Below are 114,000 nucleotides of genomic sequence, written 5' to 3'. Positions count from 1 at the left end.
CGGTCACGTCGCCGCGGGCCCGGGCGAACGCCAGCGCCTGCGCGACGGCCTCCTCGGCCCCCGCAGGCGCTCCGGCGGGGCGGGCGGGCGCAGCGCCCTCGGCCACGGCGGCGAGCACCACGCCGAGCAGCACCGCGACCACCCGGGTCGCCGGGACGACGGTGTCCTGCGGGGCGGCGTACCCCGGGACGGGACTGCCGTAGAGCAGCGCGAACTGGGCGGGGTGCGCGAGCGACCAGCGGCGGATCGCGCGGCACGCGGCGACCCAGCGGGCGCCGACCTCGGGACCCGCGGCGGCGTCCGCCTCCTCGACGGCCGCGCCGAGCGCGTCGTACGCCTCGACCAGCAGCGCCGTGAGCAGGTCGTCGCGACTGGGGAAGTACCGGTACACGGCCGACGACACCATGCCCACGTCCCGCGCGACCGCCCGCAGGCTCAGCCCTGCGGCCCCGTCCTGCGCCAGGCGGGCCCGCGCCGCGGCGAGGATCCCGGCGCGGACGGTCTCGCGGGCGAGCTGGCGGGCGGTCGGGGCGCGGGAGGTCACGCTGCATCCTGCGACAGGGAGAGCACCTGCCACAACCGAGAGCACTGCTCTTGCCAGGCGGCCCCGTGCGCGCCAGACTGACTCCGAGAGCACCGCTCTCCCTTAGTCGGAGGAGTCGTCATGACCGCATCCCACCTCGTCGTCGGGGCCGGCCCCGTCGGCCGCGCGCTCGCCGCCCTGCTCACCGCCCGCGGGGACGCCGTCACCGTCGCGACCCGCTCGGGCCGCCCGACCGGCGTGCCCGGGGCCCGGCACCTCGCGCTCGACGCCGCCGACGCCGAGGCGCTGCGCCGCGCCGCGGACGGCGCCGACGTGCTCTACAACGCCGTGAACCCGGGCAGCTACACGCAGTGGGCGCGGGTGTGGCCGCCCGTCGCCGCGTCGCTGCTCGCCGCCGCCGAGAGCTCCGGAGCGGTCTACGCGATCGTCGGCAACCTCTACCCGCTCGGCCGGGTCGACGGACCGATGCACGAGGGTCTGCCCGACGCCGCGGCGGACAGCAAGGGCGTCCTGCGGGCACGCCTGTGGGCCGACGCCCGCGCCGCGCACGAGGCCGGCCGGGTCCGCGCGGTCGAGGTGCGCGGCTCCGACTACGTCGGCACCGGCGTCGGGCACGTCAGCCGGGTGCTGCCCACCGCCCTGCGCGGCCGGCCGGTGACGATGGTCGGGCGCGTCGACCAGCCGCACACCTTCACCGACGTGCTGGACGTCGCCCGGACGCTCGTGGCCGCGGCGGACGACCCCGGCGCCCACGGCCGGGTCTGGCACGTCCCCAGCAACCCGCCGCGCACCCAGGCCGAGGCCGTCGCGGACGTGCTCGCCGCCGCGGGTCGCCCCGCCGTCCCGGTCCGCGCGATCGGACCCGCCGGTGTGCGCGCCCTGGGGCTCGTCTCCCCGCTGATGCGGGATCTCCGCCCCCTGCTCTACCAGTTCACCCGACCCTACGTGCTGGACTCCACCGCCGCGCAGGAGCGGTTCGGGATCGCCCCGACCCCGTGGGACGAGGTCTGCCGGCGGACCGCGGCGAGCGCGGGGGCCGCGGGGGTCACGGTGCGGGCGTAGGGCTCACGCGTCCGAGTCCTCCCGTCGCAGCCGGGAGAGTCCGACCAGGGCCCGACCGCCGAGACCGAGCGCGAGCGCGAGCAGCGCCACGGAGGTCGCCGCCACCCCGGTCACCGCCAGCACCCCGTCCCCGGTCCCGGGTGCACCGGCTCCGGGGGCACCGGCGTCGGCGGCCGGCCGGACGGCCACGGTCACGGTCGCGTGGGCGACCTGGCCGAGGTCGTCGGCGTAGGCCACCCGGAACGCGTCGGTCCCCGCGTACCCGGCGGGTGCGCGGTGCTCGAACGCCCCGTCCGCGCGCACCTCGAACACGACCGCCCCGGTGCCCGCGTCGGCGGACACCAGCTCCAGACCCGGGGCCACGCCCAGGTCCTGCGGGGTCACGACCGACGTGGTGCCGGCGACCGCGTCCACCCGCACGTCCCGCAGCACCGGCGGGGCCACCACCTCGAGGGTCACCTCGCCGCTGCCGGTCTGGCCGAGGTCGTCCCGCGCGACGAGCCGGACGGTGTCGGTCCCGACGAACCCGGCCGCGGCCCGGTACGTCAGCACGCCGTCGACGAGGTCGACGCTCCCGTACCGGGCACGCGCCTGCGTGACCTGCGCCGGGCGGCGCAGCCCCGGCAGCGCCAGACGGGCCACCGGCGCGGCGGCGGGCGGCTCGACGAGGCGGGCGACGTCGAGCTCGATGCTGCCCTCCGCGGCGATCCGCCGCGTCAGGTCGTGCACGAGGGGCGGCGCGTAGACGTGCACCGTCACCGTCGCCTGGGCCCGCTGACCGACGGCGTCCTCGATCGTGTAGTCCACGACCGTGCTGCCGACGAAGCCGGGCGCGGCGGTGAACAGCACGTCCTGTCCGTCGGGCGACGGCCGCGCGGTGCCGCCGTGCGACTGCCGCACCACCGCGTCGACCACCCGCGGCTCGTCCCCCGAGTCCCCCGCCAGCGCGTCGAGCGGGACGTCGACGACCTCCGAGGCCACGTCCGCGACGTCGTCGCAGGCGACCAGCGGGGGCGGCACGACCGTGACCGTGACGGTCGCTGTCGCCTGCTGCCCGAGGTCGTCCGCGTAGGTCACCGCGAACGAGTCGGTCCCGACGTACCGCGCGACCGCGTGGTGCCGGAACGACCCGTCGCCGAGCCGTTCGAAGCGCACGTCTCCCGCACGCTCGTCCACGGACACCAGCTCCAGGCCCGGGGGCACGCCCAGGTCGGCCTCCGTGACGACGGTCTCGGTGCCGTACGGGACCTCGAGCGCGACGTCCCGCAGCGTCGGCGGCGCGACGACCTCGACCTCGACCTCGCCGGTCGCCGTCTGCCCGAGGTCGTCGGTCGCGGTCAGCACCACGGTGTCGGTTCCGGTGAAGCCGGGCGTCGCCCGGTACGCGAGGACGGCGCCCACCAGCTCGACGTCGCCGTGCAGCGCCTCGGCCGCCGTGACCGTCGCGGAGCGTCGCAGGCCGGGCAGCGGCCCGGCACCCTGCGGCGGGTCGACCGAGCCGACCACCAGGGCCTGCACGTCGACGTCGACGGTCCCGTCCACGCCGACCCGGTGGCGCGCGCCCTCCAGCGCCGGGGGTGCGAACACCGTCACGGTGACGAGTGCCGTGTCGCGCTGGCCGAACCCGTCACCGACCTCGTAGCGCAGCGCGGTCCGGCCGACGAAGCCCTCCGCCGCCGTGAACAGCAGCGCAGCGCCGTCCGGGGAGGGACGCGCCGAGCCGTGCGCGGGGTCGACGTCGCTCACACCGAGCACGCGCAGCCCGTCCCCGTCGTCCCCGTCGAGGACGTCCAGGGCCGCGTCGACGGCACCGGACGGCAGGTCGACGGCGTCGTCGCGCGCGACCACCGGAGGCGGCACCGCGGTCACGCGCACCGTGGCGGTCGCCCGCTGCCCGAGGTCGTCCGCGTACTCGACCCGGAACGCGCTGGTCCCGACGTGGCCGGGCTCCGCGTAGTAGCGGAAGGTCCCGTCCGCGCGCGCCTCGAACGTCACGTCACCGGAGCCCACCTCCGCGGACACCAGGTCCAGCCCGGGGACGACCCCCAGGTCCGCCGGCGTGACGACGAGCTCCGTCCCGTACCGCACCTCCCGCGTCACATCACGCAGCACCGGCACGGCGACGACGGTCACCAGGACCTCGCCCGACCCCTGCTGCCCGAGGTCGTCGCGCGCGGTCACCTCGACCGTCGCGGTCCCGACGTACCCGGCCGGGGCCCGGTAGGTCAGCACGCCGCCGGTCACCGACGCGGTACCCCGGTCGGCCGACGCCGCGACGACCTCCGCGGGACGGCGCAGCCCCGGGAAGGTCCCGTCGCCCTGCGCGGGGGCGTCCGAGGACAGGACGAGCGCCTGGACGTCCACGTCGACGGTGCCGCCGACGCCCACCCGGGCGGCGCCGTCCCGCAGCGCAGGAACCGCGTACGCCGAGGCGGACACCGTCGACGCCGCCGCGAAGCCGTGCGCGTCGAGGACCTCGTACCGGACCGTCGCCCGACCGGCGAACCCGGGTGCCGTGTCCAGCAGGAGGTGGCTGCCGTCCGGGGCGACGCGCACCGCACCCGCCGCCGCCTCGAGCGAGGCCGTCACCACCCGCAGCGCGTCGCCGGAGTCGTTGGCCAGCACGTCGAGCCGGACGTCCCGGGCGCCCGCGGCGAGCTCCGCCGTGTCGGGGCGCGCCACGGCGGGCTCGACGAACGTCACCGTCGCCGGGGAACCCGCTGCCGACGCGGTGACCGGGTACGCGCCCGGGGTGCTCGCGGTGACGGGAGCCTCGTAACGACCGCCGGCCACCTCGCGGAACGCCCCGAGCGAGGCGCCGGGCACCGCGACGTCCGCGGTCGACCGCACCTGCGCGTCCGTGAGGCCGGTGAGCCCGACCCCGGATCCGTTGCGCAGGTCGAGGGTCACGGTGTGCGCGTGCTCGCCGTCCGCCCGACGCGGCCCGTCGGACACCGAGAGCGCGGAGTCCGCCGCCGAGTAGACGCTCGTGAACACCAGCGAGCGCGGGCTGCCCTGCGCGCCGGCGGTCACCTGGGCGGTCCCGGCGGTGGTGGAGGTCACCGGCGCGCGGTAGAGGCCGTACTCCGCCTCGTCCGCGCCCGGCTGTTCGACGAAGGCGCCGATCCGGGCGCCCGTCACCTGGAGACCGACCGCCTGCACGACCTGCGCGCTCGACAGCCCGCCGAGCGGCACCCCAGCGGCGCTCCGGACCCCGACCGTGACGTCGTGGGCGTCGAGCCCGTCCGCGCGGCGTTCGCCGGTCGAGGACGTGAGCGTCGAGTCCGCGGCGGACGACGTCCCCGGCAGGACGGTGATCGTGATGGTGGCGCTCTCCTGGAACGAGCCGAACCGCAGCGTCACCGGGACCTCGTAGGTGCCGGGCGTGGTGGGTCCGCCCCAGAGCTCGGCGATGCCCATGCACTGGTAGACGCCTCCCCCCTGGCCGATGCAGTCCGAGACCGGTCGCACCCCGAGACCCCGGGGCACGTCGCCCAGGGTCATCTCCAGCGTCACCCGGCCCATGCCGCGCACCAGCGAGGTCGCGGCGATGCGCGTGGTGGCGATGCGCTCGCCGGCGGTGAGCGTGAACGACGTCTGGAGCCAGGTGAAGCCCGCGGCCGCCGCGACGCCGGCCGGCGCCACGAGCGCGACCACCAGCAGCGACAGGGAGAGCAGCAGGGACAGCAGGCGCTTCGGCATCGGTGTCGGTCACGTCTCCGGAACTCGGCCCCGCGGTGGAGCGACGACGGCCCCGGGAGTCCGGGGCCGACGCCCAGTGCACCTCACGGCTCCGGGCCCCCCGGTGGTGTCGTGCTACTTCTCCGTAGCACGACACCGTGACCGCGTGCCGGCCGCGCTCCTCTTCAGTAGCGCACCCCGCGGCTCCGCGTCACCGCCCGTGCGGGTCCGTCCGGTTGAGCGTCTCGACGACCCGCGCGTAGTCGCCGCGCGCCTCGCCGTACCGGAGGAACTTCACCGCCTCGACCAGGATCTCGGTGGCGTCGGGCTCCGCCTCCACCAGCGCGAGCACCTCCGCGACGAACGCGTCCAGCGGCATCGCCGCCGCGTTGTCCTCGTGGCCCGGCATCAGGGGCGTGCGGACCGCCGGCGGCACCAGCTCGACCACCCGGACGCCGGTGCCCGCGAGCTGGAGGCGGATCGACTCGCTCAGCTGGTGGATCGCGGCCTTGCTCGCGTTGTAGCTGGGGGTCGCGGCGAGCGGCGCGAACGCCAGCCCGGAGGAGACCGTCATGATCGTCGCGTCGGGGCGGGTCTGCAGGTGCTCGACGAACGCGCCGATCAGCCGGACCGGCCCGAGCACGTTGGTGGTCACCGTCCGCACCGCGGAGTCGACGAACCCGGCCGGTGTGCGCCAGTCCTCGGCCTGCATGATGCCGGCCATCGCGACCAGCACGTTCACCTCCGGGTGGGTGGCGATCACGTGGGCGGACGCCGCGGCGATGCTCTCGGGGTCGGTCGTGTCGACCACGACCGTCCCGATGCCGGGGTGCTCGGCGGCGACCTGCTCCAGCACGGCGGCACGGCGCCCGCCGACCACGACGGTGTTCCCGCGCTCGTGCAGCGCGACGGCGAGGGCGAGACCGATGCCGCTGGTCGCGCCGGGGATGAAGACGGTGTTCCCGGTGATGTCCATGCCTCCACCCAACCGAACACCCCGGCACCCTGCCAGAGCAGGCCGATCGGGGGATCCGCGGTCCCTGGCTGCGCCGACGCGCCACGACGATGATGGGCGGGTGAACCGCGCCGAGCTCGCCGCCTTCCTGCGCCGCCGCCGCGAGGAGCTGCGCCCGCAGGACGTCGGCCTGCCCGCGGGCGTCCGCCGCCGGACCGCCGGGCTGCGCCGCGAGGAGGTCGCGCAGCTCGCCGTCATGTCCGTCGACTACTACACGCGCCTCGAGCAGCGGCGCGGCCCGCAGCCGAGCGTGCCGATGCTCGCCGCGGTGGCCCGCGCGCTGCAGCTCACCGACGACGAGCGCGACCACCTGTACCGGCTCGCCGGGCACGCCCCGCCGGACCGGCGCGGCACCGCCGCCGGGGTGCCGGGCGCGCTGCTGCGGGTGCTCGACCGGCTCGAGGACTCCCCCGCGCTCATCCTGTCCACCACGGGCGAGACGCTGGTGCAGAACCGGATGGCCGTCGCGCTGCTCGGGGACGCCTCCGGCTGGACGGGGCTGGACCGCAGCGAGGCCTACCGGTGGTTCACCCGCCCGGAGACCGAGCGGGTCCGGTACCCCGAGGCCGACCACGCCCGGCACTCCCGGGCGCTGGTCGCGTCGCTGCGGCTGGCGCACGGCGCGGACGGGCCCGGCTCCCGCGCCGCCGAGCTGGTCGACGCGCTCCTGCCGCGGTCGCCCGAGTTCGCGGCGCTGTGGGACCGGCAGGAGGTCGCCACCCGGTTCGAGGACCACAAGACGCTCGTGCACCCCGAGCTCGGGACGATCGAGCTCGACTGCCAGGCCCTGTTCACCGAGGACCGGTCGCTGGCGCTGCTCGTGCTGACCGCCCCCGCGCGGTCGCGGGGCGCCGAGCAGCTGCGCCTGCTGTCCGTCGTGGGCGAGCAGCGCTTCGCGTCCGAGCGGGCCTGAGTCGCTGCTAGCCTGACGCCGTGACCACCGCACCGACCCCTGCCCGACGGACCCCCGTCGTGCCCGGGTCGTGTTGTCGCCGCCCCCGACGCTGACGCGTCGCCCCGCGCCCCGCGCTCACCAGGAGCCCTCCCGCTCCCCGCAGCCGCTGCTCCCCCGGAGCCGCCGCCCCGCCCGAGCCCGGGCGCCCCGGAGCCGCCCGGCCTCGCGCCCGTCCGGCCCCACCCCCCCGCCGCGCCGGCGCCGCGTCCCGCGTGCCGCCGCCCGCCGCACCCCTCACACTGATCCCCTCGACGACCGGAGACCCGTCATGACCGCACGACCCCTCGCCCAGCGCCCCACCCGCACGCGCGCCCTCGCCGCGGCGGCCGTCGCCGCCACCGCGCTCGGCCTCGCCGCGTGCGGCTCGGGCTACGCGTCGGACGACGGCTCGGGCTCCACCGCCGCACCCGGCTCCGCGCTCGCCGCGGTCCAGGAGGCCGGGGTGCTGCGGGTCGGCACCGAGGGCACCTACTCGCCGTTCAGCTTCCACGACCCGGGCACCGACGAACTCACGGGCTACGACGTCGACGTCATCACCGCCGTCGCGGAGCAGCTCGGCGTCGAGGTCGAGTTCTCCGAGACCACGTGGGACTCGATCTTCGCGGGCCTGGAGGCGAACCGGTACGACGTGATCGCGAACCAGGTCAGCATCACCGACGAGCGCACCGCGAAGTACGACTTCAGCGAGCCGTACACGGTGTCCACCGGTGTCGTCGTGGTCCCGGCCGGCACCACGGACATCACGTCGCTCGCCGACGTCGACGGCAAGACCACCGCGCAGTCCGCGACGTCGAACTGGTCCACCGTCGCCGCCGACGCGGGCGCGACCGTCGAGTCCGTCGAGGGCTTCACGCAGGCGATCGCGCTGCTCAAGCAGGGCCGCATCGACCTGACGTTCAACGACAACCTCGCCGTCCTCGACTACCTGAAGTCGACCGGCGACACCGACGTCGAGATCGCGTTCGAGACCGACGACGTCGTCGAGCAGGGCTTCCCGGTCCTCAAGGGCTCCGACCTCGCACCCGCCATCGACGAGGCCCTGGACGCGCTGCGCGCCGACGGCACGCTCGCCGAGATCTCCACCACCTGGTTCGGCGAGGATGTCTCGCAGTGAGACCCCGGCGGGCGCGGACCCGGTCCGCCGCCGGTGAGGAGGGCCGGTGAACGACACCACCTGGGAGCTGGTGCGCACGTCCATCGGCCCGCTGCTCGAGGGCGCGGTGCGCGGCACGATCCCGCTGACGATCATCTCGTTCGCCGCCGGCCTCGTGATCGCGCTGCTGGTGGCGCTCGCCCGGCTGTCCCGGGTCCCGGTGCTGTCCTGGCTCGCGCGGGCGTACATCTCGGTGATCCGCGGGACGCCGCTGCTGGTGCAGCTGTTCCTCATCTTCTACGCGCTGCCGTCGCTCGGCGTCGTCATCGACCCGTTCCCGTCCGCCGTGATCGCGTTCTCGCTGAACGTCGGCGGGTACGCGGCGGAGACGATCCGGGCGGCGATCCTGTCCGTCCCGCGCGGCCAGTGGGAGGCGGCGTCGACCATCGGCCTCGGTCCGACGATGACGCTGCGCCGGGTGGTGCTGCCGCAGGCCCTGCGGGTGTCCGTGCCGCCGCTGTCGAACACCTTCATCTCCCTGGTGAAGGACACCTCGCTCGCCTCGACGATCATGGTGACCGAGCTGCTCCGCAAGGCCCAGGAGATCGCTGCCCCGACGTACGAGTTCATGACCCTGTACTCGCTGGCCGCGGTGATCTACTGGCTGATCTGCCTGGTGCTCTCGTCCGCGCAGGGACGGCTCGAGCGGCGCCTGGACCGGTACGTGGCGACATGACGGAGCGCAGCATGACGACCCCCTCCCCCGGCACGCCGCTCGTGCAGGTGCGTGGCCTGACCAAGTCGTTCGGCGACAACCAGGTGCTGCGCGGCATCGACCTCGACGTCGCCCCCGGCAGCGTCACGGTCGTCATCGGACCGTCCGGCTCGGGCAAGACCACCCTGCTGCGCTGCCTCAACGCCCTCGAGATCCCCGACGCCGGCACCGTCGAGGTCGCCGGCGTGCGCCTGGACTTCACTGCACGCCGCAGCCAGGCCGAGCTGCGGCGCCTGCGGGCCCAGTCCGGGATGGTGTTCCAGTCGCACCAGCTGTTCCCGCACCGGACCGCGCTGGAGAACCTGGTCGAGGGCCCCGTGCACGCCCAGCGCCGCCCGGTCGCCGAGGCCACCGCCGAGGCCCGCGCCCTCCTGGAGAAGGTCGGCCTGGGCGCGAAGGCCGACGCGTACCCGCACGAGCTCTCCGGCGGGCAGCAGCAGCGCGTCGGCATCGCGCGGGCGCTCGCGCTGCGCCCCCGGCTGATCCTGTTCGACGAGCCGACCTCCGCGCTCGACCCCGAGACCGTCGGCGAGGTGCTGACCGTCATGCGCGACCTCGCCGCCGAGGGCTGGACGATGGTCGTCGTCACCCACGAGATCCGGTTCGCCCAGCAGGTCGCGGACCACGTGCTGTTCATCGACGGCGGCGTGGTCGTCGAGGAGGGGCCGCCCGCCGAGGTGCTCGGCCGGCCCGCGCACGAGCGGACGCAGCAGTTCCTGCGGCGGATCCTCGACCCGCTGTAGGCGCCGTACCGGGCCGCCCGACACGCTGACGCACCGCGGGTGGACGACGAAGGCCCCGACCCTGGCGGGGGTCGAGGCCTTCGTCGTCGCTGTCTCAACGAGTGTCCGGAGGGGGACTTGAACCCCCACGCCCGTTAGGGCACTAGCACCTCAAGCTAGCGCGTCTGCCATTCCGCCACCCGGACAGGTGTCTCCCGAACGGTCGTCGTGAGGCGCACACCGGCGCCCTGACAACCCCTCAGGTGCGGGAGAAAACCTAGCACGGACTTGCCGCCGAGCACGCATCCGCAGGTAGGAGCACACTGGCCGGAGCCCGCGAGCCGCGCCGAGACCGCCTCGGGACGCCCCTGCCGCGGTGCGGAGGTGATGCACGTCATGGCGGAGCAGATGGGCGGCACCCGGCGGGTGGCCGGACCGCGACGGCCCGGCCCGGCGACGGGGGACGACGGCGTCCCGCGCTGGCTGCGGACCTCCGCGGGCGTCACCTGGCGGATGCTGGTCCTGCTCGCCGGGGTGGCGCTGGTCTTCTTCGCCACGTCCCAGGTGCAGCTGCTGTTCGTCGCCGTGTTCATCGCGTTCGTGTTCACCGCCGTGCTGCGCCCGGTCGTCGACTTCTACAGCCGCGTGATGCCCCGGCCGCTGGCGACGGCCCTCGGGCTGCTGTCCGGGTTCCTCGTGCTCGCCGGGATGGTGTTCTACGTCGGCTACTCGGTCGCCAACCAGTGGCAGGCCCTGTCCCGGCAGTTCGGCGACGGCATCGACCAGATCGTCGACTTCCTGGAGAACGGGCCGCTGCCGGTCTCGATCACCAACGAGCAGATCGCCGAGTGGATCGACAACGGCCGCGAGTGGATCCAGCAGCACGCCGGGGACCTCGCGAGCCAGGCGGCGGCGTCGGCGGGCTCCGTGGTCGAGGTGTTCACGGCACTGGCGCTGTCGGTGTTCTGCGCGATCTTCTTCCTCGCGCGCGGCGCGGAGATGTGGACGTGGTTCGTCAACCAGATGCCGGCCGGCGCGCGTGAGTCCTGGAAGACCGCGGGCGGCGCGGGCTGGTACACGTTCTCCGGCTACACCCGGGGCACCGTCATCATCGCCGTGACCGACGGCATCCTCGCGTTCGTCCTTTTGTCGCTGATCGGGGTGCCGCTCGCCGCTCCGCTCGCCGTCCTGGTGCTGATCGGCGCGTTCATCCCGCTGATCGGCGCGCCCGCGGCGATGGTCGTCGCGATGATCGTCGCGCTCGCCGCCAACGGGCCGGTGCAGGCGGCGGTCGTCGGCATCGGCATCGCGCTGATCGGGCAGTTCGAGGGCCACGTGCTCCAGCCGCTCGTGATGGGCAAGCAGGTGTCCCTGCACCCGGTCGTCGTCGCGCTGGCGGTGACCGGTGGCACGCTGACCGCGGGGATCCTCGGCGCGGTGATCGCCGTGCCGCTCGTCTCGGTCGCGTGGGCGATCTACTCCCGGTTCCACCAGACGGACCCGCCGATGACCACCGAGGAGGCGGCGCCGGTCGTCGACCCCGCGGACGAACCGGCCGACGAGGGCGACGCCTCCCCCGCGTGACCCACCTCACGCACCCGGTTCGTCCCCGTTCGTCCCCGGCGGGAACTCCCCGGCCGGGTCGACCGTTGGAGCGCTGACCTGACGGGCGACCTGGAGAGAGATGGACAGCGACAGTAGGCACCCCCTGGACCGGCACGAGACCGCGACGGGGGGTGAGAGGTGATGTGGGTCCTGTCCCTGCTGCTCGGCCTGGTGGTCGTGCTGGCGATCACCGCGGTGACCGGCTACTTCGTGGCCCAGGAGTTCGCGTACATGGCCGTCGACCGGTCGCGCCTGAACGCGCGCGCGGCCGACGGCGACGCCGGTGCCCGGCGCGCGCTCCAGGTGACGCGCCGCACGTCGTTCATGCTGTCCGGCGCCCAGCTCGGCATCACCGTGACCGGGCTGCTGGTCGGCTACGTCGCGGAGCCGCTGATCGGCGAGTCGCTCGGTGAGGCGCTCGGCGGCGTCGGGGTCCCCACCGGGGTGGGCATCGCGGTCGGCACCGTCCTCGCCCTGCTGGTGTCGACGCTCGTGCAGATGCTGTTCGGCGAGCTGTTCCCGAAGAACCTCGCCATCTCCCGCCCCGAGCCCGTCGCGGTGGCGCTCGCCACGTCGACCACGCTGTACCTGCGGGTCTTCGGCTGGTTGATCCGGGTGTTCGACTCCGCGTCCAACGCGCTGCTGCGCGTGCTGCGGATCGAGCCCGTGCACGACGTCGAGCACTCCGCGACGGCGCGCGACCTCGAGCACATCGTCGCGGAGTCCGCCGAGAGCGGTGACCTCCCCCGCGAGCTGTCGATGCTGCTCGACCGCATCCTCGACTTCCCGGACCAGGACGTCGAGCACGCGATGATCCCCCGGTCCCGCGTCGACGTGGTCCGCGTCGGCGACACCGTGACCCAGGTCCGCGAGCTCATGGCCAGCGGGCACTCCCGGTACCCGGTGCTCGGGCCGGACGACGAGGTGCGCGGCGTCGTGCACCTCCAGGACGTGCTCGCGGTCGCCGGCCCGTCGCAGGCCCCGGTCGAGACGCTGATGCGCCCGGCCGCACTGCTGCCGACGTCGATGAGCCTGCCCGACGCGCTCGGACAGCTCGCCACCACCCGCAACCAGCTCGCGTGCGTGCTCGACGAGTACGGCGGCCTGGCCGGCGTCCTGACGTTCGAGGACCTCGCGGAGGAGCTCGTCGGCGAGATCACCGACGAGCACGACCCCGGCGACTTCCCCGCGACGCTGGTGGAGGACGACGGCACCTGGACGATGGCCGGCGACGTGCACGTCGACGAGGTGGAGCGCGCCGTCGGGCGCGACCTGCCGCGCGGCGACCACGAGACCATCGGCGGTCTGGTCATCGCCGCGCACGGCTCCCTGCCGGCGGCCGGCACGAGCGTCGTCGTGCTGCTGCCCGACGACCCCGGGGAGCTCGCCCACGCCGGCGAGCCCGACCCGGTGTGGATGCGCGTCGACGTGCTGACGATCGAGCGGCACGTGCCCGCGCTGGTCCGCGTCACCGTCCCCGCCGACCCGCCGCCCACCGAGGACGAGCGCGCCGCCGCCATCACCCGCGACCAGGAGGAGGACCGATGAGCGACCCCGTCGTCGTCATCGCGATCACCGTGGCCCTGATCGCGCTCAGCGCGTTCTTCGTCGCGGTCGAGTTCGCGGCGCTCGCCGCCAAGCGGTACCGCCTCGAGGAGGCCGCGCCCCGCAGCCGGTCGGCGCGCGCCGCGCTGCGCAGCTCCACCGAGCTGACCGTGCTGCTCGCCGGGTCCCAGCTCGGCATCACCGCGTGCACGCTCGCGCTCGGCGCCATCACCAAGCCGGCCGTGCACCACTGGCTGACCCCGTTGTTCGCCGACTGGGGCGTCGCGCTCTGGGTCGCCGACGCCGCGGGCTTCGTGCTGGCCCTCGTGATCGTGACGTTCCTGCACCTCGTGGTCGGCGAGATGGCCCCGAAGTCCTGGGCGATCGCGCACCCCGAGACGTCCGCGATCCTGCTGGCCACGCCGATGCGCGCGTTCATGTGGCTGACCCGGCCGGTGCTGCGGGTGCTGAACGAGGCCGCGAACTGGTGCCTGCGCAAGGTCGGCGTCGAGCCGGCCGACCAGGTCGCCACCGGCCAGAACCCCGACGACCTGCGGCACCTCGTCGAGCACTCCGCGAACGTCGGTGCCCTCGACGAGGCCTACTCGGCGCAGATCACCGGCGCCCTGGAGCTCCAGACGATGACCGTGCAGGACCTCGTCGCGGCCGGCGGGGGGCCCACGTCGGTGCGCCCCGGCGCCACGATGCACGAGGTCCGCGCGATCAGCCGCACCTCGGGGCACCTGCGGGTGCTCGTCGGCTCGGGCGAGGCGCTGGACGGCGTGGTGCACGTGCGCGACACCCTCGCGCACGACGACGACGCCCCCGTGGCGCCGATCGTGCGGCCCGTGCTGCGGCTGCCCGCCGACGCACCGGTCGCGGCCGCGCTCACCGAGATGCGCGAGAAGCGACGGCACCTGGCGGTCGTGGTCGACGGCGAGCGGGTCGTCGGGGTCGTCACCCTGGCGGACGTCCTGGCCCGCCTCTTCCCGGTCGCGACGGGCAGCCCCACCCCCGCCTGACCGGCCGCGGGCCGCGGGTCGGCGGGTCGGTCGAGGTCGAGGGTTTCAGCCGAGGTCGAGGGTTTCAGCCCCGTTCCGGCGGCGAAACCCTCGACCTCGCCGGGTGCGGTGCTACGGGGTGCCGAGGGCGTCCAGGGCGCGGGTCAGGGCCTCGGTGCCCTCGCGGGGGACCGGGAGGAGCGGGGCCGGGAGCAGGCCCAGGTCGACGCCGGTCAGGGGCGCGAGCGCGTGCACGGCGCGCGGGCCGCCGAGGGCGGCGACGAGCTCCGCCACAGGGGTCAGCCGGGCCATCAGCGCCCGGGCGCGGTCCGCGTCACCCGCGGCAGCCGCCGTCGCGACCGCGACGTACCAGTCCGGCAGGACGCTCGCGAGCCCGGAGTGCCAGGTGCGCGCCCCGGCGAGCAGCCCCTCCACGCCGAGGACGTCCCCGGAGCAGCCGATCTCGACGTGCGCGGGCACGGAGGCGGCCAGCGCGTGCACGCGGTCGCGCAGCTCGCCGACGTCGCCGCCACGGTCCTTCACGCCGCCGACGCCGGGGACCTGGGCCGCGCGGGCCAGCGCCTCGACGCCGAACCTGAAGCTCGTGCTCACGGGGTTGTGGTAGATCCACACCGGCACCTGCGCCGCACCGGCGACGTCCTGCACGAGGCCCAGCACCTCGGCGTCGGTCAGCGGCAGGTACGCCAGGGTCGGCAGCAGGACCGCGGAGACGCCCGCGCGCTCGGCGACGATGGTGTGCACGACGACCTCGTCGGTGGTGAACGCACCGACCCCGGCGACGACCGGCACCCGACCGGCCGCGGCCACGACGGCAGCCTCGACGACCCGCCGCCGCTCGGCCGCGGTGAGGTACGGGTAGCCGCCGGTGCTGCCGAGCACGGCGACCCCGGACGCCCCCGCGGTGACGGCCCGGTCGACGAGCTGCTCGAGCGGCTCGGTGAGCACCTCGCCCTCGGAGCCGCGCGGGGTGGGCAGGTAGGCGACCAGGGGTCCGAGGAGCGACATCGGCCCAGCGTAGGCCGGTGCCCGTCCGGGTGGTCGGTCCGGCTCACTGGAAGTCCCGGGACGTGGTGGCGACGCTGAGCGACAGCGGGGTCAGGTGCTCGGCGATGAGGTTGGTCGCGCCGTCGGCGCGCTCGAGACGCCCACGGACCACCAGGGCCCGGGAGGTGCGCGCGACCTTGCGGAACCGCTGCCAGAGCCCGGTGCTGCACACGATGTTGAGCAGCCCGGTCTCGTCCTCCAGCGACAGGAACGTCACACCGCCCGCGGTCCCGGGCCGCTGCCGGTGGGTGACGACCCCGGCGACCGCGACCCGGCGGCCCGCCTCGTGCCGGAACGCCTGCTCGACGCGCAGGACCCCGGAGGCGTCCAGGCCCTCGCGCACGTGCTGCGTCGGGTAGGAGTCGACGGTGATGCCGGTGGCCCACACGTCTGCGACGGCCAGCTCCAGGGTGCTCATGCCGGGCAGGGTGGGCGCCTGGACGCCGACGGAGACGCCCGGCAGCGTGTCGGGTCCCTCCTGGGCGAGCGCGCCCCCGGCCCACAGCGCCTCGCGGCGGGTCACGCCGAGCGGCTCGAGCGCGCCGCCGGTCGCCAGCGCCTCGAGCTGCGCGGTGCTGAGCTCGACCCGGCGGACCAGGTCCCGCAGGTCCGCGAACGGGCCGTGCGCGTCCCGCTCGGCGACGACGCGCATCGCGACCTTCTCCCCCACGTTGCGCACCGACGCGAGCCCGAGGCGCACGGCGAGCGACCGGCCGGGGTCGCCCGGCTGGTCGGTGGTCGGCACGTCACCGGCGCCACGCCGCGGCGGGCGGACGGGCGCGGTGCCGGACGGCAGCGGCACGAGGCGCGGCTCCCCACCGGGCGGCTCGGGCGCGACCCGCTCGACGATCGCCTGCACGCCGGAGCGCTGCACGTCGGGCCGCAGCACCCCGACGCCGTGCCGCCGGGCGTCGGCGACCAGCGACTGCGGCGAGTAGAAGCCCATCGGCTGGGCGGCGAGCAGCCCGGCGTAGAAGGCCGCCGGGTGGTGCACCTTGAGCCAGGAGCTGGCGTAGACGAGGAACGCGAAGGAGTACGCGTGCGACTCGGGGAACCCGAAGTCGGCGAACGCCTTGAGCTTCTCGTAGACCTCCTCCTGGACCGGGACCGGGATGCCGTTGCCGGTCATGCCGGCCATCAGGCGGGCACGCAGCGCCTCCATCTTCTCGATGCTGCGCTTGGAGCCCATCGCCCGACGGAGCTGGTCGGCCTCGGCCGGCGTGAAGTCGGCGACGTCGATCGCCATCTGCATGAGCTGCTCCTGGAACAGCGGGACGCCGAGGGTCCGGGCCAGCGACTTCTCGAGCTTGGGGTGCAGGTAGGTGACGGGCTCGCGGCCCTGGTAGCGCTCGATGTACGGGTGCACCGAGCCGCCCTGGATCGGCCCGGGGCGGATGAGGGCGACCTCGACGACGATCGCGTAGAAGTTCCGCGGCTGCAGGCGGGGCAGCGTGCCCATCTGCGCGCGGGACTCGACCTGGAACACCCCGACGGTGTCCGCGGCGCACAGCAGGTCGTAGACCAGCGGGTCCTCGTCGGGCAGGCGGTGCAGCTCGGGGCGGGGGCTGCCGTGCCGCTCGACCTCGTCGAACGCGAGGCGCAGCGCGGTGAGCATCCCGAGGCCCAGCAGGTCGAACTTGACCAGCCCGGCGTCGGCGCAGTCGTCCTTGTCCCACTGCAGGACGGTCCGGCCCTCCATGCGCGCCCACTCGACGGGGCAGACCTCGATGACCGGGCGGTCGCACATCACCATGCCGCCGGAGTGGATGCCGAGGTGCCGGGGCAGGCGCAGGAACCGGTCGGCGAGGTCGATGACCTGCTCGGGGATCTCGTCGAGGTCGCTGGCCGGCGGCGGCCGGTGCGCGGGGACGACGTCGTGCCGGTCGGCGGTGGGCTCGCCGGCGGCGGGCTCGTGGTTCCAGCCCCAGACGACGCCGTCGGGGTCGCGGCCCTGGGCGGCGTACTGGGCGCCGGCGGCGGGGCCCGAGGCGCTGGGCGTGGCGGGGCCGGACGTGGCGGGGCCGGGCGCGGCGGGGCCCGGTGTCGTGGCGCCGAGGGCGGGACCGCGGTTCTCCCCCGACCACCAGGGGTGCTGCGGCTGCGGGCCGCGCAGCGTCCCCCAGCGCTCGATCGACTTGCTCCAGGCGTCCTGCTGCCCGACGTCGTAGCCGAGCGACCGGGCGGCGTCGCGGACGGCGGACCGCGCGCGGTAGGAGATGACGTTGGCGACCTGCGCGGCGTGGGTGCGGCCGTGCTTGGCGTAGACGTACTGGATGACCTCCTCGCGGCGGCCGGACTCGATGTCGACGTCGATGTCGGGCGGCCCGTCGCGCTCGGGGGCGAGGAACCGCTCGAACAGCAGGCCGTGCTTGACGGCGTCGACGGCGGTGACCTTGAGCGCGAAGCAGACCGCGGAGTTCGCGGCCGACCCCCGACCCTGGGCGAGGATGCCGTTGCGGTGGCAGAAGTCCACGAGGTCGTACACGACGAGGAAGTACCCGGGGAACCCGAGCTGCTCGATCACGCGCAGCTCGTGCTCGAGCTGCGCGTACGCGCCGGGGACCCGCTCGGCGTCGGGCGGCCCGTAGCAGTCGAGCGCGCCGCGGCGGACGAGCTCGCGCAGCCACGTGGCCTCGGTGTGCCCGGCCGGGACGGGGTACGGCGGCAGCCGCGGCGCGACGAGGTGCAGGTCGAACGCGCACTCGTCGCCGATCGCGGCGGCGTTGGCCACGGCGTACGGGTGCCGGCGGTGCCGGTGCAGCATCTCCGTCGCGGAGGCCAGGTGCGCGGTCGGGGCGCCCGGCAGCCAGCCGTCGAGGTCCTCCATCGAGGACCGGGCGCGCACCGCGGCGAGCGCCATCGTCAGGTCGGCGTCGCGCGGGGTCGCGTAGTGCACGTTGCCGGTGGCGACGAGCGGCAGCCCGGCGTCGCGGGCCAGCGAGGCGAGGGCGTCGACCGTCTCGGAGTCGAACGGCCCGCCGCCGTGGGTGGCCTCGACGGCGACGTTGTCCCGGCCGAACAGCGCGACGAGCCGGTCGAGCTCGACCCGCGCCCGGTCGACGCCCGCCGTCGTCACCCCGGGCTGCCGGCCGGCGTCGGTGAGCGCGCGGCGCACCGGGCCCTTGCGGCAGCCGGTGAGCACCAGCCACTGCCCGGCGGCCTGCTCGGCGAGCGACTCCATCCGGTACTCGGCAGCGCCCTTGGTGCCGGTCGCCAGGTGCGCCTCGGCGATGGTGCGGGACAGCGCCCGGTAGCCGTCGGGGCCGCGGGCGAGGACGGGCAGGTGCAGGGCCCGCGGGTCGGGGACGCCGGTGGGCGGGTCGAGGACGTCGGGGCCGCCGACCCCCGGGACGGGCAGGTGCAGCTCGGCGCCGAACACGGTGGGCAGCCCGACCTCGCGCGCGGCCTCGGAGAACCGCACGACGCCGTAGAGGCCGTCGTGGTCGGTGAGCCCGAGCGCGCTGAGCCCGAGCCGTCGGGCCTCGGCGGCGAGCTCCTCGGGCTGGCTGGCGCCGTCGAGGAAGCTGAACGCCGAGTGCGCGTGCAGCTCCGCGTAGCGGGGGGTGTCAGTCATAGACGGCCTCGCAGGTCCAGCCCTCCGGTCGGCAGGCGAGCAGCAGGGCGCGCCCGTCCCCCAGCGTGACCTGCAGGTGGACGCGCAGGCGGGCCTGGTCGGGCGACCACCAGCGCTCGGCGAGCGGCCACGGCCCGGCCCAGCCCGCGACGTCGTGGTCGGCGGCGGGCCGACGGTCGGTGCGGGGCGTGCGCACCCGTGCCGGGACGCCGCTCATGGCGAGCCGCTGGTCGAAGGTGACGGGTCGGCCCGCGGCGTCCAGCACCTCGACCGCGGCGGGCTGCGCCGGGACGGTCGCGGGTGCGGGCGACGGCAGGTGGCCGGGCCAGGGCCGGTCGACGGGACGCGGCGCGACGGCCTGCGCCCCCCAGGGCTGCAGGTGCACCTGGTCGCGCACGTCCCGGCCGCCCTGCAGCGCGGCCGTGAGGACGCCGTCGCCGCCGAGCAGCCCCTGCACCCGGTCGAGCGCCCGGTGCGCGCGCAGGTCCCCGCCGGACGGACCGCCCCAGAGCCGGCCCTGCTCGGCGCCCGCGGGCGCGACGTCCTCCGCGGTGATGGCGAGCGTGACGAGGCCGACCGGCTCGCCGTGGTCCTCGGGCTCGGTGCCGCCGCCCCGCTCCGCCGCCGCGGCGGTCAGCCAGCCCTCGAGCTGCCAGCGGATCCGGTCGGTGATGCGCGCGGCCGACAGCCCGCCGAGGCCGCCCAGGTCGGTGCGCCAGGTCCGGGTGAGGTCGGTGCCCTCGTCGGTGCGGGCGGTGATCCGCAGCCGGGCGCAGGTGACGGAGTGGTCGGTGAGCAGGGTGTGCAGCTCCTCGGCGAGGCGGCGGCCGGCGAACGTGGCGACGTCGACGCGCTGCGCGGGCGGGTCGAGGACGGTCGCGACCTCCAGGTCGGTCTCCGGGCGGCGGCGCGCGGGCGGGCGCAGGTCCTCCCCGCGGACCAGGGTCCACGCCCAGGACCCCCACGTGCCGAACCGGGCGTGCACGTCCCCGGCGTCGAGCGCGGCGAGGTCCCCGAGGGTGCGCAGGCCGAGCCGGCGCAGCAGGTCCACCAGGTCGGCGACGGCGCGCAGGGCCTCGTCGGTCACGGCGGCCGGGGCCAGGTCGTCGACCGGACGCGGGGCGAGGTACGCGCGGGAGCCACCGGGGGCCACGACGTCGTCGGTGCGGGCGGCGAGGACCGCGGCCAGCAGCCCGTCGGCGGTGCCGACCTGGCACTCGTGCCCGGTGCGCTCGGCCACCGCCGACACCAGCCGCTCGGCCAGCACCTCCTCCGTGCCGTGGAACCGCGCCGCGCCGCCGGCGGGCAGCAGCAGCATGCCGGGGCGCACGACCTCGATGCCCGCGACGACGGTCTCGGTGGCCGCGGCCACCGGCTCGAACAGCCGGGCGTCGCGGTCGTCGTCGGCGGGCAGCAGCACGAGCTCGGGGCACACGGCCTGCGCCTGCCGGCGGCGCATCCCCCGGCGCACGCCCTGGGCGCGGGCGAGCGCGGAGACCGCCACGAGACGCGCGCCGGACTGCACGGCGGCGGGCAGGTGCGGGGGCACCTCGGCCGCGCGCACGGCGGCGCCGACCGGCCAGTCCGGCACCCACAGGACGGTGGTCCGCGTGCTCATCCGACCAACCTCAGACCGGGCGCCGGCGCCTCGACGACCGGCCGCGCGGGACGGTCGGGGATGCCGTACGGGTCCGCGCCGACCTCGAGCGGGAGCACGACGCGCAGGTCCTGCGCCTGGCCGGCGCTGCCCCGACCGGTGCGGGTGACGTGCAGCTCGTGGGCGCGCAGGCGCCCGTCCCCGTCGCCGACACCGGTCCAGCGGCCGCCCTCCACGGTGAGCACCGTGCCCGCACCGGACCACGGGGCCGTCGACAGCAGCACGGAGCCGCGGTCACGGGCGCGGGCCATCAGCCGACGGCGGTCGGAGTCGGCCAGGTGCGCGGCGGGGCCGACCACCACGACGTCGATCCCGTCGAGCAGCGCGGCGACCACGGTGGGGGTGTCCACGCCGGGCCGCGGCACCACGGCGAGCCGGTCCAGCGCGACCCCGGACTGCGCGGCGGCGAGCAGCCCGAGGCTGGGCTGGCCCACGACGGCCGCCCACGCCTCCCGCGCGGTGCAGGCCGCGGCGATCATCGCGAGCACGAGCGACGTCGAGCCGAGCACCGCCGTGGTGCTGCCGCGCCGCAACCCGTCGGGCAGCAGCGGCGCGAGCGCCGGGGGCACCGCGAGGGGTGGCCGGTCGGTGAGCAGCACCGACCCGCGCGACGCCCGGACGGGGGCGGTGGCGGGTGGGGGCGTGCTCGGCGCGCCGACCGGCGGACCGGGCGGGGCGGGCAGGTCGGGGACCGCCACCGGCCCGGACGGCGAGGCCGGCCGCGGCACGGTGCGGGTGGTCGACGGGCGGGGCACGGCCCGGACCGGCTGCGCCCCGGCGAGCGCCGCGGTCCCCTGGACCAGGCCGACGGCGCTCGGCGCCGGAGCGGCAAGGGCCGGTGCGGCCGGCGCCGGTGCGGTCGGGGCCGGAGGGGCCGGTGCAGCCGGGGCCGTGTCGGCCACCCGTGCCAGGCTGCGCGCGCCGGTGCGCAGCTCGGCGGACGCCAGGGCGGCCCGCGCCCGGGCGATCCGGTCCTCGTGGCTCACCGCCCCCACCCCTCTCCTCCGGTCGCGCGGCCGGGTCGACATCCTTCGAACACGTGTTCGATTGTGCCAGTAGACGCTGACACTCCCGGACCCGTCAATCCGAGTTCACCCACCTGGGGACGACGCCCGGCGCGCCTCCGAGGACCGCCCGGACACTCCTGCCCGACTCCCCCGCGCGAACCCCCGTGCACCCCCGCTCCCGCGCCCGACGAGAGGTCACGACACGCTGGACGACGCCGCCCTGGACCCGCGTGTCGTGACCTCTCGTGCTCCACACGGGGGGCGGGGGCATGATGGCGAGCGGCACGCCCGTCCGTGTCCCCGACGCGCCCCCGGCGCCCGCACCGAGGAGGACCCTGCATGGCCGTCTCGCTGACCCGTCCCGTCGCCCCGGAGCCCTACGACCTGCTGCCGCCCGTCGCCGCGTTCGACGTCGCGAGCGTCGACGTCACCCACGGCGAGCCGCTGGCCGCCACGTTCGCCGCCGACGGCGAGGACCTGTCGCCCGCGCTGGAGTGGTCGGGGTTCCCGGAGGGCACGCGCTCGTTCGTCGTGAGCTGCTTCGACCCCGACGCGCCGACCCCGGCGGGGTTCTGGCACTGGACGGTCGTGGACGTCCCGGTGAGCACGACCTCCCTCCCCCGCGGGGCCGGCGCCGAGGCCGGTGACCTGCTGCCGGCGGGTGCGTTCCAGCTCCGCAACGACGGTGGCTCGACCGGGTACGCCGGCGCCGCGCCGCCGCCCGGCGACCGGCCGCACCGGTACGTCTTCGCGGTGCACGCGCTCGACGTGGAGCACCTCGACGTGCCCCCCGACGCGACGCCGACGGCGGTGGCGTTCACCGCCCTGTTCCACACGCTGGCCCGCGCGGTGATCGCCCCGACCTACCAGCGCTGACCAGCGGGACCCGACCCGGCGACGCCGGCGGTCGCGGGCCCCGGCCTCAGCCCGCCGACGCCGCCAGGTCGAGCACCATCCCGGTCGCCCCGGGCGCGACGTCCCGGAACCCGAGCGACTCGTACAGCGCCCGCCCCGGCGGGTCCGCGACCAGGGTGACGTACGCCCCCTGCGGCGCCCGGGCCCGGACGTCGTCGAGCAGCCGCGTCAGGACCCGGCGACCGAGCCCGCGGCTCTGGTGCGCGGGGTCGGTCGCCATGTCCGCCACGAGGAAGTACCAGCCGCCGTCGCCGACGACGCGACCCATCGCGACGACCCGCCCGTCGGCGGTGCGCACGTGGCACCAGGACCAGCTCCCGGTCAGCGCACCGGCTCCCTGGTCGGGCCGCTTCGGCGTGAGGCCGGAGTCGCGGCGCAGGCGCAGGTACGCGTCCAGCGGCGGCGCGGCGGGGACCAGCACGTAGGGGTCGGCCGCGAACGGGTCGGCGGGCGGTGTCACGTCGGTCACCCGACCATCCTCGCGCAGCGCCCGCCCCGCGCCGGGAGGCGCCCGCCCCGCCCCGCGCAGGTGGGTAGCCTGCGGGGATGCCGCTCACGCTCGGATCCCTGACCTGGCTGCGTGCCGTCGACCGTCTCGACCTGCTGGCCGGGCCCACCGCCGCGGCGGTGTCCGCCTGGGCCGCGGCCGACCCGGCGGTGGCCGACGCCGTGCTCGTGACGGAGATCGACCCGGAGCTCGCGGACACCGCCGCGATGACCGAGGCGTACGCCCTGCCGCTGGTGGTCTCGGCGAACTGCGTGCTCGTCGCCGGCCGGCGCGCGGGCGAGGAGCGGGTCGCCGCGGCCGTCGTGCGGGCGACCACCCGCGCCGACGTGAACGGCGCGGTGAAGGGCCTGCTGGACGTGCGCAAGGCGTCGTTCCTGCCGGTGGACCGGGCGGTCGAGGAGTCCGGGATGGAGTACGGCGGGATCACGCCGCTGGGACTGCCGTCCGGGTACCGGGTGCTGCTGGACGCCGGCGTCGCCGCCGCGGACCCGGACGCGGGCGGCACGGTCGTGATCGGCTCGGGGCTGCGCCGGTCGAAGATCGCCCTGCCCGGGTCGCTGCTGGCGACCGCGCCCGGCGTCGAGGTGGTCGGGGGCCTGGCCCTGGCCTGAGCCGCGACCCCCGCTCGGCGCGCGCGTCGGGTGCCCCGCGGTTAGCGTCGTCGCACGGGAGCACCCCGGCGCGCACCGCCACCCGGACGCTCCCGGCCTCAGGCAGACGGGGCCGCGCACCGCCGCGCGACCCGCGGCAGCGAGAGAGGCCACCATGCGAGCACCCACCCCCCGCGGGCCGTTCAGCACCGCCGTGCTGACGAGCCTGACCTCGGGCTCGGTCGACCCCGCGCTCCCGGAGCGGGCGGCAGAGGCGGTGGACGGCGTCCCGGACCTGCTGGTCGACGACGACGTCCAGGTCGCGCTGACGATGCTGTACGAGCTGCACCACCAGGGTCTGGACGGCGTCGACGACGCCCTCGAGTGGGACCCGACGCTGCTGCGGGCCCGCGCGGTGCTCGAGGCGCGGTTCGAGGCGCAGCTGCGCCGGGACGTGCAGGTGCCGGCGGACCTGGTCGCCGACCTGGAGGCGCGCGCCCCGGTCGAGGGCCTGGGTCCGGCGGTCGCCCGCGCGCTGTTCGACCTGACGAGCCGCGACGACGGCCCCGGCCTGTCCGCGTACGTCGCGCGGAAGGCCACGGACGACCAGCTGCGCGAGCTCCTGGTGCAGCGGTCGGTCTACCAGCTCAAGGAGGCCGACCCGCACACCTGGGCGGTCCCGAGGCTGGCGGGCGTGCCGAAGGCCGCGCTGGTGGAGATCCAGGCCGACGAGTACGGCGGCGGGCGTCCCGAGCGGATGCACGCGGCGCTGTTCGCCCGCACGATGCGCGGGCTCGGGCTGGACGACACGCACGGTCGGTACGTCGACGACGTGCCCGCGATCACGCTGGCCTCGGTGAACATGATGATGATGTTCGGCCTGCACCGGCGGCTGCGGGGCTGCGTCGTCGGCCACCTCGCGGCGTTCGAGATGACGTCGTCCCAGCCGAACCGGCTGTACGGCAACGGGTTCCGGCGGCACGGCTACGACGCCGACGTGACGTGGTACTTCGACGAGCACGTCGAGGCGGACGCGGTGCACGAGCAGATCGCCGGGCGGGACCTCGCGGGCGGGCTGGTCGAGCAGCAGCCGGACCTGCTCGGCGACGTGCTGCTCGGCGCGGCGGCGTGCCTGGCGGTCGACGGTCGCGTCGGGGCGCACCTGGTGTCGAGCTGGTCGGCGGGCGTCACCTCGCTGCGCCGTCCCGGGGCGCAGGGCACCGCCGTGGCGGGTGCGGCGTGAGCGGCGTCGGCCACGACGCGCCCGTGGTGCTGACCGCCTGCCCGGACGGGCCGATCCTCGTGCGCGGGGACGTCGAGATCCGTGACGCCGCGGGTCGGGCGGTGCCGCGCCGGCGGTCGACGGTCGCGCTGTGCCGGTGCGGGGCGTCGGGCATCAAGCCGTTCTGCGACGGCTCGCACAAGGCCGTCGGCTTCCGCACGGACGACGAGGTGCCCCGCCCGCCGGAGCCCGACGCGCACCCGGCGTGACCTCCGGCACGGTCGGCGGCCGGGCGGTGCGGGCCCGGCGCATCACGCCTACGGTCGGGAGGGTGACACCTCGAGCCGCCGACTCCCCCGACCCCGGTCGGGCGCCCGCGCACCCGACGGCCCGGCACGCGTCGGGCGGCCGCACGACCCGGCCCGGCGCCTCCCGCACCCGCCCCGCACCGCGTGGCTCGGACGCGTCGTCGCGCGAGCCCCGCCCCGTGGACGCCGTGGTCGTGGGCGCGGGCCCGAACGGGCTGGCCGCGGCGGTGACCCTGGCGCGCGCGGGGCTCGAGGTCGTGGTCCTCGAGGCGCAGGGCACGGTCGGCGGCGGCGCGCGCACCCTCGACCTGGGCCTGGCCCCGGGCATCCGCCACGACATCTGCTCGGCCGTGCACCCGATGGCGTGGGCGTCGCCGTTCTTCCGGGCGCTGCGGCTGCACGAGCGCCTGGAGATGCTGACCCCGGAGGTGTCGTTCGCGCAGCCGCTCGACGGCGGCCGCGCGGGGATCGCCTACCGGGACCTGGAGCGCACCGCCGCCGGTCTCGGCGCCGACGGGGACGCGTGGCGGCGGCTGTTCGGGCCGCTGGGCGAGCGCTGGCGGGACGTCGTGGGCCTGGTGCTGGGCGACCACCGGAGCGTCCCGCCCGGCGCGGGCCCGCGCACGGCGGTCACCGCCGCCCGCCTCGGCCTCGGGGTGCTGCGCAACGGCCAGTCCCTGGTCCCGTCGTCGCTGCGCACCGAGGAGGGCGCCGCGCTGCTCACGGGGGTCGCCGGCCACGCGATCACGCCGCTGCCGTCGCTGGCCGCCGCGGGCACCGCGGTGCTGCTGACCACGCTCGCGCACACCGGTCAGGGCTGGCCGGTCCTGCGGGGCGGGTCGCAGGCGATCGTGGACGCGCTGCTCGGCGACCTGGTGCGGCTCGGCGGGCGGGTCGTCACCGGCCACCCGGTCGCCCGGCGGTCCGACCTGCCCCCCGCCCGCGCCTACCTGTTCGACACCGGCCCGCGCGTCGTCGCGCAGGTGTTCCACGACGCGATGCCGCCGCAGCTCGCGCGGGCCTACGCGGGCTTCCGGTACGGCAACGCCGCGGCCAAGGTCGACCTGGTCGTCGACGGGCCGATCCCGTGGACCCACCCGGAGGTCCGCCGGGCCGGCACCGTGCACCTCGGCGGCACCCGGGACCAGGTGGTGGCCGCCGAGCGCGAGGTCGCCCGCGGCCGGCACGCCGAGCACCCGCTGACCCTGCTGTCGGACCCGGCCGTGGTCGACGGCACGCGCGCGGCGGGCGGGCGCCGGCCGGTGTGGGCGTACGCGCACGTCCCGGCGGGCTCCGACGTCGACCCGACCGAGGCGGTGCTGCGGCAGGTCGAGCGGTTCGCCCCCGGGTTCCGGGACACCGTGGTGGCGCACCGGTCGATCCCCGCCGCACGGCTCGCCGAGCACGACGCGAACCTGGTCGGCGGCGACATCTCCGGCGGCGCGATCTCGGTGTGGGGCATGGCGACCCGGCCGGCGCCGCGGCTGGACCCGTTCTCCGCGGGCGTGCCCGGGGTGTACCTGTGCTCGGCGTCGGCGCCCCCCGGTCCCGGCGTGCACGGCCTGTCCGGCTGGTACGCAGCCCGGCGCGCGCTGCGTCAGGTGTTCGGGCGCACCGACGACCTCGACCCGACCGTCTGAGCGGGCACCCCGTCGGGCGCCCGCGCCGTCAGGAGATGACCCCGGCCTCGGCCAGCTGCCGGGCCAGCGCCTCCCCGTCGGGGGCGTGCACCGTGACGACCGCGGACCGGTCCAGGTCGTCGACCGCCCGGCGGGTGGCGGGCGTCGGGCCGGGCAGGCCGTTCTGGGCGACCTGCTCCTGCACGGACAGCTCCCGCACGGCGATGGCCGCGACCCGCCCGGGGTGCTCGGCCGCGAACGTCTCGTAGACCTGCGGGTCGTGCTGGCCGTCGTCGCCCACCAGCACCCACTGGAGCCCGGGCAGCTCCTCGGCGAGCCGGCGCAGCGTCGCGGCCTTGTGCTCCCGCCCGGAGCGCAGCAGCGCGGTCCCGGTGGGGCCGAGGTCGGTCAGCAGCAGCGAGCCCTGGGGCAGCCCGACGCGGTGCAGGAACCGGCCGAGCGCGCTGGCGGTGTTCCAGGCGCCGGTCGACAGGTAGAACACCGGGGCCTGCGGGTACGTCGCGGTCAGCCGGCCGTACAGCTCGGGCATGCCGGGCACGGGCTTGCGGCGGGCCTCGGACCGGACCAGGAAGTTCCAGGCCGCCTGGTGCGGGCGCGGCACCATCGTGACCAGCACCGTGTCGTCGATGTCGCTGACGATGCCGTGCGTCGCGGCGGGGTCGACGACCTGCACCGGGGCGGGCACGTCCGCGTCACCGCCGTCGACCGACAGGTAGAGCGTCTGCCAGCCGGGCTCGAGGTCGATCTCGACCGGCGCGTCGACGTAGCCGCTGCGGTCGGTGCGGACCTCGAGCACCTCCTCGCCGTCGGTGCCGGGGGCGGTCCGCGCGCGGACCACGGCGTCGGGCAGCTCCGCGGACAGCAGGTTGCGCCACCCGCGCCGCTCGACGCTGCCGGGGGTGGGCGCGTCCGGTGCGGTCAGCAGCACGCGCGCGCGGACCCGGGACCGGGAGACGGTCCCGTACGACGGGTAGGCCACCACGCGGGGCGTGTAGCCGCGGCGGGTCAGCACGCGGACGACGACCGCGTTGACCCGGTCCTCGGCGCGGGCGGCGAGCTCGGCGATGGTCGGCATCGACCCAGTATCGGTACGTGCGCCGGGACGCGCCCGTCGGGCACCGCGGGCGGCACCGTGCCGCGCAGCGCGCCGCAGCCGGCGTCAGCCGCGCGCCACGGCCACCGCCGCCACCGGCCCGGACGCGACCTGCGCGTCGTACCGGTCCAGCACGATCCGGGCGAGCAGCGGGTGCGGGCCGAGCGGCCGGGTGAGCACGTCCGCACCGGCGCCGAGCAGCGCGCCGTGGAAGTGCCCGGGCGCCAGCAGGTACGCGGCGACGACCACCCGGGCCGCCCCCGCCGCCCGGGCCGCGGTCACGGCCTCGGGCACGCTCGGGCTCGCGGCGGCGCCGTACCCGACGGTGACCGGGCCGTGCCACGCGGCGCGCACGCCCGCGACGACCTGCTCGACGGCGCCGGCGGCGGCGGGGTCGGTGGACCCGGCAGCGGCGACGACGACCGCGTCGTCCGGCTCGGCGCCGGCCTCGCGCAGCCGCTCCAGCAGGACCGCGACCAGGCGCTCGTCCGGGCCAAGGGGCTCGGCGGCGCGGACGGGCCGGCCCGCGACCGCCGCCCCGATGTCGTGCCGGACGTGGTGCCCGGTGGACAGCAGCAGCGGCGTGACGACCGCACGCAGCCCACCGTCCGGGCCGGCGAGGGTCGCGTCCGCGACGGCGTCCGCCACCGCCGGCTCCTGCACGTCGACGAACGCCTCCACGACCCGCAGCCCCGGGCGCAGCGCGCGCACGTCGTCCGCGAGCGCCCGCACCGTGGCGCGCCCCTCGGCGCTGCGGGTGCCGTGGGCGCAGGCGACCAGGACGGGCGCGTCCACCGGTCCCCCGGTCACCGCGTCGCTCCGGCCAGCGCGTCGGCAGCGAGGTCGGCGGCGCAGGCGGCATCGGGCGCCGGGTGGAGCAGCCCCTCCCGGGCCACCTCCCCGAGGACCACCACCGCCGGCGACGGCAGCCCCGCGGCGGCGGCGCGGGCGGCGAGCTCCCCCAGCGGCGCGCGCAGCACCCGCTGGTCGGGGAACGTCGCCCGGGACACCACCGCGGCCGGTGTCGCGGGGTCGACCCCGGCGGCGAGGGCCTGCTCCGCGAGCCGGTCGAGCCAGGCCAGCCCCATGAGCACGACGACCGTGACCTCGGGGGCGTGCAGCGCGGCGAGGTCGGCGTCGACGAGGCCGCCGTGCCCGTTCACCACGTGCACGCGGGACGCGACCCCCCGGTGGGTGACCGGGATGTCCGCGGCGGCCGCGGCGGCGACGGCGGACGTGATCCCCGGGACCACCCGCACCGGGACCCCGGCGGCCCGGCAGGCGAGCACCTCCTCGCCGCCGCGTCCGAGCAGGAACGGGTCCCCGCCCTTGAGCCGGACGACCCGGCGGCCCGCGCGGGCCTGCTCGACGAGGATCGCGTTGATCCGGTCCTGCGGGACGTGGTGCACGCCGGGCGCCTTGCCGACGCCGATCACCTCGACGTCGTCGCGCAGCTCGTCCAGCACGGCGGTGGGGCCGAGCCGGTCGGCCACCACGACGTCGGCCTGCGCGAGCAGCACCCGGGCGCGGACGGTCATCAGCCCGGGGTCGCCGGTGCCGCCGCCGACCAGCGCGACCTCACCGGGGTGCAGGACGTCCGGGCCGGCGGTCGCGGGCCGGCGGGCGCGCGTGTCGGTGCGCGGGTCCAGCAGCGCGAGCACGAGGCGGTCGCGCACGGCGGCGGCGCGACGGGGGTCGGGACGTCCCTCGGACAGGACGGCGAGCTGCATGCCGCCGACCCGGGCCGCGGCCGGGGTCCGGGCGGAGCCGGCGGCGGCGTCGGCCGCGACGACGCAGAACACGCGGCGCGCCGTGGCCCAGCCGTGCACCGCGTCGTCGACCGCGGGGTCGCCGGTGCACGTCCAGACGAACCACACGTCCTCGACGTCCTGCTCGCGGACGGGGCGCCGGTCCAGCCGGACGTCGCCCGCGGCCACCAGCTCCTGCACGTCGGGCGTCGCGTCGACGGCGACCACGCGGACGTCGGCGCCCGCGGCGACGGCCGTCCGGGCCCGCCGGGCCGCGACGGGCCCGCCACCGACGACGAGCACGGGCCGCCCGGCCAGCTCGAGGCCGGCCAGGAGCGTCACGGGGTCACCGCCACGAGGACGTCGCCGTCGACGACGGTCACGGGGTAGCAGCGCAGGTCGACGGGCTCCTTGCCCACCGGGTCGAGGCACGCGCCGGTCCGCAGGTCCCAGACCTGCTTGTACATCGGCGAGGTCACGACGGGTGCGCCGTCCTTGTCCCCGACGATGCCGCGGCTGAGCACGTTCGCGCCGGAGTACGGGTCGCGCTGCTGCACGCCGAGCACCCGGTCGTCCGCGAGCCGGAACAGCGCCACCCGGTGCTCGCCGAGCAGGGCCCCGGTGCCGCGCTCGGGCAGCAGGTCGTCGAGCCGGCAGACGCGGACGGGGGTGTCGGCGGCGGTGGTGCTCACGGGGTGACCTCCAGGACGGGGACGGCACGGCGGGCGGTGCGCAGGTCGGGCGCGCCGGTCTCGCCGGGCCGCGCGGGGCGGGCCTGGCCGCGCTCGGCGACGTAGGCGAGGTCGGGGTCGCCGGCGTCGGGGGCGTTGACGTAGGGCGTGAACCGGCGCAGCTTCTCGGGGTCGTCGAGCGTGGCGCGCCACTCGTCGACGTACCCGGCGACGTGCCGCTCCACCTCCGCCTCGAGCTCGGCGCCGATCCCGCGGGAGTCGTCGACGACGACCCGGCGCAGCTCGTCCAGGCCGCCGGGGAACGCCGCGACCCACGGGGCGGTGCGCTGCAGCCGGTCGGCGCTGCGGATGTACAGGGCGAGGAACCGGTCGATCACGCGGACCAGCGCGTCGTCGTCCAGGTCCTCGGCGAGCAGGTCGGCGTGCCGGGGCGTGAAGCCGCCGTTGCCGCCGACGTAGACGTTCCAGCCCTTCTCCGTCGCGATGACGCCGACGTCCTTGCCGCGCGCCTCCGCGCACTCGCGGGCGCAGCCGGAGACGCCGACCTTGAACTTGTGCGGCGACCGCAGGCCCCGGTAGCGCAGCTCGAGGCGGACGGCCATCGACGAGGAGTCCTGCACGCCGAACCGGCACCAGGACTGGCCGACGCAGGTCTTCACGGCGCGCAGCGACTTGCCGTACGCCTGGCCGGACTCGAACCCGGCGTCGACCAGCCGGCGCCAGATCTCCGGCAGCTGGTCCTGGCGGGCGCCGAACATCGCGAGGCGCTGCGCCCCGGTGACCCGGGTGAACAGCCCGAAGTCGCGGGCGACCTCGGCGAACGCCATCAGCCGCTCGGGGGTGACCTCGCCGCCCGGCATCCGCGGCACGACCGAGTAGGTGCCGTCCTTCTGCAGGTTCGCGAGCAGGTGGTCGTTGGTGTCCTGCAGCGGCGCCTGGTCGGGCTGCAGCACGTGGCCGATGCCGAGCGAGGACAGGATCGACGCGACCACCGGCCGGCAGACGGCGCACCCGCGCCCCCGGCCGTGCCGGGCGACGACCTCGGAGAACGTCCGCAGCCCGCCCTCGCGCACCAGCGCGAACAGCTCGGCGCGGGACATCGCGAAGTGCTCGCACATCGCGGTCGAGACGGTGAAGCCCGCGGCCTCGAGGGTCCGGTTCACCACCGTGGTGAGCAGCGGGACGCACGACCCGCAGACGGTGCCCGCGCGGGTGCAGGTCTTGACCTCGCCGACGCTGCGGCAGCCGTGCTCGGAGACGGCGGCGCGCACCGTCCCCACCGAGACGTTCGAGCACGAGCACAGGACCACGTCGTCCGGCAGGTCGGTCTGCACGGGCGCGGCGCCGCCCTCGGGCGCGAGGAACGCCGACGGGTCGGCGCCGAGCGCGCGGCCCAGCATCGGGCGCAGCGACGCGTACAGGGCGATGTCCCCGACGAACACCCCGCCGAGCAGCACCCGCGCGTCGTCGGACACGACGAGCTTGCGGTAGGTCCGGGCCACGGGGTCGGCGAACGTGACCTCGAGAGCGCCCGGGGTCAGCGCGAGGACGTCGCCGAAGCTCGCGGCGTCGATGCCGGCGCCCTTGAGCTTGGTGCCGTCGGCGGCGCGCTCGTAGACCGCGGTCCCGCCGCAGAGCTGGTCGACGACGACGTCCGCCATCGCGTTGCCCGGGGCGATCAGGCCCGCGCACTCGCCGTCGTGGCTCGCGCACTCGCCGATCGCCCAGACGGCCGGGTCGGAGGTGCGGCAGGTCGGGCCGATCACCACGCCGCCGCGCTCGGCGACGACGAGCCCGGCCTCGCGGGCCAGCCCGTCGCGCGGCCGGATGCCGGTCGAGTAGATGACGACGTCCGCCGCCAGCGCGTCGCCGGTGGACAGCTCGAGCGAGCCGACGGCGCCGTCGGCCGCGGCCACCACCCGGGTCGCGGCGGCGGAGGTCCGCACCGCCATCCCGCGCTCGGCGGCGAGCACCCGCAGCGCCTCGCCGCCGCCCGCGTCGAGCTGGACGGCCATCAGCCGGTCGGCGAACTCCACGACCGTCGGGGCCACGTCGAGCGTCTGCAGCGCGGCCGCGGCCTCCAGACCGAGCACGCCCCCGCCGACGACGGCCCCGCGCAGCGGCCGGCCGAGCGCCGCCGAGCGGTCCGCGACCCAGGCCCGCAGCGCGGTCACGTCCGCGAGCGTCCGGTAGGACAGCACCCCGGGCAGGTCCGTGCCCTCGGTGCGCGGCACCCACGCCCGCGAGCCGGTGGCCAGCACCAGGGTGTCGTAGCCGAGCACCCGGCCGGAGCCGGTCCGGACGGTCCGCGCGGCGAGGTCGACCGCGACGACCCGGTCCCCCACGACGAGGTCCACGCGCGGGTCGTCCCACACCGCGGGGTCGAGCGCGAGGTCGGCGTCGGCGCGTCCGGTGAACACGTCCGACAGGTGCACCCGGTCGTAGGGCGCCCACGGCTCGTCGCCGACGACGGTCACCTGCCAGGCGCCCGCGGCGTCCCGGCGGCACAGCTGCTCGACGAACCGGTGGGCGACCATGCCGGCGCCGACGACGACGACGCGCCCGGGCTCGGGCCGGGCGCTGGGGGGCGGGGGCTGCGTCATGCGCCCAGTTTTCAACGGCTCGGGCCGTGCATATTGGGCCCAACGGCCCACGGACCACCCCGCACGGGCGTCAGGGGGCGAGGCCGGTCAGGTGCAGCACGCACAGGCCCGGCGCCGCGAAGGGCTGGACGGCGTCCGCCGCCACCGGACCACCGGTGCGGGCGAGCACGCCCTGCGCGAGGCCGAGGTGCACGCGGCACACGACGTCGGGCCGGTCGCGCGCGAGGTCGAGGAACGGGCAGGCGCGCAGCCGGACCTCGCCGGTCCCGGCGACGCGGTCGAGGTCGGGCTCGAACCCCATCCGGTCGAGGTGCTCCGCCAGCGCCCGCAGCTGCGCGTCGGCCCCGGCTGCTCCCGCGTCCCCCGGCGGCTCGGGCAGGTCCGCGCTCGCGCGCAGCCCGTGCCGGCGCGCGGACTCCGCGGCGTCGGGGTCGGGCACGCCGTAGCCGTCCAGCAGGGCGCGGGCGAGCGCGGCCTGGGCGACGAGCACGCCGGCCTGCCGCTCGACGAGCGACGCCTCCGGGTCGGCCCGGAGCGCGCGGTACCGGGTGCTCGGGCGCCCGCGGCCCGCGGGGGCGCCGGTCCGTGCCTCGACGTGCCCGGAGTCCACCAGCACCCGCAGGTGCTCGCGGGTGGTGTTCGGGTGCAGCCCGGTCTCCGCGGCCAGCTCTGCCGTGGTGCTCGGTCCGCGCCGGCGCAGCACGGTGAGCAGCTGGGCGCGGCGGTCCGGGGCGGCCGGTACCCGGGCGCGCGCAGGTCGCGGACCCACGGGGGCGTCCCCGGGCATGGCTCTCCCTGCGTCGGCGGCTGACGTCAGCAGGGTGCTCCCGGCGGGCGCCCCGGAACCGGGACGTAGGTCACCGGGTCCGCGGGGACGAGCCCTGTCCGGGGGTCAGGCGACGAGCCGCCGGTCCGCGCGCCGGGGGTGCTGCACCACGGCGCCGGGCTCGACCCGCGTCTCGGGCTCGACCACCGCGCGCGGGCTCAGCCGCGCGTCGGCGCCGACCTGACTGCGGGTGCCCACCCGGGCACCGGCACCGACCTGGGCGCCGCGGCCGACGTGGACGTGGGAGTCGACGGTCGCCGCCACCTCCACGTGCGCGCCGGGCTCCACCCAGCAGTGCTGCCCGATCCGTGCGCGGGCCTCCACCCGCGCGCCGGGATCCACCCACGCGGTGTCGGCCACGTAGGCGCTGTCGTCCACGACGGCTCCCTTGGCGACGAGTCCGCCGCCGTTGCCGTGCCGCTGGTAGCGCACGACCGTGCCGTCTGCCTGCTCGAGGTCCTCGTATCGCTTCTTCATGGCACCCGTCTGAACGCCCGGACCGGGGAGATTGTTCCCCGGGTCACGAGGCGCCGTGACCGGTTCGTGACCTGCGCGGCAGGTCGAGATATCCGTTTCGCCCCGGCTGTCTGCCCGGATGGTTCTGAGTTTCTGCGTTTCTGTTGACTCGGGCACGTGATCCGCGCCACAGTGGGTCCCGAGCCCAGCGGGACGCCCGCACGGCAGCACAGCAGCACGCAGACCCGCAGCACCGCCAGCGCAGCTCCACGCCGAAGTGGACCGACACGAGGACGACGACGTCTCATGTACCCGCCCGAACGCCACAGCGTCATCGTCACGACCGCGCGCGCCGCGGGCCGCGTCGAGGTGCAGGCGCTGGCCGCCGACCTGGACGTGACGCCCGAGACCGTCCGCCGCGACCTCACCGCGCTCGAGCGGATGGGCCTGCTCCGGCGCGTGCACGGCGGCGCGGTCCCCGTCGAGCGGCTGGGCCACGAGCCCGCCCTCGCCCAGCGCGAGCACGTGCTCGCCGCGGAGAAGGACCGGATCGCGAAGGCCGCCCTGGACGAGCTGCCGACCGGCGGCTCCGTGCTGATCGACGCGGGCACCACCACCGTGCGGCTCGCGGAGATGCTGCCCGCCGACCTCGAGCTCATCGTCGTCACGCACGCGCTGCCGGTCGCGACCGCGCTCGCCGGGCTCCCCCGCGTCACGCTGCACCTGGTCGGCGGCACGGTCCGGCCCCGCACGCTGGCCGCGGTCGGCGACTGGGCGGAGCGCGCGCTCGCCGAGGTGCGGGTCGACGTCGCGTTCGTCGGCACGAACGGGCTGTCCGCCGAGCACGGGCTCACCACACCCGACCTCGCGGAGGCCACGGTCAAGCGGGCGCTGGTGGCGGCCGCGCGCCGCACGGTGGTCCTCGCCGACCACACCAAGATCGGCCGCACCGAGCTGGCGGTCGTCGCACCGCTGCAGGCCGTGGACACCGTCGTCACCGACTCGGGCGTCGCGCCCGAGCTCGCCGACGAGATCGAGCACGCCGGCCCGCGCGTCGTGCGGGCCTGACACCCACCGGCGCGCGCACCCGCGCGCCCGGACGGATCGACGAAGGAGAACGATGAAGGTCTTCCGCTTCTACGCCCCCGGTGACGTGCGCCTCGAGGAGGCGCCGGACCCCCGCCCCGGGGACGGCGAGGTCCTGATCCGGGTGCGCGCCTGCTCCATGTGCGGCACGGACGTGAAGATCTCGACGTCCGGGCACCAGCGGATCGTCCCGCCGCGCGTCATGGGCCACGAGATCGCCGGGGAGGTCCTCGAGACCGGCGCCGGCGTCCAGGGCTGGGCCCCGGGCGACCGCGTCCAGGTCATCGCGGCCATCCCCTGCGGCACCTGCGAGTTCTGCCGCGCGGGCGTCATGACGATCTGCCCCAACCAGGTCTCGATGGGCTACGACTTCGACGGCGGGTTCGCCCCGCTGATGGTCGTGCCCCGCGAGGTGCTCGCCGTCGACGGCCTCAACCGCATCCCCGAGAACGTCTCGTTCGCCGAGGCGTCCGTCGCCGAGCCGTTCGCCTGCGCGATCAACGCCCAGGAGATCATCGACGTCCACGAGGGCGACACCGTGGTGGTCGTGGGCTCCGGCCCGATCGGCTGCCTGCACGTGCGGCTCGCCCGCGCCCGGGGCGCCGCGCAGGTGTTCCTGGTCGAGCTCAGCCGCGAGCGCCTGGATCTCGCCGCCGCGGTGGTGCAGCCGGACGCCGCGATCTGCTCCGCGGAGACCGACCCGGTCGCCGCGGTCAAGGAGCTCACCGGCGGCAAGGGCCCGTCCGTGGTCATCACCGCCGCGGCCTCGGGCGCGGCGCAGGAGCAGGCGCTGCAGATGCTCGCCCCGCAGGGCCGGCTCAGCCTGTTCGGCGGCCTGCCCAAGGACAAGCCGACCATCACGTTCGACTCCAACCTCGTGCACTACCGCGAGCTGGCGGTGTTCGGCGCGAACGGGTCGAGCCCCGAGCACAACCGCCAGGCGCTCGCGCACATCGCCGACGGCAGCGTGCCGGTCGCGGACCTCATCACCCACCGGCTGCCGCTCGACCGGGTCGCCGAGGGCATCGACGTCGTCCGCAGCGGTGCGGGCATCAAGGTCACCATCGAACCCTGACGACACCCGACGGCCCCGGCCGTCACGTCACCGAAGGAGCAGGTCAATGCCGATCCACTCCACGCCGGGCACCGCCGCCCGGCCGAGCGCCCCCCAGGAGGGCTGAGCCCGTGTCCACCACAGCCGCAGCAGCACCGGCCCCGTCGCGGGGCAAGCAGGCCCAGGTCCGCGTCCAGCGGTTCGGGGCGTTCCTCAGCGCGATGATCATGCCCAACCTCCCGGCGTTCCTGGCCTGGGGGCTGATCACCTCGCTGTTCATCGCCGTGGGCTGGTTGCCCAACGGCATCCTCGGCGGCTTCGGCAACGCCGACGAGATGAGCTGGCAGGGCGCGGCGACGCAGCTCGCGCTCGCCGACGACGGCACCACCTTCCGGCAGTACATCGGGCTCGTCGGCCCGATGGTCACGTACCTGCTGCCGATCCTCATCGCCAACGCCGGCGGCCGGATGGTCTACAAGGAGCGCGGCGGCGTCGTCGCGTCGATCGTCGCGGTCGGGATGATCACCGGCAGCACCGTGCCGATGTTCCTCGGCGCGATGATCGTCGGCCCCGCCTCGGCGTGGGTGATGAAGAAGGTCGACGGCCTGTGGGCCGGCAAGATCAAGCCGGGCTTCGAGATGCTCGTCGACATGTTCTCCGCGGGCATCCTCGGCGCGGCGATGGCGGTCGGGGCGTTCTTCGGGTTCGCGCCGATCATCACGCAGGTGTCGGACTGGCTCGGCACGATCGTGTCGTGGATGGCCGACAACCACCTGATGCCCCTGATGGCCCTGGTGGTCGAGCCGGCCAAGGTGCTGTTCCTCAACAACGCGATCGGCAACGGCGTGCTGGTGCCGCTCGGCGCGCAGGAGGTCGTCGAGACCGGGCAGTCGCTGCTGTTCCTGGTCGAGTCGAACCCCGGCCCCGGCCTGGGCATCCTGATGGCCTACACGTTCTTCGGGGTCGGCGCGGCGCGCTCGTCGGCGCCGGGTGCGGCGATCGTGCAGTTCGTCGGCGGCATCCACGAGGTCTACTTCCCGTTCGTGCTGATGAAGCCGACGCTCATCATCGCCGCGATCCTCGGCGGCGCGACCGGCATCGCCACCAACGTGGTGTTCGGCAGCGGCCTGCGCGGCCCGGCGGCACCGGGGTCGATCCTCGCGGTGTTCGCCGCGACGCCGCGCGGCTCGTTCGTCGGCGTGATCCTGTCGGTGGTGCTGGCGTTCGCGGTCACGTTCCTGGTCGCCGCCGTGATCCTGCGGGCGTCCCGCAAGCGCGACCTCGAGTCGGGCGGCGGCGACCTCGCGGCGGCCATCGCGCAGACCGAGGCGAACAAGGGCAAGTCGTCGTCGGCGCTCGGGGCGATGTCGGCCGCGGCCGGCGGCGCCACGGCGGCCGACGCCGCACCCACCGGACCCGTGCGGTCCATCGTGTTCGCGTGCGACGCCGGCATGGGGTCGTCCGCGATGGGCGCGAGCATCCTGCGGGACAAGCTCAAGAAGGCCGGCCGGCCCGACATCACGGTGGTCAACAAGGCCGTCGCGAACCTGGAGGACGACGTCGACCTGGTGATCACCCAGCGGGAGCTCACCGACCGCGCCCGGCGGCACGCGCCGTCGGCCCGGCACGTCTCGGTCGACAACTTCCTGTCCAGCCCCGTGTACGACGACGTCGTCCGAGAGGCGTCGCAGGAGAGGAGCACCACGTGACCGAGCTGATGAGCGCGGACCTGATCGTCCCCGCGGGTCGCGCCACCACCAAGGATGAGGCGATCCGCGAGGCCGGGGCCCTGCTCGTGCAGTCCGGGGCCGTCGCGCCGCACTACGTGGACGCGATGCTGGAGCGGGAGCAGACCGTGTCGACGTACATGGGCAGCTTCCTGGCGATCCCGCACGGCACCGACCAGGCGAAGGGCGAGATCACCCGCTCGGCCATCTGCCTGATTCGGTACGAGCACGAGATCGACTGGGGCGGCGGCCCCGTGCGCGTCGTGGTCGGCATCGCCGGCGTCGGCGACGAGCACCTGTCGCTGCTGTCGCGGATCGCGCTCGTCTTCACCGACGCCGACCGCGTGGCCCGCGTCCTCGCGGCCACCACCCGCGAGGCCCTGACGCAGATCCTCGCGGAGGTCGAACCCGCCTGACCCCGCGGCCCGCGCGGCCCGCGCGGCCCACGAGGGCCCCACGGGTCGCGAGGGCGCACCCGACACCACGAGGGCGCAACCGATGGGTTGCGCCCTCGTGGTGTCTCGTGCGCCCTCGCGGGGGCGTGGGTGGGGTGTGGGACGATCGGGCGCGTGTCCGACGAACCCCTGCGCCCGCATGCCGGGGACGGGTGGCGAGGGGTGCTCGACGGGCTGCTGGCCTGGGGGGCGGGCGAGGCCACGCACCGGGCGCGGCGGGCCGCGCTGCAGCTCGAGCTGCGGGAGCTGACCCCGCACACCCGGGAGCGGTGGAACGGGCCGGTCTCCCGCACGGCGACCGCCCGGACGCCCGGCGCCGGCACGGGCGCGGGCACCGACGCGTCGTCCGCCACCGACGCCCCCGCGTACGCGCTCGGCGTCCGCCCGGTGGTCCGCTCCGAGCGGGGCTGGACCCGCGGGACCCTGACCTGGGCGAACATCCCGCACATGCGCGCCCGGCTCGACCTGGACGACGAGCAGCACCGGTGGTTCTGCCAGGTGGGCGCACTGCACCGCGCGGCGGGCCCGCCGGTGCCGGGGACGGACGCCGCCTGGGTGTACCTCGACGAGTTCGTGAACCCGGTGCTCTGGGAGCTGCTGGACCAGGCGCGGGCGCTGGGCATCCCGTTCGTCGGCTCGGGCGCGGGGGCGCGGGTCGAGGTCGCCGGGTCGGCGTGGCTCGGGCTCGACATCGCGCAGGACGCGGCCGGTGACGTCCGGGTGCGGGCGCGGCTGACCGTGGACGGCGCGGAGCACCCCGTGGACCGGGCCCACCCGATCGGCGACCACGGCGTGTACGTCGTCGACCCCGCGCAGCCGCGGCAGCTGCTGCTCGCCCCCACGACCGAGCGGCTCGGCCCGCACCAGCTCGCGCTGCTGGCCGGTCGCGGCGGGCAGGGCGGCCGGGGCGGGCGCGGTGGGCGGTCCGTCGCCGACGCGCTGCGCGACGGCGTGCACGTGCCCGCCGCGGACGCGGAGCAGCTGGTCCGCGACCGGCTCCCGGCGCTGCGGGCCGGGCTCGAGGTGGTCAGCGCCGACGGCAGCGTGGTGCTGCCGCCGCCCGCGCCGCCGACGCTCGTGCTCGCCGTCCGGTACGCGGCCGGGGACGTCGTGCACCTGGCCTGGTCGTGGGACGGGCACGCGCGCTCGGGCCCGACGCCCCTGCCGCGGCGCGTGGTGCCGGCGCACCTGGTGCCCGGCGGGTGGCCGACGGTCGAGGACGACCCGACGGCGCTGCCCGAGCCCGTGCGGCTGGCGGGCGTGGACGCCGCGGAGTTCGTCACGACCGCGCTCCCCCGCATCACCGCGCGGCCCGGGGTCCGGGTCGACACCACCGGCACCGCCCCGGCCTACCGCGAGCTGACCGGCACGCCCGTGCTGACCGTCACCACCCAGCCGACGGACAGGACCGACTGGTTCGACCTCGGCGTCCTGGTGACGATCGAGGGCCGGACGGTGCCGTTCGGGCCGCTGTTCGCCGCGCTCGCGAAGGGCCACCGGCGGCTGCTGCTGGTGGACCGGACGTACCTGCGCCTCGACCACCCCGTGCTGGAGCCGCTGGCGGCGCTCGTCGCGGAAGCCAAGGAGCTCACCGAGTGGGAGACCGGGCTGCGGCTCAGCCGGCACCAGACCGCGCTCTGGACCGACCTCGCGGAGCTCGCCGACGTCGCGGAGCCCGCGGACGCCTGGCGGGACCTGCTCGCGGACACCGCCGGCGACGCACCGCGACCGACACCCGCGCCGCGCGGGCTGCGCGCCGCGCTCCGCCCGTACCAGGCCGAGGGGTTCTCCTGGCTGGCGTTCCTGTGGCGGCACCGGCTCGGCGGGATCCTGGCCGACGACATGGGGCTCGGCAAGACGCTGCAGTGCCTCGCGCTGGTGCAGCACGTGGTCGAGGAGCGGCCCGCCGACGAGCCGCGGCTGCCGTTCCTGGTGGTCGCGCCGACGTCCGTGACGCCGAACTGGGTCGCCGAGGCCGCCCGGTTCACCCCGGGCCTGGTGGTCCGCCGGGTCACGGCCACGGAGGGCGCGGGCACGCCCGTCGCGGAGCTCGCCGACGGCGCCGACGTGCTGGTGACGAGCTACGCGCTGCTGCGGCTCGACGACGACGCGTACCGCGACGTCGCGTGGGCCGGTCTGGTGCTCGACGAGGCGCAGCAGGTGAAGAACGCCGCGTCCCGGGTGCACCGGGCAGCCGCGGACGTCGGCGCGCCGTTCGTGCTGGCCCTCACCGGCACGCCGCTGGAGAACTCGCTCACGGAGCTGCACGCGCTGCTCGCGCTGACCGTGCCCGGGCTGCTGCCGCCCGCGACGGCGTTCGGCCAGCAGTACGTCCGGCCGATCGAGGACGCGCACGCGGGCATCACCGACGGCGCCGGCGCGGGCGACGTCCCCGCGTCCACGGCGCGGCTGCGGGCGGAGCGGCTCGCGCGGCTGCGGCGCCGGATCCGCCCGTTCCTGCTGCGCCGCACCAAGGACCGGGTCGCCGCGGACCTGCCCGAGAAGCAGGAGCAGACGCTGACCGTCGAGCTCGCGCCCGCGCACCGCGCCGTCTACGACCTGTACCTGCAGCGCGAGCGGCAGAAGCTGCTCGGCCTGATCGACGACCTGGACCGGCAGCGGTTCATCGTCTACCGGTCGCTGACGCTGCTGCGGATGCTCGCGCTGGACGCGTCGCTGATCGACCCCGAGCAGGCCGGGACGCCGTCCAGCAAGCTCGACGCGCTCCTGGAGCAGCTCGAGGACGTGGCCGCCGAGGGGCACCGGGCGCTGGTGTTCAGCCAGTTCACGTCCTACCTGCGCAAGGCCGCCGACCGCCTCGAGGCCGCGGGCATCCCGTACGTCTACCTCGAGGGGTCCACCACGCGGCGAGGGGAGGTCGTCGACGAGTTCCGCACCGGGACGGCGCCGGTGTTCCTCATCAGCCTCAAGGCCGGCGGCACCGGGCTGAACCTCACCGAGGCCGACTACGTGTTCCTGCTCGACCCCTGGTGGAACCCCGCCGCGGAGCAGCAGGCCGTCGACCGCGCGCACCGGATCGGCCAGCACCGCCCGGTGATGGTCTACCGGCTGATCGCGGCGGGCACGGTCGAGGAGAAGGTCGTCGCCCTCCAGGCGCGCAAGGCCGCGCTGGTGGACGCGGTGCTCGACGACGGCGAGCTGTTCGCGTCCGCGGTCACCGCCGACGACGTGCGCGAGCTGCTCGCCTAGTCCCAGCCGGCGCGGGCGTCAGCCGACGAGCATCTGCCGCTCGACCCGCTGCTCCAGCACGTGCGCGGGGCCGGGCCGCCCGAGCGCCCAGCCCTGCGCCAGGTCGCAGCCGAGGTCGCCGAGCAGCGCGGCGGTGTCGTCGTCCTCCACGCCCTCCGCGACCACCTGCATGCCGAGCGCGTGGCCGAGGTCGATCGTCGAGCGCAGGATGGCGGCGCACACCGGGTCGGTGGCGGCCGGGGCGACGAACGCCCGGTCGACCTTCAGCACCGTGAACGGCAGCCGTCGCAGGTAGTCCAGCGACCCGTACCCGACGCCGTAGTCGTCGACGGCGAGCAGGACGCCGAGGTCGGCGAGCGCGCGCAGCGTCTGCTCGGCCCGCGGGACGTCGCGCATCGCCATCGTCTCGGTGACCTCGAGGGTGAGCGCGGACGGCGGCAGCGCGTGCCGCTCGAGGGCGGCGCGGACGTCGCCGACCAGCCGGGCGTCGTCGACGTCGTGCGCCGAGACGTTCACCGCCACCGTGAAGTCCGGGACCAGGGCGCGCAGCCGGGCGCACTCCTCGAGGGCGACGTCGAGCACGACCAGCGTGACGGTGCGGACCAGCCCGGTGCGCTCGGCGGCGGGCACGAAGGCGGCGGGACCGAGCAGGCCGTGCACCGGGTGCTGCCAGCGGACCAGCGCCTCCGCCCCGGTGACCGCGCCGCCGAGCACCGTGGTGACGGGCTGGAAGTGCACGACGAGCTCCCCGCGCGCGGCCCCGGCGACCAGCCCGCGCAGCAGCGCGCCCCCGGCGGGGACCGCGCCCCCACCCTCGCGGGTGCCGGGGCAGTCGACGGCGAACCGCTCGGGGCCGCGCCGGGCGCTGGACACGGCGGTGTCCGCCCGGGCGACGAGGTCGTCGAGCGCGGCGGGCCGGGCCGGGGCCACCGCGACCCCGACGAGCGCACCGGGCAGCAGGTCCATGCCGTGCACGTCCAGGGCGGTGCCGAGGCGGGCGAGCACGGCACGCGCGGCGTCCGCCGCCTCCTGCGGGTCGCGCACCTCCACCGCCAGGGCGAACACCTCCCGGCTCAGGCGCGCGGGCAGCCCGCCGGGTACGACGTCGTCGGCGAGCTCGGTGCCGACGGCCCGGAGGAGGTCGTCCGCGACCGCGTGGCCGAGGGTCTCCACGACGTCGCGGTAGCCGTCGAGCGCGATCAGCAGCACCGCGGGGAGCGTGCCCGGCTCGGCCTGGTCGGCGTCCCGTCCGACGTGCTCGGCCAGGGCGACCGCGTTGGCGAGGCCGGTCAGGGGGTCGGTCATCGCGAGGTGCTCGAGGCGGACGTTCGTGGCGCGCTGCTCCCGGACCAGCCACCAGAACCGCAGCAGCAGCGCGGACATCATCACCGACCCGACGACGCACACCTCGAGCAGCGGGACCGCTCCGGCGCCGAGCGCCGAGACCACCAGGGTCACCGGGACCGTCGCGGCGGCCGCGGAGAACAGGGCCATGTGCCGGCCGGTGAGCTCGCCGGACGCCTGCGGGGTCGAGATCACGTCCGTCGCGTGGGCGCGCGCCGCCCGGGCGACCAGGACGTACCCGAGCAGCCACAAGGAGTCGAGCAGGTAGAGGGGGTCGTCGACGCCGTGCGTGCTGCCGAGCTGGAACAGCACGTCGGCCGCGAGGATCGCGAGCACCGAGGCCGAGGTCAGCACGTACGCGCGGGTCTGCCGGTGCCGGGCCAGGAACGGTCGCGCCAGGGCGATCAGCAGCAGCGCGTCACCGGCCGGGTACAGCGCACCGACCACCGAGCCGCCCGGGTCCGACGCCCACTCCAGCACGGTCGGCGCGAGCAGCAGCTGCCACAGCACCAGCAGCACGCCGCCCGTCATCAGCACCGTGTCGAGGAACCACTCCCGGCGGTGGTCGCGCGGTGCGGGGAACGCCCGCAGCAGGCCGGCCGCGAGCAGCGGGTAGGACGCCAGGTAGGGCACGTCCGCCACCGAGGGGAACGGGTCGAGGCCGAGGACCCGGTCGAGCACGGTCCAGATCACGTCCCCGGCCACCCAGGCCGCGAGGCCCGCGCTGAGCAGCAGCCAGGCCCGCCGGGCGGGTCCGGACATCTGCCGGGCGGCGCGGGTGGCGACGACCGCGGCGGCGGCGCCGACCGTCACGTAGAGCGCGTCGCGCCCGGCGCCGTCGGGCAGCAGGGCGTGCGCGACGAGCACGGCGACGACGCTGGTCGTCCTCGCACCGGCCCCGCTCCACCACCTCACTCTGCTGGGATCGGCGTCCGCGGGACGTTCTTGACGCATCATGCGGGTGGAGTTCTGCTCGACACGTGCGGGCGGTGCCGACAGGATGACGCCCGTGACCCCTCGCCGCGCCGGCACCCCCGGCCCCGCCGCGTGACCGCTCCCCTGGCCCGCCGGCTCGGGACGGGCGCCGCGGTCACCCTCGGTCTCGGGTCGATGATCGGCGCGGGCGTGTTCACCGCGTTCGCGCCGGCCGCCCGCGCGGCGGGTCCCGCGCTGCTGCTGGGGCTGGCGCTGGCGGCGCTGGTCGCCGCCGCGAACGCCACCTCGTCCGCGCAGCTCGCGGCGCAGCACCCGACCTCGGGCGGGACGTACGTCTACGGGCGCGAGGAGCTCGGCCCCTGGTGGGGGTTCCTGGCGGGCTGGGCCTTCGTGATCGGGAAGACGGCGAGCTGCGCGGCGATGGCGCTGACGTTCGCGGCGTACGCGGCGCCCCCGGGCTGGGAGCGTCCGCTGGCGGTCGCCGCGGTGGTGGGGCTCGCGGCGGTGAACTACCGCGGGATCACCCGCACCTCGCGGCTGACCCGGCTGCTGGTGGCCGCGACGCTCACCTGCCTGCTCGTGGCGGTCGTGGCGGTCCACGTCGGGGCGGACCAGGCGTGGGCGCCGGTGGCGCCGTGGTCGGCGGGCGGCGAGGTCGGCTGGTACGGCGTGCTCCAGTCGGCGGGCCTGCTGTTCTTCGCGTTCGCGGGCTACGCGCGGGTGGCGACGCTGGGCGAGGAGGTGCGCGACCCGCGCCGGACGATCCCCCGGGCGATCCTGATCGCGCTGGCGCTGACGGTGCTGGTCTACGGAGTGGTCGCGGTGACGCTGCTCGCGACGCTCGGCCCCGACGGGACCGCCGCGACCGCCACCCCGCTGGCCGCAGCGGCCGCCGCGACCGGCTGGCCCTGGGTCGGACCGGTCGTGCGGGTGGGCGCCGCGGTCGCGTCGCTCGGCGCGCTGCTGGCGCTGGTCGCCGGGGTGAGCCGCACGGCCCTGGCGATGGCCCGGCACGGCGACCTGCCGGGGTGGCTCGCGGGCGTGCACCCCCGCTACCGGGTGCCGCACCACGCCGAGGTCGCCCTCGCGGTCGTGGTGGGCGCGCTCGTGCTGGTCGTCGACCTGCGCGGGGCGATCGGGTTCTCGTCCGCCGGGGTGCTGCTCTACTACCTGGTCACGAACGTCGCCGCCGCCACGCAGCGCGGCGAGCACCGCTGGGCGCCGCGGGCCGTGCAGGTGCTGGGCGCGGTCGGCTGCGCGGTGCTGGTCGCGACGCTCCCGCCGACGTCGGTCGCGGCGGGCGCCGGGGTGCTCGGCGTCGGCGTGCTCGGGCGGGCCTGGCAGCACCGCCGCGCCCGGGCTCGCGCCGCCGGCTGACGCCCCGCTCGACGCGAGCACGCCCCCCGGTCAGCGCAGGTACCGCGCAGCGGCGGCGCGGACCGCGGCGCCGGTGCGCTCCAGGGCCCGGGTCGGCAGCGTCCACTGCTGCCAGAACAGGGTCACGTCCTCGTGCCGCCCGGGGTCGAGGTCGACGAGCGTCCCGTCGCGCTCCCCCGCGGTCGCGTCGGCCTCCGGCAGCATGCCCCACCCGAGCCCGAGCCGGACCGCCAGCACGAAGTCGGCCGAGGCCGGGACGTGGTGCCGCGGCGGGAGCGCGGGGTCCGCGCCGCGGCGGCGCAGGTAGCGGTCCTGCAGGTCGTCCTTGCGGTCGAACACCACCAGCGGCGCCGCCTCGAGCGCGGCGGTCGTCGGCCCGTCGGGCAGGTGCCGCGCGGCGCCGGCCACCGCCATCATCGGCCGGTACCGGAGCACGCCCAGGCGGTGCACCGAGCAGCCCTGCACGGGCCGGTCCGCGGTGGTGATGGCCGCGACCACGGTGCCGGTGCGCAGCAGCTCCGCGGAGTGGTCCTGGTCCTCGCGGTGCAGGTCCAGGACGACCTCGTCCGCCAGCGGCGCGAGCGCCGGCAGCACCCACGAGCCGAGCGAGTCCGAGTTCACCGCGATCGGCAGCACGGTGCGGCCGGGCGTCGCGTCGGTGGCGACCGCGGCCCGGGCCTCGTCGGTCAGGTCGAGCACCTGCCGGGCGAGCCGCAGGTACACCGCGCCGGCGTCCGTCACCCCGGCGGGTCGGCTGCGGCGGACGAGCACCTGGCCGACGGCGGTCTCCAGAGCGCGGATCCGCTGGCTCACCGCGGACTGGGTGATCCGCAGGGTGAGGGCCGCGCCCTCGAACGAGCCCTCGTCGACGACGGCGAGCAGGGCGCGCAGCTGGGGAAGGTCCACGTCGGTCACGCGCCGACCCTACTATCAGCACTGCTGATGGACGGCTCGTCGCAGTCATTGGACCGATGCGGGTGGGCGGACCTACCGTCGCCGGGTGCCCGCTCCCCTGCTCTCCACCCTCACCGGACTCGCGTTCGGCCTGTCGCTGATCGTGGCGATCGGCGCGCAGAACGCGTTCGTCCTGCGCACCGGCCTGCGCGGCGTGCACGTCCTGCCGGTCGTGGCGGTCTGCGCGCTGTCCGACGCGGTGCTCATCACCGCCGGCGTCGCCGGGGTCGGCACCCTCGTCGACCGGGCGCCGGCCGTCCTGGTCGTGGCCCGGCTCGGCGGCGCGGCGTTCCTGCTCGGCTACGCGGTGGTCGCCGCGCGCCGGGCCCTGCGCCCCCGCGCCGCGCTCACCGAGGACGCCGACGCCGCACCCGCCGCGCTCTGGCCCGTCGTCGCCACGAGCCTGGCGCTGACCTGGCTCAACCCGCACGTGTACCTGGACACGGTGGTGCTGCTCGGCTCGGTCGCCGGGACGCACGGCGACCTGCGCTGGTGGTTCGGCGGCGGCGCCGTCCTCGGCAGCCTGGTCTGGTTCACCGCGCTCGGGTACGGGGCGCGGGTGCTGCGCCCGCTGTTCGCGCGCCCGGCGGCGTGGCGCGTGCTCGACGCGGTCATCGCCGTGGTGATGGCGTCGATCGCGGTCGGGCTGCTGCGCGGTCTGTGAGGCGCGCGGCCCTCCCGCGCGGGACGGGTCAGCCCGCGGCCGCGCCCCGGCGCCGGCGCACCAGCACCGTCACCCCGTAGACGCCCACGACCACCGCGACCAGCCCGGCCGTCGACAGCAGCTGCCCGCGCGCGGTGCCGTCCGCGAGCATCAGCACCACCAGGCCGGCCAGCGCCGCGAGCGTCGCCCAGGTGAGCCACGGGTACCCCCACATGCGCAGCGGCATCTGCTCACCGCGCGCACGCGCCTCGGCCGCCAGCCGCGGCCGGAGCCGCAGCTGCGCGACCGCGATCAGCACCCAGACCACCAGCAGCGCCGCGCCGACCGCGTTGAGCAGGATGCCCAGCAGCGTGTCGGGCAGCACCGCGTTCAGCCCCACGGCCACGAGGCCGAACGCCACCGACACCAGGACCGCGACCCACGGCACCCCGCGGCGGGACACCCGGTGCAGCACCCGCGGACCGTCGCCCCGACCGGCCAGCGAGAACGCCATCCGCGACGTCGCGTAGACGTTCGCGTTGAACGCCGACAGCAGCGCGATCACCACGACGGCCTCCATCAGACGCGCCGCGCCCGGCAGCCCCGCGACCTCGAGCACCGCGACGAACGGGCCCTGCTGGAGCACCGGCGCGTCCCACGGCAGGACCAGCACCATGATCGCGACCGAGCCCACGTAGAACAGCAGGATCCGCCACAGGATCGTCCGGGTCGCCCGGCCGACCGCCTGCTGCGGGTCGCGGGCCTCGGCGGCGGCGATCGCGACGATCTCGATGCCGCCGAACGCGAACACCACCACGAGCAGCCCGGCCGCCACGCCCCCGACGCCCATCGGCGCGAACCCGCCGTGCCCCAGGAGGTTCGCGGTCCCGACGGGCTCGGTGCCCGGCAGCAGCCCCGCGACCAGCAGCACGCCGACCACCAGGAACACGACGATCGCCGCGACCTTGACGAGCGCGAACCAGAACTCCAGCTCGCCGAACCGGCGCACCCCCGCCAGGTTCACCACCGCGAACACGGCGACGACCACCAGCGCCACGCCCCACTGCGGGACGCCCGGCAGCCAGCCGGTGACGATCCCGGCGACGCCGGTGATCTCCGCGCCCAGCACCATGATGATCGTGAACCAGTAGACCCAGCCCAGCGTGAAACCGGCCCACCGGCCGAGCGCCTGCTCCGCGTACACCGAGAACGACCCGCTGGACGGCACCGAGGCCGCCATCTCCGCGAGCATCCGCATCACCAGGACGACCAGCACCCCGGCGACCGCGTACGACACCAGCACCGCGGGCCCGGCCGTCGCGATGCCGACGCCGCTGCCGAGGAACAGCCCGGCGCCGATCGCCGAGCCGAGGCCCATCATCGTCAGGTGCCGGGTCCGCAGGCCGTGGCCCAGGCCCTCACCGGTCGGGTCGGCCGTCCCGGGGGTGGCGGGGAGCGCGGGCTCGGGGTGCGGGGCGGGGGTGCGGGGCATCAGGACTTCCGGTGGTGCGGGTGGACGGCGCGCCGGACGCGGGCCGCCGAACACCGTAGCCGCTCAGTCGGCGGAGCGTCCCCGCCGACCGCCACCGAGCGGGCCGCGGCGCGGACGGGGGCCGAGCCGCTCGTCGACGTGCCGGGTCACCTGCGTGGCGACGTGCGCGGTGATCGCCGACCGCAGCTGACGGCGCTCGGCCCGCAGGAACGCCTGGTGCTCCAGGTGCAGGGCGCGCGACGTCGAGACGACCATGCCGATCATCACCACGCTGAACGGCAGCGCGATGAGGATCGCCGCGGTCTGCAACGCCGTGAGGCCGCCGGCGACGAGCAGCGCGATCGCCAGCACACCGCCCAGCGCCGCCCACAGCACGCGCAGCGGGGTGCGCGGGTTCGGGTCGCCGCCGGCGGACAGCATCGCCACGACCAGGGCGCCGGAGTCGGCGGAGGTGATGAAGAACAGGGCGACGAGGATGATCGCGCCGACCGACAGCACCGCACCGCCGGGCAGCGACGCCAGCAGGTCGAACAGCGCGTTCTCCGGGACGACCTCGCCGTCCGGCCCCACCAGCCCGCCGCCGCCGAACAACTCGCGGTACAGGGCCGAGCCGCCCAGCACCGAGAACCACAGGAAGCACACGATCGACGGGACCAGCAGCACGCCGGCGACGAACTGCCGCACGGTGCGACCCCGGGAGATCCGGGCGATGAACACCCCGACGAACGGGGACCAGCTGATCCACCACCCCCAGTAGAACGTCGTCCACGACGCCTGCCAGGCCTCGCCCTCGGCACCGGCGTACGCGGAGACGTTGAACATCATCGGGACGACGTTCGCCAGGTAGGCACCGAGCGACTGCACGAACTCCCGCATCAGGAACAGGGTCGGCCCGAGCACCAGCACCGCGATCATCAGCACGCCCGCGAACGACACGTTGATGTTCGACAGCCACTTGAGCCCGCGGTCCAGCCCGGACACCACCGACAGCGTCGCGATGCCGGTGATGACCACGATCACCACCACCTGAAGCACCGTGGACGACTGCGCGATCCCGATGTGCTCCAGCCCCGCGGTGATCTGCAGGACGCCCAGACCCAGCGACGTCGCGACGCCGAACACCGTGCCGACGACCGCCGTCACGTCGATCGCGTCGCCGAGCCGGCCCCGGACCCGGTCGCCGAGCAGCGGCTCCAGCGCCCACCGGATCGACACCGGGCGACCCTTGCGGTGCACCGTGTACGCGACGGCGAGGCCGACGACCACGTAGATCGCCCACGCGCTGACGCCCCAGTGCAGGTACGTCTGGCTCATCGCGGCCTGCGCGAGCTGCTCGGGGGTGCCGGTGACGCCGGGCTTCGGGTCCGCGTAGTGGCTCAGCGGCTCCGCCACGCCCCAGAACACCAGGCCGATGCCCATGCCGGTCGCGAACAGCATCGCGAACCAGGACCCGAGCGGGTACTCCGGCTCCTCGTCGTCGTCCGGCCCGAGGGTGATGTCGCCCCACCGACCGACGCCCACCCAGATCGCGAACGCCACGAACAGCGCCACCAGCAGCACGTAGTACCAGCCGAACGCGCTGACGACGTGCGTCTGGACGGCCCCGATCACCTCGCTCGCGGTGTCGGGGAACGCGATCGTGAACCCGGACACGGCCAGGACGACGACCACCGCGCCCCAGAACACGACGCGCGACGTGCCCCAGGGACCGGAGTGGTCGGTCTCGGGCGGCCCGGGGCGCTCGGCGGTGGGCTCGGCGGCGGTCCCGGGCTCGGACCCGGTCGCGGCGGGGTCGACCGGTGCGGGGCCGGCGGTCTCGGGCGTGGACGACGTCACGGGGAACCTCACGATGTCGGGGCGTCGGGGCAGCGCGTCAGCGTATCCGCGCACGTCGCAGGCGGCGACCGGGAGCACCACCTACCCCATGCGCTCAGTCCAGGGCGGTGACGTGCAGCAGCACCGTGTGCTCGGGCAGCTGCGCGGGCACCCGCAGCCCCACCGCGGCGAGCGCACGACCCGACAGGCGCGCGCCCTGCGTCCACCACGGCGGCGGCGGGAAGTCGTAGGCGGACGTCGCCCGGTCTCCGGGCGCCAGCGGGCGTACGTCGTACACCCGGTCCGGGTCCAGACCCGGCAGGCGCACCGCCGCCGGCGGCGCGGACACCCCGGTGGTCAGCTGGACGACGGCGATGATCGCCTCGCCCCCGTCGGGGCGCACCACGCCGTGCACGCGCAGCGCGGGGTCGGCGACGTCGAGGCGCACCGACCGGCCGTGGTGCAGCAGGTCGCGGTGCTCCCGGTACGCCCGCACCCAGCGCGCGACCTCGGCCCGCTCCGCCTCGGTGGCGCGCGTGAGGTCCCACTCGATCCCGAGGTGCCCGAACAGCGCGGTCGCGCCGCGGAACGACAGGTCGTGCTGCCGGCCCGTGGTGTGGGCGCGCGGCGAGCCGATGTGCGAGCCGAGCATCTCCGGCGGCACCAGCAGCCCGGTCCACTGCTCGATGGTCTGCCGCTCGAGCGCGTCGATGCAGTCCGACGTCCAGACCCGGTCGGTGCGCTCGAGGATGCCGAGGTCCGCGCGACCGCCGCCCCCGGAGCAGGACTCGATCTCGACGTCCGGGTGCGCGGCGCGCAGCGCGTCGATCAGCCGGTACGCGGCCAGCGTCTGCCGGTGCACCCCCGCCGCGCCGGTCGCGGTGTGCCCGGCCTCGATCAGGTCGCGGTTGTGGTCCCACTTCACGAACCCGATGTCGTACGCGGACAGCACCGCGTCGACCTGGTCGAAGACGTGCTGCCAGGCGCCCGGGTGCGCGAGGTCGAGCACCTGCTGGTTCCGGGCCGCCGGGGGCAGCCGGTCGCCCGGCCGCAGGATCCACTCCGGGTGCGCGCGTGCCAGGTCGGAGTCGGGGTTGACCATCTCCGGCTCGAACCACAGCCCGAACTCCATGCCGAGCCCGCGGACGTGGTCGACCAGCGGCGTGAGCCCGTCGGGCCACACCGTCGGGTCGACCTCCCAGTCGCCCAGGCCGGCGGTGTCGTCACGGCGACCGCGGAACCAGCCGTCGTCCAGGACGTACCGCTCGACCCCCACGGCCGCCGCGGCGTCGGCGAGGGCCTTCAGCCGGTCGAGGTCGTGGTCGAAGTAGACGGCCTCCCAGACGTTGATCAGCGCCTTGCGCGGGCTGCGCGGGTGCTGCGGGCGCGACCGCAGGAACGCGTGGAACCGCGCGGAGAGCGCGTCGAGCCCGTCGCCGTAGGACGCGTACACCCACGGCGTGGCGTACTCCTCGCCGGTCGCGAGGCGGACCTCGCCGGCGAGGAGCAGCTCCCCCGCGCCGATCAGCCGGGTGCCGGACGGCATCGCCTGCTCGGCGAACGTGCGCGTGTTGCCCGACCACGCGACGTGCACGCCCCAGACCTGGCCGGACGCGAACCCGAAGCCGTGGCGGCCGGCGGTCAGCAGCAGGGTGCCGTCGTGGCTGCGCGCCCGCCGCGACTCCCGCAGGTGCTGACCGGCGACCAGCGGGTGGCGCTGGGGACTGCGCTCGCGCAGGTGCCGGCCGGTGAAGTCGAGGATCTCGTCGGCCTCGCCCGGCAGCGGCAGCACCAGGTCGAGCGTGCCGAGGGTGAACACGCCCGCGCCCGTGCTCGTCACCGTGGCGCGGGTGCGCAGCAGGCCGTCGGGCAGCAGCTGCTGCACCAGGCGCAGCGCGAGCCCCGCGACGGCGTCCTCGGCGTCGACCAGCACCTCGTGCGCGACCGGGACGCCGTCGCGGGTGACGTCGCGGGCGACCCGGACCGCGGTCACCTCGAACAGCGTGCTGAAGTCGGCGCCGTCCCGGTGCCCCGTCAGCCCGGGGGTGCCGAGCCAGCCCGCGGACTGCTCCGGCAGCACCGACAGCGCGACCGGCTCGTCCGTGGTGCCGGAGACGAGCTGCGGCACGGCGACGTCGCGCAGCGTGCGCAGCTCGTCGGCGCCCAGGTCGCCCAGGTCCGGGCCCCAGTGCAGCACCCGCGGCAGCCGCGCGCCGGCGGTGTCGAGGACGACGCTCACGCCCCCGGCCCGCAGGTGCAGCGGGGTGCTGCGGGCGGTGTCGTCGAGCGTCGGGACCACGTCGTCTGCCATGAGGGTAGGTTCTATCCGGAAACGAATTCGACCGTCAAGACGCGCTCAGCGTCGACCGTGGACCCGGTTTCGTTCCGCATGGCAACATACCCGGATGACCTGGCCGCTCGACGCCGCCCCGTGGGTGCCCCCGGGACCCGCCCACCCCCTCGCGCTCGACGTCCTGCTGCACGGCCCGCTGTCCCGCGCCGCGCTCGCCCGCCGCACCGGCCTGTCCCCCGGCAGCGTCACCCGCCTCACCGCGCCCCTCGTGTCCGACGGCGTGCTGGTCGAGGTGACCGGCGCCGGCCCGACCGGGGTCGGGCGCCCGTCCCAGCCGCTCGACGTCGCCCCGGACGCCCACCACTTCGTCGGCGTCAAGCTCACCGGCGACCGCGCGCACGGCGTCCGCACGACGTTCCGGGCCGAGGTCGTCGCGAGCGCGGAGCGTCCGCTGGACGACCACGACCCGGAGGCGGTCGCCGAGGTCACCGCGGCGCTGATCGCCGAGCTGGCCGAACCGACCGGGCGCACCGGCGGACGCCCCGCGACCGCCGCCGGCGTCAGCCTCGGCGCCCGTACCACCGACGCCGGCCACGTGGTCCGCGCCCCGTTCCTCGGCTGGGAGGACGTCCCGTTCGGCGACCTCGTCCGCGCCCGCACCGCCGTGCCGACCGTCCTCGCCAACGACGTCGAGGCGCTGCTCGCACTCACCCACTGGTTCGGCGAGGGCCGCGGCGTCCCGACGTTCGCCCTCGTCACCGTCGGCGCCGGCATCGGCTACGGCCTGGTCGCGAACGGCCGCCCGGTGCGCGCCGCCGACGCGGGCCTGGGCCTGCTCGCCCACCACCCGCTCGACCCCCACGGCCCCGTGTGCCCCGCCGGTGACCGCGGCTGCGCGACCGCGATGCTCACCACCGGCTCGATCACCGCGCAGGTCGGCGTCGCGCTGCGCCGGCCCGTCGACCTCCCCGAGGTCCTGGCGCTCGCCGCCGCGGGCGAGCCGGCCGCGGTCCGCGTGGTCGACGACGCGGCCCGGTCGCTCGGCCGGCTGGTCGCCGCCGCCGCGAACTTCTCGCTGTCGGGGCTCGTGGTCGTCGGGGGCGAGGGCAGCGGCCTCGCGACCGCCGCACCGGCCGCGCTCGCCGAGGGCCTGCACGCCGACCGCGACCCGCTGGCCGCCGACCCGGTGCTGGCCGTCCAGTCCCCGGAGCTCGGGCAGTGGGCCCGCGGCGCGGCGGTGGAGGCAGTCCGGCGGTTCGTCCTGGGGGCCTGACGCGCCGTCGACACCACCGCCGACTCGTCGTCGCACAACCGAGAACAGGAGGGCGCCTCGTCTCGCTTTGCTAGGATAAGCGAGAACAGTGACGAGGATGTTCTCGCTGAGGAGCACAGGATGGCCCACTCCCCGCGCCCGGCGCGCGTCGCCACCGACGGCGGGTCCGTTCGTGGCGCAGCGGACGCGTCGCCGGTCGTCGGCGGTGCGCGCGTACCGGGGCACGAGCGCGAGGTGCTCCCCTGGGTCCCCCGCTCCGGACGCCGCTCGGAGATCACCGAGTACGCCGCCGCGATCCCTCCCCTGATCGCCGACCTGCCCCTGACGCCCTCCCCCGAGCTGATCGATGCCGCCCGCGCCGCGCTGGTCGACATCGCCGTGCTCGAGCGCACGTACGCCGCCCAGGTGGCCACGCTCGAGCCGTTCCTGCTGCGCACCGAGGCCATCGCCTCCTCGCGGATCGAGGAGGAGCTGACCACCGTCGACCAGCTCGCACGCGCCCAGTACGGGATCACCGCACCCAAGACCGCGCGCACGGTCAAGGGCGCCATCGACGGCCTCAGCCTGCTCGTCGAGCGGTCCACCCTCGGGATCGACCTCGACGACATCCTCGCGGCGCACCGCCCGCTCGTGGCGGACGACCCGGAGGAGAAGTGGGACGCCGGCACGCTGCGCACCGTCCAGAACTGGATCGGCGGGTCGAACCGCTCCCCTCTGGGCGCCGTGCACGTGCCGCCCGCGCCCGGACGCGTGCCCGAGCTCATGGACGACCTGGTCGCGTTCACGCGTCGCACCGACGTCGACCCGATCGTGCACGCCGCGGTGACGCACGCCCAGTTCGAGTCCATCCACCCCTTCACCGACGGCAACGGGCGCCTGGGTCGCTCCCTGATCAACGGCGTGTGGCGCTACCGCCGTGTGACCACCCGCATGGCAGTGCCGGTCGCCTCGGCGATCGTCGCCGACCGGGAGCACTACTTCGACCTCGTCAACAGCTACCGGACCGGCGACGTCGAGCCGTTCGCCGCGTACCTGGCCGACGCGACGTCGCGCGCCGCCACTGAAGCAGCGGTGTCAGCCGAGCGGCTCATCGCACTGCCCGCGCAGTGGCACGAGCGCGTCCGGCCGCGCGTCGGGTCCGCCGCCGCTGCGCTGCTCCCGCTGCTGCCCAGCCGCCCGATCGTCGACGCCCACGACGTCATGACGCTGACCGGCACCTCCCGGGCCCGCGCGTACGCCGCGATCGAGCGCCTCGTCGAAGCCGACGTCCTGCGCCCGATCACCCAGTCCAGGCGCGACATGACCTGGGCGGCCGGCGAGGTGCTGGACGAGGCGGATCTCATGGTCGAGCGGCTCCGTCTGCGCTGACCGAGCCCGCGGACCGAGCGGCCTCGGTCCCGTCGTGCGACCTCGCCCGGGCGTCAGCCCCGCACCCGCGTCGCCCAGAACGCCACCGCACCCGCCGCCGCCACGTTCAGCGAGTCCACCCCGCCGGCCATCGGGATCCGGACCGTCAGGTCCGCGGCCGCGACCGTCTCGGGCTTCAGGCCGTCGCCCTCGGCGCCCAGCACCAGCGCCAGCCGCTCCGGCGCCTGCGCCTCCAGCACGTCGAGGCTGACCGAGTCGTCGGACAGCGCCAGGGCCGCGGTCACGAAGCCCGCCTCGCGGAGCTGCGCGATGCCGTCCGGCCACGGGTCGATCCGGGTCCACGGCACCTGGAACACCGTGCCCATCGACACCCGCACGGACCGCCGGTACAGCGGGTCGGCGCAGCGGGGGGTGACCAGCACCGCGTCCACCCCGATCGCGGCGGCGGACCGGAACGCCGCGCCGACGTTCGTGTGGTCGACCACGTCCTCCAGCACCGCCACCCGGCGCGCGCCGGCACCTCCGCGGGCACCGGCGAGCACGGACGCGACCGTCGGCAGCAGCGGCCGGTGCATCGACGCGAGCGCCCCGCGGTGCACGTGGAAGCCGGTGACGGCCTCCAGCACCGCGGGCTCGCCGACGTACACCCGCACGGGCTCGCCCTCGGGGTCGCGCGCCTCGAGCATCGTGCGCAGGTCGGGCAGCCAGCGCGGGGACACCAGCACCGACCGGGGTCGGTGCCCGGCGGCGAGCGCCCGGCCGAGCACGGTCGAGCTCTCCGCGATGTAGAGGCCCTTCTCGGGCTCGTGCCGCGAGCGCAGCGCGACGTCGGTCAGCGACACGTAGTCGGCGAGCCGGTCGTCGTCGGGGTCGGTCAGGTGGACGATGTCGAGCGCGGGCACGCCCGCCATCATCCCCTGTCCGGGACCCGCCCGGCGTCAGGCCAGGAACTCCAGGGCGGCGGCGACCAGCAGGCGGCGCCCGGCGGCGATCGTGGGCTCGTCGAGCGGCGCGAACTGCGCGGTGTGGTTGCCGGGCACGGACGCCGAGAACCCGGTGGTGTAGTCCGCGGGGAACAGGTCGGGGTCCATCCCGCCCCAGAACCAGAACGCGTACGGCACCGGGTCGCCCGCGTACCGGCCCTTCGGCAGCCCGAACTCCGAGAAGTCCTCCGAGCCCATCAGCGGCTCCGCGACCCGGATCGCGCCCGCGGGCATCACGGCCTCCTGCGCGGCCATCACCCGGTCCACCAGGGCGGGCGTGTTCACCGTGGCCGGCGGGTTCTCCCGGACGCCGATCGTGGGCGGCTGCGGGCAGCCCGCGGCGGCCGACTCGGCCTCGACGACCCGGTGGACCGCGGCGACCGCGCGCGCCATCGACGCGTCCGAGCGGGCGCGCAGGTTGACCGTGAACGTCGCCGTGTCCGGGATGATGTTCGACTTCGTCCCCGCGTGGAACGTGCCGACGGTGACGACCACCGGGTCCCCGCTGGGCGTCTCCCGCGACACGATCGCCTGGAGCCGGGTCACGGCGTACGCGGCGGTCAGCACGGGGTCGACGGTGACGTGCGGCATCGACCCGTGGCCGCCCCGCCCGTGGATCGTCACGTCGAGGGTGCACGCCGCCGCCATCAGCAGCTCGCGCGAGTGGTTGGCGACCCCGGCGGGCAGCGGGCCGACGTGCTGGCCGAGCGCGACGTCGGGCTTCGGGAACCGGGTGAACAGGCCGTCGTCCAGCATCGCGTTCGCGCCCGTCGCGGTCTCCTCCGCGGGCTGGCCGACCACGAGCAGCGTGCCCCGCCAGGCGTCGCGCGCCCCGGCCAGGGTGTCGACGGCCGCCGCGAGCGCCGTCACGTGCATGTCGTGGCCGCAGGCGTGCATGGTCGGCACGGTGTCGCCCGCCGGGTCCGTGTCGGTGTGCCGGCTCTGGTACGGCTTGCCGGAGTCCTCCAGCACCGGCAGCCCGTCCATGTCGGCGCGCAGCATCACGACGGGGCCGTCGCCGTTGCGCAGCACCCCGACGACCCCGGTCCCGCCGACGCCCTCCGTCACCTCGAGGCCCGCGGCGCGCAGCTCGGCGGCCAGCACCCCGGCGGTCCGGTGCTCGCGTCCCGACAGCTCGGGGTGGGCGTGCAGGTCCCGGTAGAGGTCCCGCCAGTGCTCCGTGCGCAGGTCAGCGGCGTCGAGGACACGGGCGGCGCGGGTGCGGTCGGGGGTCGCGGCGGGGAGGGTCGTCATCCCGGCACGGTACCCGGGTGCCAGGAGGCCCTGCCGCTGGGCCCCCGCGACCCCTACCATCGGGCCCATGCGGTACGGGGTGCTGGGACCCGTGGAGCTCCACACCGCCGACGGGGACGAACCCGTCCGCGGCGCCCGTCAGCGCGCCCTGCTCGCCGTGCTGCTCGCGCACCGCGGGTCGCTCGTACCCCGGGAGCGGCTGATCGTCGCGCTGTGGCCCCAGGGGCCGCCCCCGAGCGCCGAGCACACGCTGCACAGCCACGCGTCGCGGGTGCGGGCGCTGGTCGGCGCGGACCTGCGCGCCGTGCCCGGCGGCTACCGCCTCGACCCGGAGGACCTGGACGCCGACCGGTTCGACCGCGCGGTCCGCGAGGCCGCGCGCGGCGCGGCGCGCACGCCCGACGACGCCGCCGCGCTGCTCGGGGCCGCGCTGGCGCTCTGGCGCGGGCCGGCGTTCGGGACGGAGGCGGACCTGCCGGAGGTCCAGGCCGAGGCCGACCGGCTGGAGGCGGCCCGCCGCACCGCGCACGAGGCCCTGGCCCGCGCCGTGCTGCGCACCGACCCGACGCGAGCCGCCGAGCACGCCGAGCACGCGCTCGACGCGGACCCGTACCGCGAGGGCGCGTGGGCGCTGCTGGTCCGGGCCCGGACCGCCGAGGGACGACCCGGCGAGGCGGTGCTCGCGTACCTGCGGGCGGCGGCCGCGCTGGACGAGATCGGGCTGCTGCCCTCGCAGGAGCTGCGGGCGGCGCACCACGAGGCGCTCACGGCCGGGCGGACACGGCCCCACGCAGCGCCCGGCGGGCCGGTCGGCGGCGTCGGGGCCGCCGCCCGCGCCCGGGCCCGGGGCTCGCGCGTCCCGCACCCGAACCCGGCCACCCGGCCACAGCCGTCCCCCGGGGCGGCGTCGGCCGGGGCGGCATCGACCGGCGTGGGGCCCGGCTCCCCGACGCGACGCCGGCACCCCGTCGGAGCCACACCGCACCCCGCCGACACCACGCCGCACCCCGCCGAGCGCGTCCCCCGGCCGTCGCCGCCGGTCTCGCGCCCGCGCACGAGCCTCGTCGGCCGGTCCGACGACCTCGCGGCGCTGCGGGACCTGCTCGCCCGCACCGCGCTGGTCACGCTGGTCGGGCCGGGTGGGGTGGGCAAGACCCGGCTCGCGCTCGAGGCTGCGGCCGGTCCGGGCGCGCCCCCGCACGCGCTGTTCGTCGAGCTCGGCGCCGTCCGGGACGCCGCCGCGGTCGCGTCCGCGGTGGCGGAGGCCCTGGACGCCGACCCGGAGGACACCCCCGCCCGCACGCTCGCACGCGCCGGCGAGCGTGACCTGCTGCTCGTGCTCGACAACTGCGAGCACCTGCCCGCGGCGGTCGCGGACTGCGTCGACCTGCTGCTGACCGAGCCAGGGCCGCTGCGCGTCCTGGCCACGAGCCGCACCCCGCTCGGGGTCGTCGGCGAGCACGTGCTGCCGGTCGAGCCACTGGGCACCGACGGACCGGCGTCGGCGGCGGCACGGCTGTTCCGCGACCGGGCCCGTGCGTCCGGCGGCGGTGGCCGCCGGAGGGTCGACGTGGCCGGCACGGACGGTGCCGCCGCCGACCCCGTCGCCCGGATCGTGCGTCGGCTCGACGGCCTCCCCCTCGCGGTCGAGATGGCCGCGGCGCGCACCGCGACGCTCAGCGTGGCCGACCTCGCGGACCTCCTCGACGCGCGGCTCGACGCGCTCGTGTCCCCGGTGCGTGCCGCACCCCCGCGGCACCGGTCGCTCGCCGCCCTGGTCGCGTGGTCGCGCGAGCTGCTGCCCCCCGAGGCCCAGCGGGCGCTCGACGGCTGGCCCGTGTTCGCCACCGCCTGCCCGCCGGACCTCGCGGCACGGGTGCTGGACGTGTCCGCCACGACCGCCGAGCACCTGGCGGCGGCGTCGCTGCTGGTCCGCGACGACGTGGCCGGCCGCACCCGCTACCGGATGCTGCAGACCGTCCGCGCGGTGGTCGGCCCGCCCGCCGAGGCCGTCCGCGCCCGGCACGCCGCGGTGCTGCTCGACGTCGCCCGCGACGCCGACCGCGCGCTGCGGGGCGCCGTCGAGCCGGACGCCCGGGTCCGGCTCACCGCGCTGCTCCCCGACCTGCGGCTCGCGCACGCCTGGGCCGCGACCCACGACCCCGACCTGGCGCTGCGCCTGACCCGGACCCTGCACCTGCACGCCGTCGACGCCCTGCGCACCGACGTGCTCGCGTGGCCCGTGCCCGGACGCGAGGACGCGCCGCCCGTGCTCGCGGCCCTGGCGGCCCGCGCCCTGCTCCAGGGGCACCGGTCGACCGCCGGGCGCCGCGCGGAGCTCGCGCTCGCCACCGCGACCGACCCGTCCGACCGGCTGCACGCCCTGGAGGTGCTCGCCGACCTGGCCCTGTTCGAGGGGCGCACCGACGAGGCGGTCCGGCTCGGCGCCCGGCTCACCGCCGAGGCCCAGCACGCCGCCGACCCGCACTACCGGGTGATGGGCCTGACGTACCCCGCGCTCGTCGCCGCGTACCGGGACCGGCCGACCACCGCGCAGACCGCCCTCACCGCCCTGGAGCACGCCGTCGGGACCCTCGCCGCCCCCTCGGACCGGGGCTGGCTGGCGTTCGTCACCGGCGAGACCCTGGCCCGCAGCGACCCCGACGGGGCGCTCGCGGCCCTCGGGCGGGCGCGCCGGCTCGCCGACCAGGTCGGCAACCGCTACCTCTCGGGCGTGGCCAGGGCGGCGACGGTCGCGGCCGTGTCCCGCCGACCCGACCCCGCCGGGGCGCTCGACGAGCTGCTGGACCTCGCCCGCACCTGGGCGCCCACCGGCGACCGGACGCACCTGCTGACCGCGCTGCGCAACGCCGTGCCGCTGCTGGTCCGGCTGGGCCGGCACGCCGACGCGGGCCTGCTGCTCGGCACGGTCACGCACCCCGACCTGCCGCCGACGTACGGCGTCGAGGCCGACGCCCTCGCCGCCGCGCACGACACGCTCACCGCCCTGCTCGGCGCCCCGGCCGTCGCGGCGCTGGCGGCCCGGGGCCGGTCGGAGGACCTGGTCTGCGCCGTCGCACGGCTCGGCGGGCCCTCACCCACGGAGCCGGTAGAACCGGAAGAGGTCGTGCTCGACGGGCAGGACGTCGAGCGCTGAGAACCCCGCGGCCCGCGCGTAGCCCGCGAGCGTCGCCGGGCGCATGACCGTCCCGGTCCCGGCGCTCGGCGCGTGGGACAGCCCGTCGGGCAGGCACACGGTCAGCGAGAACCCGTAGCACCACCGGTCCAGGACCCCGGCCGGTGTCGTGGGCTCCGGGTCGACGCGCTCGTCGACGACGAGCACCCACCCGTCCGCCGCGACCAGCGCGCGCGCCGCCGCGAGCACCGCCACCGGGTCGGCCAGGTCGTGCACGCACTCGAACGCCGTCACCACGTCGAACGCCCGGCCACCGGCCCCGACGGCGGCCCCCAGGGTCGCGGCGTCCGCCGCCACGAACCGCACCCGGTCCTCGACCCCGTGGGCGACCGCGTGCCGCCGGCCCGCGGCCACCGACGCCTCGTCGAGGTCGACACCCGTCACGTCCAGCGCCTCGTGCGCGAGCGCGAGCCCCACCGCCGACCAGCCCTCTCCGCAGCCGACGTCCACCACCCGCGCGCCCGACCGCAGCCGCGCGTCGAGCTCCGGCACCGTGGACGCCAGCAGGTCCGCCAGCCCGTGCAGGAAGAACGGCCGGTTCAGCGCCGCCTGCGCCGCGCGCGCGTCCGCACCGAGCCGCTCCCACGACACGCCACCGCCGTGCCGGTACGCCGCGTGCAGGTCGTCGACCACCCGCCCCGACGCCGCGTGCAGCCGCCCGAGCGGGGCGAGGTACGACGGCGAGTCGGCGTCGGTCAGCACCTCGACGGCCCCGGGCGTGAGCGCGAACCGGTCACCCGCGGCGGTCACGAACCCCGCCGCCGCCTGGTGCTCCAGCCACTCCCGCACGTACCGCGCGTGCGTGCCGGTCAGGCCCGCCAGCCCGTCCGCCGTGCACGGTCCGTGCTGCGCGAGCGCCCGGTACCAGCCCAGCCGCTCCCCGGCGTGCAACGCCGCCATCTCCTGCGCGCCCAGGCTGGCCGCGAGCACCCGGGCGGCGACCTCCGGGGTGCTCCCGCCGACCGGCTGCGCCAGGTCCGACGGGGTCGTGGTGGTCGTGGTGGTCGTGGTGGTCATCGGGTCCTCCCCGGGGTCACGGGCCGGCGGTGTGCCGACGCCCGGTGCCCAGCGGACACCCGGGTCCTCGAGCCGCCCTCGCAGCGAGGTCGCAGCCGGGTCGCAGGTGCCGTCCACCGCCCCACCCCGCGCCGAGACAGGACCTGCGCGCCGAGACAGGACCTCCGGACGCCCGGTCTGGGCGCGGAGGTCCTGTCTCGGCGTAGGCAGCGGCGCGGGCGGACGCGACGGCGCGCGGCTACGGCGCCGGGCGCTCCGTCCGCCACGCGCGGGCGCCCGCGAGCGCCGCGACGCCGCCGACGACCGCCAGCACCGGCACCACCAGGAACGCCGTGTGCGGGCCGGCGGCGTCGGCGAGCGCCCCGAGCACGAACGGCGCGACCCCGATCGCCAGCCCTCCGGCCACCGTGGCGCGGGCCTGGGCCGCGTCGGTCGCGCCGCCGGACGCGCCGAGCAGCAGCGCGATGCCCAGCGGGTAGTGCGCCCCGTAGCCCAGGCCGGCCAGCACCAGGCCGGCCAGCGCGACCGGCGCGGAGGTCGCCGTCCACAGCACCGCCCACCCGGCGATGGCGACGCCGTACGCGCCCGCGAGCAGCCGTGCCGGCGACACGCCCAGCGACAGCGGGCCCACGACGAACCGCACGAGCGTCATCCCGGCGACCAGGCCCGCGGTGGTGGCGGTCGCGATGCCCGCGCCGGCGCCGGTGCGGTCCCGGACCAGGTCGGTCGCCCAGTAGGTCGTCGCGTTCTCCACCGCGAGCGCGACCACGACCGTGACCAGGAACCACCGCGAGGCCCGGACCGCGCGCCGCCCGTCGCGCTGGTGCCCGGCGTCGCGCTCGGGTCCTGCCTCGCGCGCGGGTCCTACGTCGCGCCCCCGCAGGGCGGACGCTCCTGCCCGACCCGCCCGGCGGGTCCGGCCGGGACCGCCACCCTGCGGCAGGATCCGCACCGCCACCGCGGTCCCGAGCGCGAGCACCGCCGTCACCGCGACGGCGGGCCGCCAGCCCCACCCGAGCGCGACGCACGCCCCGACGGCCAGCGGACCGAGCAGCCCGATGCCGGAGCCCACCCCGTTCGCCTCGGTGACCGCGGCCGACGCGGCGCGGCCGTGGTGGTCGGCGAGACCGGCCTGCGCCGCGCTGATCGCCGCGTTCCCGCCGACCGCGACCACCGCCATCCCGGCGAGCGTGACCGGCAGCGCGGTCCCCGTGGCGAGCAGCACCACCCCGGCGGCGAGCAGCACGCAGGCCGCCGCCAGCGCGTCCCGCCGTCCCAGGCGGCGCACCGCACGCGGCGTCACGGCGGCGGCGAGCACCGCACCGACGGCCATCGCGGTCCCGTGCAGACCGGCCTGGGCGTTCGTGATGCCGAGCTCGTCGGCGAGCAGCGGCACGCTCGGGTTGAACGAGTAGAGCAGCCACCCCCAGGTCACGAACGACCCGTAGAGCGTCACGGTGTACCGGTCCCGGTGGAGCCGCGGCGTCGTCGCCGCGGAGCGCGTCCTCACGCGACGACCCTAGGCCCCAGCACCCGACGCGGGGTGGGCCGTCCGGCCCGGGGACGGGGGGTCCCGGCGCCCGCGAGCGCCGGACGCCGGGACCCGCGGCTCAGTCGGTGACGGCGACGGCCGCCGCGAACTGGCTCGCGTACAGCCGTGCGTAGGCGCCGCCGGCCGCGAGCAGCTCCTCGTGCGAGCCCTGCTCCACGATCGAGCCGTGCTCCATCACGAGGATCACGTCGGCGTCGCGGATCGTCGAGAGCCGGTGCGCGATGACGAACGACGTCCGGCCGGACCGCAGCGCGTTCATCGCCTGCTGCACGAGCACCTCGGTGCGGGTGTCCACGGACGACGTCGCCTCGTCGAGCACGAGGATCGCCGGGTCCGCCAGGAACGCGCGGGCGATGGTCAGCAGCTGCTTCTCCCCCGCCGACAGGTTCGCGGCCTCGTCGTCGATCACGGTGTCGTAGCCGTCGGGCAGCGCCCGGACGAACTGGTCGACGTGCGTGGCGACGGCCGCCTCACGCATCCGCTCCTCGTCGACGTCCTCGACGCCGTACGCGACGTTCTCCCGGATGGTCCCGCCGAACAGCCAGGTGTCCTGCAGCACCATGCCGACCCGCGAGCGCAGGTCGTCGCGCGTCAGGTCCCGGGTGTCGACGCCGTCGAGGGTGATCCGGCCCTCGTCGATCTCGTAGAACCGCATCAGCAGGTTGACCAGGGTGGTCTTCCCGGCTCCGGTCGGCCCCACGATCGCCACGGTCTGCCCGGGCTCGGCGACGAGCGACAGCCCGTCGATCAGCGGGGAGTCCGGCACGTACCGGAACGCGACGTCCTCGAACACCACGCGCCCCTCGACCCGGGCCGGCAACCGCGCGGGGTCGGCGGGGTCGGGCTGCTGCTCGTCCGCGTCGAGCAGCTCGAACACCCGCTCCGCCGACGCGACCCCGGACTGCAGCAAGTTCATCATCGAGGCGATCTGCGTGATCGGCTGCGTGAACTGCCGCGAGTACTGGATGAACGCCTGCACGTCGCCGAGGGTGAGCGTGCCGGACGCGACCCGCAGGCCGCCGACCACCGCGACGATGACGTAGTTGAGGTTCGCGATGAACCCCATCGCCGGCTGGATGATCCCGGAGATGAACTGCGCCTTGAACGACGCGGCGTACAGCTCGGCGTTCTGGTCGTGGAACTGGCGCACGGCCTGCTCCTGGCGTCCGAACACCTTGACCAGGGCGTGGCCGGTGTACATCTCCTCGATGTGGGCGTTCAGGGTGCCGGTCACCTTCCACTGCGCCATGAACTGCGGCTGGGACCGCTTGGCGATCGCCGCGGTGACGACGACCGACAGCGGCACGGTCACCAGGGCGACGAGGGCCAGCAGCGGGGAGATCCAGAACATCATCGCGAGCACGCCGACCACCGTCAGCACCGAGGTGATGAGCTGGGACAGCGTCTGCTGGAGCGTCTGGGCGACGTTGTCGATGTCGTTCGTGACGCGGCTGAGCACCTCGCCGCGCGGCTGGCCGTCGAAGTACCGCAGCGGCAGCCGACCGAGCTTCGCCTCGACCTGCGCCCGCAGCCCGCGGACCACCCGCTGCACGACACCGGTCGTGATGAGGCCCTGCAGCCAGCTGAACAGCGCGGACGCGACGTAGATCGCGACGACCGCGAGCAGCAGGTCCCGCAGCCGCGAGAAGTCCACGCCCTGGCCGGGGACGACGTCCGTCCCGGACAGCAGGTCCGCGAACGTGTCCCGGCCGTCGGCCCGCAGCCCCTCGACCGCCTGCTCCTTCGACACCCCCGCGGGCAGCTGCGCGCCGATGATGCCGTTGAAGATGACGTTCGTGGCGTTGCCCAGCACCTTCGGGCCGGTCACCGCGAGCGCCACCGAGACGATGCCGAGCAGCACCACCCCAACCAGCCGCAGCCGCTCCGGGCGCAGCACGCCCAGCAGCCGCCGCAGCGACCCCCGGAAGTCGAGCGACTTCTCCCCCGGCATCCCCGCGCCGCCGCCCATCGGACCGTGTCCGGGCCGGGGCATCCGCCGTGCGGGCGCCGCCGTCCGCTGCTCGCCGCTCATGCCGCCTCCTCCGCGCTGATCTGGGAGAGCACGATCTCCCGGTAGGTCCCGCAGGTCTCGAGCAGCTCGGCGTGCGTGCCGGTGCCGACCACCGCCCCCTCGTCGAGCACGACGATCCGGTCCGCGTCGCGGATGGTCGCCACCCGCTGCGCGACCACGACCACCGCCGAGTGCCGCGTCTCCGGCACCAGCGCGGCGCGCAGGGCGGCGTCGGTGGCGAAGTCGAGTGCGGAGAACGAGTCGTCGAACAGGTAGACCGCTGGCTTGCGGACCAGCGCCCGCGCGATCGCGAGCCGCTGCCGCTGACCGCCGGAGACGTTGGTGCCGCCCTGGGCGATCGGCGCCTCGAGGCCCTCGGGCATCTCCTCGACGAACGACCGCGCCTGCGCGACCTCGAGGGCGTGCCACAGGTCGTCGTCGGTCGCGTCGGGGTTGCCGTAGCGCAGGTTGCTCGCCACGGTCCCGCTGAACAGGTAGGGGCGCTGCGGGACCAGGCCGATCGTCGACCACAGGTCCTCGGGCGCCAGGTCCCGCACGTCGACGCCGTCGATCGTGACCGTGCCGCCCGTCGCGTCGAACAGCCGCGGCACCAGGTTGACCAGCGTCGTCTTGCCGGAGCCGGTCGACCCGATCACGGCGGTCGTGCGACCGGGCTCGGCCACCAGGTCCACGCCGTGCAGCACCGGGCGCTCCGCACCCGGGTAGCGGAACTCGACGTCCCGCAGCTCGAGGCGGCCCCGCGGTCGGGGCAGCCGCACCGGCGCCGCGGGCGGGACGACCGAGCTCTGGGTGTCGATCACCTCGGTGATGCGCTCCGCGGACACGACGGCCCGCGGCACCATCACGAACATCATCGAGGCCATCATCACGGCCATGAGGATGTACATGATGTAGGACAGGAACGCCGTCAGGGCGCCGATCTGCATGTCCCCCGCGTCGATCCTGCGGGCGCCGAACCACAGCACGCCGACGCTGGTCAGGTTCATGATGAGCATCACCGACGGGAACATCAGCGACATCAGCCGGCCGGCCCGCAACGACGTGTCGAACAGCGCGTCGTTCGCGACCCCGAACCGGCGGGACTCGCGCCGCTCGCGCACGAACGCCCGGATCACCCGCAGGCCCGTGATCTGCTCGCGCAGCACCCGGTTGATCGCGTCGACGCGCAGCTGCATCTGCCGGAAGTACGGCACCATCCGCGACACGATCAGCCCGACGACGAGCCCGAGCACGGGCACCGCGACGAGCAGCAGGCCGGACAGGGCGACGTCCTCCTGCAGGGCCAGCACGACGCCGCCGACCAGCATGATCGGCGCCATCACCATGATGGTGAACGTCAGGAGCACGACCATCTGGACCTGCTGGACGTCGTTGGTGGTGCGGGTGATGAGCGACGGGGCGCCGAACTGGCCGACCTCCCGGGCGGAGAACTCCTGCACGTGCGCGAACAGCGCCTCGCGCAGGTCCCGGCCGAACGCCATCGCGACGCGCGCGCCGAAGTAGACGGCCAGGACGGAGCACGCGACCTGCAGCAGGCTGATGCCGAGCATCAGCGCGCCGATCCGCATGATGTAGCCGGTGTCGCCCACGGCGACGCCCTTGTCGATGATGTCGGCGTTCAGGCTCGGCAGGTAGAGGGTGGCGACGGTCTGCGCGAGCTGCAGCAGCAGCACGTAGACCACCTGCGGCCGGTACGGCCTCAGGTGCTCGCGGAGCAGGCGGAGAAGCATGGGACTCCCGGTCCGGGTGGTGCGGGTGGGGGCTCGGCGCGGGCGTGCACGGGGGCAGCGGCGGGGCCGGGGTGCGGCGTCCGGGCGAGCGGGCGTCGGGAGCACGCGGGGTGCGTCGGCGGTCGTGCGACGGAGGTCGTGCGATGGCGGTCGTGGTTCGGGGTCGGGTCAGGGGTCGGGCGTGCCGGTGGGCCGCGCGGCGCCGTGCAGCAGGACGTCGACCAGGTCGGCCGCGGGGATCTCGGCCTCGTCGAGCAGGCCGGGCGGGCCCTGGCCCATCACCGCGGCGAGCAGCAGGTGGGCGACCCGCTCGGGGTCCACCCGCAGGTCCTGGCGGTACGGCTCGAGCCGGCGCGCGATCGCGGACCGGGTCTCGGTCATGGCCCGCAGGTGCGCCCGGCGCCCGTGCCCGTGCGGCCCGGGGTGCGGCGGGTGCGGGTGCGGCGTGCCGGGGGTGGCGTCCCCGCGACGCGAGGCCGGCTCGTGCGTGACGGGGCCCGGCACCGGCCGACCGAACACGTCGGCCCCGCGGGCGGCGCGCACGGCGGCGGCCCGGCGCCCCTCCTCCGAGGCGAGGATCCCGTGCACGGCCAACATCACCTGCCGGACCCGGCGACCACGGTCGGCGAGCAGCTCCACCACCTGCGCGAGCTCCGCGGCGAGGTCGGCGGCGCGCGGCAGGTCGTCGATCTGCGCGACCGAGGACGTGGGGTCCAGCGCGTGCTCGGCGGCGGTGGTGAGGATCTCGACCTTGTCGTCGAACGCCCGGAACAGCGTGCCCTCGGCGACCCCCGCGGCCAGGGCGATCTGCCGCGTGGACACCTGCGCGCCGTGCTGCTCGAGCAGCGGCACGGTGGCGACCGCGATGGCGGCCCGCCGGTCCTCCCGGCTCATCGCCCGCGCCCGCCCGCTGCCGCGCTCGCTCATGCCGCTCACTGTAAGTGAGTGAGCACTCACTCGTCCAGCCGCACCCGGCGTAGCCCGCGCACACCACCCTCCCGGCCCCGCCCCCGCGTCGCCCGACCCCCAGCCGCCCGACCCCGCTCCGCCCTGCCCACCCTGCGGAGTGGAACGATCGCGCGCGACACGCCGGCGTGTCGGACCGGATGGATCCACTCTGCGTCGCAGGGGCAGTGCGGGAACGGGGGCCGGGTGGGGAACAGGGGCCGGGTGGGGACCAGGGGCAGGGCGGGGACCAGGGCCGGGTGGACACCGCGGCCGGGCACGGCGACGCCCGCCGGGCCAGGGGCGCGGCGGGCGTCGGGGGCCGGGAACCGGTCCCGTGCGTCAGGGCGTCGGGGGCTCCGGCTCCGTGGGCGGCGAGGCGTGGCCGGGGCGGGGCCGCTGACCGGCCTCCGCGACCGGGTCGAACGGGCGGCCGCTGAACGTGCCGGCGCTGGTGGCGTCGGCGGCGGCGGCCTCGGACTCGCGGCGGGCCTCGGCGAGCGCCTCCTTCGGGTCGGTCAGCGCGACCGGCGGGAGGTCCCCCGGGCCGAGCGGCGACGACCCGGGCGGGCGCGTGGGCGCGGGGGCCGCTGCACCGTCGCCGCTGCCGCCGCCGAACGCGCCGGCGAAGCCCTGGGTGAACTGGCCGAGGGCACCGGTCAGCTCGGACGGGACGATCCAGACCTTGTTCGCGGGCGTCGCGGCGAGCTTCGGCAGCGCCTGGAGGTACTGGTAGGCGAGCAGCTTGGGGTCGGCGTCGCCGCGGTGCACGGCGTCGAACACCTGCAGGATCGCGCGGGACTCGCCCTCGGCGGTGAGGATCGCGGCCTGCGCGGCACCCTCGGCCCGGAGGATCGCGGCCTGCTTCTCGCCCTCGGCGGTGAGGATCTGCGACTGCTTGACGCCCTCCGCGGTGAGGATCGCGGCACGCCGGTCGCGCTCGGCGCGCATCTGCTGCTCCATCGCGCCCTGCACGGACTGCGGCGGGTCGATGCTCTTGAGCTCGACGCGGTTGACGCGGATGCCCCACTTGCCGGTCGCCTCGTCGAGGACCCCCCGCAGCTGGCCGTTGATCTGGTCGCGGCTGGTCAGCGTCTGCTCGAGGTCCATCGAGCCGATGACGTTGCGCAGGGTGGTGACGGTGAGCTGCTCGATGCCGGTGATGTAGTTCGCGATCTCGTAGACCGCGGACTTCGGCTCGGTGACCTGGAAGTAGATGACGGTGTCGATGCTCACCACGAGGTTGTCGGAGGTGATCACGGGCTGCGGCGGGAAGGACACCACCTGCTCGCGCAGGTCGACCCCCGCCCGGACCCGGTCGACGAACGGGATGATGAGGTGCAGGCCGGCATCCATCGTGCGGTTGTACCGGCCGAGCCGCTCGACCAGGAGGGCGACCGTCTGCGGGACGATCCGCACCGCCCGGGCCAGCGTCACCACGACGAAGATCGCCAGGACGGCGAGGAACACCCATCCCACGATCGCGCCGACGTCGGGTTCGTTCACGCGCGTCTCCTGTCTGCTGCGGCCCGCGAGGGCCGGGTCACGCGGCGTCGACCGGTCGGTCGTCGCCGTTCGTCCGTCGCTCGACGGGCTCGACCACCGCGGTCGCCCCGTCGATCCGGGCCACGCGCACCTCGGCGCCGGCCGGGAACGTGCTGCGCTCGTCCGCGGTGCGGGCCGACCAGACCTCGCCCGCGAGCTTCACGCGGCCGCCGGTGAGGTCGGTCGGTGCGACCACGACGGCCGCGCGCCCGACGAGGGCGGCGGAGTTGGTCTCGACCAGGGCGGTGCGGGCCCGCAGCTGCCGGAGCAGGAACGGCCGCAGCGCGAAGAGCATGAGCAGCGACGCGACGGCCGCGGCGATGATCTGCACGGGCAGGGGCGCGCCGAGCGCATTCGCCCCGGCGCCGACCAGGGCCCCGCTGGCGAGCATGAGGAAGATCAGGTCGAGCGAGAACATCTCGAGCACGCCGAGCAGCATCGCGCCGCCGAGCCACCAGAGCCAGCCCATGTCGACCCCCTCCACCGGGGCGCCCGTCGTGCGGACGCCGTCGTCGTCGAGCGGCGGGACCGCAGCCGCTCCCCACCGATCCTAGACGATCCCTTGACCGACCTGTGAGGGAACGCCGGTACCGGGTCAGCGGGCGCCGCGCGCCGTCCAGCGGTCACCGACGCGCTCGACGGTCAGCAGCGTGCCGAACGCACCGGACAGGTTCTCGGCGGTCAGCACCTCGTCGACGGGCCCCGCGGCGTGCACCCGGCCGTCGGCGAGCAGCAGCAGGTGCGTGAAGCCCGGCGGGATCTCCTCGACGTGGTGCGTGACCAGCACCAGGGCCGGCGACCGCTTGTCGGACGCGAGCTCGGCCAGCGCGGCCACCAGCTCCTCGCGCCCGCCGAGGTCCAGCCCGGCGGCGGGCTCGTCGAGCAGCAGCAGCTCGGGGTCGCTCATCAGCGCCCGGGCGATCTGCACCCGCTTGCGCTCGCCCTCGCTGAGCGTGCCGAACCGGCGGTCCGCGAACCGCGACACCCCGAAGGCGGCCATCAGGTCCGCCGCGCGGTCCTCGTCGACCGCCTCGTACGCCTCGCGCCAGCGGCCGGTGACGCCGTACGCCGCGGTCAGCACGACGTCGCGGACGACCTCGGCGGCGGGGATCCGGTCCGCGAGCGCCGCGCTGGCCAGGCCGATCCGGGGCCGCAGCTCGAACACGTCGACCCGACCGAGCCGGGAGCCGAGCAGGTCCGCGGTGCCGGAGGTCGGGTGCATCCGCCCGGCGGCCACCTGGAGCACGGTCGTCTTGCCGGCGCCGTTGCGGCCCAGCACCACCCAGCGCTCGCCCTCGCGGACCGTCCAGGACAGCCCGTCGAGGATCGTCGTGGTGCCGCGGCGGATGGTCACGTCCTGCAGGTCGAGCACGTCGGTCATGGTCACCGACCCTAGCCGTCCGGAGCACCGGGGACGGGGACGTACGTTGGTGGCGTGGACCGCACTCCCCTCGATCTCCCGCGCTCCGTGCTGCTCGCCCTGTGGCTCGCCGAGCCCGGTGCCGGCTCCGGGCCGGTGCAGCGCACCCTCGACGCCGTGCAGGGCGAGGACGAGCCGCACCGGGTGGTGGTGCCGGCCTCGCGCCTCGCGGGACTGGCCGACGGCACCGCGACCCTGGCGGACCTCGTCGCCGCGTGGGCGAGCGGCCCGCGGACGGTCGCGGCGGTGCTCCCCGCTCCCGGCGACCCGGCCGGTGCGCCGGCGGTCGTCGCCGGTCCCGCGCAGGAGGCGGGCGAGGCCGTCCTCGTGACCACCGCCGACGGCGACTTCGCTGCGGTGCCGGTGGTGACGCGGTTCGGCAGCGTCTACGAGCCCGGGCACCAGGTGACCTGGCACGTGCACGCCGTCCCGGACTGGCGCACGCCGCTGGTCGGGCAGGTGGGGACGCTCGCCGAGGCGGAGCGCGAGCTCACCACCGCGCTCGCCCGCGCGACCGAGGCCCTGACCACCCTGGACGTGGCGCGCTGGCGCCCGGACGCCGCCGAGCGGATCGCGGCGCTGCGGTCCACGCCGGACGCGCGCGGTGTGCTGCCGCCCGGCCTGGACCCGCGGCGCGTGCGGGTGATCGGGTCGGCGCTGCGGCTGCGCGCGATCGTCGACCTCGCGACCGCGGACGACGGCGCGGCGGTGAACCTGTGGCAGGCGGACCAGCGGACGACGGCGCTACGGGACGTGGACCGCGCGGCGCGGCGTGCGCTGGCGGCCGCGACCCACCCCGGCCCGGACGACCCCGACCCCCGCCGGGTCTGACGGCGCGGGTCGCCGCGTCCGGCCGCGCTCAGCGCAGGACGGAGCGGTACACCTCGAGCGTGCGCTCGGCGATCGCGTCCCAGGAGAAGTGGTCCTCGACGCGGGTGCGTGCGGCGACTCCCCAGGCCCGGGCGCGGTCGGCGTCGCGCACGGCCTCGGTGAGCGCCGCGCCCAGGTCGGCGACGAACCGGTCCGGGTCGACCGGCGTGCCGGTGCCGTCCTGGACCTGGTCGATCGGCACCAGCCAGCCGGTGGTGCCCGCGTCGACGACCTCGGGGATCCCCCCGGTGGCGGTGCCGACGACCGGCAGGCCGACGGCCATCGCCTCGAGGTTGACGATGCCGAGCGGCTCGTAGACGGACGGGCACGCGAACACCGTGCCGGTCGCGAGCACCGCGACCAGCTCGTCGCGGGGCAGCATCCGGTCGATCCACACCACCCCGTCGCGCTGCGCGCGCAGCTGCTCGACCAGGGCGGTGACCTCGGTCAGGATCTCGGGGGTGTCGGGCGCGCCGGCGCACAGCACCAGCTGCACCTCGGGCGGCAGGGACTCGGCGGCCCGCAGCAGGTACGGCAGGCCCTTCTGCCGGGTGATCCGGCCGACGAACACGACGGCGGGCCGGTCGGGGTCGATGCCGTTGGCGAGAGCGACGCCGCGGGCGGCGGCCCACTCGTCGTCGGTCTCCGGCCGCCGCCACCCGGCGAGGTCGATGCCGTTGTGCACGACGTGCACCCGGTCGGGGTCGATGGCCGGGTAGCAGCGCAGGATGTCGGCGCGCATGCCCCCGCTGACCGCGATCACGGCGGCGGCCGACTCGAAGGCCGTCCGCTCCGCCCAGGACGACAGCGCGTACCCGCCGCCGAGCTGCTCGGCCTTCCACGGACGCAGCGGCTCCAGGCTGTGCGCGGACACCACGTGCGGGACGCCGTGCAGCAGCGACGCGAGGTGGCCCGCGAGGTTCGCGTACCAGGTGTGCGAGTGCACGAGGTCGGTGGTGGTGCCGTCGTCGGCCCGGCCGATGCCGTCCACGACCGCGAGGTCGACGCCGAAGGTGCGCAGCGCGGGGTTCGCGTCGCCCAGCCCGCCGGGCACGTCGTACCCCGTCACGCCCGGCTCGTCGCGCTCGCCGTCGAAGCAGTGCACCCGCACGTCGGTGCTGCGCCGCAGCACCGCGGCGAGCTCCGCGACGTGCACCCCCGCGCCTCCGTAGACGTGCGGCGGGTACTCCCGGGTCAGCAGGTCGACTCTCACGCGCGACACGCTAGCGCGGATCGGTCCGTTCGCCTCGCCGTGGAGCCCCCCGTGCCTCTAGGGTCAGGGCATGGCAGCGCCGCGCATCCTGGCAATCGTCCTCGCAGGTGGAGAGGGCAAGCGGCTCATGCCGCTGACCGCCGCCCGCGCCAAGCCGGCCGTCCCGTTCGGGGGCATCTACCGACTCGTCGACTTCGCCCTGTCGAACCTGGTGAACTCCCGGTACCTGCACATCATCGTGCTGACGCAGTACAAGTCCCACAGCCTCGACCGGCACGTCTCGAAGACGTGGCGCATGTCGACCCTGCTGGGCAACTACGTCTCCCCGGTGCCGGCGCAGCAGCGGGTCGGCAAGCACTGGTACCTCGGCAGCGCCGACGCGATCTACCAGTGCCTCAACATCCTGGACGACGAGCGTCCGGACATCGTGGTCGTCGTCGGTGCCGACCACGTGTACCGGATGGACTTCTCGCAGATGGTCGACCAGCACATCGCGACCGGCGCCGAGATGACCGTCGCGGGCATCCGGCAGCCGATCTCGATGGCCGACCAGTTCGGCGTCATCGAGACCGACCCGACCGACCCGACGAAGATCACCGCGTTCCGCGAGAAGCCCGAGGACCCGGTCGGCCTGGCCGACTCCCCCGGCGAGATCCTGGCGTCGATGGGCAACTACGTCGTCAACACCGACGCGCTGATCCGCGCGGTCACCGAGGACGCCGAGAACCCGACCTCCCGGCACGACATGGGCGGCGACCTGGTGCCCGCGTTCGTCGAGCGCGGCACGGCGGCGGTCTACGACTTCATCAACAACGACGTCCCCGGGTCGACGGACCGCGACCGGCAGTACTGGCGTGACGTCGGGACCCTGGACTCGTACTACGACGCGAACCAGGACCTCATCTCCATCGAGCCGGTGTTCAACCTCTACAACGACGCGTGGCCGGTCTACACCGGCTACACCGGGCTGCCGCCGGCGAAGTTCGTGCACGCGGGCGCCGGGCGCCTCGGGCACGCCGCCGACTCGATCGTCTCCCCCGGCGTGATCGTCTCGGGCGCGACCGTGTCGGGGTCGGTGCTGTCCCCCGGGACGTACCTGCACTCGTGGGCGCAGGTCACCGACTCGGTGCTGATGGACGGCGTGATCGTCAACCGGTACGCGCAGGTGCACCGGGCGATCCTCGACAAGAACGTCGTCGTGCAGGAGCGCGCGCGGGTCGGCATCGACCGCGAGCAGGACCTGGCCCGCGGGTTCACGGTCACGGAGTCGGGCATCACGGTCGTGCCGAAGGGCGCGGTCGTCGAGCTCTGAGCCACCGGGTGGACGGGCCCGGCGGACTCCCGCCGGGCTCGGTAGCCTCGGGCGCGTGAGCCAGCCCACGCCGCCCCGCCTCGTCGTCATGGACGTCGACTCGACGCTGATCACCCAGGAGGTCGTCGAGCTGCTGGCCGATCACGCCGGGTCGCGGGCCGAGGTCGCGGAGATCACCGACCGGGCCATGCGCGGCGAGCTCGACTTCACCGCCTCGCTGCGCGCGCGGGTCGCGACGCTGGCGGGGCTGCCGGTGTCGGTGTTCGCCGAGGTGCTGGACGAGGTCGTCGTCACCCCCGGCGCCGTCGAGCTGCTGGCCGAGCTGGACCGACGCGGCTGGCCGGTCGCCCTGGTGTCCGGCGGGTTCGAGGAGGTCGTCGCGCCCCTGGCCCGGCGGCTCGGGATCACGCGGTTCCTGGCGAACCGGCTCGAGGTGGAGCACGGGGCGCTGACCGGCCGGGTCGCGGGCGAGGTCGTGGACCGGGCGGTGAAGGCCCGCACCCTGCGGGAGCACGCCGCCGCGCTCGGGGTGCCGCTGGACCGGACGGTCGCCATCGGCGACGGCGCCAACGACCTCGACATGCTGGCCGCCGCGGGCTACGGCATCGCGTTCAACGCCAAGCCGGTGGTCCGCGCGCAGGCCGACGCCGCGGTCGACGACCGCCTGGACGCGGTCCTGACGCTCCCCCCGTTCGCCACGTAGCGGCGGCGCCCGGCGTCAGGCCGGGGCGACCACGCGGAGCAGGCGGGCGGCGTCGGGCTGGAGCGACGCCCACGGGGTGTCGAGCTCGAGCACCGAGTACGCGGCGGTCGGCACGCCCACCCGGACACGCGCGACGGCGGCGTCGTCCGACCCCGGGCCGGCGAGCGCGGCGGCGGTCTGCGAGACCGTGGGCTCGTGCCCGACGACCAGGACCGTCCCGACGGACTCCTCGACGGCGGCGACCAGCGCCAGCAGCGAGCGCACGCCCGCCGTGTAGACCTCGTCGCTGAGGCGCGCCACGTCGGCGGGCAGGTCCAGCGCGGTGCGGACCAGGTCCCACGTCTGCCGGGTGCGGACCGCCGTGGACACCAGCACCAGGTCGGGCACGATCCCGGCGGCGCGCAGCCCGGCGCCGACCTCGGACGCCTGCTTGCGCCCGGGCAGGGCGAGCGGCCGGAGCTGGTCGTCGAGGGAGCCCGCGGGCTCCGCCTTCGCGTGGCGGAGCAGGACGAGCTGGTGCGCGGAGCCGTGGTTCACGCGCACCAGCGTCGCACGACTACTGACCCATCGCGTGCACGCCGCCGTCGACGTGCACCATCTCCCCCGTGGTCTTCGGGAACCAGTCGGACAGCAGCGCGGCGACCGCACGCGCCGTGGGCTCCGGGTCGTGCACGTCCCAGCCGAGGGGCGCGCGGCCGTCCCAGCCGCCCTCCATCGACTCGAAGCCGGGGATCGACTTCGCGGCGGTGGTGCGGATCGGGCCGGCGGACACCACGTTGACGCGGATGCCGGACGGGCCGAGGTCGCGGGCCAGGTAGCGGGAGGTCGACTCGAAGGCGGCCTTGGCGACGCCCATCCAGTCGTAGACCGGCCAGGCGAACCGCGCGTCGAACGTGAGGCCGACGATCGAGCCGCCGCCGGTGAGCAGCGGCTGCGTGGCGGTCGCGAGGGACTTCAGCGAGAACGCGGAGACCTCGAGCGCGGTGGCGACGTCGGCCCACTCGGCGGCGAGGAAGTTGCCGCCCATCACGGACTGGGGCGCGAAGCCGATGGAGTGCACGACCCCGTCGAGGTGGTCGACGTGCTCGCGGACCCGGTCGGGCAGGGCGGCGAGGTCCTCGGCGTCCGTGACGTCGAGCTGCACGACGGGCGCCTCCTTCGGCAGCCGGCGGGCGATGGCCTGCGTGAGGCGGGCCTGGCGGCCGAACGAGCTCAGCACGACCTCGGCACCCTCCTCCTGCGCGAGGCGCGCCACGTGGAAGGCGATCGAGCCGTCGGTGAGGACACCGGTGACGAGGAGCTTCTTGCCGTCGAGGAGACCCATGGTGGTTCCGTTCTGCGAGTCGGTGCGGGAGGAGAGGTCTTAGTGGCCCATGCCGAGGCCGCCGTCGACCGGCAGCACGGCGCCCGAGATGTACCCGGCGGCGGGCGAGGCCAGGAACTCCACGGCGGCGGCGATCTCGTCGACCGCGCCGAACCGGCCCGCGGGGATCGACGCGAGGTACGCGTCCTGGCGGTCCTGCGGCAGCTCGGCGGTCATCGACGTCTCGATGAACCCGGGGGCGACGACGTTCGCGGTGATCCCGCGCCCGCCGAGCTCGCGGGTGATCGAGCGGGCCATGCCGACGAGGCCGGCCTTCGTCGCCGTGTAGTTGACCTGGCCGGCGTTGCCGTAGAGGCCGACGACCGAGCCGATCATGACGATGCGCCCGCGGCGCAGCCGGATCATGCCCTTGGACGCGCGCCGCACGCACCGGAAGACGCCGGTGAGGTTCACGTCGAGCACCTGCTCGAAGTCCTCGTCGGTCATCCGCATCAGGAGGCCGTCACGGGTGACCCCCGCGTTGGCGACCAGCACCTCGACCGGCCCGTGCTGGGCCTCGACCTCGGCGAACGCGGCCTCGACGGACGCGGTGTCGGTGACGTCGCCGGTCACGGTGAGGACACCGTCGGGGGCGCCACCGCTGCGGGCCAGCGTCGCGACCTTGTCGCCGTTCGCGAGGAACCGCTCGGCGATGGCGCGGCCGATGCCGCGGTTGGCACCCGTCACGAGCACGCTGCGCGGCTCCGGGCGTGGGGTCTGGGGGTTCTCGGACACGGAAGTCGACGCTATCCGACACGTCCGGGGCTGCGGTGCACCGGCGCGGCACACGTTGACGGGTCCGGGTTGTCCGGTTCGCACAACGGCGCGACCGTACCCACACCGGCGGCATCCCCGCGGGGCGCCTACGATCAGGTGTGAGCAGGCGGACCCCCGACGCGGCGCAGAGCATCACCAGCGCGCCCGAACCCCTCGGCGCCGACCAGTCGCGCCGCGCGCGCCGCTACCTGCAGCAGATGAGCGTCCGGGTGGTGTGCTTCCTGCTCGCGGTGCTGCTGTGGGGCCGGGTGCCGATGTGGCTGAGCATCGTGTTCGTCGTGGGCGCCGTCGTGCTGCCGTACACCGCCGTGCTGTTCGCCAACGCGGGCCGCGAGCGCCGCGACGTCGGGCCGCAGGTCGTGCTGCCGCCGGTGCTCGGCGCCGCACCCCGGGTCCGGCCGCTCGCGGAGGACACGCCCGCGCCCGCCCGCGACGACGACCCGCCCGCGACGACCCGCGACGACGACCCGACCGGAGGACCCCGATGACCGCCACGCCCGACGCCGTCGGCGAGCTCGACTGCAGCGCCCGCGGCTGCCGCGCCGAGGCGGCCTGGGGCGTGCTGTGGAACAACCCCCGCCTGCACACCCCCACGCGGCGCAAGGTGTGGCTGGCGTGCGACGACCACCGGGAGCACCTCGAGGAGTACCTGCGGGTGCGGGCGTTCTTCCAGGAGACGGTCCCGGTCGCCGACCTGCCGCGCCTCGACCTCGGCGAGCGTCCGGGTCTCCCCGACCTGCTGGGCCCGCGATGACCGAGGCTCCCCCCACGTCCGGCCGGCTCGTCCTGCGGGGCAACCCCGCGCTGCGGCGGGCGGTCGGCCTCGTGCTGCTCGCCGTCGTCGTGTCGGTCACCTGCGTGTTCCTCGGCCGGTGGCAGTGGCACCGCCACGTCGACCGTGACGCCGCGATCCGCCTGGTCGAGCAGAACTACTCGGCGGGCCCCGCGCCGTTGGACGCGCTGCTGCCCGCCACCGGCGCGACGCTCGACCCGGACGACGTCTGGCGGCAGGCGACCGTCACCGGCACCTACGACGAGGACGCCACGGTGCTGCTGCGGAACCGGCCGGTGGACAGCCAGCCGGGGTTCCACGTGCTGGTGCCGCTGGTGCTCGACGAGGGTGCGGGGTTCGACGCGGGGACCGTGCTGGTGGTCGACCGGGGCTGGGTCGCGTGGGACGCCGACGCGAGCAGCGAGGTCTCCGTGCCCGCGCCCCCGTCGGGCGAAGTCGAGGTGACCGTGCACCTGCGCCCCGACGAGCCCGCGAGCGCGCGGTCCGCCCCCGCCGGCCAGGTGCAGGCGATCCACGTCGACCAGGTCCTCGTGGCCGGCGACGTCGACGCGCCGTCGTTCGGCGGGTACGGCGCCGCGGTGGCGGAGTCCCCCGCCGCGGCGACGGCGCTCGGCGGGCTGCCGATGCCGAGCACCGACCCGGGCTCGCACCTGTCGTACGCGTTCCAGTGGTGGACGTTCGCGGTGGGGTCGCTCGCGGCGTTCGGCTGGATGGCACGGCGCGAGCTGCTGGAGGGCGGTGCGGAGCCCGCCGGTCCCGGCAGCCCCGAGCCGGCCTCCGCACCGTCCCGCCGCCGACGCACCTCGGACGAGGACACCGAGGACGCCCTGATCGACGCGCAGCTGGGCTGAGGGCCGCCCCGCGTCAGGCGGTTCTCGGGCCTGGCTCAGACCTGGCTCAGGCCAGCGTCACCAGCTCCAGGTACGACGGGTTCCACAGGTCCTCGTCGCCGTCGGGCAGCAGCACCACGCGCTCGGGCTGCAGGGCCTCGACCGCTCCCTCGTCGTGGCTGACCAGCACCACGGCGCCGGTGTACCCGCGCAGGGCGGCGAGGATCTCCTCGCGGCTGGCGGGGTCCAGGTTGTTGGTGGGCTCGTCGAGCAGCAGCACGTTCGCCGACGACACGACCAGCGCCGCGAGCGCCAGGCGCGTCTTCTCGCCGCCGGACAGCACGCCCGCGAGCTTGTCGGCGTCGTCCCCGGAGAACAGGAACGAGCCCAGCACCGAGCGCACCTGGGTGTCGGTGAGGTCCGGCGCGGACGAGCGCAGGTTCTCGACGACCGTCCGGTCCATGTCGAGGGTCTCGTGCTCCTGCGCGTAGTAGCCGAGCTTGAGCCCGTGCCCGGCGCGCACCTCGCCGGTGTCGGACTCCTGCAGGCCCGCGAGCATCCGCAGCAGCGTCGTCTTGCCCGCGCCGTTCAGCCCGAGGACCACCACGCGCGACCCGCGGTCGATCGCCAGGTCCACGCCCGCGAACACCTCCTGGGAGCCGTACGACTTCGACAGGTCCGCCGCGGTGAGCGGGGTCTTGCCGCAGGGCGCGGGCTCGGGGAACCGCAGCTTGGCGACCTTGTCGGACACCCGCACCTCGTCGAGGCCCGCGAGCATCCGCTCGGCCCGGCGCGCCATGTTCTGCGCCGCGACCGCCTTGGTGGCCTTCGCGCGCATCTTGTCGGCCTGCGCCAGCAGCACGGACGCCTTCTTCTCGGCGTTCGCCCGCTCCCGGCGGCGGCTCTTCTCGTCCGTCTCCCGCTGCTGGACGTACGCGTCCCAGCCGAGGTTGTACTGGTCGAGCTCGCCGCGGTTCGCGTCCAGGTGGAACACCTTGTTCACGGTCGCGCGCAGCAGGTCGACGTCGTGGCTGATGACCACGAACCCGCCCGGGTAGACCTTGAGGTAGTCCCGCAGCCAGCCGATCGAGTCGGCGTCGAGGTGGTTGGTGGGCTCGTCGAGCAGCAGCGTGCCCGAGCCGGAGAACAGGATCCGCGCGAGCTCGACGCGCCGCCGCTGACCGCCGGACAGCGTGCCGAGCGGCTGACCGAGCACGCGGTCGTCCAGGCCGAGGTTCGAGGTGATCCGGTGCGCCTCGCTCTCGGCCGCGTACCCGCCGCCGGCGGTGAACCGCGCCTCGAGCCGGGAGTACCGCTCCATCGCGGCCTCGCGGGTGTCGTCGTCCGCCGACGCCATCTGCCCCTCGGTCTCGCGCATCGCGGCGACGACCTCGTCGAGCCCGCGGGCGGACAGCACCCGGTGCATCGCCAGCGTCGACAGGTCGCCCGACCGCGGGTCCTGCGGGAGGTAGCCGACGTCGTCGCTGCGGGTGATCGAGCCGCCGCTGGGCTGGCTCTCCCCCGCGAGCGTCTTGGTCAGCGTGGTCTTGCCGGCGCCGTTGCGCCCGACCAGGCCGATGCGGTCCCCCGGTGCCACGCGGAAGGTCGCCGCCGACAGCAGCACGCGCGCCCCCACGCGGAGCTCGACGCCCTGGGCTGTGATCACTGGTGTTCCCTCGTCCCTCTGCCGTGCACGTGCGCGGACCCACTGGTTGCCGCGCGTCCCCGTCGCCACCCCGGCACAAACGCCGACCAGTCTACGAGCCCCAGCGCCCGGTCCCCGACCAGAATTCCCGCAGCGGCCGCCCCGGACCGCTCGGGGGGAACCTCCAGCACCGGGGCCACGGCGTTGGTGGGGTCGGTGAGCGCGTCGCGCCGCGGGCGGCGGCTAGCGTGACCGCGTACTGTCCGCCGACCCCCGCGAGGCACCCCGATGTCCGACCTCCCCCGCCCCGACGCCGCACCCGGCGACGCCGCGCTGCCTCTGCCGGTCGAGCGGTCCTCCGTGGCGACCGACGTGGCCCTGGTGGCGACGTTCGCGGCGTTCGTCGCCGTGTGCGCCGTGCTGCCGGCGATCCCGACGGGCGGGGCGGTGCCGATCACGCTGCAGACGTTCGGCGTCGTGCTCACCGGCCTCGTGCTGGGGCCGCGGCGCGGCGCCCTCGCGCTGCTGCTCTACGTGGCCGTGGGCCTCGCGGGGCTGCCGGTGTTCTCGGGCGCCGTCGGCGGTCTGGGCGTGCTCGCCGGGCCGTCCGCGGGCTACCTCCTCGCGTTCCCGCTCGCCGCCGCGCTCGCCGGGTGGCTCGGGCTGCTCGCCCGGCGCGCGGCGCCGCGCTGGCGGGTGCCCGCCCTGTTCGCCGCCGCCGCGACGGCCACGCTGCTGACCGTGCACCCGCTCGGCATCGCCGTGCTCGGCTGGCGGCTCGGCCTGTCGGCGTCCGAGGCCGTCGCGGCCGGGGCGGTGTTCCTGCCGGGCGACCTCGTCAAGAACGCCCTGGCCGCCGTGGTCGCCGCCGCCGCCCTGCGCGCGTTCCCGGACCTGCTGCGCGGCCGGTGATCGAGCTCGACGCGGCGCTGGTCACCGCGCACGCCCCCGGGTCCGGCCGCCGCGGCGGGTTGGCGGTCGTGCGCCTGCTCGGACCGGTCACCTGCACGCTCACCGAGCGACGGGTCGCCGTGGTCGGCGCGAACGGCTCGGGCAAGTCCACGTTCGCGCGGCTGCTGAACGGCCTGACGCTGCCGTCGTCGGGGTCCGTGCGGGTCGACGGGGTCGACACCGCCCGGGACGGCGCCGCGGTCCGCCGGCGGGTGGGCTTCCTGTTCACCGACCCCGACGCGCAGGTCGTCATGCCGACCCCGGTCGAGGACGTCGCCCTGTCCCTGCGCCGCACCGGCGTGCCGGGCCGGGAGCGGGACGACCGGGCCCGCGCGTGGCTGGACCGCGTCGGGCTCGCGGACCGCGCCGACGTACCGGTCCGGGCGCTGTCCGGCGGGCAGCGGCAGCTCCTCGCGCTCGCCGCGGTGCTCGCGACGGAGCCCGCCGTGCTGGTCTGCGACGAGCCGACCACCCTGCTGGACCTGCGCTGGCGCCGCGTGGTCGACGCCCTGCTCGCGGACCTGCCGCAGCAGGTCGTCCAGGTGACCCACGACCTCGACGCCGCCGCCCGCGCCGACCGGGTGCTCGTCGTCGACGACGGCCGGATCGTCCACGACGGCCCCCCGACCCCGGCCCTGGCGTCCTACCGCGCCCTGATGTCCGCGTGAGCCTGCTCGGGACGCACCGGACGGCGCGGACGCCCCTGGACCGGGCCCCGGTGGGCGGGAAGCTCGGCGCGCTGGCCCTCCTCGGCGCGGCGGTCGTGGCGACCCGGGGCGTGCCGTGGTCGCTGGGGCTGCTCGCCGTCGTCGTCGCCGCCGCGGTCCTCGCCGCGCTCCCGCCGCGCGCGACCCTGCGCGGGCTGCTGCCGGTGCTCGTGACGGCAGTGCTGGCCGGCGCCTACCAGGCGTGGGCGCGCGGCCCCGGTCCCGCGGTCGAGGTCGTCGCGGACCTGCTCACGCTGGTGCTCGCTGCGGCCGTCGTCACCGCCACCACCCCGGCGGACCGGCTGCTCGACGCCCTCGCCCGCGCCGCCCGCCCGCTGCGGCACCTCGGAGTCTCCCCCGACCTGCTCGCCCTGGCCGTCGCCCTGGTCCTGCGCACCGTCCCGGAGATCGCGCGCACGGTGCACGAGGTCCGCGACGCGGCCCGGGCGCGCGGGCTCGAGCGCGACCCCCGCGTCTGGCTGACCCCCGCGGTGCTGCGCGTCGTCGGGCGGGCCCGTGACCTGGGCGAGGCGCTGGCGGCCCGCGGCGTCGTCGACTGACCCGCGACCCCGCCGGCCGTCACCTCGCCGCGCGGGGCGCCGTGTCCCCGACTAGCGTCCGGCGCATGACGTTCCAGCAGGGTGGTCAGTTCGAGGGCGGTCGCGTCCAGTCCCGGCGCGGGGGCGGCCGCGGGCGTGGCGTGGCGGTCGGCGGCGGGCTCGGCGGCCTGGTGCTCGTCGTGCTCGTGGTGCTGCTCGGCGGCAACCCCGCGTCGCTGCTGGGCGGGGGCGACTCCGGAGCGGGCACCGAGGAGCAGGTCGGCACCGTCGACGCGTGCTCCGCCGAGCAGGCCAACGCCGAGCGGGAGTGCCGCCTGTCCGCGACCGTGCAGGCGCTGGACGCCTACTGGGCGCGGGCGCTGCCGGCGGCGGGCGTCGACGTCGCGGCGGCGGACGTCCCGCCGGGCGTGGTCGAGTTCGCGGACGCGACGTCCACGGGGTGCGGCGACGCGACGGCCGCGACCGGGCCGTTCTACTGCCCGCCGGACCGGACGATCTACCTGGACCTGACGTTCTACGACGTGCTCGCCCAGCAGTACGGCGCCACCGACGGGCCGCTGGCGGAGATGTACGTCGTCGCCCACGAGTACGGGCACCACGTGCAGCAGCTGACCGGGGTGTTCGACCGCGCCGACCGCTCGGGCACCGGCGACGACTCCGACTCCGTGCGCGTCGAGCTGCAGGCCGACTGCTACGCCGGGCTGTGGGCGGGTGACGCGGCGACGACGGTCGACCCGGACACGGGCGTGACGTTCCTGGAGCCGATCAGCCGGACCCAGCTCGCCGACGCGCTGTCCGCCGCCGCCGCGGTCGGCGACGACCACCTGCAGCAGCAGGCGGGCGGCACGGTCGACCGGGACAGCTGGACCCACGGCTCCAGCGAGCAGCGCGAGCGCTGGTTCACCACCGGCTACGAGCAGGGCACGCTGGCGGCCTGCGACACCTTCGCGGCCGCGACCCTCTGACCGCACCGCGCCCCGCACCACCCGGCAACGCACCGGAGCACGGACGCCGAGACAGGTCCGGCGCGCCGAGACAGGGCCGCCCAGGGTCCTGTCTCGGCGCGGAGGTCCTGTCTCGGCGTCGGAGGTGCGGTGCGGCTCGGGTCAGATGTTGAAGCCGATGGCCCGCATCTGCGCGCGGCCGTCCTCGGTGATGCGCTCGGGGCCCCACGGCGGCATCCAGACCCAGTTGATCCGGAACGAGTCGACCAGGCCCTCCAGCGAGCTGCCTGCCTGGTCCTCGATCACGTCGGTCAGCGGACAGGCCGCGGACGTCAGCGTCATGTCGATCGTCACGTCGCGGCCGGACTCGATCGAGATGCCGTAGATCAGGCCCAGGTCGACGACGTTCACGCCGAGCTCCGGGTCGATGACGTCCCGCAGCGCCTCCTCGATGTCCGCGACGTTGGCCGGGGCCTGGTCCGCGGCGGTGCTCTCGCTCATCGCGTCTCCTCGTGGGTGGTGGTCGACGCCGCGGCCTGCGCCACGGCGTCCTTCATCGCGGCCCAGCCGAGCAGGGCGCACTTGATCCGGGCGGGGTACCGGGCGACGCCGACGAACGCGACGGCGTCCTCCAGGGCGTCGTCGAGCTCGTCGCCCTCGAACTTCTCCGGCAGCACCCCGCGGGAGTCCATCAGCTCGCGGAAGTCGCCGGACAGCAGCATCGCGTCCTCGACGGTGCGGCCGGAGACGGCCTGCGACATCACGGACGCGGAGGCCTGCGAGATCGAGCAGCCCTGGCCGCTCCAGGTGAGCTCGCCGATCACCGGCGCGCCCGTCTCCCCGGCGTCGAGGCGCACGCGCAGCGTGACCTCGTCCCCGCAGGTGGGGTTCACGTGGTGCACCTCGACGTCGTACTGCTCCTGCGCCCCGCGGTGGGCGGGGTGCTTCGCGTGGTCGAGGATGAGCTGCTGGTACAGCTGCTCCATACCGGTGCTCATGCGGTGCTGCTCTCGTTCCGTCGTCGGGCCATCAGTCTTCCACCCCGAAGAACGCCCGGACCCCCGCCAGTGCTTCCCGGAACACCGCGACCTCCTCGTCCGTCGTGTACACGGCCGCGGACGCGCGGGCGGTGGCGGCGACGCCGAACCGGCGGTGCAGGGGCTGCGCGCAGTGGTGCCCGACCCGCACGGCCACGCCGGCGTCGTCGAGGAACTGGCCCACGTCGTGCGCGTGCACGCCGTCGACCACGAACGACACCGTCGCGAGCCGGTCGCGGTTCTCGGCCGGGCCGATCAGCCGGACGCCGGGCACGGACGCCACGGCGTCGAGCAGCAGCCCGGCGAGGTGCGTCTCGTGCGCGGCGACCGCGTCCATGCCGAGCTCGGCGAGGTAGGTCGCGGCGGCGCCCATGCCGATGGCCTGGGACACCATCTGCGTGCCCGCCTCGAACCGGCGCGGCGGCGGCGCGTAGGTGGTCTGCTCCATCGTGACGACCTCGACCATCGAGCCGCCGGTGGTCACGGGCGGCAGGGCCTCGAGCAGCTCGCGGCGGCCGTACAGCGCGCCGACGCCGGTGGGCCCGAGCATCTTGTGCCCGGAGAACGCGGCGAAGTCGACGCCGAGCGCGGCGAGGTCGACCGGCAGGTGCGGCACGCTCTGGCAGGCGTCCAGCACGGTGAGCGCGCCCACCTCGCGGGCGCGGGCCACGAACGGGGCGACGTCGGTGACGGCGCCGGTGACGTTCGACGCGTGCGTGAACGCCAGCACCTTCGTCCGCTCGCCGACCACGGTCGCGAGCTCGTCCGCCCGGATCCGCCCGTCGTCGTCGACCCCGAGCCAGCGCAGCGTGGCGCCGGTGCGGGCCGCGAGCTCCTGCCAGGGCACGAGGTTCGCGTGGTGCTCGAGCTCGGTGACGACGATCTCGTCCCCGGGGGCGAGCGCGAACCGCCGCGCCGCCGCTCCCCCGCGCCCGAGCGTCGCGTTCGACATCGCGTACGCGACGAGGTTGAGCCCCGCGGTCGCGTTCGAGGTCCAGACGAGCTCGTCGTCGCGGACGCCGACGAACGACGCGACCTGGGTGCGTGCGGTCTCGAACGCCTCGGTCGCCTCCTCCGCGAGCTGGTGCGCGCCGCGGTGCACGGCGGCGTTGCGCTGCGCGTAGAAGTCCTGCTCGGCGTCGAGGACGACCTCGGGCTTCTGCGACGTGGCCCCCGAGTCGAGGTAGACCAGCGGCCGGCCGCCGCGCACGGTCCGGGTCAGCAGCGGGAAGTCGGCCCGCACGGCGGCGAGCTCGGTGGCCCCGAGCGTCGGCGTGCCGTCGGGCCGGTCCAGCGTGTCGGTCATCTCGGGAGTCCTCGTCGTCGTCGTGCTGGTGCGGGGCCGGGGCGACGGACGCCGCCCCGGCCCGGGTGGACCTGGTGTCAGGCGCTGGGCGCCGTGGTCAGGAACCGGTCGTAGCCCTCGTTCTCGAGGCGCTCGGCGAGCTCGGGCCCGCCCTCCTCGGCCACGCGGCCGTCGACGAACACGTGCACGAAGTCCGGCGTGATGTACCGCAGGATCCGCGTGTAGTGCGTGATGAGCAGGACGCCCACCTCGGTGGACTCCTTCACGCGGTTCACGCCCTCGGACACGATCCGCAGCGCGTCGACGTCCAGGCCGGAGTCGGTCTCGTCGAGGATCGCGAACCGGGGCTTGAGGAGCTCCATCTGCAGGATCTCGTGACGCTTCTTCTCGCCGCCGGAGAAGCCCTCGTTGACGGACCGCTCGGAGAACGTGGCGTCCATCCGGAGCTTGTCCATCGCGCCGGTCATCTCCTTGACCCAGGTGCGCAGCGGCGGGGCCTCGCCGTCGATCGCGGTCTTCGCGGTGCGCAGGAAGTTCGACACCGAGACGCCGGGGACCTCGACCGGGTACTGCATGGCGAGGAACAGGCCGGCGCGGGCGCGCTCGTCGACGGTCATCGCGAGGACGTCCTCGCCGTCGAGCGTCACGGTGCCGGAGGTGATCTGGTACTTCGGGTGGCCGGCCAGCGAGTAGGCCAGCGTCGACTTGCCGGAGCCGTTCGGGCCCATGATGGCGTGGGTCTCGCCGCTGTTGATGGTCAGGTCGACGCCGCGGAGGATGGGCTTGGGGCCCTCCTTCGTCTCGACGCTGACGTGCAGGTCGCGGATCTCCAGGGTGGACATGTCGTTCTCCTCGAAAGCTCAGGCAGTGACGTCGACGTCGACGAGCACGCGCTCGCCGTCGACGGTCAGGGGGTAGACGGGGACGGGGCGGACGGCCGGGGGGCCCAGCGGCTCGCCGGTGCGCAGGTCGAACCGCGACCCGTGCAGCCAGCACTCCACGGTGCAGCCCTCGACCTCGCCGTCGGACAGCGACACCGAGCCGTGCGAGCAGATGTCGCTGATGGCGTGCAGCGCGCCGTCCTCGTCGCGGACGACCGCGACCTCGACGGGGCCCGACGCGCCCTCGAGCTCGACCCGCAGGGTGCCGGCCACGGGGACGTCGGAGGTCAGGCAGGCGAGCTGCGCCGTCATGCCGGCTCGTCCTGCGAGGAGACCGACGCGGGCTCGACGAGGATGGCGCGCTCGGCGTCGGTCTCGTCGGTGATGTCGGACGCCAGGTCGCCGCCGCTGACGGCCGCCGCGCCGGAGAACTCCGACATCGACTGGGCGAGCTCGCGCTCGATCGCGGTGATGAGCCGCTCCTCGACCTCGGGGACGCCGATCTGGTGGATCAGCTCGGCGAAGAAGCCGCGCACGACGAGCCGCCGGGCGTCGGCCTCGGGGATGCCGCGCGCCTGGAGGTAGAACAGCTGCTCGTCGTCGAACCGGCCGGTGGCGCTGGCGTGGCCCGCGCCCTCGATCAGGCCCGTCTCGATCTCGAGGTTCGGCACCGAGTCCGCGCGCGCGCCGTCCGTGAGGACCAGGTTGCGGTTGAGCTCGTAGGTGTCGGTGCCCTCGGCCTCCTTGCGGATCAGCACGTCGCCGACCCACACGGTGTGCGCGCCCTCGCCCTGCAGCGCGCCCTTGTAGGTGACGCGGGACGTGCAGTTCGGGACCGCGTGGTCCACGAACAGGCGCTGCTCCTGGTGCTGGCCGGCGTCGGCGTAGTACACGCCGAGCATCTCGACCGAGCCGCCCTCGCCGACGAACTCCGCGTCCGGGGTGACGCGGACGACGTCGCCGCCGAGCGTCACGACGATGTGCTTGACCGTGGCGTCGCGGCCGAGCCGCACGCGGTGCGCGGCGGTGTGCACGGTGCCGGCGTCCCAGTCGTGCACGGAGACGACGGTGAGGTGCGCGCCGTCCTCGGCGACGACCTCGACGGTCTCGGTGAGCAGCGCCGAGCCGACGTGGTCCAGCAGCACGGTGGCCTGGGACAGCGGCTTGGCGTGCACCAGCACGTGGCTGGCGCTCGGCTCGAGCTGACCCTCGACGCCCTCGATCCGCACGGAGGTCACCGTCGACGCGACGGCCTCCTGCGGGACGGTGACGACGGTGGCGCGCGGGAACGACGCCCACGCGACGGCGGCGGCGCGGTCGCCGGGCTCGCCGGCGGTGCCGAGGCGCGCGTCGCCGCGGTCGACGATCTCGACCTCGACCTCGGGCGCGTTCACGACCGTGGTGAGGACGCCGTGGCCGGTGAGGGTGCCGGTCTGCGCCGCGAACAGCGGGGCGATCCGGTCGACGGGCGAGAACCGCCACTCCTCCTCGCGCCCGGTCGGGACGGGGAAGTCCGCGACGTCGAACGAGGTGGCGCGCGCGGCCCGCGACGACTGCGGGACGCCGCCGACGCCGTGGGTGTGCGCGCCGTCGGCGGTCGCGCGGGTGTGGTCCGTGGACAGACCGGTGGTCTCGGGTGTGGTGGTCGACATCAGCCGACGGCCCCTTCCATCTGCAGCTCGATCAGGCGGTTCAGCTCGAGGGCGTACTCCATGGGCAGCTCGCGCGCGATGGGCTCCACGAACCCGCGCACGATCATCGCCATGGCCTCCGTCTCGGTCATGCCGCGGGACATCAGGTAGAACAGCTGGTCCTCGCTCACGCGGGACACCGTGGCCTCGTGGCCCATCGACACGTCGTCCTCGCGGACGTCGACGTACGGGTAGGTGTCCGAGCGGGAGATCTGGTCGACCAGCAGCGCGTCGCAGAGCACGTTGGACGCGGAGTGCGACGCGCCCTCGAGCACCTGCACCAGGCCGCGGTACGACGTCCGGCCGCCGCCGCGGGCGACGGACTTCGACACGATCGACGACGACGTGTGCGGGGCGGCGTGGACCATCTTGCAGCCGGCGTCCTGGTGCTGGCCCTCGCCCGCGAAGGCGATGGACAGCGTCTCGCCGCGGGCGTGCTCGCCCAGCAGGTAGATCGCCGGGTACTTCATCGTGACCTTGGAGCCGATGTTGCCGTCGACCCACTCCATCGTCGCGCCCTCGGCCGCGGTCGCCCGCTTGGTCACGAGGTTGTAGACGTTGTTCGACCAGTTCTGGATCGTCGTGTACCGCACGCGGGCGTTCTTCTTGACGATGATCTCGACCACCGCGGAGTGCAGCGAGTCGGACTGGTAGATCGGGGCGGTGCAGCCCTCGACGTAGTGCACGTACGAGCCCTCGTCCGCGATGATCAGCGTCCGCTCGAACTGGCCCATGTTCTCGGTGTTGATCCGGAAGTAGGCCTGCAGCGGGATCTCGACGTGCACGCCCGGCGGCACGTAGACGAACGAGCCGCCCGACCACACGGCGGTGTTCAGCGACGCGAACTTGTTGTCGCCCGGGGGGATCACGGAGCCGAAGTACTGCTCGAACAGCTCCGGGTACTCCCGCAGCCCCGTGTCGGTGTCGACGAAGATGACGCCCTGCGCCTCCAGGTCCTCGCGGATCTGGTGGTAGACGACCTCGGACTCGTACTGCGCGGCCACGCCGGCGACGAGGCGCTGCTTCTCGGCCTCCGGGATGCCCAGGCGGTCGTAGGTGTTCTTGATGTCCTCGGGGAGCTCCTCCCACGAGGTCGCCTGCTTCTCCGTCGACCGCACGAAGTACTTGATGTTGTCGAAGTCGATGCCCGACAGGTCCGCGCCCCACCAGGGCATCGGCTTCTTGTCGAACAGGCGCAGGGCCTTGAGGCGGGTCTTGAGCATCCACTCGGGCTCGTTCTTCAGCGCCGAGATGTTGCGCACCACGTCCTCGGACAGGCCGCGCTGCGCCAGGGCGCCCGCGGAGTCCTCGTCGTGCCAGCCGTAGCCGTAGTTCCCGATCGAGGCGATGGCCTCGTCCTGGGTCATCGGCTCGGCGGGCTTGCCGGTGTCCGTCGTCGTCATCTTGTCGTCCTTCCGCGGGAGCACGGGGGGGTCGGGGGCTCGGTCAGGTTCGGTCGGTCGGCCGGCGGACCGGCACGATCGGGATGTTCGTGGTGCAGACGTGGCCGCCGCCGGCCAGCGTCGCGAGGCGCTGGACGTGCACGCCCAGCATCCGGGAGAAGGCGTGGGCCTCGGCCTCGCAGAGCTCGGGGAACTCGCTCGCGACGTCCTGCACGGGGCAGTGCCCCTGGCACAGCTGGATGGCCGCGGTGCCGGGCACCGGGCGGGCGGTCGCGGCGAAGCCCTCGAGGGCCAGGCCCTCGGCGAGGACCCGCACGCGGCTGGCGGTGTCGGCGCCGGCCTCGGCGAGCGCGTCGGCGTGCCGGACCTCGAGCTCGCGGACCCGGCGCTCGGCGAAGCTGCGGACCGCGTCGGCGCCGCCGATCTCCGCGACGAACCGCAGCGCCTGCGAGGCGAGCTCGGAGTACTGCTGGGACAGCGCGGCCTGGCCGGCGGCCGTGACCACGTAGCGCTTGGCCGGGCGCCCGCGGCGGGCCGGCCCGACGGGTCCGCCGTCGTGCACGGCGATCTGCTGCTCGCCCTCGAGCACCGCGAGGTGGCGGCGGATCGCGGCGGCGGTCAGGTCGAGGTCGGCGGCGAGCTCGGCCGCGGAGACCGGGCCGTCGGCGGCGACGATGTCGAGGACGCGGCGGCGGGTGCCGGCGTCCGCGTCGACGTCGGCCGGGCGGACCGGGGCGACCTCGGGGGGACAGTCGTCGTCGCGCGACGCGGCAGGCGCCTCGGGTGCGGGCGTCGTCGGGCTCATGCACACCTCCGGTTCGCTGCTGCGCGGCTGCGGGACGGGTCCGTCACGGAGCTCCCGATATCGGCAACATCCTTGTTGCCGAAATAAGTCCTGGCAAGCAAGGTTCGCCTCACCCGACGGCGCGGCCCCTACACTCGCGGGGTGCTCGGCCAGACCTCCTCCCCGCCGGCCGTCGAGGTCCGCGGGCTCGTGAAGCGGTACGACGGCCGCGCCGTCGTCGACGGGCTCGACCTGCACGCCTCCCCCGGTCGGGTGACGGCGGTGCTCGGACCGAACGGCGCCGGCAAGACCACGACCGTCGAGTGCTGCGAGGGGCTGCGGTCCCCCGACGGCGGCACCGTGCGCGTCCTGGGCCTCGACCCCGTCGCGGACGCGGCGGCGCTCCGGCCCCGCGTCGGCGTGATGCTGCAGGACGGCGGCCTGCCGACCGGCGTCCCCGCGCTCGGGGTGCTGCGGCACGTCGCCCGGATGTACGCCCGCCCCCGCGACGTCGACGAGCTCGCCGACCGGCTGGGCCTGCACCCGTTCGCGCGGACCACGGTCCGCCGGCTGTCCGGCGGGCAGAAGCAGCGGCTCGCCCTCGCGACCGCCGTCGTCGGCCGCCCCGACGTGGTGTTCCTGGACGAGCCGTCCGCCGGCCTCGACCCGCAGGCGCGCCGCGCCGTGTGGTCGCTGGTCGACGAGCTGCGCGCCGACGGCGTCGCCGTATTGCTCACCACGCACCTGATGGACGAGGCCGAGGCGCTGGCGGACGACGTCGCCGTGGTCGACCACGGCCGGGTCATCGCCCGCGGCACCGTGCCGGAGCTGCTCGCCGGGACGCACGACGGCACCGGGCCCGCGCTGACGTTCCGCGCCGGCCCCGGGCTGCCGGTCGACGACCTGGCGCGGGCGCTGACCCCGGCCGGCGAGCCCGCCGCGACGGCCGTCCGCGAGACCGGGCCCGGCGCCTACGCCGTCGACGCCCCCGCCACCCCCGCGCTCGTCGCCGCGCTCGCCACCTGGTGCGCGGACCGCGACGTCCTGCTCGCCCGGGTCGACGTGGGCGTGCGCACCCTCGAGGACGTGTTCCTCGACCTGACCGGACGGAACCTGCGATGACCGCGCCCGCGCCCGCGCCCGCCGCCGCGCCCCCGCCCGCGCACGCCCCCGACCGGGCCGCGCCCACCGCCCGCCGGGTGCGCGCCCAGGCGCGGTTCGAGACCCTCGCGGTCCTGCGCAACGGCGAGCAGCTGCTCGTCACGCTCGTCATCCCCGTGGTCGCGCTGATCGCCCTCGGCCGGTCGTCGTTCGTCGACGTCGGCACCGACGGCGCCGCGCGGATCGACGTCGTCACCCCCGGCGTCCTCGGTCTCGCCGTCATGGCCGGGTCGATGACCTCGCAGGCCATCGCGACCGCGTTCGACCGCCGCAACGGGGTGCTGCGGCTGCTCGCCACCACGCCGCTCGGCCGGGGCGGGCTGCTCGCCGGCAAGGCCCTCGCGGTGCTCGTCGTCGCGGCGCTCCAGGTGGTCGTCGTCGGCGCGGTGGCGCTGGCGGTCGGCTGGCGGCCCGCCGCGGCCGGGCTCGCACCCGCCGCCCTCGCGCTGCTGCTCGGCGTCGCGGCGTTCACGGCACTCGCGCTGCTGCTCGCCGGGACGCTGCGCGCCGAGGCCGTGCTGGCGGTCGCGAACCTGCTGCTCGTGGTGCTGGCGGTCGTCGGCGGCGTCGTGCTCCCCGTCGCCGACCTGCCGGGCTGGTGGGCGACGGTCGCGCAGTGGCTGCCGCCGGGCGCCCTCGGCGAGGCCCTGCGCGGCGCGCTGGTCGACGGCGCGTTCCCCGCGGCGCACCTCGGTGCGCTGGCGGCGTGGACGCTGGTCCTCGGCGCCGCCGTCCGCCGCTGGTTCCGCTGGAGCTGACGGCCACTGCGCCGGCCGGGTGATGAACGCCTCGTGCGCGGCGTCACGAGCGGCGCGCGGCGGCCCGTAGGCTGGATCCGTGAGCCGTTCCGAGGTCGCCGACGCCCCCGCACCCCCGTCCACGAGGGACCGGCTCGCCGCCTGGCGCGACCGGTTCGCCTACCCGGTGCTGGTCGCGAACCTGGTCGGCCAGATCGGGATCATCGTCACCGGCGGCGCCGTGCGGCTCACGGGCTCCGGCCTCGGCTGCTCGACCTGGCCGCAGTGCGAGCCCGGCGAGTTCACCCCGCGGTTCCACGAGGCGATGACGTACCACCCGCTCGTCGAGTTCGGGAACCGCACCCTCACCGGCGTGCTCGGCGTGCTCGCGCTGGCCACGCTGCTCGTCGTCGTCACCGACCGGACCCGCACGCGGTCCTACCGCTGGCTCGGCGCGGCCCCGCTGGTCGGCGTCGCCGCCCAGGCGCTCATCGGCGGCGTCATCGTGCTGCTGCACCTGCACCCCGCCTGGGTGAGCCTGCACCTGCTGGTCTCGATGCTCCTGGTGGTGGCCTCGACGCTGCTGGTGCACCGCAGCCGCGAGGGCGACGGACCGCGCGTGCCGGTCGTCGGGCCCGCCGCGCGCCGCCTGGTGCCCGTGCTCGCGGTCCTGCTGACCGTCGTCCTCGTGCTCGGCGCGATCACCACCGGCGCCGGCCCGCACTCGGGCGACGAGGAGGTCGGCTACCGGTTCACCGTCGACCCGTACCTGATGGCCCGCGCGCACGCCGCGTCGGTCTGGCTGTTCCTCGGCGTGCTGGCGGTGCTGCTGTGGCTGAACCGCCGCGGGCCCGCGGTGCTGCGCCGCCGCGGCTGGGTGATGGTCGTCCTGGTGCTGCTGCAGGGGGCGATCGGCTACGTGCAGGTGGCGACCGACCTGCCGGTCCTCATGGTGCTGCTGCACATGCTGGGCGCGGCGCTGCTCGCGGCGGGGACGACGCGGTACCTGCTGACGTTCCGCACGCGGGCCTGACGCCCGCCCCGCCGGACGACTCGCCTACGACGCCGCGACCAGCGGCGCCCCCGCGTCGAGCAGCGCCCGCGCGGCCGGGCCGTCCAGCGGCGCGTCCGTGACGATCCCGGTCACGTCGCCGAGCGGCAGCACGCGGAACGGCGACGCCGCACCGATCTTCTCCGCACTCGCCAGCACGTAGGTGTCGCCCGCGCGGGCCGCCAGCGTGCGCTTGGTCGCGGCCTCCTCGGCGTCGCCCGTGGTCAGGCCCGCCTCGGCGTGCACGCCGGTGACGCCGAGCAGGAACACGTCGGCGACGATCCCCGCGGCGGCCTCGGCCAGCAGCGCCCCGGACGTGACCACCGAGTGCTTGAACAGCCGGCCGCCGAGCACCAGCACCTCGACCGTCGGGTGCTCGGCGAGGGCGGCGGCGACCGTCGGGCTGTGCGTGACGACGGTGGCGCGCAGGTCGGCCGGGAGCGCGCGGGCGACCGCGAGCGCGGTGGTGCCGCCGTCCAGGATCGCGGTGCTGCCGGGCCGGATCAGCCGCGCGGCGGTGCGGGCGACGCGGTCCTTGTTCTCGACGGCGACCCCCTGGCGGACGGCGTAGTCCGCGACGGCCGGCGAGACGGGCAGCGCGCCGCCGTAGACCCGCTGGCAGAGCCCGGCGGCGGCGAGGTCGCGCAGGTCGCGACGGACGGTGTCCTCGGACAGGCCGAGCCGGTCGGCGACGTCCTTGGCCACCACCCGCCCCTCGGTGCCGAGCACCCGCAGCAGCTCGTCCCGTCGTTGTGCCGGCAGCATGGCGCCTCCTCGCTCATTCATGTTGATCCCTAGTCTTGCACGGTTCTGCACGTTACTGTCGGCGCCATGACCGCACAGATGATCCTGATCGCCGGCCCCTACCAGTCCGGCACCGACGGCGACCCCGCGAGGATGGCCGCGAACCTCCGCCGGCTGGAGGAGGCCGCCTGGCCCGTGTTCCAGCGCGGCCACGTGCCGATGATCGGCGAGTGGGTGGCCCTGCCCGTGCTCTCCAGCATGGGCGCCGACGGACCGACCGACCCGCGCGCCGCCGACGTCCTCTACCCGACCGCCGAGCGCCTGCTCGAGCACTGCGACGCGGTGCTCCGGCTGCCCGGCGCGTCGCAGGGCGCGGACAACGACGTCGCGATCGCGCGGCGCCGCGGCATCCCCGTCTACACCTCGGTGGACGAGATCCCGCACGCCACCGCCTGACGCCCGACGGCATGCGCTGACCTGCGCGTCCGTCGGCGCGCCTTCCGGACCCTCGTCTGTGTCGTAGGTCACATCTACGCTCGTCCCCATGGAACAGGCGATCGAGGCCCGCGGGCTCGTGAAGCGCTACAAGGGCGTCACCGCCCTCGACGGCGTCGACCTCACCGTGCCGTCCGGCACGGTGCTCGGTCTGCTCGGCCCCAACGGGGCCGGCAAGACCACCATCGTGCGCGTCCTGACCACCCTGCTGCGGCCGGACGCCGGGAGCGCGCACGTCATGGGGGTGGACGTCCTCGCCCGCCCCGCCGAGGTCCGGCGCCGGATCGGCCTGTCGGGCCAGTACGCGGCCGTCGACGAGTACCTGTCCGGGTACGAGAACCTCGACATGATCGGCCGGCTCTACCACCTCGGCGCCCGACGCTCCCGGGAGCGGGCGCGCGAGCTGCTCGCCGCGTTCCGCCTCGAGGACGCCGCCGACCGCCCCACCCGCACCTACTCGGGCGGGATGCGGCGCCGGCTCGACCTCGCCGGCGCGCTGGTGGCGGACCCGCCGGTGATCTTCCTCGACGAGCCGACCACCGGCCTCGACCCCCGCGGCCGCACCGACATGTGGGAGGTCATCCAGACCCTGGTGGCCGGCGGGACCACCCTGCTGCTCACGACGCAGTACCTCGAGGAGGCCGACGTCCTCGCCGACGAGATCGTCGTCATCGACCACGGCCGGATCATCGCGCAGGGCACCGCCGACGAGCTCAAGCGGCAGGTCGGCGGCGAGCGGCTGGAGCTCACCGTCGCGGACGCCGCGCAGCTGGCGCTCGTCGGTGCGGCGCTCGAGCCGCTCGGCGTGGCCCGCGCGACCGTGGACGAGGGCCGGCGCTCGTTCGTCATGCCCGTCTCCGGCGGCCCCGAGGTGCTCAGCGAGGCGCTGCGCCGCCTCGACGACCAGGCCGTCCGGCTCGAGGACGTCGGCCTGCGCCGTCCCACCCTCGACGACGTGTTCCTGTCCCTGACCGGCAAGGCCACGGACCCGGGCGACGAGCCCGGCCGCGGCGACGCAGGAGGTGCGTGATGGCCGTCCCGTACGTGCTCGCGGACGCGGCGGTGGTCGCGAAGCGGAACATCATCAAGATCAAGCGGGTCCCCGACCTGCTGGTCTTCACCACGCTCTCGCCGATCATGTTCGTGCTGCTGTTCTCGTACGTGTTCGGCGGGGCGATCGACACCGAGGGCGGGGGCGCCGCCTACCGGGAGTTCCTCATCGCGGGGATCTTCGCGCAGACGGTCATCTTCGGCTCGACGGTGACCGGCGCCGCGCTCGCCGAGGACCTCAAGAAGGGCATCCTCGACCGGTTCCGGTCGCTGCCGATGGCACCGTCGGCGGTGCTGACCGGACGCACCTTCTCCGACGTGATCAACAACGTCATCGTGCTCGTCGTCATGGGTCTGACCGGCCTGGTGGTCGGGTGGCGGATCCGGTCGTCCTGGCTCGACGCGCTGGCCGGGGTCGGGCTGCTGCTCGTGTTCGCCTACGCGATCAGCTGGATCATGGCCTGGGTCGGGATGCTCGTGCCCAGCCCGGAGGTCGTGAACAACGCCTCGTTCGTCATCATCTTCCCGCTGACGTTCGTCGCCAACACGTTCGTGCCGCTCGAGACGCTGCCCGGGCCGCTGCAGACCTTCGCCGAGTGGAACCCCGTGTCGTCGGTGACCCAGGCCGCGCGCGAGCTGTTCGGCAACATCCCGCCGGGCACCCCCGAGCCGACCGCCTGGCCCCTGCTGCACCCCGAGCTGTACACGCTGATCTGGTCGGCGGTGATCCTGCTGGTGTTCGTCCCGCTGGCGAACGCGCAGTACCGGGTGTCGACCAGCCGCTGACCAGCGCGCGGCCGCGGGCCCCGGGCTCAGGCCCGCTGCCGCTTCCGGGCGTACATCGCCGCGTCCGCGCGCGCCAGCAGGTCGCGCACGGGCTCGTCGCCGTGCGCCTGCGCCGTCCCGTGGGACCAGGTGGGGTCGTCGGCCCGTCGCCGCTCCCCCGCGTCGCGCACCCAGTCCTCGGCCGCCGCCGCGTCCCGGCCCGCGAGCACCACCACGAACTCGTCCCCGCCGAGCCGCCCGATCGCGTCGTGGCGGTCCAGCCCGGCGCGCCAGCCCGCCACCAACGACACCAGCACCGTGTCACCGGCCTGGTGCCCGCGCGTGTCGTTCACGCGCTTGAAGTCGTCGACGTCCAGGCACACCACGCTCGCCGGACGGCCGTGCCGGGCCGCGTCCCGGACCACCCGACCCACCTCCTCCTCGAACGCGGTCCGCCCGAGGGCGCCGGTGAGGTCGTCGGTCGTCGCGATCACCCGCAGCCGGGTGACCAGGTACGTCACCAGCGAGCTCATCGCGACCGTCGTCGCCGCCAGCACCAGCCACGACAGCGGGTGGAACGGCACCGGCGAGGCGAGCATCCCGGCCGCGAGCGTGACCAGCACCAGGGCCAGCGCCCGCCGCACCGTCCGGTAGCCGCCCAGCAGCGCCGCCGCCTGACCCGCGACGACCAGGCCGAGGCTCGTCGTCACCACCCCGACCTCGGTCCGGCAGCTCGCGACCAGCACACCGCCGACCAGCACCGCGACGACGAGCGCGACCAGCGACGCCCACGGCCGGTGCCGGACGAGCAGCACACCCCCGGCGAGCAGCGCCAGGACCGCCGCCGCGCCGTACCAGACCCCGACCAGGGCGACCCGCGACGGCGGCCACACCGCGCTCATCAGGCAGAGCACCGCGCACAGCGCCAGCGCCGCCGCGGAGTGGGTCGCACCGAGCAGCAGGCGCGCACCGGCGCCGCCGGACGTCGGGCGCGCGCTCACGTCCCGTCCATCGGCCGGTCGGGGGCCGTGCTGACGCCACGACGCCGCGGGTCGCCCGTTCGGGCTACCCGCGGCGTCCGGTGCGCGTGCGGCGCTGTGCGGTGACGTGCGCGTCAGTCGACGGGGCGCAGCGTCCGCCAGCCGCGGTCCCGTGCGGCGGCGGCGGCCAGGATCCCGACCACCGCGCTCGGGCTGTGCAGCTGCCCGGCGAGGACGGCCTCGACCGCCTCGTCCAGCGGCACCCACAGCGGGACCATCGTGGCCTCCTCGTCCTCGCGGGCGAACCGCTCGGCCTCGGGGACCTCGACCACGTCGCGCGCGAGGTAGACGAGGATCTCCTCGTCCGAGCCGCCGGGCGAGGTGTGGAACTCGGCGAGCAGGTGCCAGGTGGCCGCGCGCAGGTCGGCCTCCTCGGCGAGCTCGCGGGCCGCGGTGAGGTACGGCGGCTCGCCGTCGACGTCCCGCAGCCCGGCGGGCGGCTCCCAGAGCTCGCGCCGCACCGGGTGCCGGTACTGCTGCAGGAGCAGCACGCGGTCCTGGGCGTCGAGCACGAGCACCGCGACCGCGCCGGGGTGGTCGACGAACTCGCGGACCACCTGCGACTCGCCCAGGTCGACGGTCTCCGAGACGAGGTCCCAGATCTTGCCGTGGTGCAGGTCGGTGTGCGCCAGGACGGGCCGCGGGGCGGGCCGGTCGACCGGCCCGCCCCGCGGCGTCTGCCCCGCGTCGGTCACGCCTTCGCCTTCGCGCCCGACCGCGCCGGCGCGGCGGACCGTGCGGCGAGCGCCGCGGCGATCAGGCCGGCGAACAGCGGGTGCGCGCGGGTCGGACGGGACTTGAACTCCGGGTGCGCCTGCGTGGAGACGTAGTACGGGTGCACGTCGCGCGGCAGCTCGACGAACTCCACCAGCGACGAGTCGGGCGAGACGCCCGAGATCACCAGGCCGGCGGCCTCGAGCTGCTCGCGGTAGGCGTTGTTCACCTCGTACCGGTGCCGGTGCCGCTCGGTGACCCGGGTCGACCCGTACGCCTCGGCGGCGACCGAGCCCTCGGTCAGCACCGCCTCGTACGAGCCGAGCCGCATCGTGCCGCCGAGGTCGCCCTCGCCGCCGACGATCGCCAGCTGCTCGGCCATCGTCGCGACGACGGGGTGCGCCGGGTCGGTGTCGAACTCCGAGGAGGACGCCCCGTCCAGGCCGAGCACGTTGCGGGCGTACTCGATGACCATCGTCTGCAGGCCGAGGCAGATGCCGAGCGTCGGCACCTTCGACTCGCGCGCCCAGCGCAGGGCGCCGAGCTTGCCCTCGATGCCGCGCACGCCGAAGCCACCGGGCACGAGCACGGCGTCGACCCCGCCGAGCGCGCGCTTCGCGCCCTCGGGGGTCTGGCACTCGTCGGACGGCACCCAGCGGATCTTCACCTTGGCGTCGTTGTGGAACCCGCCGGCGCGCAGCGCCTCGGTCACCGACAGGTAGGCGTCGGGCAGGTCGATGTACTTGCCGACCAGGGCGACCTCGACGTGGTGCGCGGGCTGGTGCACGCGCTGCAGCAGGTCGTCCCAGCCGCTCCAGTCCACGTCGCGGAACTGCAGGCCGAGGCGCTGCACGACGTACGCGTCCAGGCCCTCGGCGTGGATGACGCGGGGGATGTCGTAGATCGACGGCGCGTCGACGCAGGAGATGACGCCCTGGGTGTCGACGTCGCACATCAGCGCGATCTTCGACTTGATGGACGCCGGGATCTCGCGGTCCGAGCGCAGCACGATGGCGTCGGGCTGGATGCCGATGCTGCGCAGCGCGGCGACGGAGTGCTGGGTCGGCTTGGTCTTGAGCTCACCGGACGGGCCGATGTACGGCACCAGCGACACGTGCAGGAAGAACACGTTGTCGCGGCCCAGCTCGTGACGGACCTGGCGGGCCGCCTCGAGGAACGGCTGCGACTCGATGTCGCCGACCGTGCCGCCGATCTCGGTGATGATGATGTCGACGTCGTCGGCCGCCTGCGACCGCATGCGGGACTTGATCTCGTCGGTGATGTGCGGGATCACCTGCACCGTGTCGCCGAGGTACTCGCCGCGCCGCTCCTTCGCGATGACGTGCGAGTAGACCTGACCGGTCGTCACGTTGGCGGAGCCGACCAGGTCGACGTCGAGGAACCGCTCGTAGTGCCCCACGTCCAGGTCGGTCTCGGCGCCGTCCTCGGTGACGAAGACCTCACCGTGCTGGAACGGGTTCATCGTGCCGGGGTCGACATTGAGGTAGGGGTCGAGCTTCTGCATGGTCACCCGCAGACCGCGGGACCGCAGGAGTCGTCCCAGGCTGGAGGCGGTCAGGCCCTTGCCCAGTGAGGAGGCGACGCCTCCCGTGACGAAGATGTGCCGGGTCGTGGAATCCGACCGCCCGGAGAGTCGATTTGCGCGCTCTGCCACGGGCTTCCACTGTACCGGACGCGGAGCCGGTGTGCGTCACCTCCGCGCGGACACGCCTGCGCCCGCGCTCCGGTCAGGCGGTGTAGACCACCCGGAGCTGGTCCAGGACGTCGGGCAGCGTCGGCAGCTCCGCCGCCCGCACCCGCGCGGCCGCCCGCAGGTCAGCGCGCCGGGCGTCGTCGGCCAGCACGCCCGCGACGGCGGTCCCCAGGGCGTCGGCGTCCCCGACCGGCACCAGCACCGCCGCCTCCGCGGTCACCTCGCGGGTCCCGCCCGCGTCGGTCGCCACGACGGCCGCACCGAGCGCCAGCGCCTCCTGCACGGCCAGCGGCTGCCCCTCCCAGACCGCGGCGGAGGCCACGACGTCGGCCGCGGCCATCAGGTCCGCCACGTCGGCGCGGCGACCCAGCAGCCGGACCGGCGCCCCCGCCTCGGCGACGCGCGCCGCGAGCTCGTCGTGCAGCGGCCCGTCCCCCGCGACCAGCCAGACCAGCGCGGGCCGGTCCCGGGACGCACGCGCCGCGGCGGCCACGAGCGTGTCCAGGCCCTTCTGCGGCGCCAGCCGGGCGACGGTCACCACCAGGTCCGCGTCGGCCGCGAGCCCGAGGGCGGCCCGCGTCGCGGCGGCGTCGGCCGCCGACGCCGGACGACCCGGCGCGGGCACCAGCGCGCGCTCGGCCACCCGGGCACCCTGCGCCGCCGCGAGGGCGACCAGGTCCCCGGACACGCCGAGCACCACGTCGGCGCCGCGCGCGACCACCCGGCCGAGCACCGCCGAGACCGCGCGGATCGCGCGCCCCCCGACGGGCAGGTTGTGCAGCGTCACGACCACCCGCGCCCGACGACCGGGCCGGGACCGCACCGCGAGCACCGTCAGCGCCCCCGCCCGCAGTCCGTGGGCGTGCACGGCGTCGGCGTCCCGCGCGAGCGCGGCGATCCGGGCGACCGCCCGCAGGTCGGACGCGTGCGGCCGGTCGGCGATCTCCACCGGGGCGAACCGCACCCCGTCCGGCACGCCACGGCCCGGCGCGACGACGTCCGCGAGCCCGGACGGGCCGGCGACGACGACCCGGTCCCCCGCGGCGGCCAGGGCAGCGGCGACCTGCTCCACGTGCCGGGCGACGCCGCCCGCGCTGGAGCCGAGCACCTGCAGCACGCGTCGTCCGGTCATCGGTCGTCCTCCTGGCGGGGTCGGTCGGGGGCGGCGAGCGGGGTGGCGGGCGGGGCGGCGGGGCCCGGGTCCGTGCCCGGCACAGCGGCGTCGGGGGCCGGGATCCCCGCGGCCGGGGTCCCGACCGCCGGCGTGCCCTGGGCCGGTCCCCCGCGCCGCAGCAGCTCGGTCACCGTGGACCGGTCGAGCAGCGCGACCAGCGCCACCACGACCGCCACCACCAGCGCGGAGCCACCCGCGGCCGCCGCGACGGCACCGGCGATGCCGTCGGTCAGCGCCTGCACGGCGTCGACGGTCCACCGGCCGGCGACGGCGGCGAGCCCGCCGGCCACGAGCACCACCGCGAGCGTGCGCGGCAGCCCGGCGACGGACTCCCGCCCGGCGGCGGACCGCAGCACCAGCACCAGCGCGACCCCCGCGACGAGCATGCCGACCGTGTTGCCGATCGCGAGCGCGCGCAGCGTCGCCCCGCCGTCGTCGGCCCCCGGCACGAGCACCGCGCACGCCGCCCAGGACGCCGCCACGACCGTCACCCAGCCGGCGCTCGCCGCGAGCACGGCGAGGCGGCCGCGCTCGAGGGCGTAGAGCGCGCGCGAGACGTGGAACACCAGCCCGAAGCCCAGCAGCCCGGGGGCGACCAGCGTCAGCGCCGGCGCGACGGCGTCGATGACCTCGGTGTCGCCGCGACCGATCAGCCGGAACACCGTGGTCGCGGCGGGCGCGACGGCCGCGAGCATCGCCGCGCCGACCGCCCCCGCGACCAGGACCGCGCGGGTGGTGACCGCGGCGAGCGGTGCGTACCCGGCGCGGCCGTCGCGCTGCGCCGCCGCCGCGAGCCGCGGGAACGTGCTGGTCGCGAGCGGCACGGCGAGCACCGCGTACGGCAGCAGGTAGGTGGGCTGGACCAGGGTCTGCCACGCGGTCAGCGTGCCCTTGCCGCCGTAGGTGCGCGCCAGGGTGATCGTCACGAGCACCGCGAGCTGCTGCGCGACCAGGGCGCCGATGCCGGCGAGCGCGAGCCCCCGGGCCCGGGCCGCGACGCCGGGCGGGAACCGCCACGCGGGCCGCAGCCGGACGCCGGACCGGTGCACCGGGACCAGCAGCGGCAGGCCCATCGCCGCGACCCCGGCGGTCGTGCCCCAGGCCAGCAGGGCGGCGGCCCCGGGCGGCAGGAGCGCCCCGTCCCCCGCGTCGGGGGTGTCACCCAGCAGGCGGCCGTACCCGGCGTAGGTGGCGATCACGACGAGGCTGGACAGCACCGGGGCGAACGCGGGCCAGAAGAACCGGCGCTGCGCCTGCAGCACGCCCGACAGCACCACGGCCAGGCCGTACAGCGGCAGCTGGACCGCGAACACGCGGACGAAGAACACGATCAGGTCCCGCTCGGCCGCGGAGTCCGCCCGGGCGAGCACGGCGAGCGGCTCGGCGGCGGCGGCCAGCACCACCGCGATCAGCGTCAGCCCGGCGAGCGTCCAGCCGAGCATCGCCGACGCGATCCGGGACACGTCCTCGCGCATCCCCCGCGCGATCGGCCCGGCGATCACCGGGATCAGCGCCCCCGCCAGCGCGCCGCCCGCGGCCACCTCGAACAGCACGTTCGGCAGGGTGTTCGCCCAGTTGTACGCGTCGCCGACGGTGGTGACGCCGACCGCGTTGGTGAAGACCAGCGTGCGGCCGAAGCCGAGCAGCCGGCTGACGACCGTCACCACGGCGATGAGGGCGGCGGCGCCCGCCAGACCGGACAGGACGCCCCGGCGGCTCACCGCGCGGGCACCTCGGCCGCGCCCGGCCCTGGGTCGGAGTCGGGGTCCGGGTCGCGGTCCGCCGCGGGCCCGGGCGGGACGTGCGCCGGGCGGCGGCCCCACGCGTCGATCTCCCGCAGCACCGGGGTACGCGCGATGACCGCGGTGAAGCTGACCTTCTCCGACGCCACGGTCAGCGCCACGACGCCGGCCAGCAGCGCGAGCCGCACCGGCCGCGGGCACGCCTGCACGGCGACGGTGCCGAGCACGGCGCCGACGGCGTTCGCCCCGGAGTCGCCGAGCATGTCGCGCTCCGCCAGGTCGTCGGGCAGCTCCGCCACGACGGCGCCGAGCACCGCGGCCGCGGTCCCGCCGCCGCGGCCGCCGAGCACGCCCGCGGGGGCGGCGGCGAGGGCCGCGGCCTTCAGCGCGCGCCCGGGCCGCAGGTCGAGCAGGTTCACCAGGTTCGCGGACGCGGCGACCAGCGCACCGTCCGCCGCGACGTCGGCGAGCCGCACGAGGGCGGCGCCGCCCCGACCGGCCGGCAGCCGGTCGTGCGGCCGGCTCAGCGCGGCGGCGACGAGTGCGCCCGCGCCGATGCCCAGCACCTTCAGCCCGCCGGTCGTGACCTCGCCGCGGGCCAGCGCACCGAGGTGGCCGCGCAGTCCCTTGCGCACGGTGCCCTCGCGGTCCTCGGTCAGGTCGTCGACCAGCCCGAACGCGGTGGCCGACGTGGTCGCCACCGCCAGCGCGGCGGCGTCCCGGCCGGAGGGCGACCCCACGAGGCCGCCGGCGAGCACGCCCGCGGCCACGGCGGGGCCACCGAGCATGCTGACCGGCTCGCCCCGGTGGTTCGTGCGCTCCCAGAGGCGCGCGCCACCCGGCGGCTCGTCGTCCAGCAGACCGCGCACGACCGTGGTGGTCAGCCGCGCCGTGACCGCGGCGGCGACGCGACGTCCGACGCTCATCCCTCGGCCCCGGCCTCGCCCCCGTCACCGGCGGCGCCGTCCACGGTGCCGTCGGTGCCCGGGTCCACCACGTCGCCGGTCGAGGCGGGCGTGCGGTCCACGGGGGGCAGCGTCGTGGTGGTCGGCAGCGTGGTGAGGTCCTCGCCGTAGCCGTAGTGGCCGTTGGTGCCGCCGATCCGCGCGTTGAGCGCGAGCGGGACGGACACCTGGCCGGCGATCGCGTCGGCGCCGCTGACGGTGGTGACCGCGGCCGCCGCGTCCTCGTCGGCGCGGATCGCGGCGACGAGCGTGCCCTCCGTCGCGGGGCCGTCGACGACCACCGCACCCTCGGACCGGCTCTGCGCGACGCGGGCCAGGGCGATCTGCGCGTCCAGGACGGCCTGCAGCTCGTCGGCGTCCGCGGTGGCGTCGGTGGCGACCGCGTCCGGCGCGACGGTCGGCGCCACGAGCACGACGGCGTCGGCGGGCGCGGTGATCTCCTCACCGAACGTCACGAGCGGGCTGTCGCCCGAGGTCAGCAGCTCCAGCAGGGTGCCGGCCGCGCTGCTGAGCCGGTCGGGCTGCGCGGGGTCGGCGCCCGTCAGGCCCTGCACCAGCGCCTCGGCGAGCGAGGTGTCGACGGAGGCGTCGTCCGCGGGCTGCGGGTCCAGGTAGGACAGGATGCTGCCGGACAGCGCCTGACGGAACGTCCGCAGGTCCGTCGACGTCCACGCCTCGTCCAGCGTCACGTGCGCGCTGACCGTGGCACCGGCGTCGGTGAGCTGGCTCTCGACCGCGGTCAGCGCGTCGCCGTCCACGGCGCCCAGCGACACGACGGCCACGCGGCGGTCGGACAGGGTGCCGTCCACGAGCTCGGCCCCGGCCGCGGCGATGTACGCGTTGCTCGCCGCGAGCTCGGAGGCCTGGGTGTCCAGGTCGGTGCGCAGCGCGTCCTTCTCGGCCCGCAGCTGGTCGACCTGACCGGTGAGCGTGTCGCCGATCGTCTCCTTCAGCGGGCCGGCGCCGAGCGCGATGCCGACGGCCAGCGCCAGGAACACCGAGATGAGGGAGACGAGGTGGTAACGGAAGTCGATCACTGTGCGGACTCTCGATCGGGTGCCGACGCGAGGGCGGCACGGTCAGGGGCGGGTCGGGGCGGCACGGCCGCGGACGTCACGGCGTCCCGCCGAACAGCGACCCCAGCCAGGAGGCGAAGTCGTCCCAGCGCGCGCCGGTCAGCCCGATCAGCGTCTGCCCGGCGGTGGTCGACGCGAGCGCGACCCCCAGGGCGAGCAGACCCGCGAGGACCAGCAGCGTCAGCTGGAGGTTGGAGATCCGGTTCCGGTAGAGCCGCGACACGCCCTTGGCGTCCACGAGCTTGCTGCCGACGCGCAGCCGGGTGAGGAACGTGCTGGCCATGCCCGCGCGGCCCTTGTCCAGGAACTCGACGAGGGTGGCGTGCGTGCCCAGGGCGACGATGAGCTCGGCGCCCTTGTCGTCCGCGAGCAGCATCGCGACGTCCTCGCTGGTGCCCGTCGCGGGGAACACGATGTGCGGCACGCCGAGCTGGTCCACGCGGGCCAGGCCGGGCGCGCGCCCGTCGCGGTAGGCGTGCACGACGATCTCCGCGCCGCAGCGCAGCGCGCGGTCGGACACGGAGTCCATGTCGCCGACGATCATGTCCGGCGTCCAGCCGGCCTCGAGGATCGCGTCCGCGCCGCCGTCCACCCCGACGAGCACCGGCCGGTACTCGCGGATGTACGACCGCAGCGTGACCAGGTCCTCCTTGTAGTGGTACCCGCGCACCACGATGAGGACCTGGCGGCCGTCGATCTGCGTCGTGATGTCCGGGACGCCCACGCCGTCGAGCAGCAGGTCGCGCTCGCGGCGCAGGTAGTCCATCGTGTTGGCCGCGAACGACTCCAGCTGGACCGACAGGCCCTCGCGCGCGGCGGCCTGGTCGGTCGCCACGGTCTCGACGGTCTGGACGACGCCCTCGGCGACGAGCCGGTCGCCGTCGTGCACGGCGCCGCCCTCGATGCGCAGGGTCCGGCCCTCGCGGATCGTCATCACGTCGGGCCCGAGGTCGTCGATCAGCGGGATGCCCGCGGTCACGAGGATGTCCGGGCCGAGGTTCGGGTAGCGGCCCGACGTCGAGCGGGCGGCGTTGAGCACCGCGGCGGGTCGGCGGGCGACGAGCGCCTCGGCCGAGACCCGGTCGATGTCGACGTGGTCGATCACGGCGATCTCACCGGGCCGCAGCCGCTTGGTCAGCGTCTTGGTCCGGGGGTCGACCCGGGCGGGGCCGACGAGCTCGCCCCCGTGGGGCGCGGCGGAGCGTCTACGCGAGGGCAGGAGTTTCATCGGTGTTCATCGTGCCACGCTTCCCAGCTCCAGAAGCTCCGCGGCGTGCGCGCGCGCCGCACCGGATTCCTCCTGACCCGACAGCATCCGGGCGAGCTCGCGCACCCGGTCCTCCCCCGTGACCTCCCGGACGCCCGACGCGGTGATGGTGTCGGCGTCGCGGGACTTCGTCACGACCAGGTGCCGGTCCCCGAACGCCGCGACCTGCGCGAGGTGCGTGACCACCAGGACCTGCGAACCCCGTGCCAGTGCGGCCAGACGCCGCCCGACCTCCGTCGCGGCGCGCCCGCCCACGCCCGCGTCGACCTCGTCGAACACGAACGTCCCGGGCCGGTGCTCGCCCTGGTCCGGGGACGTCGCGAGGGCCACCTCGAGCGCCAGCATCACCCGCGACAGCTCGCCGCCGGACGCACCCTTGCCCAGCGGTCGGGCCGGCGCCTCGGCGTGCGGGCGCAGGAGCATCTCCACGAGATCTCCACCGTGCGGGCCCAGCTCGGCCGCAGGCTCGACGCGGACCTCGAGCCGCGCGCCCGCCATCGCCAGCCCGGCGAGCTCCGCCGACACCGTCTCCGCCAGGCGCGCCCCGGCCTCCCGGCGGGTCGCGCCGATCCGCGCCGCCAGGTCGGCCAGGCGCGCGTCGAGGGCCTCCCGCTCCGCGGTCAGGGCCCCGACCTTGCCGTCCCCGTCGCCGATGTCCAGCAGCCGGCGGCCGCTCGCGTCGGCCCAGCGGAGCACCGCCTCGACGTCCTCGCCGTACGAGCGGGTCAGCGAGACCAGCTCCGCGCGGCGCGTCTGGGCGGCGTCGAGCCGCAGCGGGTCGGCCTGCAGGTCCTGGAGGTACGACGACAGCTCCAGCGCCGCGTCCGCGAGCAGAAACCCCGCCTCCGCGACCCGGTCCCGCAGCTCGGCGAGCCGCGGGTCGTGCGCGCCGCCCTGGTCCAGCAGCCGTCGGGCGTGCTCCACCGCGCCCGCGGCGCTCGCCGTGTCGTCGACCGCGTCCTCGTCGCCGACCAGCGCGGTGTGCGCCCCCGACGCCGCCGACCGCAGGTCCTCCGCGTGCTCCAGCCGCTCGATCTCCCGGCCGAGCTCGACGTCCTCCCCCGGCTGCGGGTCGACCCGCTCGACCTCGGCCAGCCCGAGGCGCAGCAGCTCGGCCTCACGGGCCAGGTCCTGCCGGCGCGCCGTCAGGTCGTCGATGGTCGCCTGCAGCCGGGCGCGCTCGCCCCAGGCGTCGCGGTACTCCGCGAGCAGCCCGGCGTGCGCCGCACCGGCGAACTCGTCCAGGGCCTCGCGCTGGTGCGCGGGCGACCGGAGCCGCGCCTGGTCCTGCTGGCCGTGCACGGTGATGAGCTGCTCGGCGAGCTCCCCGAGCACCGCCTGCGGCACCGACCGCCCGCCCAGGTGCGCGCGTGAACGCCCCGGTGACCCGTCCGTCGCGGCCGCGACCGTCCGCAGCAGCACGAGCCCGCCGTCGTCGTCGACCGACGCGCCCGCCTCCTCCGCCCGCGCCCGCACCGGCGAGCCCTCCGGCACCACCACGCGGCCCTCGACGACCGCCGAGCCCGCGCCGGTGCGCACCGTCGCCGGGTCCGCCTTGCCGCCGAGCAGCAGGTTCAGCCCCGTCAGCACCATCGTCTTGCCGGCGCCGGTCTCCCCCGTGAGCACCGTCAGCCCTGGGTGCAGCCGGATCTGCGCGCTGGTGATGACGCCCAGGTCGCTGATCGTGATCTCCTCGAACACGCCCGTCAGCTCCCGTCCGCCTCGTCGACCGGCTCGCGCCCGAGCCGGTTGTCCTGCGCCTTGCCCCGCCAGCCCACCACGGGCAGCCGGAACTTGTTCACCAGCCGGTCCGTGAACGGCGCCGGGGTCAGCCGTGCCAGCCTGACGGGCACCGGCGACCGGCGCACCTCGACCCGCGAGCCCGCGGGCACCTCGATCCGCCGCCGGCCGTCGCAGACCAGGATCGCCGCGGACGGGGACCGGGTCAGCACCTCGACGGCCACCACGCTGCGCGGACCCACCACCAGCGGCCGGGCGAACAGCGCGTGCGCGGACAGCGGCACCACGATCAGGCTGTCGACCTCCGGCCACACCACCGGCCCGCCCGCCGAGAACGCGTGGGCGGTCGAGCCCGTGGACGTCGCCAGCACGACCCCGTCGCAGCCGAAGCTCGACAGCGGCCGGTCGTCGACCTCGATGACCACCTCGACCATCTTCGCCGGCTCGGCCTTCTCCAGCGCCGCCTCGTTCAGCGCCCAGCCCGTCAGCGGGTCGCGCCGCCCGGGCACCTGGACCTGGACCTGGAGGGTCGTGCGCTCCTCGACCGTGTAGTCGCCCGCCGCGATCCGGCGCACCGCCTCGTGGATGTCGTCGCGCTCGCTCTCCGCGAGGAACCCCACGTGCCCGAGGTTGATCCCCAGCAGCGGCACCCCCGCACCGCGCGCCAGCTCGGCGGCGCGCAGGATCGTGCCGTCGCCACCCAGGATCATCGCGAGCTCGATGTCGTGGAACGCCATGCCGGGGACGTCCTCGCCCGCGAGCACCGGCGTGAAGCCCGCCGCGGTCAGCGCCGCCACGGCCTCCTCGGCCGCCGTCACCGCCTCGGCCCGTCCGCTGTGCGTGACGACCAGGACCCGCCTGCTGCTCATCTGCCTGCACCCTCCACGTCGGTGACCGCTGCCCGTACCCGGGCGACGAGGTCGTCGCCGGCGGCGGGTGTCCCGCGGCGCAGCCACAGGAAGTACTCCACGTTGCCGGTCGGACCCGGCAACGGGCTGCGCGCCACGCCGACGACCACCAGCCCGTGCTGCTGCGCGACGGTCGCGACCCCGAGCACCGCCTCCTGCCGCTGCTCCACCGACCGCACCACCCCGGTCGAGCCCAGCCGCTCCCGGCCGACCTCGAACTGCGGCTTGACCATGAGGACCAGGTCCGCGTCCGGCGCGGCCACGGCGGCCAGCGCCGGCACCACCAGCGTGAGCGAGATGAACGACAGGTCCGCGACCACCAGACCCGGCGCCGGGTCCACGTCGCCCGCCGCCAGGTGCCGCACGTTCACGCCCTCGCGGACCTCGACCCGGGGGTCGTCGCGCAGCCGCTGCACCATCTGGTCGTGGCCCACGTCGACGGCGACCACGTGCGCGGCACCCCGCCGCAGCAGCACGTCGGTGAACCCACCCGTGCTGGCGCCGGCGTCCAGGCAGTCACGCCCCTCGACCCGGACCCCGTCGAACGCCTCGAGCGCACCCAGGAGCTTGTGCGCCGCGCGGGACGCCCACTCGTCGTCCGACGGGTCGGGTGCGACCTGCAGCCGGTCCCCCTCGTCCACGGGTGTCGCCGGACGGCGCACCGGGCGGCCCTCGACGGTCACCCGGCCCGCCGCGACCAGCTCGGCGGCGTGCCGGCGGGACCGCGCCAGGCCGTCCCGCACGAGAGCCGCGTCGACGCGCGTCGGCACGCGCCTCAGCCCTCCGCGTCGGCGAGGCGGTCCTGCAGGGCCGCGTGCACGGCGTCGAACACGGCCAGCTGCTCGCGCAGCCCCAGCTCGGTGACCTCCGTCAGACGCACCAGCGTCTGGTCGACCGCCTGGTCACCCGTCGGCTCCACGACACCCTGCTCCCTCCACCGCCACCCCGGCGGTCCGCTCGTGCTCGGACGCGGGTGGGTCACGACGCGTGCGACCACGCCGTGACCCCGCCCGATGCTCCTGCTGCCCCCGTGCTGGCGGACAGGTTACCGGCCCGTGCCGCCGACGGCGTCGCCCTCGCCGGTGACGACCAGGTCCGGCACCGACGCCGGGTCGAGCTCCTCGCCGGCGTCCACCGACGCCCACGCCGCCGCGCACGCCGCACGGACCAGGTCGACCGAGGTCGGCCCCGGGCCCGCGAGCTCCAGCCGGCCCGCGGACACCCGCGCCGCCGCGGACCCGCACGTCCACCAGCCCTCCGCGCCGGCCTCCGGGGCCGGGTGCGGCACCAGCAGGCCGCCGAGGTCGGCGGCGATGTAGTGCGGCCGCAGACCGGGCGCGGCGAGCACGTCGTCGCGGGCCGTGCTCACGCCGGTCAGGACGTGCAGCCCGGCGAACCCGCCCGTGCGCGCCCCCGCGAGGTCCGTGTCCAGCCGGTCGCCGACGACGAGCGCCTCGCGGGCACCCGCCCGCTCGACGGCGATCTCGTACATCGTCGACGCGGGCTTGCCCGCGCTGTCCGGCACCACCCCGGTCGCCGCGACGACCGTGCCGACGAGCGCCCCGTTGCCCGGAGCGAACCCCCGGGCCGTGGGCAGGCTCTGGTCGAGGTTGCTCGCCACGAACCACGCGCCACCCGCGACCGCGTACGCGGCCTCCGCGAGCTGCGCCCAGCCGAGGTCCGGGGAGAAGCCCTGCGCGACCGCGTCCGGCTGCTCGTCCGCCGAGGTCACCACCGTGAACCCCGCGGCCCGCACCGCCGTCACCAGGCCCGCGCCGCCGACGACGAGCACCTTCGCGCCCGGCTGCAGCCGCGTGCCGAGGAGCGCCGCCGCCGCCTGCGCCGCCGTGAGCACGTCGGCGGGCTGCGTCGGGATGTCCAGCGACGTCAGCTGGTCCGCGACCGACTCCGGCTCCCGCGACGCGTTGTTCGTCACGAACACCAGCCGCATCCCGGCCGCGCGCGCCCCGGTGAGCCCCGCAGCGGCGCCGTCGATCGGCTCGTGGCCGCGGTAGGCCACGCCGTCCAGGTCGACGAGGGCGAGGTCGTAGCGCTCGGCCAGCGGGATGTCGCTGCCGAGCAGTCGTGCGTCCGTCACTCGTCCTCCGAGTCCTGGGCGCCCGCGGGCGCGTCGTCGGTGTCGGCGTCGGGCTCGGCGTCGGCCGGCTCAGCGGCGTCTGCCGGCTGAGCGGCCTCGTCCGGCTCGATCGGGTCGTGGGAGTCGAGGTCCGACGCGTCGCCCTCGTCCAGGTCGTCGGCGTCGTCCTCGTCGGCCAGGTCGAACACGACCACGTCCTCGTCGTCCACCGGGCCCACGACCTGCGCGAGCAGCGCCGGCGGGACCGCGGCCACCGCGGCATCGGCCTCGTCGACCCGCCCCGCGGCGCGCAACGCGTCGGACCGGGCCTGCGCGACGCGCGCGGCGAGCACCGTCTTCACGGGACCGTCCGCGACGCCGGCGAGCACCGCGACCGCCGCGTCCGGGTCGCCCATGTCGAGGCGCGCCCCGCTGACCACGATCGCGAGCTCGACGCGCGTCTCCGCGCTGATGCCCTCGGCCTCCTCGGACGCGGCGAGCGCGATCGCCCGCTCCGGCCGGCCGAGACCGCGCTCGCAGTCGGCCATGACGGCCAGGTGCTCCGACGAGCCGTTCAGCCGGCGGACGGTCCGCAGCTCGCGCAGCGCCTCCGCGAACCGACCCGTGCGGTACGCCGCCAACCCGGCAGCCTCCCGCACCACGTCCACGCGACCACCCCGCCGCACCGCGGCCTGGGCGTGCGCGTAGGCGAGCTCGGGCTCGTCCTCCAGCAGGCGCCCGGCCATCACCAGGTGCCGACCGACCACGCCGGCGTTGTCCTTGCTCAGCGTCCGGAGCCGAGCACGGACATCGCGGTCGAGCTCGCTGAACTCGACGTCCTCCGGGATGTACGGACCCTGGTCGCGGAACTCCTGGGGCGGTCGGCTCTCGCGACGCTCGTCGCCCTGCTCGCGCCGGGCACCACGCGGCAGGGGCCGACGCGACGCGTCCTGCCCGCCGCGGGCGTCGCGCTGCCGGTCGTCGCGGGGCCGGTCCTCGCGGGGCCGGCCGTCGCGGGGCCGGTCCTCGCGGGGCCGACCATCGCGCTGGCGGTCGTCACGCGGCCGGTCGTCACGGCGGAACCCGCCCGCCCGCTCGACCCGCTGCCCACCACGGTCGTCGCGGAACCCGCCGGAACGCTCACCCGAGAAGCCCCCCGACCGCTCGACGCGCCGGAACGCCGGACGGTCACCGGAGTCGCGGCGCGGTCCACGGTCCTGCCACGGTCCGCGCGCCCGGTCGTCGCCCGCGGGACGCCCGAACCCGCCGCGGTCGCCGTCACGGCGGTCCCCACGGGAACCGCCCCGCTCGGGACGGCCCCCGTCGGCACCGCGGTAGCCGCCGCGCTGCTCGTCGCGTCCGCCGTCACGCGGAGCCCGGAAGCCGTCACGCTGCGGACGGTCCTCACGCTGAGCGCGATCGGGCCGCCCCCCGCGATCGTCAGGTCGTCCGCCGGCACGGTAGCCACCCCGGTCGTCACGACCCGCACGGTCGTCGGGACGCCCACCGGCACGGTAGCCACCCCGGTCGTCACGACCCGCACGGTCGTCGGGACGCCCACCGGAACGGAAGCCCCCACGCTCGTCGGGACGACCCCCCGTGCGGAACCCGCCACGGTCGTCGCGAGCACCTCGACCGTCAGGACGGAACGCGCCGCGCTCATCCGAACGGGCCCCTGGACGGAAGCCGCCACGGTCGTCACGAGCCCCACGCTCGTCAGGGCGCCCACCGGCTCGGTACCCACCACGCTCGTCCGGACGACCCCCGGGACGGAACCCACCGCGGTCGTCAGGTCGGCCCCCACGCGCGTCAGGACGCCCGCCAGAGCGGAAACCACCACGGTCGTCACGACCGGACTCCGAGCGCCCGCCCCAGGACTCGCGCGGCGCGCCGGACCCACCACGGAACGCACCCGCGCGCGAGTCGTCCCGCGGCCCGCGCCGGTCGTCGCGGTCACGGGCGGCGTACCCGCCGCGCGCGCCCGAGCTGTCCCCACGCGAGGAGCCGCGGTCGTCGCGCTCACGGGTCTGGTACCCGCCGCGTGCAGCCGAGCCGTCTCCACGCGAGGAGCCGCGGTCGTCGCGAGCTGCGCCGGACCGGTAGCCGCCGCCCGCACGGTCGCCGGTCGCTCGTGCACCAGCGCCGCCGAAGCCCGGGCGCTCGGCACCACGATCGGGGCGCTGGGCCCCCCGCTCCCCGTAGGGCGCGCGCGCTGCCGGGGCGCTGCCCCGTGCGCTGCGGTCACCCTGCTGGTCACGGCTAGAGGGTCGACCTCGCGACCCGGCCACCTTGGGCCCGCGGACCGGTCGGGCACCACCCGTCGCCGGGCGTGCGCCGTACCGTCCGACACCGCCGGACCGTCGGTCCTCGTCGCGTCCCCCGGTGCCTCGACGGCCACCGTCGTCCGCCGAACGCGTCCCGCGCTCGTCGCTGCTCATATCCAGCTTCTCCTCGTCATTTGACCACTGACCATCGTCTCATCCGCGAGCCCCTGCGCCTGCATCCCGAGCGGTCCGAGCCGCACCGGCGCCTCGATCCGCGCCGCTCCGCCGCACGTGCTGCGACGAACGTCACCGGGTGTCCTGCCTGGACCTCGGGACCGCGCAGTCCACGCAGGCACCTCGAGGCGGTCCCCGGGAACGGCACCCGACGTCCAGTGCCGGTGCCCCCACGAGACGAGCGCACGTCCCGAGCACGCGCGAGCCCCAGCGGTTCATGCCCTCCTGCCCTCGCACGCGCGGCCACCGACCGCCTGACCAGAGAGCGGTTACGACACGCGGGTGCGCGGCGTCGGGGGCCGGCGTGTCGTGACCACTCGTCGGGGCCCGAGGACCTGGGTCGGCGAGATGGCGTTCCGAGCGTCTGCTCGGGTGTAAGAGCGCAGGCGAGCTCTGTCATCTCGGCAGGGAATGGCGTCCGGGTGGGGCGGGGAGGCGCGCGCAGGGGTGTGCGAGTGCACCCGATCTCGGTCGGTCGCCGGCGTGCGGGAGCCCGGTGAGGACGCGGCGAGTGGTCACGACACGCGGGTGCGCGGCGTCGCGGGCCGGCGTGTCGTGACCACTCGTCGGTGTCTCGGCGGTCGTGCAGGGCCCGTGCGCGGGCTATATGGGTCGGGAAACACGAAGAGCCACCCCTTGCGGGGTGGCTCTTCGCGAAATGGTGTCCGGCGGCGTCCTACTCTCCCACACCCTGGCGAGTGCAGTACCA

Annotated in this window: 97 protein-coding genes and 1 tRNA gene (1 of these 98 only partly in view); 39 read left to right on the top strand and 59 right to left on the bottom strand. The window is 75.9% G+C overall.

From position 1 onward, the window contains the following. Nucleotides 1–544, bottom strand: partial view of a TetR/AcrR family transcriptional regulator gene (locus ACFVXN_RS04855; RefSeq protein WP_389228175.1) — the 5' portion only. 182 nt of this gene lie to the left of the window's left edge; 544 of the gene's 726 nt are visible here — the first part of the coding sequence; it begins with the start codon at nucleotides 542–544; its stop codon lies beyond the left edge, outside the window. A gap of 120 nt (nucleotides 545–664) precedes the next feature. On the opposite strand from ACFVXN_RS04855, the gene ACFVXN_RS04850 reads away from it, so the two are divergent. Next, nucleotides 665–1,606 (top strand): NAD-dependent epimerase/dehydratase family protein, encoded by a 942-nt coding sequence (locus ACFVXN_RS04850; RefSeq protein WP_389228172.1) that lies wholly within the window; start codon nucleotides 665–667, stop codon nucleotides 1,604–1,606. Nucleotides 1,607–1,609: 3 nt separating this feature from the next. Here ACFVXN_RS04850 and ACFVXN_RS04845 read toward each other — a convergent pair whose 3' ends face one another. Together ACFVXN_RS04845 and ACFVXN_RS04840 are read right to left on the bottom strand one after the other, a co-directional pair. Beyond that, entirely contained in the window at nucleotides 1,610–5,308 is a 3,699-nt protein-coding gene (locus ACFVXN_RS04845) for an Ig-like domain-containing protein (protein WP_389228169.1), read from the bottom strand. Between the two features lie 190 nt (nucleotides 5,309–5,498). Beyond that, on the bottom strand, nucleotides 5,499–6,263 hold the full coding sequence (locus ACFVXN_RS04840; protein ID WP_389228166.1) for an SDR family oxidoreductase: 765 nt from the start codon (nucleotides 6,261–6,263) through the stop codon (nucleotides 5,499–5,501). 100 nt (nucleotides 6,264–6,363) lie between these two features. Here ACFVXN_RS04840 and ACFVXN_RS04835 point away from each other — a divergent pair, with 100 nt between their 5' ends. The 4 genes from ACFVXN_RS04835 to ACFVXN_RS04820 all read left to right on the top strand — a co-directional run bounded on the left by ACFVXN_RS04835 (nucleotide 6,364) and on the right by ACFVXN_RS04820 (nucleotide 9,868). Beyond that, nucleotides 6,364–7,215 carry a helix-turn-helix transcriptional regulator gene (locus ACFVXN_RS04835; protein ID WP_389228163.1) on the top strand — a complete coding sequence of 284 codons (852 nt, stop codon included), beginning with the start codon at nucleotides 6,364–6,366 and terminating at the stop codon, nucleotides 7,213–7,215. Nucleotides 7,216–7,525: 310 nt separating this feature from the next. Then, the gene (locus ACFVXN_RS04830; protein ID WP_389228160.1) at nucleotides 7,526–8,371 is read left to right on the top strand and encodes an amino acid ABC transporter substrate-binding protein; all 846 of its coding nucleotides are present in this window, start codon (nucleotides 7,526–7,528) and stop codon (nucleotides 8,369–8,371) included. A 46-nt stretch (nucleotides 8,372–8,417) separates the two neighbouring features. Beyond that, nucleotides 8,418–9,086, top strand: a complete 669-nt coding sequence (locus ACFVXN_RS04825) for an amino acid ABC transporter permease (RefSeq protein ID WP_389228157.1) — start codon at nucleotides 8,418–8,420, stop codon at nucleotides 9,084–9,086. Nucleotides 9,087–9,097: 11 nt separating this feature from the next. Next, nucleotides 9,098–9,868 carry an amino acid ABC transporter ATP-binding protein gene (locus ACFVXN_RS04820; RefSeq protein WP_389228154.1) on the top strand — a complete coding sequence of 257 codons (771 nt, stop codon included), beginning with the start codon at nucleotides 9,098–9,100 and terminating at the stop codon, nucleotides 9,866–9,868. A 102-nt stretch (nucleotides 9,869–9,970) separates the two neighbouring features. Here the strand turns inward: ACFVXN_RS04820 and ACFVXN_RS04815 are convergent. Beyond that, nucleotides 9,971–10,053: transfer RNA gene (locus ACFVXN_RS04815), tRNA-Leu, on the bottom strand. A 190-nt stretch (nucleotides 10,054–10,243) separates the two neighbouring features. Between ACFVXN_RS04815 and ACFVXN_RS04810 the strand changes: the two genes are divergently transcribed. The 3 genes from ACFVXN_RS04810 (at nucleotide 10,244) to ACFVXN_RS04800 (ending at nucleotide 14,019) form a co-directional block, all read left to right on the top strand. Next, a complete protein-coding gene (locus ACFVXN_RS04810) occupies nucleotides 10,244–11,431 on the top strand; it encodes an AI-2E family transporter (protein WP_389228151.1) in 1,188 nt (395 codons plus the stop codon). A 162-nt stretch (nucleotides 11,432–11,593) separates the two neighbouring features. Further along, on the top strand, nucleotides 11,594–13,000 hold the full coding sequence (locus tag ACFVXN_RS04805) for a hemolysin family protein (RefSeq protein WP_389228148.1): 1,407 nt from the start codon (nucleotides 11,594–11,596) through the stop codon (nucleotides 12,998–13,000). After that, a complete protein-coding gene (locus ACFVXN_RS04800; protein WP_389228145.1) occupies nucleotides 12,997–14,019 on the top strand; it encodes a hemolysin family protein in 1,023 nt (340 codons plus the stop codon). The genes ACFVXN_RS04805 and ACFVXN_RS04800 overlap by 4 nt, the downstream gene beginning before the upstream one ends. Nucleotides 14,020–14,130: 111 nt before the next feature. Here the strand turns inward: ACFVXN_RS04800 and ACFVXN_RS04795 are convergent, their stop codons facing one another. Genes ACFVXN_RS04795 through ACFVXN_RS04780 form a run of 4 tightly spaced genes read right to left on the bottom strand, consistent with a single transcriptional unit; the run spans nucleotide 14,131 to nucleotide 21,280 of the window. Next, nucleotides 14,131–15,024, bottom strand: coding sequence for a dihydrodipicolinate synthase family protein (locus ACFVXN_RS04795; RefSeq protein ID WP_389228142.1), 894 nt, complete (start codon nucleotides 15,022–15,024; stop codon nucleotides 14,131–14,133). A gap of 43 nt (nucleotides 15,025–15,067) precedes the next feature. Beyond that, nucleotides 15,068–18,637, bottom strand: a complete 3,570-nt coding sequence (locus ACFVXN_RS04790; protein WP_389228139.1) for an error-prone DNA polymerase — start codon at nucleotides 18,635–18,637, stop codon at nucleotides 15,068–15,070. Then, nucleotides 18,630–20,255 (bottom strand): DNA polymerase Y family protein, encoded by a 1,626-nt coding sequence (locus ACFVXN_RS04785; RefSeq protein ID WP_389228136.1) that lies wholly within the window; start codon nucleotides 20,253–20,255, stop codon nucleotides 18,630–18,632. The genes ACFVXN_RS04790 and ACFVXN_RS04785 overlap by 8 nt, the downstream gene beginning before the upstream one ends. Continuing rightward, the gene (locus ACFVXN_RS04780; RefSeq protein ID WP_389228133.1) at nucleotides 20,252–21,280 is read right to left on the bottom strand and encodes a hypothetical protein; all 1,029 of its coding nucleotides are present in this window, start codon (nucleotides 21,278–21,280) and stop codon (nucleotides 20,252–20,254) included. Before ACFVXN_RS04780 ends, ACFVXN_RS04785 begins: the two co-directional genes overlap by 4 nt. Nucleotides 21,281–21,640: 360 nt before the next feature. Here ACFVXN_RS04780 and ACFVXN_RS04775 point away from each other — a divergent pair, with 360 nt between their 5' ends. Continuing rightward, nucleotides 21,641–22,177: a YbhB/YbcL family Raf kinase inhibitor-like protein gene (locus ACFVXN_RS04775; RefSeq protein WP_389228130.1), complete on the top strand. Its 537-nt coding sequence runs from the start codon at nucleotides 21,641–21,643 to the stop codon at nucleotides 22,175–22,177. A 46-nt stretch (nucleotides 22,178–22,223) separates the two neighbouring features. On the opposite strand, the gene ACFVXN_RS04770 is transcribed toward ACFVXN_RS04775, so the two are convergent. Then, on the bottom strand, nucleotides 22,224–22,685 hold the full coding sequence (locus ACFVXN_RS04770; protein WP_389228127.1) for a GNAT family N-acetyltransferase: 462 nt from the start codon (nucleotides 22,683–22,685) through the stop codon (nucleotides 22,224–22,226). A 77-nt stretch (nucleotides 22,686–22,762) separates the two neighbouring features. Between ACFVXN_RS04770 and ACFVXN_RS04765 the strand changes: the two genes are divergently transcribed. The 4 genes from ACFVXN_RS04765 to ACFVXN_RS04750 all read left to right on the top strand — a co-directional run bounded on the left by ACFVXN_RS04765 (nucleotide 22,763) and on the right by ACFVXN_RS04750 (nucleotide 26,484). Continuing rightward, nucleotides 22,763–23,335, top strand: a complete 573-nt coding sequence (locus ACFVXN_RS04765; RefSeq protein ID WP_389228124.1) for a YbaK/EbsC family protein — start codon at nucleotides 22,763–22,765, stop codon at nucleotides 23,333–23,335. A 154-nt stretch (nucleotides 23,336–23,489) separates the two neighbouring features. Next, nucleotides 23,490–24,557 (top strand): iron-containing redox enzyme family protein, encoded by a 1,068-nt coding sequence (locus ACFVXN_RS04760; RefSeq protein ID WP_389228121.1) that lies wholly within the window; start codon nucleotides 23,490–23,492, stop codon nucleotides 24,555–24,557. Beyond that, nucleotides 24,554–24,805 (top strand): CDGSH iron-sulfur domain-containing protein, encoded by a 252-nt coding sequence (locus ACFVXN_RS04755; RefSeq protein WP_389228118.1) that lies wholly within the window; start codon nucleotides 24,554–24,556, stop codon nucleotides 24,803–24,805. The genes ACFVXN_RS04760 and ACFVXN_RS04755 overlap by 4 nt, the downstream gene beginning before the upstream one ends. Nucleotides 24,806–25,023: 218 nt before the next feature. Beyond that, the gene (locus tag ACFVXN_RS04750) at nucleotides 25,024–26,484 is read left to right on the top strand and encodes a phytoene desaturase family protein (protein WP_389230464.1); all 1,461 of its coding nucleotides are present in this window, start codon (nucleotides 25,024–25,026) and stop codon (nucleotides 26,482–26,484) included. Between the two features lie 28 nt (nucleotides 26,485–26,512). On the opposite strand, the gene ACFVXN_RS04745 is transcribed toward ACFVXN_RS04750, so the two are convergent. The 7 genes from ACFVXN_RS04745 to ACFVXN_RS04715 form a co-directional block, all read right to left on the bottom strand. Further along, nucleotides 26,513–27,559, bottom strand: coding sequence for an App1 family protein (locus tag ACFVXN_RS04745; RefSeq protein ID WP_389228115.1), 1,047 nt, complete (start codon nucleotides 27,557–27,559; stop codon nucleotides 26,513–26,515). 84 nt (nucleotides 27,560–27,643) lie between these two features. Beyond that, nucleotides 27,644–28,387 (bottom strand): sirohydrochlorin chelatase, encoded by a 744-nt coding sequence (locus tag ACFVXN_RS04740; RefSeq protein ID WP_389228112.1) that lies wholly within the window; start codon nucleotides 28,385–28,387, stop codon nucleotides 27,644–27,646. After that, nucleotides 28,384–29,667 carry a uroporphyrinogen-III C-methyltransferase gene (cobA, locus tag ACFVXN_RS04735; RefSeq protein WP_389228109.1) on the bottom strand — a complete coding sequence of 428 codons (1,284 nt, stop codon included), beginning with the start codon at nucleotides 29,665–29,667 and terminating at the stop codon, nucleotides 28,384–28,386. Before cobA ends, ACFVXN_RS04740 begins: the two co-directional genes overlap by 4 nt. Continuing rightward, the gene (nirD, locus tag ACFVXN_RS04730; protein ID WP_389228106.1) at nucleotides 29,664–30,017 is read right to left on the bottom strand and encodes a nitrite reductase small subunit NirD; all 354 of its coding nucleotides are present in this window, start codon (nucleotides 30,015–30,017) and stop codon (nucleotides 29,664–29,666) included. Before nirD ends, cobA begins: the two co-directional genes overlap by 4 nt. Beyond that, nucleotides 30,014–32,620: a nitrite reductase large subunit NirB gene (nirB, locus tag ACFVXN_RS04725; protein ID WP_389228103.1), complete on the bottom strand. Its 2,607-nt coding sequence runs from the start codon at nucleotides 32,618–32,620 to the stop codon at nucleotides 30,014–30,016. The genes nirD and nirB overlap by 4 nt, the downstream gene beginning before the upstream one ends. A 70-nt stretch (nucleotides 32,621–32,690) precedes the next feature. Further along, nucleotides 32,691–33,389 carry a helix-turn-helix transcriptional regulator gene (locus tag ACFVXN_RS04720; RefSeq protein ID WP_389228100.1) on the bottom strand — a complete coding sequence of 233 codons (699 nt, stop codon included), beginning with the start codon at nucleotides 33,387–33,389 and terminating at the stop codon, nucleotides 32,691–32,693. 123 nt (nucleotides 33,390–33,512) lie between these two features. After that, on the bottom strand, nucleotides 33,513–33,923 hold the full coding sequence (locus ACFVXN_RS04715) for a transferase (protein WP_389228097.1): 411 nt from the start codon (nucleotides 33,921–33,923) through the stop codon (nucleotides 33,513–33,515). Between the two features lie 285 nt (nucleotides 33,924–34,208). Here ACFVXN_RS04715 and ACFVXN_RS04710 point away from each other — a divergent pair, with 285 nt between their 5' ends. The 5 genes from ACFVXN_RS04710 to ACFVXN_RS04690 all read left to right on the top strand — a co-directional run bounded on the left by ACFVXN_RS04710 (nucleotide 34,209) and on the right by ACFVXN_RS04690 (nucleotide 41,434). Continuing rightward, on the top strand, nucleotides 34,209–34,970 hold the full coding sequence (locus ACFVXN_RS04710; RefSeq protein ID WP_389228094.1) for a DeoR/GlpR family DNA-binding transcription regulator: 762 nt from the start codon (nucleotides 34,209–34,211) through the stop codon (nucleotides 34,968–34,970). 52 nt (nucleotides 34,971–35,022) lie between these two features. Beyond that, entirely contained in the window at nucleotides 35,023–36,063 is a 1,041-nt protein-coding gene (locus ACFVXN_RS04705; protein ID WP_389228091.1) for a zinc-dependent dehydrogenase, read from the top strand. A gap of 200 nt (nucleotides 36,064–36,263) precedes the next feature. After that, on the top strand, nucleotides 36,264–37,751 hold the full coding sequence (locus ACFVXN_RS04700; RefSeq protein ID WP_389230461.1) for a PTS mannitol transporter subunit IICB: 1,488 nt from the start codon (nucleotides 36,264–36,266) through the stop codon (nucleotides 37,749–37,751). Beyond that, entirely contained in the window at nucleotides 37,748–38,185 is a 438-nt protein-coding gene (locus ACFVXN_RS04695) for a PTS sugar transporter subunit IIA (protein ID WP_389228088.1), read from the top strand. The genes ACFVXN_RS04700 and ACFVXN_RS04695 overlap by 4 nt, the downstream gene beginning before the upstream one ends. 153 nt (nucleotides 38,186–38,338) lie before the next feature. After that, nucleotides 38,339–41,434, top strand: coding sequence for a DEAD/DEAH box helicase (locus ACFVXN_RS04690; RefSeq protein WP_389228085.1), 3,096 nt, complete (start codon nucleotides 38,339–38,341; stop codon nucleotides 41,432–41,434). Between the two features lie 18 nt (nucleotides 41,435–41,452). On the opposite strand, the gene ACFVXN_RS04685 is transcribed toward ACFVXN_RS04690, so the two are convergent. Next, on the bottom strand, nucleotides 41,453–43,645 hold the full coding sequence (locus ACFVXN_RS04685) for a putative bifunctional diguanylate cyclase/phosphodiesterase (protein ID WP_389228083.1): 2,193 nt from the start codon (nucleotides 43,643–43,645) through the stop codon (nucleotides 41,453–41,455). Between the two features lie 180 nt (nucleotides 43,646–43,825). Between ACFVXN_RS04685 and ACFVXN_RS04680 the strand changes: the two genes are divergently transcribed. Next, nucleotides 43,826–45,091 (top strand): APC family permease, encoded by a 1,266-nt coding sequence (locus tag ACFVXN_RS04680; RefSeq protein ID WP_389228080.1) that lies wholly within the window; start codon nucleotides 43,826–43,828, stop codon nucleotides 45,089–45,091. 30 nt (nucleotides 45,092–45,121) lie between these two features. On the opposite strand, the gene ACFVXN_RS04675 is transcribed toward ACFVXN_RS04680, so the two are convergent. Further along, entirely contained in the window at nucleotides 45,122–46,006 is an 885-nt protein-coding gene (locus tag ACFVXN_RS04675; RefSeq protein WP_389228077.1) for a LysR family transcriptional regulator ArgP, read from the bottom strand. Between the two features lie 85 nt (nucleotides 46,007–46,091). On the opposite strand from ACFVXN_RS04675, the gene ACFVXN_RS04670 reads away from it, so the two are divergent. Beyond that, nucleotides 46,092–46,709, top strand: a complete 618-nt coding sequence (locus ACFVXN_RS04670) for a LysE/ArgO family amino acid transporter (RefSeq protein WP_389228075.1) — start codon at nucleotides 46,092–46,094, stop codon at nucleotides 46,707–46,709. Nucleotides 46,710–46,737: 28 nt separating this feature from the next. Here the strand turns inward: ACFVXN_RS04670 and ACFVXN_RS04665 are convergent, their stop codons facing one another. The 3 genes from ACFVXN_RS04665 to ACFVXN_RS04655 form a co-directional block, all read right to left on the bottom strand. Continuing rightward, nucleotides 46,738–48,180, bottom strand: coding sequence for an amino acid permease (locus tag ACFVXN_RS04665; protein WP_389228072.1), 1,443 nt, complete (start codon nucleotides 48,178–48,180; stop codon nucleotides 46,738–46,740). A 63-nt stretch (nucleotides 48,181–48,243) separates the two neighbouring features. Then, nucleotides 48,244–50,016: a BCCT family transporter gene (locus ACFVXN_RS04660; RefSeq protein WP_389228069.1), complete on the bottom strand. Its 1,773-nt coding sequence runs from the start codon at nucleotides 50,014–50,016 to the stop codon at nucleotides 48,244–48,246. Between the two features lie 94 nt (nucleotides 50,017–50,110). After that, on the bottom strand, nucleotides 50,111–52,306 hold the full coding sequence (locus ACFVXN_RS04655) for an alpha-galactosidase (protein ID WP_389228066.1): 2,196 nt from the start codon (nucleotides 52,304–52,306) through the stop codon (nucleotides 50,111–50,113). A 94-nt stretch (nucleotides 52,307–52,400) separates the two neighbouring features. Here ACFVXN_RS04655 and ACFVXN_RS04650 point away from each other — a divergent pair, with 94 nt between their 5' ends. Together ACFVXN_RS04650 and ACFVXN_RS04645 are read left to right on the top strand one after the other, a co-directional pair. Then, a complete protein-coding gene (locus ACFVXN_RS04650) occupies nucleotides 52,401–53,561 on the top strand; it encodes an ROK family protein (RefSeq protein WP_389228063.1) in 1,161 nt (386 codons plus the stop codon). A 120-nt stretch (nucleotides 53,562–53,681) separates the two neighbouring features. Further along, nucleotides 53,682–54,929 carry a Fic family protein gene (locus ACFVXN_RS04645; RefSeq protein WP_389228060.1) on the top strand — a complete coding sequence of 416 codons (1,248 nt, stop codon included), beginning with the start codon at nucleotides 53,682–53,684 and terminating at the stop codon, nucleotides 54,927–54,929. 53 nt (nucleotides 54,930–54,982) lie between these two features. Here the strand turns inward: ACFVXN_RS04645 and ACFVXN_RS04640 are convergent, their stop codons facing one another. Further along, nucleotides 54,983–55,840: a TrmH family RNA methyltransferase gene (locus ACFVXN_RS04640; RefSeq protein WP_389228057.1), complete on the bottom strand. Its 858-nt coding sequence runs from the start codon at nucleotides 55,838–55,840 to the stop codon at nucleotides 54,983–54,985. Nucleotides 55,841–55,867: 27 nt separating this feature from the next. Continuing rightward, on the bottom strand, nucleotides 55,868–57,166 hold the full coding sequence (locus ACFVXN_RS04635) for an amidohydrolase (protein ID WP_389228054.1): 1,299 nt from the start codon (nucleotides 57,164–57,166) through the stop codon (nucleotides 55,868–55,870). Between the two features lie 67 nt (nucleotides 57,167–57,233). On the opposite strand from ACFVXN_RS04635, the gene ACFVXN_RS04630 reads away from it, so the two are divergent. Next, nucleotides 57,234–60,323 carry a BTAD domain-containing putative transcriptional regulator gene (locus tag ACFVXN_RS04630; RefSeq protein WP_389228051.1) on the top strand — a complete coding sequence of 1,030 codons (3,090 nt, stop codon included), beginning with the start codon at nucleotides 57,234–57,236 and terminating at the stop codon, nucleotides 60,321–60,323. Here ACFVXN_RS04630 and ACFVXN_RS04625 read toward each other — a convergent pair. The 8 genes from ACFVXN_RS04625 to ACFVXN_RS04590 form a co-directional block, all read right to left on the bottom strand. After that, the gene (locus ACFVXN_RS04625) at nucleotides 60,261–61,379 is read right to left on the bottom strand and encodes a class I SAM-dependent methyltransferase (RefSeq protein WP_389228048.1); all 1,119 of its coding nucleotides are present in this window, start codon (nucleotides 61,377–61,379) and stop codon (nucleotides 60,261–60,263) included. The genes ACFVXN_RS04630 and ACFVXN_RS04625 overlap by 63 nt on opposite strands. Nucleotides 61,380–61,617: 238 nt before the next feature. Further along, entirely contained in the window at nucleotides 61,618–62,889 is a 1,272-nt protein-coding gene (locus ACFVXN_RS04620; protein ID WP_389228045.1) for an MFS transporter, read from the bottom strand. A gap of 100 nt (nucleotides 62,890–62,989) precedes the next feature. Next, a complete protein-coding gene (locus ACFVXN_RS04615) occupies nucleotides 62,990–64,963 on the bottom strand; it encodes an ABC transporter ATP-binding protein (protein ID WP_389228042.1) in 1,974 nt (657 codons plus the stop codon). Next, complete coding sequence (locus ACFVXN_RS04610; protein ID WP_389228039.1) at nucleotides 64,960–66,693, bottom strand: ABC transporter ATP-binding protein; 1,734 nt, start codon at nucleotides 66,691–66,693, stop codon at nucleotides 64,960–64,962. The genes ACFVXN_RS04615 and ACFVXN_RS04610 overlap by 4 nt, the downstream gene beginning before the upstream one ends. A gap of 168 nt (nucleotides 66,694–66,861) precedes the next feature. Further along, nucleotides 66,862–67,620 carry a TetR/AcrR family transcriptional regulator gene (locus ACFVXN_RS04605; RefSeq protein WP_389228036.1) on the bottom strand — a complete coding sequence of 253 codons (759 nt, stop codon included), beginning with the start codon at nucleotides 67,618–67,620 and terminating at the stop codon, nucleotides 66,862–66,864. Nucleotides 67,621–67,980: 360 nt separating this feature from the next. Next, on the bottom strand, nucleotides 67,981–69,144 hold the full coding sequence (locus tag ACFVXN_RS04600; RefSeq protein WP_389228033.1) for an SPFH domain-containing protein: 1,164 nt from the start codon (nucleotides 69,142–69,144) through the stop codon (nucleotides 67,981–67,983). Between the two features lie 37 nt (nucleotides 69,145–69,181). Next, on the bottom strand, nucleotides 69,182–69,652 hold the full coding sequence (locus tag ACFVXN_RS04595; RefSeq protein ID WP_389228030.1) for an NfeD family protein: 471 nt from the start codon (nucleotides 69,650–69,652) through the stop codon (nucleotides 69,182–69,184). Between the two features lie 126 nt (nucleotides 69,653–69,778). Then, a complete protein-coding gene (locus ACFVXN_RS04590) occupies nucleotides 69,779–70,564 on the bottom strand; it encodes an ABC transporter ATP-binding protein (protein ID WP_389228027.1) in 786 nt (261 codons plus the stop codon). A 54-nt stretch (nucleotides 70,565–70,618) separates the two neighbouring features. Between ACFVXN_RS04590 and ACFVXN_RS04585 the strand changes: the two genes are divergently transcribed. After that, nucleotides 70,619–71,434, top strand: a complete 816-nt coding sequence (locus ACFVXN_RS04585; protein ID WP_389228024.1) for a hypothetical protein — start codon at nucleotides 70,619–70,621, stop codon at nucleotides 71,432–71,434. A gap of 28 nt (nucleotides 71,435–71,462) precedes the next feature. On the opposite strand, the gene glgA is transcribed toward ACFVXN_RS04585, so the two are convergent. After that, nucleotides 71,463–72,686 carry a glycogen synthase gene (gene glgA, locus ACFVXN_RS04580; RefSeq protein WP_389228021.1) on the bottom strand — a complete coding sequence of 408 codons (1,224 nt, stop codon included), beginning with the start codon at nucleotides 72,684–72,686 and terminating at the stop codon, nucleotides 71,463–71,465. A 70-nt stretch (nucleotides 72,687–72,756) separates the two neighbouring features. Between glgA and ACFVXN_RS04575 the strand changes: the two genes are divergently transcribed. Together ACFVXN_RS04575 and serB are read left to right on the top strand one after the other, a co-directional pair. After that, complete coding sequence (locus tag ACFVXN_RS04575; RefSeq protein ID WP_389228018.1) at nucleotides 72,757–73,998, top strand: glucose-1-phosphate adenylyltransferase; 1,242 nt, start codon at nucleotides 72,757–72,759, stop codon at nucleotides 73,996–73,998. A gap of 55 nt (nucleotides 73,999–74,053) precedes the next feature. After that, nucleotides 74,054–74,701: a phosphoserine phosphatase SerB gene (gene serB / locus ACFVXN_RS04570; RefSeq protein WP_389228015.1), complete on the top strand. Its 648-nt coding sequence runs from the start codon at nucleotides 74,054–74,056 to the stop codon at nucleotides 74,699–74,701. Nucleotides 74,702–74,716: 15 nt separating this feature from the next. Here the strand turns inward: serB and ACFVXN_RS04565 are convergent, their stop codons facing one another. The 3 genes from ACFVXN_RS04565 to fabG are packed head-to-tail and all read right to left on the bottom strand — an operon-like array spanning nucleotide 74,717 to nucleotide 76,799. Next, nucleotides 74,717–75,238, bottom strand: coding sequence for a SixA phosphatase family protein (locus ACFVXN_RS04565; RefSeq protein WP_389228012.1), 522 nt, complete (start codon nucleotides 75,236–75,238; stop codon nucleotides 74,717–74,719). 19 nt (nucleotides 75,239–75,257) lie between these two features. After that, complete coding sequence (fabI, locus tag ACFVXN_RS04560; protein ID WP_389228009.1) at nucleotides 75,258–76,025, bottom strand: enoyl-ACP reductase FabI; 768 nt, start codon at nucleotides 76,023–76,025, stop codon at nucleotides 75,258–75,260. Between the two features lie 39 nt (nucleotides 76,026–76,064). Next, nucleotides 76,065–76,799 carry a 3-oxoacyl-ACP reductase FabG gene (gene fabG, locus ACFVXN_RS04555; protein ID WP_389228006.1) on the bottom strand — a complete coding sequence of 245 codons (735 nt, stop codon included), beginning with the start codon at nucleotides 76,797–76,799 and terminating at the stop codon, nucleotides 76,065–76,067. A gap of 140 nt (nucleotides 76,800–76,939) precedes the next feature. On the opposite strand from fabG, the gene ACFVXN_RS04550 reads away from it, so the two are divergent. The 3 genes from ACFVXN_RS04550 to ACFVXN_RS04540 are packed head-to-tail and all read left to right on the top strand — an operon-like array spanning nucleotide 76,940 to nucleotide 78,485. Beyond that, nucleotides 76,940–77,329 carry a DUF3099 domain-containing protein gene (locus ACFVXN_RS04550; RefSeq protein WP_389228003.1) on the top strand — a complete coding sequence of 130 codons (390 nt, stop codon included), beginning with the start codon at nucleotides 76,940–76,942 and terminating at the stop codon, nucleotides 77,327–77,329. After that, nucleotides 77,326–77,595: a hypothetical protein gene (locus ACFVXN_RS04545; RefSeq protein ID WP_389228000.1), complete on the top strand. Its 270-nt coding sequence runs from the start codon at nucleotides 77,326–77,328 to the stop codon at nucleotides 77,593–77,595. The genes ACFVXN_RS04550 and ACFVXN_RS04545 overlap by 4 nt, the downstream gene beginning before the upstream one ends. Next, nucleotides 77,592–78,485: an SURF1 family protein gene (locus tag ACFVXN_RS04540; RefSeq protein ID WP_389227997.1), complete on the top strand. Its 894-nt coding sequence runs from the start codon at nucleotides 77,592–77,594 to the stop codon at nucleotides 78,483–78,485. The genes ACFVXN_RS04545 and ACFVXN_RS04540 overlap by 4 nt, the downstream gene beginning before the upstream one ends. 46 nt (nucleotides 78,486–78,531) lie before the next feature. Here ACFVXN_RS04540 and ACFVXN_RS04535 read toward each other — a convergent pair whose 3' ends face one another. Then, nucleotides 78,532–80,130, bottom strand: coding sequence for an ABC-F family ATP-binding cassette domain-containing protein (locus tag ACFVXN_RS04535; RefSeq protein WP_389227994.1), 1,599 nt, complete (start codon nucleotides 80,128–80,130; stop codon nucleotides 78,532–78,534). 267 nt (nucleotides 80,131–80,397) lie between these two features. On the opposite strand from ACFVXN_RS04535, the gene ACFVXN_RS04530 reads away from it, so the two are divergent. The 4 genes from ACFVXN_RS04530 (at nucleotide 80,398) to ACFVXN_RS04515 (ending at nucleotide 83,292) form a co-directional block, all read left to right on the top strand. Beyond that, nucleotides 80,398–81,021: a biotin transporter BioY gene (locus ACFVXN_RS04530; RefSeq protein ID WP_389227991.1), complete on the top strand. Its 624-nt coding sequence runs from the start codon at nucleotides 80,398–80,400 to the stop codon at nucleotides 81,019–81,021. Further along, the gene (locus ACFVXN_RS04525) at nucleotides 81,018–81,728 is read left to right on the top strand and encodes an energy-coupling factor ABC transporter ATP-binding protein (RefSeq protein ID WP_389227988.1); all 711 of its coding nucleotides are present in this window, start codon (nucleotides 81,018–81,020) and stop codon (nucleotides 81,726–81,728) included. Before ACFVXN_RS04530 ends, ACFVXN_RS04525 begins: the two co-directional genes overlap by 4 nt. Beyond that, nucleotides 81,725–82,327: a CbiQ family ECF transporter T component gene (locus ACFVXN_RS04520; protein ID WP_389227985.1), complete on the top strand. Its 603-nt coding sequence runs from the start codon at nucleotides 81,725–81,727 to the stop codon at nucleotides 82,325–82,327. The genes ACFVXN_RS04525 and ACFVXN_RS04520 overlap by 4 nt, the downstream gene beginning before the upstream one ends. Nucleotides 82,328–82,392: 65 nt before the next feature. After that, nucleotides 82,393–83,292: a neutral zinc metallopeptidase gene (locus ACFVXN_RS04515; RefSeq protein ID WP_389227982.1), complete on the top strand. Its 900-nt coding sequence runs from the start codon at nucleotides 82,393–82,395 to the stop codon at nucleotides 83,290–83,292. Between the two features lie 141 nt (nucleotides 83,293–83,433). On the opposite strand, the gene ACFVXN_RS04510 is transcribed toward ACFVXN_RS04515, so the two are convergent. The 8 genes from ACFVXN_RS04510 to ACFVXN_RS04475 all read right to left on the bottom strand — a co-directional run bounded on the left by ACFVXN_RS04510 (nucleotide 83,434) and on the right by ACFVXN_RS04475 (nucleotide 90,394). After that, nucleotides 83,434–83,772 carry a metal-sulfur cluster assembly factor gene (locus ACFVXN_RS04510; RefSeq protein ID WP_389227979.1) on the bottom strand — a complete coding sequence of 113 codons (339 nt, stop codon included), beginning with the start codon at nucleotides 83,770–83,772 and terminating at the stop codon, nucleotides 83,434–83,436. Continuing rightward, entirely contained in the window at nucleotides 83,769–84,269 is a 501-nt protein-coding gene (sufU, locus tag ACFVXN_RS04505; RefSeq protein WP_389227976.1) for a Fe-S cluster assembly sulfur transfer protein SufU, read from the bottom strand. Before sufU ends, ACFVXN_RS04510 begins: the two co-directional genes overlap by 4 nt. A 31-nt stretch (nucleotides 84,270–84,300) precedes the next feature. Continuing rightward, entirely contained in the window at nucleotides 84,301–85,614 is a 1,314-nt protein-coding gene (locus tag ACFVXN_RS04500) for a SufS family cysteine desulfurase (protein WP_389227973.1), read from the bottom strand. Between the two features lie 77 nt (nucleotides 85,615–85,691). Further along, entirely contained in the window at nucleotides 85,692–86,456 is a 765-nt protein-coding gene (gene sufC / locus ACFVXN_RS04495; RefSeq protein ID WP_389227970.1) for a Fe-S cluster assembly ATPase SufC, read from the bottom strand. Nucleotides 86,457–86,474: 18 nt separating this feature from the next. Then, complete coding sequence (locus ACFVXN_RS04490; protein WP_389227967.1) at nucleotides 86,475–86,807, bottom strand: non-heme iron oxygenase ferredoxin subunit; 333 nt, start codon at nucleotides 86,805–86,807, stop codon at nucleotides 86,475–86,477. Then, complete coding sequence (gene sufD, locus ACFVXN_RS04485) at nucleotides 86,804–88,147, bottom strand: Fe-S cluster assembly protein SufD (RefSeq protein ID WP_389227964.1); 1,344 nt, start codon at nucleotides 88,145–88,147, stop codon at nucleotides 86,804–86,806. Before sufD ends, ACFVXN_RS04490 begins: the two co-directional genes overlap by 4 nt. Then, nucleotides 88,147–89,553 (bottom strand): Fe-S cluster assembly protein SufB, encoded by a 1,407-nt coding sequence (sufB, locus tag ACFVXN_RS04480; protein WP_389230458.1) that lies wholly within the window; start codon nucleotides 89,551–89,553, stop codon nucleotides 88,147–88,149. The genes sufD and sufB overlap by 1 nt, the downstream gene beginning before the upstream one ends. A gap of 79 nt (nucleotides 89,554–89,632) precedes the next feature. Then, nucleotides 89,633–90,394: a helix-turn-helix transcriptional regulator gene (locus tag ACFVXN_RS04475; protein ID WP_389227961.1), complete on the bottom strand. Its 762-nt coding sequence runs from the start codon at nucleotides 90,392–90,394 to the stop codon at nucleotides 89,633–89,635. Nucleotides 90,395–90,535: 141 nt separating this feature from the next. On the opposite strand from ACFVXN_RS04475, the gene ACFVXN_RS04470 reads away from it, so the two are divergent. The 3 genes from ACFVXN_RS04470 (at nucleotide 90,536) to ACFVXN_RS04460 (ending at nucleotide 93,304) form a co-directional block, all read left to right on the top strand. Then, nucleotides 90,536–91,495, top strand: a complete 960-nt coding sequence (locus tag ACFVXN_RS04470) for an ABC transporter ATP-binding protein (protein WP_389227958.1) — start codon at nucleotides 90,536–90,538, stop codon at nucleotides 91,493–91,495. Beyond that, nucleotides 91,492–92,292, top strand: a complete 801-nt coding sequence (locus ACFVXN_RS04465; RefSeq protein ID WP_389227955.1) for an ABC transporter permease — start codon at nucleotides 91,492–91,494, stop codon at nucleotides 92,290–92,292. The genes ACFVXN_RS04470 and ACFVXN_RS04465 overlap by 4 nt, the downstream gene beginning before the upstream one ends. Nucleotides 92,293–92,371: 79 nt before the next feature. After that, nucleotides 92,372–93,304 carry a heme A synthase gene (locus ACFVXN_RS04460; RefSeq protein WP_389227952.1) on the top strand — a complete coding sequence of 311 codons (933 nt, stop codon included), beginning with the start codon at nucleotides 92,372–92,374 and terminating at the stop codon, nucleotides 93,302–93,304. Between the two features lie 24 nt (nucleotides 93,305–93,328). Here the strand turns inward: ACFVXN_RS04460 and ACFVXN_RS04455 are convergent, their stop codons facing one another. After that, nucleotides 93,329–94,108, bottom strand: a complete 780-nt coding sequence (locus ACFVXN_RS04455) for a DeoR/GlpR family DNA-binding transcription regulator (RefSeq protein ID WP_389227949.1) — start codon at nucleotides 94,106–94,108, stop codon at nucleotides 93,329–93,331. 45 nt (nucleotides 94,109–94,153) lie between these two features. Here ACFVXN_RS04455 and ACFVXN_RS04450 point away from each other — a divergent pair, with 45 nt between their 5' ends. From ACFVXN_RS04450 to ACFVXN_RS04440, 3 genes are all read left to right on the top strand, one after another. Next, nucleotides 94,154–94,522, top strand: a complete 369-nt coding sequence (locus ACFVXN_RS04450; RefSeq protein ID WP_389227946.1) for a DUF4406 domain-containing protein — start codon at nucleotides 94,154–94,156, stop codon at nucleotides 94,520–94,522. An 88-nt stretch (nucleotides 94,523–94,610) separates the two neighbouring features. Continuing rightward, nucleotides 94,611–95,591, top strand: coding sequence for an ATP-binding cassette domain-containing protein (locus tag ACFVXN_RS04445; RefSeq protein ID WP_389227943.1), 981 nt, complete (start codon nucleotides 94,611–94,613; stop codon nucleotides 95,589–95,591). Then, the gene (locus ACFVXN_RS04440; protein ID WP_389227940.1) at nucleotides 95,591–96,397 is read left to right on the top strand and encodes an ABC transporter permease; all 807 of its coding nucleotides are present in this window, start codon (nucleotides 95,591–95,593) and stop codon (nucleotides 96,395–96,397) included. The genes ACFVXN_RS04445 and ACFVXN_RS04440 overlap by 1 nt, the downstream gene beginning before the upstream one ends. 26 nt (nucleotides 96,398–96,423) lie before the next feature. Here ACFVXN_RS04440 and ACFVXN_RS04435 read toward each other — a convergent pair whose 3' ends face one another. The 14 genes from ACFVXN_RS04435 to ACFVXN_RS04370 all read right to left on the bottom strand — a co-directional run bounded on the left by ACFVXN_RS04435 (nucleotide 96,424) and on the right by ACFVXN_RS04370 (nucleotide 111,560). After that, nucleotides 96,424–97,377 (bottom strand): GGDEF domain-containing protein, encoded by a 954-nt coding sequence (locus tag ACFVXN_RS04435; protein ID WP_389227937.1) that lies wholly within the window; start codon nucleotides 97,375–97,377, stop codon nucleotides 96,424–96,426. Between the two features lie 113 nt (nucleotides 97,378–97,490). Next, on the bottom strand, nucleotides 97,491–98,111 hold the full coding sequence (locus ACFVXN_RS04430) for an NUDIX domain-containing protein (protein ID WP_389227934.1): 621 nt from the start codon (nucleotides 98,109–98,111) through the stop codon (nucleotides 97,491–97,493). After that, complete coding sequence (locus ACFVXN_RS04425) at nucleotides 98,108–99,805, bottom strand: CTP synthase (protein WP_389227931.1); 1,698 nt, start codon at nucleotides 99,803–99,805, stop codon at nucleotides 98,108–98,110. Before ACFVXN_RS04425 ends, ACFVXN_RS04430 begins: the two co-directional genes overlap by 4 nt. Before the next feature lie 73 nt (nucleotides 99,806–99,878). Continuing rightward, a complete protein-coding gene (locus ACFVXN_RS04420; RefSeq protein ID WP_389227928.1) occupies nucleotides 99,879–100,976 on the bottom strand; it encodes a glycosyltransferase in 1,098 nt (365 codons plus the stop codon). Next, nucleotides 100,973–102,739 (bottom strand): murein biosynthesis integral membrane protein MurJ, encoded by a 1,767-nt coding sequence (gene murJ, locus ACFVXN_RS04415; protein WP_389227925.1) that lies wholly within the window; start codon nucleotides 102,737–102,739, stop codon nucleotides 100,973–100,975. The genes ACFVXN_RS04420 and murJ overlap by 4 nt, the downstream gene beginning before the upstream one ends. Further along, nucleotides 102,736–103,686, bottom strand: coding sequence for a hypothetical protein (locus ACFVXN_RS04410; protein WP_389227922.1), 951 nt, complete (start codon nucleotides 103,684–103,686; stop codon nucleotides 102,736–102,738). The genes murJ and ACFVXN_RS04410 overlap by 4 nt, the downstream gene beginning before the upstream one ends. Then, entirely contained in the window at nucleotides 103,683–104,762 is a 1,080-nt protein-coding gene (locus ACFVXN_RS04405) for a copper transporter (protein ID WP_389227919.1), read from the bottom strand. The genes ACFVXN_RS04410 and ACFVXN_RS04405 overlap by 4 nt, the downstream gene beginning before the upstream one ends. Nucleotides 104,763–104,838: 76 nt before the next feature. Continuing rightward, nucleotides 104,839–106,029 (bottom strand): putative cytokinetic ring protein SteA, encoded by a 1,191-nt coding sequence (steA, locus tag ACFVXN_RS04400; RefSeq protein WP_389227914.1) that lies wholly within the window; start codon nucleotides 106,027–106,029, stop codon nucleotides 104,839–104,841. Between the two features lie 6 nt (nucleotides 106,030–106,035). After that, nucleotides 106,036–107,769 carry a DNA repair protein RecN gene (gene recN, locus ACFVXN_RS04395; protein ID WP_389227911.1) on the bottom strand — a complete coding sequence of 578 codons (1,734 nt, stop codon included), beginning with the start codon at nucleotides 107,767–107,769 and terminating at the stop codon, nucleotides 106,036–106,038. Nucleotides 107,770–107,774: 5 nt separating this feature from the next. Then, nucleotides 107,775–108,677, bottom strand: coding sequence for an NAD kinase (locus ACFVXN_RS04390; protein WP_389227908.1), 903 nt, complete (start codon nucleotides 108,675–108,677; stop codon nucleotides 107,775–107,777). Then, complete coding sequence (locus tag ACFVXN_RS04385) at nucleotides 108,674–109,486, bottom strand: TlyA family RNA methyltransferase (protein WP_389227905.1); 813 nt, start codon at nucleotides 109,484–109,486, stop codon at nucleotides 108,674–108,676. The genes ACFVXN_RS04390 and ACFVXN_RS04385 overlap by 4 nt, the downstream gene beginning before the upstream one ends. Nucleotides 109,487–109,491: 5 nt before the next feature. After that, the gene (locus tag ACFVXN_RS04380) at nucleotides 109,492–109,635 is read right to left on the bottom strand and encodes a hypothetical protein (protein WP_389227902.1); all 144 of its coding nucleotides are present in this window, start codon (nucleotides 109,633–109,635) and stop codon (nucleotides 109,492–109,494) included. Between the two features lie 126 nt (nucleotides 109,636–109,761). Next, nucleotides 109,762–110,814 (bottom strand): HAD-IIA family hydrolase, encoded by a 1,053-nt coding sequence (locus ACFVXN_RS04375; protein WP_389227899.1) that lies wholly within the window; start codon nucleotides 110,812–110,814, stop codon nucleotides 109,762–109,764. Next, nucleotides 110,811–111,560 carry a hypothetical protein gene (locus tag ACFVXN_RS04370; protein WP_389227896.1) on the bottom strand — a complete coding sequence of 250 codons (750 nt, stop codon included), beginning with the start codon at nucleotides 111,558–111,560 and terminating at the stop codon, nucleotides 110,811–110,813. Before ACFVXN_RS04370 ends, ACFVXN_RS04375 begins: the two co-directional genes overlap by 4 nt. Nucleotides 111,561–114,000: the final 2,440 nt, after the last annotated feature.

It is taken from the genome of Cellulomonas sp. NPDC058312, assembly GCF_042880135.1.
GTDB lineage: Bacteria > Actinomycetota > Actinomycetes > Actinomycetales > Cellulomonadaceae > Cellulomonas.
The sequence above is the reverse complement of the archived record's forward strand: the minus strand, read 5'-3'. Positions and strand labels throughout refer to the sequence as shown.

Excerpts from the sequence above, each read along its gene's own strand:
- ACFVXN_RS04645 (WP_389228060.1), top strand. The coding sequence starts at position 53,682 with ATGGCCCACTCCCCGCGCCCGGCGCGCGTCGCCACCGACGGCGGGTCC.
- ACFVXN_RS04665 (WP_389228072.1), bottom strand. The coding sequence starts at position 48,180 with ATGCCCCGCACCCCCGCCCCGCACCCCGAGCCCGCGCTCCCCGCCACC.
- ACFVXN_RS04795 (WP_389228142.1), bottom strand. The coding sequence starts at position 15,024 with ATGTCGCTCCTCGGACCCCTGGTCGCCTACCTGCCCACCCCGCGCGGC.
- ACFVXN_RS04615 (WP_389228042.1), bottom strand. The coding sequence starts at position 64,963 with ATGAGCGGCGAGCAGCGGACGGCGGCGCCCGCACGGCGGATGCCCCGG.
- ACFVXN_RS04390 (WP_389227908.1), bottom strand. The coding sequence starts at position 108,677 with ATGAGCAGCAGGCGGGTCCTGGTCGTCACGCACAGCGGACGGGCCGAG.
- ACFVXN_RS04775 (WP_389228130.1), top strand. The coding sequence starts at position 21,641 with ATGGCCGTCTCGCTGACCCGTCCCGTCGCCCCGGAGCCCTACGACCTG.
- ACFVXN_RS04440 (WP_389227940.1), top strand. The coding sequence starts at position 95,591 with ATGGCCGTCCCGTACGTGCTCGCGGACGCGGCGGTGGTCGCGAAGCGG.
- ACFVXN_RS04655 (WP_389228066.1), bottom strand. The coding sequence starts at position 52,306 with ATGGCAGACGACGTGGTCCCGACGCTCGACGACACCGCCCGCAGCACC.
- ACFVXN_RS04510 (WP_389227979.1), bottom strand. The coding sequence starts at position 83,772 with ATGAGCGAGAGCACCGCCGCGGACCAGGCCCCGGCCAACGTCGCGGAC.
- ACFVXN_RS04455 (WP_389227949.1), bottom strand. The coding sequence starts at position 94,108 with ATGAATGAGCGAGGAGGCGCCATGCTGCCGGCACAACGACGGGACGAG.
- ACFVXN_RS04625 (WP_389228048.1), bottom strand. The coding sequence starts at position 61,379 with ATGACCACCACGACCACCACGACCACCACGACCCCGTCGGACCTGGCG.
- ACFVXN_RS04840 (WP_389228166.1), bottom strand. The coding sequence starts at position 6,263 with ATGGACATCACCGGGAACACCGTCTTCATCCCCGGCGCGACCAGCGGC.
- ACFVXN_RS04705 (WP_389228091.1), top strand. The coding sequence starts at position 35,023 with ATGAAGGTCTTCCGCTTCTACGCCCCCGGTGACGTGCGCCTCGAGGAG.
- ACFVXN_RS04785 (WP_389228136.1), bottom strand. The coding sequence starts at position 20,255 with ATGAGCACGCGGACCACCGTCCTGTGGGTGCCGGACTGGCCGGTCGGC.
- ACFVXN_RS04810 (WP_389228151.1), top strand. The coding sequence starts at position 10,244 with ATGGCGGAGCAGATGGGCGGCACCCGGCGGGTGGCCGGACCGCGACGG.
- ACFVXN_RS04710 (WP_389228094.1), top strand. The coding sequence starts at position 34,209 with ATGTACCCGCCCGAACGCCACAGCGTCATCGTCACGACCGCGCGCGCC.
- ACFVXN_RS04610 (WP_389228039.1), bottom strand. The coding sequence starts at position 66,693 with ATGCTTCTCCGCCTGCTCCGCGAGCACCTGAGGCCGTACCGGCCGCAG.
- sufC (WP_389227970.1), bottom strand. The coding sequence starts at position 86,456 with ATGTCCACCCTGGAGATCCGCGACCTGCACGTCAGCGTCGAGACGAAG.
- sufU (WP_389227976.1), bottom strand. The coding sequence starts at position 84,269 with ATGAGCACCGGTATGGAGCAGCTGTACCAGCAGCTCATCCTCGACCAC.
- ACFVXN_RS04530 (WP_389227991.1), top strand. The coding sequence starts at position 80,398 with ATGTCCGACCTCCCCCGCCCCGACGCCGCACCCGGCGACGCCGCGCTG.
- ACFVXN_RS04650 (WP_389228063.1), top strand. The coding sequence starts at position 52,401 with ATGACCTGGCCGCTCGACGCCGCCCCGTGGGTGCCCCCGGGACCCGCC.
- sufB (WP_389230458.1), bottom strand. The coding sequence starts at position 89,553 with ATGACCCAGGACGAGGCCATCGCCTCGATCGGGAACTACGGCTACGGC.
- ACFVXN_RS04820 (WP_389228154.1), top strand. The coding sequence starts at position 9,098 with ATGACGACCCCCTCCCCCGGCACGCCGCTCGTGCAGGTGCGTGGCCTG.
- nirB (WP_389228103.1), bottom strand. The coding sequence starts at position 32,620 with ATGACGCAGCCCCCGCCCCCCAGCGCCCGGCCCGAGCCCGGGCGCGTC.
- ACFVXN_RS04410 (WP_389227922.1), bottom strand. The coding sequence starts at position 103,686 with ATGAGCGTCGGACGTCGCGTCGCCGCCGCGGTCACGGCGCGGCTGACC.
- ACFVXN_RS04595 (WP_389228030.1), bottom strand. The coding sequence starts at position 69,652 with ATGGGCTGGCTCTGGTGGCTCGGCGGCGCGATGCTGCTCGGCGTGCTC.
- ACFVXN_RS04635 (WP_389228054.1), bottom strand. The coding sequence starts at position 57,166 with ATGACGACCCTCCCCGCCGCGACCCCCGACCGCACCCGCGCCGCCCGT.
- ACFVXN_RS04715 (WP_389228097.1), bottom strand. The coding sequence starts at position 33,923 with ATGAAGAAGCGATACGAGGACCTCGAGCAGGCAGACGGCACGGTCGTG.
- ACFVXN_RS04745 (WP_389228115.1), bottom strand. The coding sequence starts at position 27,559 with ATGCCGACCATCGCCGAGCTCGCCGCCCGCGCCGAGGACCGGGTCAAC.
- ACFVXN_RS04590 (WP_389228027.1), bottom strand. The coding sequence starts at position 70,564 with ATGACCGACGTGCTCGACCTGCAGGACGTGACCATCCGCCGCGGCACC.
- ACFVXN_RS04845 (WP_389228169.1), bottom strand. The coding sequence starts at position 5,308 with ATGCCGAAGCGCCTGCTGTCCCTGCTGCTCTCCCTGTCGCTGCTGGTG.
- ACFVXN_RS04545 (WP_389228000.1), top strand. The coding sequence starts at position 77,326 with ATGACCGCCACGCCCGACGCCGTCGGCGAGCTCGACTGCAGCGCCCGC.
- ACFVXN_RS04640 (WP_389228057.1), bottom strand. The coding sequence starts at position 55,840 with ATGGCGGGCGTGCCCGCGCTCGACATCGTCCACCTGACCGACCCCGAC.
- ACFVXN_RS04765 (WP_389228124.1), top strand. The coding sequence starts at position 22,763 with ATGCCGCTCACGCTCGGATCCCTGACCTGGCTGCGTGCCGTCGACCGT.
- steA (WP_389227914.1), bottom strand. The coding sequence starts at position 106,029 with ATGAAACTCCTGCCCTCGCGTAGACGCTCCGCCGCGCCCCACGGGGGC.
- ACFVXN_RS04445 (WP_389227943.1), top strand. The coding sequence starts at position 94,611 with ATGGAACAGGCGATCGAGGCCCGCGGGCTCGTGAAGCGCTACAAGGGC.
- ACFVXN_RS04450 (WP_389227946.1), top strand. The coding sequence starts at position 94,154 with ATGACCGCACAGATGATCCTGATCGCCGGCCCCTACCAGTCCGGCACC.
- ACFVXN_RS04760 (WP_389228121.1), top strand. The coding sequence starts at position 23,490 with ATGCGAGCACCCACCCCCCGCGGGCCGTTCAGCACCGCCGTGCTGACG.
- fabI (WP_389228009.1), bottom strand. The coding sequence starts at position 76,025 with ATGGGTCTCCTCGACGGCAAGAAGCTCCTCGTCACCGGTGTCCTCACC.
- ACFVXN_RS04420 (WP_389227928.1), bottom strand. The coding sequence starts at position 100,976 with ATGACCGGACGACGCGTGCTGCAGGTGCTCGGCTCCAGCGCGGGCGGC.
- ACFVXN_RS04465 (WP_389227955.1), top strand. The coding sequence starts at position 91,492 with ATGACCGCGCCCGCGCCCGCGCCCGCCGCCGCGCCCCCGCCCGCGCAC.
- ACFVXN_RS04800 (WP_389228145.1), top strand. The coding sequence starts at position 12,997 with ATGAGCGACCCCGTCGTCGTCATCGCGATCACCGTGGCCCTGATCGCG.
- ACFVXN_RS04515 (WP_389227982.1), top strand. The coding sequence starts at position 82,393 with ATGACGTTCCAGCAGGGTGGTCAGTTCGAGGGCGGTCGCGTCCAGTCC.
- ACFVXN_RS04605 (WP_389228036.1), bottom strand. The coding sequence starts at position 67,620 with ATGAGCGAGCGCGGCAGCGGGCGGGCGCGGGCGATGAGCCGGGAGGAC.
- ACFVXN_RS04805 (WP_389228148.1), top strand. The coding sequence starts at position 11,594 with ATGTGGGTCCTGTCCCTGCTGCTCGGCCTGGTGGTCGTGCTGGCGATC.
- ACFVXN_RS04490 (WP_389227967.1), bottom strand. The coding sequence starts at position 86,807 with ATGACGGCGCAGCTCGCCTGCCTGACCTCCGACGTCCCCGTGGCCGGC.
- ACFVXN_RS04700 (WP_389230461.1), top strand. The coding sequence starts at position 36,264 with ATGATCATGCCCAACCTCCCGGCGTTCCTGGCCTGGGGGCTGATCACC.
- ACFVXN_RS04630 (WP_389228051.1), top strand. The coding sequence starts at position 57,234 with ATGCGGTACGGGGTGCTGGGACCCGTGGAGCTCCACACCGCCGACGGG.
- ACFVXN_RS04540 (WP_389227997.1), top strand. The coding sequence starts at position 77,592 with ATGACCGAGGCTCCCCCCACGTCCGGCCGGCTCGTCCTGCGGGGCAAC.
- ACFVXN_RS04850 (WP_389228172.1), top strand. The coding sequence starts at position 665 with ATGACCGCATCCCACCTCGTCGTCGGGGCCGGCCCCGTCGGCCGCGCG.
- ACFVXN_RS04830 (WP_389228160.1), top strand. The coding sequence starts at position 7,526 with ATGACCGCACGACCCCTCGCCCAGCGCCCCACCCGCACGCGCGCCCTC.
- ACFVXN_RS04500 (WP_389227973.1), bottom strand. The coding sequence starts at position 85,614 with ATGACCGACACGCTGGACCGGCCCGACGGCACGCCGACGCTCGGGGCC.
- sufD (WP_389227964.1), bottom strand. The coding sequence starts at position 88,147 with ATGTCGACCACCACACCCGAGACCACCGGTCTGTCCACGGACCACACC.
- ACFVXN_RS04575 (WP_389228018.1), top strand. The coding sequence starts at position 72,757 with ATGGCAGCGCCGCGCATCCTGGCAATCGTCCTCGCAGGTGGAGAGGGC.
- ACFVXN_RS04790 (WP_389228139.1), bottom strand. The coding sequence starts at position 18,637 with ATGACTGACACCCCCCGCTACGCGGAGCTGCACGCGCACTCGGCGTTC.
- ACFVXN_RS04475 (WP_389227961.1), bottom strand. The coding sequence starts at position 90,394 with ATGAGCCCGACGACGCCCGCACCCGAGGCGCCTGCCGCGTCGCGCGAC.